Annotated in this window: 107 protein-coding genes, 1 tRNA gene and 1 riboswitch (2 of these 109 only partly in view); of the genes, 60 read left to right on the forward strand and 48 right to left on the reverse strand. The window is 66.5% G+C overall.

Annotated elements, in window-relative coordinates; all coding sequences use genetic code 11:
- The 4 genes from ngcE to ABUA37_RS03670 form a co-directional block, all read left to right on the forward strand.
- Positions 1–995, forward strand: partial view of an N-acetylglucosamine/diacetylchitobiose ABC transporter substrate-binding protein gene (ngcE, locus tag ABUA37_RS03655; protein ID WP_349897752.1) — the 3' portion only. Its footprint begins 421 nt before the window's first position; 995 of the gene's 1,416 nt are visible here — the last part of the coding sequence; the start codon falls outside the window, past its left edge; its stop codon occupies positions 993–995.
- A complete protein-coding gene (locus tag ABUA37_RS03660) occupies positions 992–1,990 on the forward strand; it encodes a carbohydrate ABC transporter permease (protein ID WP_349897753.1) in 999 nt (332 codons plus the stop codon). The genes ngcE and ABUA37_RS03660 overlap by 4 nt, the downstream gene beginning before the upstream one ends.
- Positions 1,987–2,901: a carbohydrate ABC transporter permease gene (locus ABUA37_RS03665; protein WP_349897754.1), complete on the forward strand. Its 915-nt coding sequence runs from the start codon at positions 1,987–1,989 to the stop codon at positions 2,899–2,901. The genes ABUA37_RS03660 and ABUA37_RS03665 overlap by 4 nt, the downstream gene beginning before the upstream one ends.
- A 427-nt stretch (positions 2,902–3,328) precedes the next feature.
- Positions 3,329–3,970, forward strand: a complete 642-nt coding sequence (locus ABUA37_RS03670) for a hypothetical protein (protein ID WP_349897755.1) — start codon at positions 3,329–3,331, stop codon at positions 3,968–3,970.
- Between the two features lie 85 nt (positions 3,971–4,055).
- Here the strand turns inward: ABUA37_RS03670 and ygfZ are convergent, their stop codons facing one another.
- The 3 genes from ygfZ to ABUA37_RS03685 all read right to left on the reverse strand — a co-directional run bounded on the left by ygfZ (position 4,056) and on the right by ABUA37_RS03685 (position 6,741).
- Entirely contained in the window at positions 4,056–5,240 is a 1,185-nt protein-coding gene (gene ygfZ, locus ABUA37_RS03675) for a CAF17-like 4Fe-4S cluster assembly/insertion protein YgfZ (RefSeq protein WP_349897756.1), read from the reverse strand.
- Positions 5,230–5,826 (reverse strand): FABP family protein, encoded by a 597-nt coding sequence (locus ABUA37_RS03680; RefSeq protein WP_349897757.1) that lies wholly within the window; start codon positions 5,824–5,826, stop codon positions 5,230–5,232. Before ABUA37_RS03680 ends, ygfZ begins: the two co-directional genes overlap by 11 nt.
- Before the next feature lie 174 nt (positions 5,827–6,000).
- Positions 6,001–6,741 (reverse strand): SDR family oxidoreductase, encoded by a 741-nt coding sequence (locus ABUA37_RS03685; RefSeq protein WP_349897758.1) that lies wholly within the window; start codon positions 6,739–6,741, stop codon positions 6,001–6,003.
- A 132-nt stretch (positions 6,742–6,873) separates the two neighbouring features.
- Between ABUA37_RS03685 and ABUA37_RS03690 the strand changes: the two genes are divergently transcribed.
- A complete protein-coding gene (locus ABUA37_RS03690; RefSeq protein WP_349897759.1) occupies positions 6,874–7,713 on the forward strand; it encodes a helix-turn-helix domain-containing protein in 840 nt (279 codons plus the stop codon).
- A gap of 4 nt (positions 7,714–7,717) precedes the next feature.
- On the opposite strand, the gene ABUA37_RS03695 is transcribed toward ABUA37_RS03690, so the two are convergent.
- Both ABUA37_RS03695 and ABUA37_RS03700 read right to left on the reverse strand, forming a co-directional pair.
- Positions 7,718–7,978 carry a hypothetical protein gene (locus tag ABUA37_RS03695; RefSeq protein ID WP_349897760.1) on the reverse strand — a complete coding sequence of 87 codons (261 nt, stop codon included), beginning with the start codon at positions 7,976–7,978 and terminating at the stop codon, positions 7,718–7,720.
- 74 nt (positions 7,979–8,052) lie between these two features.
- On the reverse strand, positions 8,053–8,703 hold the full coding sequence (locus ABUA37_RS03700) for an FMN-dependent NADH-azoreductase (protein WP_349897761.1): 651 nt from the start codon (positions 8,701–8,703) through the stop codon (positions 8,053–8,055).
- Positions 8,704–8,860: 157 nt separating this feature from the next.
- On the opposite strand from ABUA37_RS03700, the gene ABUA37_RS03705 reads away from it, so the two are divergent.
- The 5 genes from ABUA37_RS03705 (at position 8,861) to ABUA37_RS03725 (ending at position 14,325) form a co-directional block, all read left to right on the forward strand.
- The gene (locus ABUA37_RS03705; RefSeq protein ID WP_349897762.1) at positions 8,861–9,553 is read left to right on the forward strand and encodes a response regulator transcription factor; all 693 of its coding nucleotides are present in this window, start codon (positions 8,861–8,863) and stop codon (positions 9,551–9,553) included.
- Positions 9,522–10,454, forward strand: a complete 933-nt coding sequence (gene mshD / locus ABUA37_RS03710) for a mycothiol synthase (protein WP_349897763.1) — start codon at positions 9,522–9,524, stop codon at positions 10,452–10,454. The genes ABUA37_RS03705 and mshD overlap by 32 nt, the downstream gene beginning before the upstream one ends.
- 55 nt (positions 10,455–10,509) lie before the next feature.
- Complete coding sequence (locus ABUA37_RS03715) at positions 10,510–12,684, forward strand: RNA degradosome polyphosphate kinase (RefSeq protein WP_349897764.1); 2,175 nt, start codon at positions 10,510–10,512, stop codon at positions 12,682–12,684.
- Positions 12,681–13,631, forward strand: a complete 951-nt coding sequence (locus ABUA37_RS03720; protein WP_349897765.1) for an NUDIX hydrolase — start codon at positions 12,681–12,683, stop codon at positions 13,629–13,631. Before ABUA37_RS03715 ends, ABUA37_RS03720 begins: the two co-directional genes overlap by 4 nt.
- 106 nt (positions 13,632–13,737) lie before the next feature.
- Positions 13,738–14,325 (forward strand): VanZ family protein, encoded by a 588-nt coding sequence (locus ABUA37_RS03725; RefSeq protein ID WP_349897766.1) that lies wholly within the window; start codon positions 13,738–13,740, stop codon positions 14,323–14,325.
- A gap of 36 nt (positions 14,326–14,361) precedes the next feature.
- On the opposite strand, the gene ABUA37_RS03730 is transcribed toward ABUA37_RS03725, so the two are convergent.
- From ABUA37_RS03730 to ABUA37_RS03745, 4 genes are read right to left on the reverse strand one after another with little or no spacing between them, the layout of a single operon-like run.
- The gene (locus ABUA37_RS03730) at positions 14,362–14,772 is read right to left on the reverse strand and encodes a VOC family protein (protein ID WP_349897767.1); all 411 of its coding nucleotides are present in this window, start codon (positions 14,770–14,772) and stop codon (positions 14,362–14,364) included.
- 10 nt (positions 14,773–14,782) lie between these two features.
- Complete coding sequence (locus ABUA37_RS03735; protein ID WP_349897768.1) at positions 14,783–15,247, reverse strand: helix-turn-helix transcriptional regulator; 465 nt, start codon at positions 15,245–15,247, stop codon at positions 14,783–14,785.
- Positions 15,248–15,271: 24 nt separating this feature from the next.
- Positions 15,272–16,048 (reverse strand): arsenite methyltransferase, encoded by a 777-nt coding sequence (gene arsM / locus ABUA37_RS03740; protein WP_349897769.1) that lies wholly within the window; start codon positions 16,046–16,048, stop codon positions 15,272–15,274.
- A 10-nt stretch (positions 16,049–16,058) separates the two neighbouring features.
- Positions 16,059–16,466 (reverse strand): arsenate reductase ArsC, encoded by a 408-nt coding sequence (locus tag ABUA37_RS03745; protein ID WP_349897770.1) that lies wholly within the window; start codon positions 16,464–16,466, stop codon positions 16,059–16,061.
- A 106-nt stretch (positions 16,467–16,572) separates the two neighbouring features.
- Here ABUA37_RS03745 and ABUA37_RS03750 point away from each other — a divergent pair, with 106 nt between their 5' ends.
- The 5 genes from ABUA37_RS03750 to pstB all read left to right on the forward strand — a co-directional run bounded on the left by ABUA37_RS03750 (position 16,573) and on the right by pstB (position 21,150).
- Positions 16,573–16,923 (forward strand): ArsR/SmtB family transcription factor, encoded by a 351-nt coding sequence (locus ABUA37_RS03750; RefSeq protein ID WP_349897771.1) that lies wholly within the window; start codon positions 16,573–16,575, stop codon positions 16,921–16,923.
- A gap of 281 nt (positions 16,924–17,204) precedes the next feature.
- Positions 17,205–18,245: a phosphate ABC transporter substrate-binding protein PstS gene (pstS, locus tag ABUA37_RS03755; RefSeq protein WP_349897772.1), complete on the forward strand. Its 1,041-nt coding sequence runs from the start codon at positions 17,205–17,207 to the stop codon at positions 18,243–18,245.
- A 98-nt stretch (positions 18,246–18,343) separates the two neighbouring features.
- Positions 18,344–19,282 (forward strand): phosphate ABC transporter permease subunit PstC, encoded by a 939-nt coding sequence (pstC, locus tag ABUA37_RS03760; protein WP_349897773.1) that lies wholly within the window; start codon positions 18,344–18,346, stop codon positions 19,280–19,282.
- Complete coding sequence (pstA, locus tag ABUA37_RS03765; RefSeq protein WP_349897774.1) at positions 19,282–20,364, forward strand: phosphate ABC transporter permease PstA; 1,083 nt, start codon at positions 19,282–19,284, stop codon at positions 20,362–20,364. The genes pstC and pstA overlap by 1 nt, the downstream gene beginning before the upstream one ends.
- Positions 20,365–20,370: 6 nt before the next feature.
- Positions 20,371–21,150, forward strand: a complete 780-nt coding sequence (gene pstB / locus ABUA37_RS03770) for a phosphate ABC transporter ATP-binding protein PstB (protein WP_349897775.1) — start codon at positions 20,371–20,373, stop codon at positions 21,148–21,150.
- Positions 21,151–21,244: 94 nt separating this feature from the next.
- Here the strand turns inward: pstB and ABUA37_RS03775 are convergent, their stop codons facing one another.
- From ABUA37_RS03775 to ABUA37_RS03790, 4 genes are all read right to left on the reverse strand, one after another.
- Positions 21,245–22,102 (reverse strand): anti-sigma factor, encoded by an 858-nt coding sequence (locus tag ABUA37_RS03775; protein ID WP_349897776.1) that lies wholly within the window; start codon positions 22,100–22,102, stop codon positions 21,245–21,247.
- Positions 22,099–22,704, reverse strand: coding sequence for a sigma-70 family RNA polymerase sigma factor (locus tag ABUA37_RS03780; protein ID WP_349897777.1), 606 nt, complete (start codon positions 22,702–22,704; stop codon positions 22,099–22,101). The genes ABUA37_RS03775 and ABUA37_RS03780 overlap by 4 nt, the downstream gene beginning before the upstream one ends.
- A gap of 316 nt (positions 22,705–23,020) precedes the next feature.
- The gene (locus ABUA37_RS03785) at positions 23,021–23,650 is read right to left on the reverse strand and encodes a DNA-directed RNA polymerase subunit beta (protein WP_349897778.1); all 630 of its coding nucleotides are present in this window, start codon (positions 23,648–23,650) and stop codon (positions 23,021–23,023) included.
- Positions 23,651–23,687: 37 nt separating this feature from the next.
- Positions 23,688–25,403, reverse strand: coding sequence for a cytochrome c biogenesis protein DipZ (locus tag ABUA37_RS03790; RefSeq protein ID WP_349897779.1), 1,716 nt, complete (start codon positions 25,401–25,403; stop codon positions 23,688–23,690).
- A 240-nt stretch (positions 25,404–25,643) separates the two neighbouring features.
- Here ABUA37_RS03790 and ABUA37_RS03795 point away from each other — a divergent pair, with 240 nt between their 5' ends.
- The 6 genes from ABUA37_RS03795 to ABUA37_RS03820 all read left to right on the forward strand — a co-directional run bounded on the left by ABUA37_RS03795 (position 25,644) and on the right by ABUA37_RS03820 (position 30,672).
- Complete coding sequence (locus tag ABUA37_RS03795) at positions 25,644–26,306, forward strand: fasciclin domain-containing protein (protein WP_349897780.1); 663 nt, start codon at positions 25,644–25,646, stop codon at positions 26,304–26,306.
- A gap of 180 nt (positions 26,307–26,486) precedes the next feature.
- On the forward strand, positions 26,487–26,648 hold the full coding sequence (locus ABUA37_RS03800) for a hypothetical protein (RefSeq protein WP_325520929.1): 162 nt from the start codon (positions 26,487–26,489) through the stop codon (positions 26,646–26,648).
- Between the two features lie 118 nt (positions 26,649–26,766).
- Positions 26,767–26,839 (forward strand) — tRNA-Lys (locus ABUA37_RS03805).
- A 61-nt stretch (positions 26,840–26,900) separates the two neighbouring features.
- Positions 26,901–27,965, forward strand: coding sequence for a sodium:calcium antiporter (locus ABUA37_RS03810; RefSeq protein WP_349897781.1), 1,065 nt, complete (start codon positions 26,901–26,903; stop codon positions 27,963–27,965).
- Positions 27,966–28,044: 79 nt separating this feature from the next.
- Positions 28,045–29,733 carry a cation:proton antiporter gene (locus ABUA37_RS03815; RefSeq protein WP_349897782.1) on the forward strand — a complete coding sequence of 563 codons (1,689 nt, stop codon included), beginning with the start codon at positions 28,045–28,047 and terminating at the stop codon, positions 29,731–29,733.
- A gap of 69 nt (positions 29,734–29,802) precedes the next feature.
- Complete coding sequence (locus tag ABUA37_RS03820) at positions 29,803–30,672, forward strand: sulfurtransferase (protein WP_349897783.1); 870 nt, start codon at positions 29,803–29,805, stop codon at positions 30,670–30,672.
- Positions 30,673–30,678: 6 nt separating this feature from the next.
- Here ABUA37_RS03820 and ABUA37_RS03825 read toward each other — a convergent pair whose 3' ends face one another.
- Positions 30,679–33,594, reverse strand: a complete 2,916-nt coding sequence (locus tag ABUA37_RS03825; RefSeq protein WP_349897784.1) for a helix-turn-helix transcriptional regulator — start codon at positions 33,592–33,594, stop codon at positions 30,679–30,681.
- Between the two features lie 378 nt (positions 33,595–33,972).
- On the opposite strand from ABUA37_RS03825, the gene ABUA37_RS03830 reads away from it, so the two are divergent.
- Positions 33,973–35,343: a pyridoxal phosphate-dependent decarboxylase family protein gene (locus ABUA37_RS03830; RefSeq protein WP_349897785.1), complete on the forward strand. Its 1,371-nt coding sequence runs from the start codon at positions 33,973–33,975 to the stop codon at positions 35,341–35,343.
- Here ABUA37_RS03830 and ABUA37_RS03835 read toward each other — a convergent pair.
- Positions 35,340–36,125, reverse strand: a complete 786-nt coding sequence (locus ABUA37_RS03835) for an SDR family NAD(P)-dependent oxidoreductase (protein ID WP_349897786.1) — start codon at positions 36,123–36,125, stop codon at positions 35,340–35,342. The two genes, ABUA37_RS03830 and ABUA37_RS03835, sit on opposite strands and share 4 nt — an antisense overlap.
- Before the next feature lie 85 nt (positions 36,126–36,210).
- Here ABUA37_RS03835 and ABUA37_RS03840 point away from each other — a divergent pair, with 85 nt between their 5' ends.
- Positions 36,211–37,071, forward strand: a complete 861-nt coding sequence (locus ABUA37_RS03840; RefSeq protein ID WP_349897787.1) for a helix-turn-helix transcriptional regulator — start codon at positions 36,211–36,213, stop codon at positions 37,069–37,071.
- A gap of 108 nt (positions 37,072–37,179) precedes the next feature.
- Here ABUA37_RS03840 and ABUA37_RS03845 read toward each other — a convergent pair whose 3' ends face one another.
- The gene (locus tag ABUA37_RS03845; protein WP_349897788.1) at positions 37,180–38,241 is read right to left on the reverse strand and encodes a VIT1/CCC1 transporter family protein; all 1,062 of its coding nucleotides are present in this window, start codon (positions 38,239–38,241) and stop codon (positions 37,180–37,182) included.
- A gap of 1 nt (position 38,242) precedes the next feature.
- Positions 38,243–39,178, reverse strand: coding sequence for an aldose 1-epimerase family protein (locus ABUA37_RS03850; RefSeq protein WP_349897789.1), 936 nt, complete (start codon positions 39,176–39,178; stop codon positions 38,243–38,245).
- A 52-nt stretch (positions 39,179–39,230) separates the two neighbouring features.
- Here ABUA37_RS03850 and galT point away from each other — a divergent pair, with 52 nt between their 5' ends.
- From galT to ABUA37_RS03890, 8 genes are all read left to right on the forward strand, one after another.
- Positions 39,231–40,334 (forward strand): galactose-1-phosphate uridylyltransferase, encoded by a 1,104-nt coding sequence (galT, locus tag ABUA37_RS03855; protein WP_349897790.1) that lies wholly within the window; start codon positions 39,231–39,233, stop codon positions 40,332–40,334.
- Positions 40,331–41,506: a galactokinase gene (gene galK / locus ABUA37_RS03860; protein ID WP_349897791.1), complete on the forward strand. Its 1,176-nt coding sequence runs from the start codon at positions 40,331–40,333 to the stop codon at positions 41,504–41,506. The genes galT and galK overlap by 4 nt, the downstream gene beginning before the upstream one ends.
- A gap of 28 nt (positions 41,507–41,534) precedes the next feature.
- The gene (locus ABUA37_RS03865) at positions 41,535–42,302 is read left to right on the forward strand and encodes a hypothetical protein (protein WP_349897792.1); all 768 of its coding nucleotides are present in this window, start codon (positions 41,535–41,537) and stop codon (positions 42,300–42,302) included.
- 451 nt (positions 42,303–42,753) lie between these two features.
- Positions 42,754–45,729, forward strand: coding sequence for an RHS repeat domain-containing protein (locus ABUA37_RS03870; protein ID WP_349897793.1), 2,976 nt, complete (start codon positions 42,754–42,756; stop codon positions 45,727–45,729).
- A gap of 418 nt (positions 45,730–46,147) precedes the next feature.
- Positions 46,148–46,477, forward strand: coding sequence for a hypothetical protein (locus tag ABUA37_RS03875; RefSeq protein WP_349897794.1), 330 nt, complete (start codon positions 46,148–46,150; stop codon positions 46,475–46,477).
- A gap of 972 nt (positions 46,478–47,449) precedes the next feature.
- A complete protein-coding gene (locus tag ABUA37_RS03880) occupies positions 47,450–47,962 on the forward strand; it encodes an RHS repeat-associated core domain-containing protein (protein ID WP_349897795.1) in 513 nt (170 codons plus the stop codon).
- A gap of 301 nt (positions 47,963–48,263) precedes the next feature.
- Positions 48,264–48,515: an RHS repeat-associated core domain-containing protein gene (locus ABUA37_RS03885; RefSeq protein WP_349897796.1), complete on the forward strand. Its 252-nt coding sequence runs from the start codon at positions 48,264–48,266 to the stop codon at positions 48,513–48,515.
- A 3-nt stretch (positions 48,516–48,518) separates the two neighbouring features.
- The gene (locus tag ABUA37_RS03890) at positions 48,519–48,713 is read left to right on the forward strand and encodes a hypothetical protein (protein ID WP_349897797.1); all 195 of its coding nucleotides are present in this window, start codon (positions 48,519–48,521) and stop codon (positions 48,711–48,713) included.
- Positions 48,714–48,782: 69 nt separating this feature from the next.
- Here ABUA37_RS03890 and ABUA37_RS03895 read toward each other — a convergent pair whose 3' ends face one another.
- The 12 genes from ABUA37_RS03895 to ABUA37_RS03950 form a co-directional block, all read right to left on the reverse strand.
- Positions 48,783–49,658, reverse strand: coding sequence for a bifunctional methylenetetrahydrofolate dehydrogenase/methenyltetrahydrofolate cyclohydrolase (locus ABUA37_RS03895; protein WP_349897798.1), 876 nt, complete (start codon positions 49,656–49,658; stop codon positions 48,783–48,785).
- Positions 49,659–49,772: 114 nt separating this feature from the next.
- A complete protein-coding gene (glyA, locus tag ABUA37_RS03900) occupies positions 49,773–51,071 on the reverse strand; it encodes a serine hydroxymethyltransferase (protein ID WP_349897799.1) in 1,299 nt (432 codons plus the stop codon).
- A gap of 41 nt (positions 51,072–51,112) precedes the next feature.
- Positions 51,113–51,222: riboswitch (ZMP/ZTP riboswitch) on the reverse strand.
- Complete coding sequence (locus ABUA37_RS03905; protein WP_349897800.1) at positions 51,220–52,479, reverse strand: MFS transporter; 1,260 nt, start codon at positions 52,477–52,479, stop codon at positions 51,220–51,222. (Overlaps the previous riboswitch by 3 nt.)
- A gap of 76 nt (positions 52,480–52,555) precedes the next feature.
- Positions 52,556–53,707 carry an SIS domain-containing protein gene (locus ABUA37_RS03910; RefSeq protein ID WP_349897801.1) on the reverse strand — a complete coding sequence of 384 codons (1,152 nt, stop codon included), beginning with the start codon at positions 53,705–53,707 and terminating at the stop codon, positions 52,556–52,558.
- On the reverse strand, positions 53,700–55,898 hold the full coding sequence (locus tag ABUA37_RS03915; protein ID WP_349897802.1) for a D-tagatose-bisphosphate aldolase, class II, non-catalytic subunit: 2,199 nt from the start codon (positions 55,896–55,898) through the stop codon (positions 53,700–53,702). The genes ABUA37_RS03910 and ABUA37_RS03915 overlap by 8 nt, the downstream gene beginning before the upstream one ends.
- Positions 55,895–56,842 carry an ROK family protein gene (locus tag ABUA37_RS03920; RefSeq protein ID WP_349897803.1) on the reverse strand — a complete coding sequence of 316 codons (948 nt, stop codon included), beginning with the start codon at positions 56,840–56,842 and terminating at the stop codon, positions 55,895–55,897. The genes ABUA37_RS03915 and ABUA37_RS03920 overlap by 4 nt, the downstream gene beginning before the upstream one ends.
- Positions 56,842–57,678 (reverse strand): carbohydrate ABC transporter permease, encoded by an 837-nt coding sequence (locus ABUA37_RS03925; protein WP_349897804.1) that lies wholly within the window; start codon positions 57,676–57,678, stop codon positions 56,842–56,844. The genes ABUA37_RS03920 and ABUA37_RS03925 overlap by 1 nt, the downstream gene beginning before the upstream one ends.
- The gene (locus ABUA37_RS03930) at positions 57,678–58,622 is read right to left on the reverse strand and encodes a carbohydrate ABC transporter permease (RefSeq protein ID WP_349897805.1); all 945 of its coding nucleotides are present in this window, start codon (positions 58,620–58,622) and stop codon (positions 57,678–57,680) included. The genes ABUA37_RS03925 and ABUA37_RS03930 overlap by 1 nt, the downstream gene beginning before the upstream one ends.
- Before the next feature lie 39 nt (positions 58,623–58,661).
- A complete protein-coding gene (locus tag ABUA37_RS03935; RefSeq protein WP_349897806.1) occupies positions 58,662–59,987 on the reverse strand; it encodes an ABC transporter substrate-binding protein in 1,326 nt (441 codons plus the stop codon).
- A gap of 165 nt (positions 59,988–60,152) precedes the next feature.
- Complete coding sequence (locus ABUA37_RS03940) at positions 60,153–61,007, reverse strand: carbohydrate ABC transporter permease (RefSeq protein ID WP_349897807.1); 855 nt, start codon at positions 61,005–61,007, stop codon at positions 60,153–60,155.
- Positions 61,007–61,966 carry a carbohydrate ABC transporter permease gene (locus ABUA37_RS03945; RefSeq protein ID WP_349897808.1) on the reverse strand — a complete coding sequence of 320 codons (960 nt, stop codon included), beginning with the start codon at positions 61,964–61,966 and terminating at the stop codon, positions 61,007–61,009. The genes ABUA37_RS03940 and ABUA37_RS03945 overlap by 1 nt, the downstream gene beginning before the upstream one ends.
- Entirely contained in the window at positions 61,966–63,288 is a 1,323-nt protein-coding gene (locus ABUA37_RS03950) for an ABC transporter substrate-binding protein (RefSeq protein WP_349897809.1), read from the reverse strand. Before ABUA37_RS03950 ends, ABUA37_RS03945 begins: the two co-directional genes overlap by 1 nt.
- A gap of 173 nt (positions 63,289–63,461) precedes the next feature.
- On the opposite strand from ABUA37_RS03950, the gene ABUA37_RS03955 reads away from it, so the two are divergent.
- Positions 63,462–64,535 (forward strand): amidohydrolase family protein, encoded by a 1,074-nt coding sequence (locus tag ABUA37_RS03955; protein WP_407075333.1) that lies wholly within the window; start codon positions 63,462–63,464, stop codon positions 64,533–64,535.
- 58 nt (positions 64,536–64,593) lie between these two features.
- On the opposite strand, the gene melA is transcribed toward ABUA37_RS03955, so the two are convergent.
- Positions 64,594–65,910 (reverse strand): alpha-glucosidase/alpha-galactosidase, encoded by a 1,317-nt coding sequence (gene melA, locus ABUA37_RS03960; protein WP_349897811.1) that lies wholly within the window; start codon positions 65,908–65,910, stop codon positions 64,594–64,596.
- 100 nt (positions 65,911–66,010) lie between these two features.
- On the opposite strand from melA, the gene ABUA37_RS03965 reads away from it, so the two are divergent.
- Positions 66,011–66,838 (forward strand): DeoR/GlpR family DNA-binding transcription regulator, encoded by an 828-nt coding sequence (locus tag ABUA37_RS03965; protein WP_349897812.1) that lies wholly within the window; start codon positions 66,011–66,013, stop codon positions 66,836–66,838.
- 9 nt (positions 66,839–66,847) lie between these two features.
- On the opposite strand, the gene ABUA37_RS03970 is transcribed toward ABUA37_RS03965, so the two are convergent.
- Entirely contained in the window at positions 66,848–68,065 is a 1,218-nt protein-coding gene (locus tag ABUA37_RS03970) for an MFS transporter (RefSeq protein ID WP_349897813.1), read from the reverse strand.
- A gap of 118 nt (positions 68,066–68,183) precedes the next feature.
- Between ABUA37_RS03970 and ABUA37_RS03975 the strand changes: the two genes are divergently transcribed.
- The 4 genes from ABUA37_RS03975 (at position 68,184) to nagA (ending at position 71,909) form a co-directional block, all read left to right on the forward strand.
- Positions 68,184–69,404: a low temperature requirement protein A gene (locus tag ABUA37_RS03975; protein ID WP_349897814.1), complete on the forward strand. Its 1,221-nt coding sequence runs from the start codon at positions 68,184–68,186 to the stop codon at positions 69,402–69,404.
- An 18-nt stretch (positions 69,405–69,422) separates the two neighbouring features.
- Positions 69,423–70,277, forward strand: a complete 855-nt coding sequence (purU, locus tag ABUA37_RS03980; RefSeq protein ID WP_349897815.1) for a formyltetrahydrofolate deformylase — start codon at positions 69,423–69,425, stop codon at positions 70,275–70,277.
- A gap of 79 nt (positions 70,278–70,356) precedes the next feature.
- A complete protein-coding gene (locus tag ABUA37_RS03985; protein ID WP_349897816.1) occupies positions 70,357–70,761 on the forward strand; it encodes a YrdB family protein in 405 nt (134 codons plus the stop codon).
- Positions 70,758–71,909 (forward strand): N-acetylglucosamine-6-phosphate deacetylase, encoded by a 1,152-nt coding sequence (gene nagA, locus ABUA37_RS03990; protein WP_349897817.1) that lies wholly within the window; start codon positions 70,758–70,760, stop codon positions 71,907–71,909. Before ABUA37_RS03985 ends, nagA begins: the two co-directional genes overlap by 4 nt.
- A gap of 265 nt (positions 71,910–72,174) precedes the next feature.
- Here the strand turns inward: nagA and ABUA37_RS03995 are convergent, their stop codons facing one another.
- From ABUA37_RS03995 to nagZ, 4 genes are read right to left on the reverse strand one after another with little or no spacing between them, the layout of a single operon-like run.
- Positions 72,175–72,945 (reverse strand): glucosamine-6-phosphate deaminase, encoded by a 771-nt coding sequence (locus tag ABUA37_RS03995; RefSeq protein ID WP_349897818.1) that lies wholly within the window; start codon positions 72,943–72,945, stop codon positions 72,175–72,177.
- Positions 72,946–72,972: 27 nt separating this feature from the next.
- Complete coding sequence (locus ABUA37_RS04000) at positions 72,973–74,148, reverse strand: ROK family transcriptional regulator (RefSeq protein ID WP_349897819.1); 1,176 nt, start codon at positions 74,146–74,148, stop codon at positions 72,973–72,975.
- Positions 74,145–75,098, reverse strand: a complete 954-nt coding sequence (locus ABUA37_RS04005) for an ROK family protein (RefSeq protein ID WP_349897820.1) — start codon at positions 75,096–75,098, stop codon at positions 74,145–74,147. The genes ABUA37_RS04000 and ABUA37_RS04005 overlap by 4 nt, the downstream gene beginning before the upstream one ends.
- Positions 75,095–76,540, reverse strand: coding sequence for a beta-N-acetylhexosaminidase (gene nagZ / locus ABUA37_RS04010; protein ID WP_349897821.1), 1,446 nt, complete (start codon positions 76,538–76,540; stop codon positions 75,095–75,097). The genes ABUA37_RS04005 and nagZ overlap by 4 nt, the downstream gene beginning before the upstream one ends.
- Before the next feature lie 289 nt (positions 76,541–76,829).
- Here nagZ and ABUA37_RS04015 point away from each other — a divergent pair, with 289 nt between their 5' ends.
- Positions 76,830–77,261 (forward strand): Hsp20/alpha crystallin family protein, encoded by a 432-nt coding sequence (locus ABUA37_RS04015; protein WP_349897822.1) that lies wholly within the window; start codon positions 76,830–76,832, stop codon positions 77,259–77,261.
- Positions 77,262–77,338: 77 nt separating this feature from the next.
- Here ABUA37_RS04015 and ABUA37_RS04020 read toward each other — a convergent pair whose 3' ends face one another.
- Positions 77,339–78,697, reverse strand: a complete 1,359-nt coding sequence (locus ABUA37_RS04020; RefSeq protein ID WP_349897823.1) for a TIGR01777 family oxidoreductase — start codon at positions 78,695–78,697, stop codon at positions 77,339–77,341.
- Positions 78,698–78,770: 73 nt separating this feature from the next.
- Between ABUA37_RS04020 and ABUA37_RS04025 the strand changes: the two genes are divergently transcribed.
- Complete coding sequence (locus ABUA37_RS04025; RefSeq protein WP_349897824.1) at positions 78,771–79,205, forward strand: pyrimidine dimer DNA glycosylase/endonuclease V; 435 nt, start codon at positions 78,771–78,773, stop codon at positions 79,203–79,205.
- A 25-nt stretch (positions 79,206–79,230) separates the two neighbouring features.
- On the opposite strand, the gene ABUA37_RS04030 is transcribed toward ABUA37_RS04025, so the two are convergent.
- On the reverse strand, positions 79,231–79,821 hold the full coding sequence (locus tag ABUA37_RS04030) for a MarR family winged helix-turn-helix transcriptional regulator (protein WP_349897825.1): 591 nt from the start codon (positions 79,819–79,821) through the stop codon (positions 79,231–79,233).
- 81 nt (positions 79,822–79,902) lie between these two features.
- Here ABUA37_RS04030 and idi point away from each other — a divergent pair, with 81 nt between their 5' ends.
- The 12 genes from idi (at position 79,903) to ABUA37_RS04090 (ending at position 91,711) form a co-directional block, all read left to right on the forward strand.
- A complete protein-coding gene (idi, locus tag ABUA37_RS04035) occupies positions 79,903–80,487 on the forward strand; it encodes an isopentenyl-diphosphate Delta-isomerase (protein ID WP_349897826.1) in 585 nt (194 codons plus the stop codon).
- Between the two features lies 1 nt (position 80,488).
- Positions 80,489–81,559 (forward strand): polyprenyl synthetase family protein, encoded by a 1,071-nt coding sequence (locus ABUA37_RS04040; protein ID WP_349897827.1) that lies wholly within the window; start codon positions 80,489–80,491, stop codon positions 81,557–81,559.
- A 2-nt stretch (positions 81,560–81,561) separates the two neighbouring features.
- Positions 81,562–82,446 (forward strand): phytoene/squalene synthase family protein, encoded by an 885-nt coding sequence (locus tag ABUA37_RS04045; protein ID WP_349897828.1) that lies wholly within the window; start codon positions 81,562–81,564, stop codon positions 82,444–82,446.
- Complete coding sequence (gene crtI / locus ABUA37_RS04050) at positions 82,443–84,017, forward strand: phytoene desaturase family protein (RefSeq protein ID WP_349897829.1); 1,575 nt, start codon at positions 82,443–82,445, stop codon at positions 84,015–84,017. The genes ABUA37_RS04045 and crtI overlap by 4 nt, the downstream gene beginning before the upstream one ends.
- Positions 84,014–84,343, forward strand: coding sequence for a lycopene cyclase domain-containing protein (locus tag ABUA37_RS04055; protein WP_349897830.1), 330 nt, complete (start codon positions 84,014–84,016; stop codon positions 84,341–84,343). Before crtI ends, ABUA37_RS04055 begins: the two co-directional genes overlap by 4 nt.
- Positions 84,340–84,669, forward strand: a complete 330-nt coding sequence (locus ABUA37_RS04060; protein WP_349897831.1) for a lycopene cyclase domain-containing protein — start codon at positions 84,340–84,342, stop codon at positions 84,667–84,669. The genes ABUA37_RS04055 and ABUA37_RS04060 overlap by 4 nt, the downstream gene beginning before the upstream one ends.
- On the forward strand, positions 84,656–85,540 hold the full coding sequence (locus ABUA37_RS04065; RefSeq protein ID WP_349897832.1) for a prenyltransferase: 885 nt from the start codon (positions 84,656–84,658) through the stop codon (positions 85,538–85,540). Before ABUA37_RS04060 ends, ABUA37_RS04065 begins: the two co-directional genes overlap by 14 nt.
- Positions 85,541–85,543: 3 nt before the next feature.
- Positions 85,544–87,712: an MMPL family transporter gene (locus ABUA37_RS04070; RefSeq protein WP_349897833.1), complete on the forward strand. Its 2,169-nt coding sequence runs from the start codon at positions 85,544–85,546 to the stop codon at positions 87,710–87,712.
- Positions 87,712–88,527 (forward strand): tryptophan-rich sensory protein, encoded by an 816-nt coding sequence (locus ABUA37_RS04075; RefSeq protein ID WP_349897834.1) that lies wholly within the window; start codon positions 87,712–87,714, stop codon positions 88,525–88,527. Before ABUA37_RS04070 ends, ABUA37_RS04075 begins: the two co-directional genes overlap by 1 nt.
- On the forward strand, positions 88,524–90,164 hold the full coding sequence (locus tag ABUA37_RS04080) for an MFS transporter (protein WP_349897835.1): 1,641 nt from the start codon (positions 88,524–88,526) through the stop codon (positions 90,162–90,164). The genes ABUA37_RS04075 and ABUA37_RS04080 overlap by 4 nt, the downstream gene beginning before the upstream one ends.
- The gene (locus ABUA37_RS04085; protein ID WP_349897836.1) at positions 90,161–90,946 is read left to right on the forward strand and encodes an alpha/beta hydrolase; all 786 of its coding nucleotides are present in this window, start codon (positions 90,161–90,163) and stop codon (positions 90,944–90,946) included. The genes ABUA37_RS04080 and ABUA37_RS04085 overlap by 4 nt, the downstream gene beginning before the upstream one ends.
- Before the next feature lie 105 nt (positions 90,947–91,051).
- The gene (locus ABUA37_RS04090; protein ID WP_349897837.1) at positions 91,052–91,711 is read left to right on the forward strand and encodes an HAD family hydrolase; all 660 of its coding nucleotides are present in this window, start codon (positions 91,052–91,054) and stop codon (positions 91,709–91,711) included.
- A 55-nt stretch (positions 91,712–91,766) separates the two neighbouring features.
- Here ABUA37_RS04090 and ABUA37_RS04095 read toward each other — a convergent pair whose 3' ends face one another.
- From ABUA37_RS04095 to ABUA37_RS04105, 3 genes are all read right to left on the reverse strand, one after another.
- Complete coding sequence (locus ABUA37_RS04095; RefSeq protein ID WP_349897838.1) at positions 91,767–92,606, reverse strand: NAD-dependent epimerase/dehydratase family protein; 840 nt, start codon at positions 92,604–92,606, stop codon at positions 91,767–91,769.
- A 7-nt stretch (positions 92,607–92,613) separates the two neighbouring features.
- The gene (locus tag ABUA37_RS04100) at positions 92,614–93,579 is read right to left on the reverse strand and encodes a malate dehydrogenase (RefSeq protein WP_349897839.1); all 966 of its coding nucleotides are present in this window, start codon (positions 93,577–93,579) and stop codon (positions 92,614–92,616) included.
- Between the two features lie 110 nt (positions 93,580–93,689).
- A complete protein-coding gene (locus tag ABUA37_RS04105; RefSeq protein WP_349897840.1) occupies positions 93,690–94,904 on the reverse strand; it encodes an NADP-dependent isocitrate dehydrogenase in 1,215 nt (404 codons plus the stop codon).
- 164 nt (positions 94,905–95,068) lie between these two features.
- Between ABUA37_RS04105 and ABUA37_RS04110 the strand changes: the two genes are divergently transcribed.
- Both ABUA37_RS04110 and ABUA37_RS04115 read left to right on the forward strand, forming a co-directional pair.
- The gene (locus ABUA37_RS04110; RefSeq protein ID WP_349897841.1) at positions 95,069–95,527 is read left to right on the forward strand and encodes a GNAT family N-acetyltransferase; all 459 of its coding nucleotides are present in this window, start codon (positions 95,069–95,071) and stop codon (positions 95,525–95,527) included.
- A gap of 8 nt (positions 95,528–95,535) precedes the next feature.
- Positions 95,536–95,862, forward strand: coding sequence for an MGMT family protein (locus ABUA37_RS04115; RefSeq protein WP_349897842.1), 327 nt, complete (start codon positions 95,536–95,538; stop codon positions 95,860–95,862).
- A gap of 27 nt (positions 95,863–95,889) precedes the next feature.
- Here ABUA37_RS04115 and ABUA37_RS04120 read toward each other — a convergent pair whose 3' ends face one another.
- The 4 genes from ABUA37_RS04120 to ABUA37_RS04135 all read right to left on the reverse strand — a co-directional run bounded on the left by ABUA37_RS04120 (position 95,890) and on the right by ABUA37_RS04135 (position 101,840).
- Entirely contained in the window at positions 95,890–96,741 is an 852-nt protein-coding gene (locus ABUA37_RS04120; protein ID WP_349897843.1) for an SMP-30/gluconolactonase/LRE family protein, read from the reverse strand.
- A gap of 52 nt (positions 96,742–96,793) precedes the next feature.
- A complete protein-coding gene (locus ABUA37_RS04125) occupies positions 96,794–98,602 on the reverse strand; it encodes an ABC transporter ATP-binding protein (RefSeq protein ID WP_349897844.1) in 1,809 nt (602 codons plus the stop codon).
- On the reverse strand, positions 98,599–100,356 hold the full coding sequence (locus ABUA37_RS04130; RefSeq protein ID WP_349897887.1) for an ABC transporter ATP-binding protein: 1,758 nt from the start codon (positions 100,354–100,356) through the stop codon (positions 98,599–98,601). The genes ABUA37_RS04125 and ABUA37_RS04130 overlap by 4 nt, the downstream gene beginning before the upstream one ends.
- A 425-nt stretch (positions 100,357–100,781) precedes the next feature.
- Positions 100,782–101,840, reverse strand: coding sequence for a tellurite resistance/C4-dicarboxylate transporter family protein (locus tag ABUA37_RS04135; RefSeq protein ID WP_349897845.1), 1,059 nt, complete (start codon positions 101,838–101,840; stop codon positions 100,782–100,784).
- A gap of 156 nt (positions 101,841–101,996) precedes the next feature.
- On the opposite strand from ABUA37_RS04135, the gene ABUA37_RS04140 reads away from it, so the two are divergent.
- Positions 101,997–103,253 carry an MFS transporter gene (locus ABUA37_RS04140; protein ID WP_349897846.1) on the forward strand — a complete coding sequence of 419 codons (1,257 nt, stop codon included), beginning with the start codon at positions 101,997–101,999 and terminating at the stop codon, positions 103,251–103,253.
- Positions 103,254–103,271: 18 nt separating this feature from the next.
- Here ABUA37_RS04140 and ABUA37_RS04145 read toward each other — a convergent pair whose 3' ends face one another.
- Entirely contained in the window at positions 103,272–103,916 is a 645-nt protein-coding gene (locus ABUA37_RS04145) for a TetR/AcrR family transcriptional regulator (protein ID WP_349897847.1), read from the reverse strand.
- A gap of 96 nt (positions 103,917–104,012) precedes the next feature.
- Here ABUA37_RS04145 and ABUA37_RS04150 point away from each other — a divergent pair, with 96 nt between their 5' ends.
- Entirely contained in the window at positions 104,013–104,798 is a 786-nt protein-coding gene (locus ABUA37_RS04150; RefSeq protein WP_349897848.1) for an SDR family oxidoreductase, read from the forward strand.
- 8 nt (positions 104,799–104,806) lie between these two features.
- On the opposite strand, the gene ABUA37_RS04155 is transcribed toward ABUA37_RS04150, so the two are convergent.
- Positions 104,807–105,271, reverse strand: coding sequence for a MarR family winged helix-turn-helix transcriptional regulator (locus ABUA37_RS04155; RefSeq protein ID WP_349897849.1), 465 nt, complete (start codon positions 105,269–105,271; stop codon positions 104,807–104,809).
- A 98-nt stretch (positions 105,272–105,369) separates the two neighbouring features.
- On the opposite strand from ABUA37_RS04155, the gene ABUA37_RS04160 reads away from it, so the two are divergent.
- Both ABUA37_RS04160 and ABUA37_RS04165 read left to right on the forward strand, forming a co-directional pair.
- A complete protein-coding gene (locus tag ABUA37_RS04160) occupies positions 105,370–106,107 on the forward strand; it encodes an SDR family oxidoreductase (RefSeq protein ID WP_349897850.1) in 738 nt (245 codons plus the stop codon).
- A gap of 48 nt (positions 106,108–106,155) precedes the next feature.
- Positions 106,156–107,607: an ATP-binding protein gene (locus tag ABUA37_RS04165; RefSeq protein WP_349897851.1), complete on the forward strand. Its 1,452-nt coding sequence runs from the start codon at positions 106,156–106,158 to the stop codon at positions 107,605–107,607.
- Between the two features lie 40 nt (positions 107,608–107,647).
- Here the strand turns inward: ABUA37_RS04165 and sufU are convergent, their stop codons facing one another.
- Both sufU and ABUA37_RS04175 read right to left on the reverse strand, forming a co-directional pair.
- A complete protein-coding gene (sufU, locus tag ABUA37_RS04170) occupies positions 107,648–108,091 on the reverse strand; it encodes a Fe-S cluster assembly sulfur transfer protein SufU (RefSeq protein WP_349897852.1) in 444 nt (147 codons plus the stop codon).
- Entirely contained in the window at positions 108,091–109,380 is a 1,290-nt protein-coding gene (locus ABUA37_RS04175) for an aminotransferase class V-fold PLP-dependent enzyme (RefSeq protein WP_349897888.1), read from the reverse strand. The genes sufU and ABUA37_RS04175 overlap by 1 nt, the downstream gene beginning before the upstream one ends.
- Before the next feature lie 204 nt (positions 109,381–109,584).
- On the opposite strand from ABUA37_RS04175, the gene ABUA37_RS04180 reads away from it, so the two are divergent.
- The 3 genes from ABUA37_RS04180 to narH all read left to right on the forward strand — a co-directional run.
- Positions 109,585–110,217, forward strand: a complete 633-nt coding sequence (locus ABUA37_RS04180) for a helix-turn-helix transcriptional regulator (RefSeq protein ID WP_349897853.1) — start codon at positions 109,585–109,587, stop codon at positions 110,215–110,217.
- Between the two features lie 106 nt (positions 110,218–110,323).
- On the forward strand, positions 110,324–114,076 hold the full coding sequence (locus tag ABUA37_RS04185) for a nitrate reductase subunit alpha (RefSeq protein ID WP_349897854.1): 3,753 nt from the start codon (positions 110,324–110,326) through the stop codon (positions 114,074–114,076).
- Positions 114,076–114,293, forward strand: partial view of a nitrate reductase subunit beta gene (gene narH / locus ABUA37_RS04190; protein ID WP_349897855.1) — the 5' portion only. The gene runs 1,495 nt beyond the window's last position; only the first 218 of its 1,713 coding nucleotides appear in the window; the start codon lies at positions 114,076–114,078; its stop codon lies beyond the right edge, outside the window. The genes ABUA37_RS04185 and narH overlap by 1 nt, the downstream gene beginning before the upstream one ends.

Here is a 114,293-nt window from a genome sequence, read left to right on the forward strand (position 1 = left end):
CGTTCCTCGACACGAAGAACTACGAGGGCAAGGTCATCAAGGACACCCTGTTCGGCGGCGTCGTCGCACCGGGAACCTTCGACGGCAAGTTCGTTCAGCTCAACTACGTGCTGACCGTCTATGCCCTCTGGTACTCGGCGTCGCTGTTCGAGGAGAACGGCTGGACCGTGCCGAAGACCTACGCCGAGATGCTCGACCTGGGCGCCAAGGCGAAGGCCAAGGGCAAGTTCCTCCTCGGCTGGGGCAAGGAGGCCGCGACCTATTACCAGACCATGGCCATCGGATCGGCGATCAAGGAGGGTGGCGACGACGTGCGCCTCGCTCTCGAGAACCTGAAGCCGGGCTGCTGGTCGCTTGGTCCGGTGCAGGATGTCTTCAACGGCCTCAAGAAGATCATCGACGCCGGCTACGTGAAGCCCGGTGGCGCTGGAACGCAGTTCACGGCGGCACAGGCCCAGTGGAGCAACGACCAGGACTTCATCCTCTACCCGTCCGGCGGATGGATCGAGAACGAGATGAAGAAGAACACCAAGGACGGCTTCAAGATGACCGGCGCTCCGGAGCCGACCGTCACGAGCAGTTCGAAGCTCCCCTGGGAGGCGCTGCACTCGACCGCGGGTGAGGGCTACATCGTCCCGTCCAAGGCCAAGAACGTCGCCGGTGGCAAGGAGTTCCTGCGCGCCATGCTCTCGCACGACGCTGCGGTGAACTTCGCGAAGACCACGTTCTCCTCGACGATCGTGAAGGACACGGTTCCGGCCGACGGATTCGGTTCGACCGCGCTCGTCTCGCAGGTCAAGATGCTGGGAGATGCTGGCGACAACGTCTTCTCCTGGAACTTCGTCGACCTGTACGGTATGAACGTGGACCAGCTCGTGGTGTGGAACACCTTCCTCCAGGGCGGCTCCGACGTGAAGACCCTCACGGCCGGACTGCAGGCCATCACTGACAAGGTCGCCAACGACGCCTCAGTGAAGAAGGTCACGGTCAAGTGACCGTCAATGCTCCCATTGCACAACCGGGCGGCGGTAGAAGTACCGCCGCCCGGCGGTGGAGCCGTAAAGACCTGACCTTCGACAAGATCAGCTTCATGCTGGTCTTCCTGGTCGTTCCGGTCGTGTGCTACATCATCTTCGTCGTCTCGCCCTTCCTACAGGCGGCCTATTACTCGCTGACCGACTGGTCGGGCTTCACATCGACCATGAACTTCATCGGCGTCTCCAACTACGTCAAGCTCTTCCAGGATGCGACGTTCATGAAGGCGGTCGGCAACAGCGTGACGCTGGCGATCGTGCTCCCCCTCGTCACTCTCGTCATTGCCCTCATCTTCGCAACCCTCGTGACCATCGGAGGTCCAGCGCAGGGCGCCATCCGTGGGCTGCGATACTCCAGCTTCTATCGCGTCATCTCCTTCTTCCCCTACGTCATTCCGGCGATCGTGATCGGCCTCATCTGGGCCCAGGTGTATGACCCGAACAACGGCATCCTCAACGGCTTCCTCACCCTCATCGGGCTCGAGAACTTCAAGTCCTTCGCCTGGCTCGGCACCCTGGGGGTGGCGATGCCCGCGGTGATGTTCGTCATCGTCTGGGGCCTCATCGGCTTCTATATGGTGCTGTTCATCGCCGCGATCAAGGGCGTTCCCGCCGAGGTCTACGAGGCGGCAAGGATCGACGGTGCCGGCCGGCTGCGCACGGCGCTCACCATCACCATCCCGCTCATCCGCGACAACATCCAGACCGCGTACATCTATATGGGCATCCTCGCGCTCGACGCGTTCGTCTATATGGCGGCGATGGAGTCCGGCGGCGGACCATCCAACTCGACACTCGTGATGTCGCAACAGCTCTTCACCACGGCCTTCACCAAGGGCCAGTTCGGTTACGCCTGTGCCATGGGCGTGCTGCTCGCGGTGATCACACTCGTGTTCGCGGCAATCGTATTTCTGGTGAGCAAGCTCACCGGCGGAAACAATGACGTGGCGGAATGACAACCAGACCTCTCACAACAGAAGCCATCGTGACCCGCGGCGGCGGCACGGCGATCGCTCCGGGCCGCAAGAGCAAGGCGACCGCGGGAGACCGTGTCGTCGGCGGAGCGTCACACTTCGTGCTGACCCTGTGGTCACTCATCGTCATCCTGCCGATGCTCTGGGTGCTGCTCTCCTCGTTCAAGACGACGAAGGAGATCTACCACTCGCCCTTCTCGCTGCCCGCGGTGTGGAACTTTGACAACTACGTGAGCGCGTGGACGACATCCGGCATCGGTAACTTCTTCGTCAACACGATCGTGGTCGTCTTCGGTGCGCTCATCCTGACGATGCTGTTCGGGTCGATGTCGGCCTACGTGCTCGCACGATTCCAGTTTCCGGGCAGCAGGGCGCTCTACTACCTGATGCTCGCGGGCTTGACCTTCCCGATCTTCCTCGCGATCGTTCCGCTGTTCTTCGTGCTGCAGGGACTCGGGCTGCTGAACACGCTGCCCGGGCTCATCATCACCTACGCGGCCTTCGCCTTCCCGTTCACAGTGTTCTTCCTCGTGTCATTCTTCAAGTCGCTGTCGCACTCGATCGCCGAGGCGGCCGCGATTGACGGAGCCGGCGAGTGGCGCACCTTCTTCCAGGTGATGCTGCCGATGGCGAGGCCGGGGCTCGCAACGGTCGCGATCCTCAACTTCGTCGGACTGTGGAACCAGTTTCTGCTGCCGATCGCGCTGAACACCGACCCGCAGAAGTATGTGCTGACCCAGGGCATGGCCCAGTTCGCCGCGCAGGCGGGGTACTCGGTCGACGCGGGCGCGCTGTTCGCGGCCGTCGTCATCACGGTCATCCCGGTGCTGATCGTCTACCTGATCTTCCAGCGCCAGCTGCAGGGCTCGGTCTCCCAGGGCACGAACAAGTAGCCCGGCCGCCCTGCCGGCGGCGGTCGCGAGATGCCAGTTGTGGGGGTTATCCGTCGCGGATGACCCCCGCAACTGGCATCTCGCAGCCGGAAGTCGGTCGGCTGGGGATAATTTGCGCTGGCCAGCTGAGAGATCGGGATGCTGGCTGGGTGCATGCACCGAAACGACTTCCGCCCGAGCTGGCCGGGAGACCGTTCACCCTGCAGGATGCGCGCGCGTGGGGTCACCCGGGAGCGCACCCGATCGAGCGATCTCGACCGGCCCTTTCGCGGCATCCGTGCCCCGCGGGCTGCCGATCGGTCGTTGCTCCAACTGTGTCAGGCGTATGCGGCGGGCAGGCCGGACGGTCAGCACTTCAGTCACGCCACCGCGGCGCAGCTCCTGGGGCTCCCGCTCCCGCGGCGGCTCCAGGGTTCTGCGCTGATCCATGTCACGTCGGAACTGCCGCACCGCGCCCCACGAGCACGCGGCGTCGTCGGTCATCATGCTGAACCGAACCGTGTGCGGTGTGACCGTCGCGGGTCTGCGAGTCACCTCCGCTGTTCAGACCTGGTGCGACCTCGCGACAGTGCTTTCGGTGCGAGAGCTCGTCGTCGTCGGGGACGCTCTGGTCCGTCGGAAGCAGCCGCTCGCGACCCTCGCCGAACTACGACAGGCAGTCGAAGGATGGGGTGGGCGGCGAGGTGCGCGCAAGCTCAGAGAGGCACTCGGCGCGGTGCGATCCGACGTGGATTCGCCGAAGGAGACCGAGGTGCGACTGATCATCGTGGAAGCGGGACTGCCGGAGCCGCACGTGAACGCCACGATCAGGAACGCACGCGGCGAGTTCATGGCGCTTGGTGACCTGGTCTATCCGAGGCACCGCATCCTCATCGAGTACGACGGTGCGCACCACTTCGCCGGCGATGAGCAGTTCTACAAAGACATCGATCGGCTCGATTCCGTGATGGAAGAGAAATGGCGAGTGGTTCGGCTGAACAAGACGCATCTCCGGCGCCCCGAGGTCATCGTCACGCGGGTCCGCACGGCGCTCCTCGCCGCAGGCTGGCGCCCCGACATCCGCAAATAGTGCCGCGAGATGCCAGTTGTGGGGGCTATCCGCGGCGAAGGACCCCCACAAGTGGCATCTCGCGGGACGCGGCGGGGGCGGCCGGCTAGCGGCGGACGGCGCCCAGGCGCGGGAGGCGCGGGACGTTGGCCTCGGCCCCGGCATCCGGCGGCACGATGATCTCTTGCGCCGCAGCGACACGGATGCCCTCGGCCAGCACCACAAGATCGGCCAGCGGGTCGACGGTGCGTTTGATCACCGCGAGCGCGATCGGTCCGAGCTCGTGGTGCTGCGCGGAGGAGGTGATCCGCCCGACGACCGTGTCGTCATCGGCGCCAGTTGCCTTCGACAAGCTCAGGGAACGATCGGTCGCTGAACCTGTCGAAGCGCCACCGGGCAGCACGACCTCGTCGCCGTGGGACGGGAGCACGGCATCCGAACCGTCGAGGTGCAGCATCACGAGGCGGCGCGGCGGGTGCCCGAGGTTGTGCACCTTGGCCACCGTCTCCTGTCCGCGATAGCAGCCCTTGTTCAGGTGCACCGCGGTGCGCAGCCAGTCGAGCTCGTGCGGGATGCTGCGTTCGTCGACCTCGGCGGTGAAGCGGGGGCGCCAGGCTGCGATGCGCAGGGCCTCCAGCGCGAGGAGACCGGCGACGGGGTGCGCGGTGGCCGCGGCCTGGCTTTCGCGACCCACGAGCACCTCGCGATACGGGAAATCGGCCGAGGGATGCTCGGCGGCGACCGCGTACTGATGGCCGCCCGCTGTGACGCTCGGCCACGGGTCGCGCCAGACGAGCGGCACGTCATTCGGGGCCGCGACGGGGAGTTCGAGTTCGCCGAGCGTGCCGATGGTTGCGTACTCCGCAGTGCGATCGGCGAGTTCCACGCGCAGCATGAAGCGCATGCTGTTCAGCCAGGCGAGCAGTGCCTCGGCGTCTTCACGCTCGACGAGCAGCCACAGCGTCTCGCCGTCATCCACGAGACGGATGCCGTGCTCGACTCGGCCCTGAGGATCGAGGATGAGCGTCTCACTCGACTCCCCCGGCGCGAGCCGCGCGATGCTCTGGCTGCTGATCGAGTCGAGCCAGCTCAGGCGGTCCGGTCCGGTGATGCTGAGCACGGAGCGGTGCGAGAGGTCCACGATCGCCTCGCCCGCGGCGAGCGCGCGCTGTTCTGCAACCGGGTTTCCGTAGTGGAGGGCGACGCCGGCATCCGCGTCGCTCCCCTCGACGGCGCCGGGAAGTGACAGGAAGGCGCTGCGGGACTCAGTCGATGAGCTGTCAATCGACACGGGCGAGCCGTCCAGACGCGTGCGTCGCGAGCGACTGGCCGAGAGCAGCGATGTCCCAGGCCCACAGCAGGTGGCCTTCGACGAGGCCGTACATGCGGGTGGATGCGGTGTGCTCCTTGGCGTTGACGGAGCGGAGCACCGCATCCGTCGACAGGTCAATGCGTGCGCCCTGCACCTGGCCGACATAGAGTTCGCTGACGCCGCCCGGATGCAGTATCGACGCCTCGACGTCAAACCCACCCGCCGCGTTGCGCAGCGTTTCGACGGATGCCGCGGTGCCGAAGGGCCTGACGCCGACGCCCGGCAGCATTCCCGGCCCTGGGTCGGCCTCGGTGGCAGCGCGACTCAGCCGCCAATAGCCCGTCTCGGTGGCGAGTGGCGTGAGCTCGTCATTAAGTAGCCAGGTGTAGGAGGTGTAGTTGAGGTGCGGCAGTCCGTCGTGGCTGAAGCTCAGACGCTGGCCGAACTCGTGATTGCGAACGTGGTCGCCGATCGCGTAGTTGACCACGCCGCTGCCCTCCCAGACCCCGAGCAGCCAGGAGAGCGGCACAAGCTCGGAGGGAATGCTGTCGTCGAGTTCAATCATGAGAGCGCCGAGAGGCGGCGGAAGATTAGCTCTGGCCCCGGAAGAGGTTGTAGACGACGACCACCGAAACGTATCCGATAGCGAGCGTGGCCAGAACCAGCAGGCCTACGAAGAAGAGTTCCAGGGCGAGGTACATGAGTCGATTCTATGCCCGCCGCAGCCAACACACTCGGATCAGCGCCCCGGCAGACTGCTGAGTGACTGCGAACGGCGCGCCAGGAGATCGGCGTAGGTGCCGTCGCGCTCCGCCCACCGCAGCGCGAGGGCAGCCTTGACAACGATCTCGTTCGGAGTCGGGCTCTCGACGAGATGTTCAATGACCTCGTCGAGGAAGCTCTCCAGCGGCAACGCGGCAGGGTTGACTTTCTCCTGGCCCGCCGTGGCGACGGCGGGGGGAACGAGTTCCGTGACGTCCACACCGGTGCCGACCAGCTGCGCGCGCAGCGACTCCGTGTAGGCGTGCACTCCCGCCTTCGAGGCACCATAGCTGGCCATGAGCGGGAATGGGAGAAACCCGATGCCGGAGCTCACCGTGATGATATTGCCGCTCCCGCGCGAGATCAGGTGCGGGATGAAGGCATCGAGTACCCGGATGGTGCCGAGCAGGTTGACCGCAATCGTGGTCTCCGCCTGCATGCCGTGAGCCGGGTCGCGCAGGTCCTCGATCAACATGACGCCCGACATCGTCACCACGACATCGAGGTCTGGATGATCGGCGAGCACCCGGTCGCGGGCGATCTGGATGGATGCCGGGTCGGTGACATCGATCTGAACCGTTTCGAGGTCGTCGACCCTGTCGGTGTTGCGGCCTCCCACGATCACGGTGCTGCCGGCGGCAGCCAAGCGTCGTGCGAGCCCCCGGCCGATCCCGGAGGTGCCGCCGACGATCAGAACGGTGCGATGGGTGATGTCCATTTCCTACTTCTTTCGATCCGTTTATCGGTACCTCCGAATAGTCGCGCCGAACTGCCCGACCAGGAAGGTCCCCGCTGTTCCGGGGAGTGGCAGGGCCTCTCTCGCGCCCCGCATGCGGATAGCGTGAGTGCTATGGATGACGGGGCACCGGGGAACCGGCTCGGCGAGTACCTGCGCGCTCGGCGCGCGCTCGTCACGCCGGAAGATCTGGGCATCCCGGCTGGCGCCCACCGTCGGGTCCCCGGACTGCGACGTGAAGAAGTTGCGCTCCTGGCCGGCATCAGCGCCGACTACTACCTCCGACTCGAACGCGGGCGCGACAAGAATCCGTCGCTACAGGTGCTCGAAGCTCTGGCGCGCGTGTTGCACCTGGACGAGGTCGAATCCGCGTATCTGCTTGGTCTCGGCGGTCCGCAACCGCACGTCCGGCGGCGTCGGCGCGCCACTCGGGTGCCGGCCCGGCTGCATCGCCTGCTCGCCGCGCTCGAGCTGCCGGCGTTCATCGAGGACCAGTTCTTCGATGTACTCGCCTCCAACGCGCAGGCGATCGCCTTCTCGCCTCGTCTCGCGCCCGGATACAACCGGCTGCGGTCCCTGATGCTGGATGCGGAGGAGCGCGAGTTCCACGAGGACTGGGAGTCGGCCGTGGCCCAGTTCATCGCGGTGTTCCGCAGCACGATCGGCGATAACACCGACGATGCGCGCGCTGTGGAATTGGTTGGGGAACTCTCGCTGTCGAGCGCGCGATTCCGGTCTCTCTGGGCACGGCACGACGTTCGGCAGTTCGCTGGCGGCACGATGACCGTCCACCATCCGGTGGTGGGCACAGTGACCCTGCACCGCGAGAAACTTCCCGTGGATGACCTCATCCTGGTCATCTACTACCCCGCAGAGAACGGCGACGCAGATAAGCTTCGGCTCCTCGCCGCCATGGCAGCCACGGCGAATGAGCCCGCGACGCCCCAGAACTAACCGCTCAGGCGAGCGAGAGGGGCACGAGGATCACAGTCGCGGCCGCGAGGACGACCACTGAGCCGACCAAGCTCGCGGTCATCCGGTTGACGAGGCCCTCCTTCTGCACGGCAGCGAGCTGCACGCAGAAGGTGAGGAAGATCGCTCCGGCGAGCACCATCGGCAGCCAGGTGAGGTACTCGCCCGGACGAGAGAAGAGGCCGACGAGAAGTGCGCCGACGGCCGTGAGCAGCCAGACGGGGATCACGGTCAGTCGCCAGCGCACGACTCCATCTTGCACCACGCCACGCGCGATTGCCTGAGACGCCGCCGCACCAATGGTGCCGCGCCGATCGTGGCTTAGTCGACCAGCGCGTATCGCTTCGCGGCGAGCGCGCGACCGTGCTCGGCCGCGAGTTGCTCGGCCGCAACCTTGATCTGGGCGGCCTGCTCGGTGAACTGGTCCATGGCGGGGTTCACACCGACGAGCGTGAACGGGCGCCGCACGACGAGCAAATCCGCACCCCAGACCTCGCCGATGACGCGGCTGAGCCACGGCGTGGAGTGATCCCAGCCCTCCTTGGGCGTGCCGACGTCGTAGTTGCCTCCGAGAACCGTGGCGAGCACGACCGGCTTGCCCTTGAGCGCCCCACCGGCGATACGCGAGTCGGTGTAGGTGACGTCGTACCAGGTCTTCACGTGCGCTGCGACTCCCCAGTTGTAGAGCGGGATCGCGAGCAGCAGCGCATCCGCGTTGATCAGTTCGTCGGCGAGTTCCGTGGCCAGAGCGAGGGCGTCGCGCTGGGCTGGAGTGCGGTCATCCTCTGCGACGAATCCACCGGTCACAGCGTCACGCCACAGGGTGGCCGGCAGCGGCTCGCTGCCAAGATCGCGACGGGTCACGACGGAGTCGGGATGTTCGGCGGACCACTCGGCTTCGACCAGATCGGCCAGGGCACGGCTCTGGGACGTGGCGGGCATGATGCTGGCATCGAGGCGGAACAAAGACATGAAGCTCTCCAATACGGATTGACTATGAAAAACAAAGTGACTCGGAAAACAATAGCACTCACAAAACCGAGTCGCGCGCCGGGCCTTGAGATCAATTCCGGCGCGTGCCGCGCGGACTCGCCCTAGTAGACTTCAGCTCTGGCGTTTGGAGGCCTCTGTGGCGCAGCTGCTGATCCTGACACCCGCAGTCGACAACGACGTTCTGCCGGCGCTCTCACTGCTCAGTCATCGCGTGCGCCAAATTCCGGCCGAACCGGCGTCTCTCGTCAATGCTCCGAGCTGCGACCTGATTCTGGTGGATGCGCGCACCGACCTCGCGAGCGCCAAGTCCCTCTGCAAGATCCTCACCACCACGGGCATCGCCGTTCCGCTGCTGCTCGTGCTCACGGAGGGCGGCTTGTCCGGGGTGAGCGCGGAGTGGGGGGTCGACGACGTGGTGCTCGAGACCGCCGGTCCGGCCGAGGTGGACGCGCGCATACGCCTTGCTACCACCCGCCAGGCCATCGACGAGGTCAGCAACAAGATCAGCGCCTCGGGCGTGGTCATCGACGAGGCCAGCTACTCCGCGAAGGTGCAGGGTCGACCGCTCGATCTCACCTTCAAGGAATTCGAGCTGCTGCGCTTTCTCGCCCTGCACCCCTCGCGCGTGTTCACCAGGGAGCAGCTGCTGAGCGAGGTCTGGGGCTACGACTACTTCGGCGGCACGCGCACCGTCGACGTTCACGTTCGAAGGCTTCGGGCCAAGCTCGGCGAACTGGAATCGCTCATCGGCACCGTGCGCAACGTCGGCTACCGCTTCAACGTGTATGAGGATGAAAATGACAGAACCGAGCAGCCCGTCAGGCCCTAGCTTCACCCCCGGTATGCGCGAGTTCCTGAGCGCACTGATCGCCCGGGCAACGCTCGCCGACCGGCAGCCGCCCTTCTCCGACCAGTCCATCATCGACCTCGAGAGCGGGGCGAGGCAGCTCGTCGTTCTCGCCGCGCGCGAGAAGCCGGCGGCCGCCGCGATCGTGCTGTTCGCGACCGACAGCTTCGACGCCGAGTTCGTCGTCGACCCGCTCGAGCGCCACCACGGGCTTGGCAATCGCATGATGATCGAGATGCTGCGCGAGGCACACGGCACCGTGCGCATCTGGGCCCATGGCGACCATCCGGATGCGCGAGCGCTCGCGAGGCGGTACGACTTCGAGGCGGCCCGCGAACTGCTGCAGTTGCGGGCGAAGGTCTCCGGCGAACCGATCCCCGAAGGCGCCCCGGTGCGCGTCGATAGCTTCCGGGTCGGCGTCGACGACGCCGAGTGGCTGAGGGTGAACGCCCTGGCCTTCGCGACGCATCCGGAGCAGGGCTCGCTCACCCAGGCCGACCTTGAGGCACGGATTGCGGAGGACTGGTTCGAGGCCGACGACTTCCTCGTTGCTCGGGATGACGACGGGGCGATGATGGGGTTCTGCTGGCTCAAGGTGGAGCGGGCTTCAACGGGCTCAGCCACCGAAGCGGGCTCAGCCACCGAGGCTGCTGCAGTTCCCGAGCTGGGCGAATTCTACGCGGTGGGAGTGCATCCGAAGCATCAGGGGCTCGGGCTCGGACGTTCGCTCGTGCAGGCCGGACTGAACCGGCTGGCGGACCTCGGCATCCGCACCGCCAACCTCTACGTCGATGCCGACAATGTTGCCGCCGTGAAGCTCTACCGCTCGTTCGGCTTCGCCGATCACTCGATCGACATCCAATACGAGCTGAAGCGGCGTTAAGCGCGCGTTCACTGGGCACTCACCTTCGCGAGCGACGGGGTGCAATGATGAACGGATGGAGAGCGAAACCTACCTGACGGAAGCAGGCCTCGCCACCGACAGCCTCGATGACGACTACGACTCGGGATGGGTGGACGACGGCACGCTGCCGCCCGAGCGCTATCTCGACCGCGAACTGAGCTGGCTCGCCTTCAACACCCGCGTGCTCGAACTCGCGGAAGACCCCGCGACGCCGCTGCTTGAGAGAGCCAACTTCCTCGCCATCTTTGCGAGCAACCTCGACGAGTTCTTCATGGTGCGCGTCGCGGGCCTCAAGCGCCGCATCCTCACCGGTCTCTCGGTACCGACCAATGTGGGGCGGCCGGCGACGAGCGTGCTCGCCGACATCCAGGAGCGCGCACAGGAGCTACAGCAGCGGCACGCGGCGGTATTCCGCGACCAGGTGAAGCCCGAACTCGACGCGGCGGGCATCCACATCGAGAGCTGGACCGACCTCGACGCCGACGACCGCTCGCGCATCGACGAGATCTTCGCGCAGCAGATCTTCCCCGTGCTCATGCCGCTCGCCGTCGACCCCGCGCATCCGTTCCCCTACATCTCGGGCCTCTCGCTCAACCTCTCCATCCGGGTGCGCAACCCGAAGACGCGCAAGCAGGAGTTCGCGCGGCTCAAGGTGCCACCGATGCTGCCGCGCTTCGTGCAGTTGCCGGATGACGAAAGCGGCCACCTGCGCTTCATTCCGCTCGAAGACCTCATCTCCAATCACCTCGGCGACCTGTTCCCCGGCATGGAGATCCTCGAGCACCACGAGTTCCGGGTGACCCGCAACGAGGACGTGCAGATCGACGAGGACGAGTCGGAGAACCTCATCCAGAGCCTCGAGCGCGAGCTGCTGCGCCGCCGCTTCGGCCCGCCGATCCGCCTCGAAATCACCGACGACATGGATGACGTGACCCTCGGCCTCCTCGTGCGGGAGCTCGAGATCACCGAGCAGGAGGTCTACCGGCTGCCCGCACCGCTCGACCTCGGCGGGCTGTTCGAGGTGACCAGGATCGACCGGCCCGAGCTCAAGTATCTGCCGCACGTTCCCACCACGAGCGTCAACCTGATGCCGGCCGAGCCCACCGACGTGCCGGATGTCTTCGCCTCGATCAGCAAGCGCGACATTCTCGTGCACCACCCTTACGAGTCCTTCGCCACGAGCGTGCAGGCGTTCCTCGAGCAGGCGGCGGTCGACCCGGCGGTGCTCGCCATCAAGATGACGCTCTATCGCACGAGCGGCGATAGCCCCATCGTTGAGGCGCTCATCAACGCGGCGGAAAACGGCAAGGCCGTGCTCGCGCTCGTGGAGATCAAGGCGCGATTCGACGAGACCGCGAACATCAACTGGGCCAGAAAGCTCGAGAAGGCCGGGGTGCACGTCGTCTACGGCATGGTGGGCCTCAAGACGCACTGCAAGCTTGCCCTCGCGGTGCGGCAGGAAGAAGGCGTGCTGCGGCACTACAGCCACATCGGCACCGGAAACTACAACCCGAAGACCTCCCGCATCTACGAAGACCTGGGCCTGCTGACCACGGATGCCCAGGTCGGCAAAGACCTGACCCGCCTGTTCAACGAGTTGTCGGGCTACGCGATCGAGAAGAAGTTCAAGCGCCTTCTGGTCGCTCCGCTGCACCTGCGCAAGGGGCTGCTGAAGCGCATCGCTGCAGAGACGGCCAACGCCGAGAACGGACTGCCGAGCGCCATCCGCATCAAGGTCAACTCGATCGTGGACGAAGCGATTACCGACGCGCTCTACCGGGCGAGCAATGCCGGCGTTCCGATCGAACTGGTCGTCCGCGGTATCTGCGGGCTGAGGCCCGGTATCCCCGGGCTGAGCGAGAACATTCGGGTTCGGTCGATTCTCGGTCGATACCTCGAGCACTCGCGCATCTTCTCGTTCCTCAACAACGGTGACCCGCAGGTCTACATCGGCAGCGCCGACCTCATGCACCGCAACCTCGACCGCCGGGTCGAGGTGCTCGTGCGACTCGTCGATCCCGATCACCTGCGCGAGATCGACGAGCTGTTCGACCTCGCGATGTCGGACGAGACCTCGTCGTGGACGCTCGAGTCCGACGGCGCCTGGACGCGCCATCATCTCGCCGATGACGGAACACCCCTGCAGGACATGCAGAATGTTGTGATGCGCCACATCTCCCAGCGGAAGCGCACCGGAGTCCTCCGGTGACCATCGTCATACCCTCCGTCGTACTCGCAGCGGGCGCCGTGTGTTGGCGCATGCACAAGGGAACCGTTCAGGTGCTGCTCGTGCACCGCGACGAACGCGCAGACGTGTCGCTGCCGAAGGGCAAGGTCGACCCGGGCGAGACGCCACCGCAGACCGCGGTGCGCGAGATTCTGGAAGAGACGGGGCTCGCAATCACCCTCGGGGCGCCACTCGGCACGACCGAGTACACCCTGGCTGGCGGCCGCGAGAAGCTCGTGTACTACTGGAGCGCCGAGGTCGACGATGCGGCGATCGCGGCATCCACCTTCTCCCCCAATAAGGAGATCGCCTCGCTCGAGTGGCTGCCCATCGCGGCCGCCCGCGAAGCCATGACGTACGAGCGCGACCGGGATGTGCTCGACCGCTTCAGCGCGAGGGTCGAGGCCGGGCAGGCCCGCACCTTCGCGATCATCGCCCTCCGCCACGGCAAGGCCGTGCCGCCAGCGAGTTGGGACGGCCCGGATGCAACGCGGCCGCTGCTGCACCGCGGCACCGAGCAGGCCGCGAGTGTTGCACCCGCGATCGCGGCGTGGAAGCCCGAGAAGCTCGTGAGCAGCCCCGCCCTGCGCTGCGTCGCCACGATCGAGCCGGTTGCCGTCATCACCGGCCTCGAGGTGAAACCTTCGCCCGGCATCAGCCAGGATGCCTACGAAGACGGCACCGCGACGGTCAAGAAGGTCGTCGGCAAGCGCCTCGAGAAGCAGCAGACCGTCGTGCTGTGCAGCCACGGTCCGGTGCTTCCCGACATCATCGGCGCCGTTGCGCGCGCGACCCACACCGAGGTGAACGCCGCGCTGCGCCGCGCCGCGATGCTGTCGACCGGGCACTTCACGGTGCTGCACATCTCGGTCGAGCATCCGAAGTCCGGGATCGTGGCGATCGAGACGCACGGGCCGCTCGTCGACTGAATTCTCGTTCCCTGAGCCTGTCGAAGGGAAGACCAGCCCCCCACGCTCGCTGAGCCTGTCGAAGGGCCCAGCAAACCCGCCACTCTCGCTGATCGAGGAGCCACCCATGCCGAACGCCCCCGTCGAGATCCCGGCGCTCCCCGTCGTCGTGCCGCTTGCCGTGCTGATCTTCGCCGCACTGCTGTGGCGGCTGCGACGTCGTGGTGCCGTCAACATCGCCCGGGCGGTCGTCGTCGGGATCCTGTGCGTGTACGGGGCGGGCGTGATCGGCAACACGCTTCTGCCGATCTTCATCGGCGCCGCGAGCTCGGGCCTGCCGTGGTGGTCGAGCATCAATCTCCGGCTCCTCGAGAACACCGATGCGGCCGACATGCTGCAGAACATCGCCGTGTTCGCGCCGCTCGGCATCCTGCTGCCCCTGGCGACGCGCATCCGCTCGTTGGGCGGCGTCGTGCTCGCGGGTTTTCTGATCAGCCTCGCCATGGAGCTGCTTCAGTTCGTGAACGCCGTGGCGGCGAACGGCGGCCACATCGCCGATGTCAACGATCTGCTGGCGAACACCGTCGGCGCGCCCCTCGGTTTCGGTCTCTACCGGGCGGCGCTACTCCTCCCCGCCGCACGCCGATGGGCGCACGCCGCAACCTGGCCCACCGCGGCACCGCGAACCGACCACGAGACGGTATCCCCGCGCTAGCCCCGTCGGCTCGCGATTGTTCGGGAGGGTGAAGGGTCAGGCGTCTCGGGCCTGGGCGATGCGCACGGTGTTGCCGGAGGGGTCGCGGAACGCGCAGTCGCGCTGCCCCCAGCCCTGGTCGATCGGCTCCTGCAGAACCTCAGCTCCGGATGCGCGCACCTTCTCGAAGAGGCCGTCGAGGTCGTCGGTCGCGAACACGAGGAACGGCAGCGAGCCCTTCACCAGCAACTCCTGCAGGGCGTCTCCCTCGGCCTGGGAGCGGCCGGCGTGCGGCACGGAGAGCACATAATAGGGCCCGGGCTGCCCCGGCGTGCCGACGCTGAGCCAGCGGTATTCGCCGTTCGAGACATCGTTGAGCACCTCGAGGCCAAGAGCGTCGCGGTAGAAGCCGAGGGACTCATCCACGTCGTTGACGGTGATGTTGCATGCTTGCAGTGAGAGTGTCATGCGGGCAACGCTACGCGGCGGATGCGGGCGCCGCTTCTCGAATACTGCTCTCCTGACGAGCGCCCTGCTTCACCTCGCGGTGCCTGCTCGGCCGGGTGACCGCCTTCGCGACGCAGGCCGGAACCGCTGCCATCGCACCGTGCTCGCGAGCGCGATAGGCGCTCGGAGTCTGGCCGACGAGTTCGGTGAAGCGCGAGCTGAACGACCCGAGCGAGGTACAGCCGACGGCCATGCAGGCATCGGTGACGCTCGACCCCGAGCGCAGCAGCGCCATGGCGCGCTCGATGCGGCGCGTCATGAGGTAGCCGTAGGGCGTCTCGCCGTAGGCAACCTTGAACTGCCGCGAGAAGTGCGCGGGCGACATGAGGGCGTGAGCCGCCATCGTCGGCACGTCGATCGGCCGCGCGTAGTCGCGATCGATCAGGTCGCGCGCACGCCGCAGCTGCACGAGGTTCGCGAGATCCTGCGGAGTCATGGGAGGCAGGCTAGCATCCGTCGGTCAGGCTTTCACGGCCTTCACAATCGCCCCGTGCATCTGCTCGGCCACCTCGTGGGTGAGTTGCACCGACACGTCAGTGAATCCGGCCGCGGCGAGTTCGGCCTCGTACTCCGCGATCGAGAGCGCTCCGGCGATGCAACCGACGTACGACCCTCGCTCTGCACGCTGCTGCTGCGACAGGTGATTCTCGGCCACGACATCCGAAATGCCGATGCGGCCACCGGGCTTCAGCACCCGGAACATCTCACGGATGACGGCCGGCTTGTCGGCCGAGAGGTTGATCACGCAGTTGGAGATGATCACATCGACGGATGCCGCACCCAGCGGCACGTCTTCGATCTCACCCTTGATGAACTCGACGTTCGTCGCGCCCGCCTTCGCCGCGTTGGCGCGAGCCAGCTCAAGCATCTCGTCGGTCATGTCGAGGCCGTAGGCGAAGCCGCTGGGCCCGACCCTGCGGGCGGAGAGCAGCACATCGATGCCACCGCCCGAGCCCAGGTCGAGCACCGTTTCGCCCTCACGCAGTTCGGCGACCGCTGTCGGATTGCCGCAGCCGAGGCTCGCGAGCACCGCATCCTCGGGAAGCACGTCCGTCTCGGTCGCACCGTAGAGGGCTGAACCGAAGACGTCGGTCTGTTCAAGCGCGGCGGGAGTGCAGGATCCGCCGCCGCAACAGTCTGCATTGGCAGCGACCGGCGCTGACACGTCTGTAATGGTCAACGCCGCGCGGGCATAGCGATCGCGGACCTGCTCGCGGATAACGGAACGTTCGGTCATGCTGTTCTCCTCATGGGGTGGGCAGGATGTCGGCGAGCAGCTGCTCGACGCGCCTCTTAATGTCGTCGCGAATCGGCCTGACGGCGTCGATGCCCTGACCGGCCGGGTCGTCGAGTTCCCAGTCTTCGTAGCGCTTGCCGGGGAAGACCGGGCAGGTGTCGCCGCAGCCCATGGTGATGACGACATCCGAAGCTCGCACGGACTCCGTCGTGAGAATTCTGGGCCGGTTGCCCGCAATGTCGATGCCCTCTTCGGCCATCGCGGCCACCGCAACCTGATTGATCTGGTCTGCGGGCTCGGACCCCGCGGAGAGCACCTCGACTCGATCGCCAGCGAGAGCGCGGAGGTAACCCGCAGCCATCTGCGATCGCCCGGCGTTGTGAACACAGACGAAGAGCACCGTCGGCTTCTCGGGCATCAGCTCCACTTTCAGGTCGACGTAGACATAGACGGATGTCTATATGTGTAGTATTGGCCAAGGCATCGACGGTTGTCAATGTCTGCAAATTTGAGAGGGTGCCGGGATGCCAACCATGGAACTGTTGCCCATCCTCGATGCGACGGCCTGCTGCTCGCCGCTGACCGCGGAGACCCTCGACGCCGACGCCGCGGAGGCTCTGGCGCGCACGCTCAAGGCCCTGAGCGACCCCACGCGACTTCGTTTGGTCTCCATGGTCGCCGCCCACGAGGGCCAGGAGGCCTGCGTCTGCGACCTGGTCGAACCGCTCGGGCTCTCCCAACCGACGGTGTCACATCACCTGAAAGTTCTCGTGGATGCCGGGTTCCTGACCCGCGAGAAGCGCGGCGTCTGGGCGTACTACAGCCTCGTTCCCGGCGCGCTGCGCTCGGTCTCGGAGTTCTTCGCCGCCGTCTGAGCACCCCGTTCCCTGAGCCTGTCGAAGCGACACTGCTCACAGCCCGTCGACAGGCTCAGGGAACGCAGGCGGCTCAGGGAACGCAGGCTGTACCTTCGCACGTCGTTTACCTGCCGTTCACCGGCCGGGGCGATCGTAGTTAACCAAGGTCCGTATGGTCACAGTCGGGTCGGCACCGACCCGCAACTGCAATCAACCTTCCGAAAGGTACAACTGTGAATCTCAAGCGACGTGCACTTACACGCGCAGGCAGCATCGCTGCCATTGCTCTCGCAGGCACCATGATCCTGTCTTCCTGTGCGGCGAACGAGGCACCCGCTGCAGGAGAGACGCCGGCGGCGTCGAAGCTCTCCGGCACGCTGAACGGTATCGGCTCCTCCGCGCAGGGTGCGGCGGAGATCGCCTGGGGCACCGACTTCCAGAAGGCCAACCCCGACGTCACCGTCAACTACGACCCGCAGGGTTCCGGCGCCGGCCGCACGAGCTTCATCTCGGGCGCCGCAACGTTCGCAGGCTCGGATGCGGCGCTCAAGGACTCCGAATTGGCCACGGCATCCCCGAACTGCGCCCCGAACACGAAGGCGATCGACCTGCCCGTGTACATCTCCCCGATCGCCATCGCGTACAACGTCGATGGCCTGAAGGACCTGAAGCTCGACGCCGCGACCATAGCGGGCATCTTCAAGGGCACAATCACCACCTGGGACGACGCGGCGATCAAGAGCCAGAACTCGGGCGCGACCCTGCCCTCCGCTCCGATCACCGTCGTGCACCGCTCCGATGACTCCGGTACCACGCAGAACTTCACCGAGTACCTGAGCGCCAACGCTCCGACGGTGTGGGACAAGCCCGCTGCGCAGACCTACCCCTACACGGTGGGCGACGCGGCCAAGGGAACCTCCGGTGTTGCCGACGCGGTCAAGAACGCGAAGAACAGCATCACCTACATCGATGAGTCGGGTGCGGCCGGACTCGGCATCGCCCAGCTCAAGGTCGGCAGCGACTACGTGAAGATCAACGCGGCGGGCGCCGCGGATGTCGTGGCCAAGTCCCCCGTCGCCGACGGCCGTGCAGCCGGCGACCTCGCCATCGCGATCGATCGCAAGATCACGGACGCGAACGCCTGGCCGATGGTGCTCGTGAGCTACCTCATCGTGTGCCAGGACTACGCGGACGCCGACAAGGCAGCACTCGTGAAGGCATACGCCGGATACATCGCGAGCGACGCCGGCCAGCAGAGCGCCGCGAAGAACGCCGGCTCTGCCCCGCTGTCGAAGGAACTCGCCGCGAAGGTCACGAAGGTGGTCGAGAGCATCAAGTAGTACACCGCACCAACGGTCTGGGCTGCGCTGCGAGAGCGGCGCAGCCCAGACCGGCGCAATGAGCACGAATCCATGACACAGCCAGCAGGAAGACAGGGATGACCACAGCAGCAGGCGAGATCACGGCCAGAAAGCGGCTGGGCGACCGAGTCTTCTCCACGAGCACGATCGTCGCCGGCTCGGTCATCCTCGCGGTGCTCGCCGCGGTGGCGATCTTCCTTGTCGCGCAGAGCATCCCGGCTCTCATCGCGAAGCCGGGCAGCCTGCCGAACGCGGCACCGAACTTCTGGGTCTACGTCTGGCCGCTCGTCTTCGGAACCGTCTGGGCCGCCGCCATCGCCCTGATCATCGCGACCCCGGTCTCCATCGGAGTAGCCCTCTTCATCTCTCACTACGCGCCGCGCCGCATCGCCCAGCTCCTCGGCTACATCATCGACCTGCTCGCGGCCGTGCCATCCGTGGTGTTCGGCCTGTGGGGCATCCAGGTGCTGGCGCCCGCGGTGCAGCCGTTCTACGCCTGGCTGAACGAGCACGCTGCGTGGATTCCCTTCTTCGGCGGGGATGTCTCGGGCACGGGGCGCACCATCCTGACGGTGGCGATCGTGCTCGCCGTCATGGTGCTGCCGATCATGACGGCGGTCTGCCGCGAGGTCTTCCTGCAGACGCCGAAGCTGCACGAGGAGGCCGCGCTCGCGCTCGGCGCCACGAGGTGGGAGATGATCCGCGTGGCCGTGTTGCCGTTCGGACGTCCCGGCATCATCTCGGCGGCGATGCTCGGGCTCGGCCGCGCGCTCGGCGAGACCATGGCCGTCGCAATGGTGCTATCACCCGCAGCGGTGGTCTCGTTCCTGCTGCTCACCTCGCAGAACCCCAACACCATCGCCGCGAACATCGCCCTGCAGTTCGCAGAGGCCTCAGGGGTCGGCGTGAACACCCTCATCGCGTCCGGACTCGTGCTCTTCGTCATCACCTTCATCGTCAACGCGATCGCGCGCTACGCGGTCAACCGCCGCAAGGCATTCTCGGGAGCCAACTGATGACCGTCACCGCCGGCCCGATCGCCAACTCCCTCACCGCCGGCAGACTGCCGCGAGGTGCGGTCTGGATGCTGCTGCTGGGCAGCTGGATTCTGCTCGGCCTGGTCTTCCTGCTGATTCAGCTCGGCGGCGGCACGAAAGAGTTCAACCTGATCGGCGCGCTGTTTCTCGGAACCGTGCTCTTCGACATCCTGATCTACGTGGTCTCGCTGCTCATCGAGGGCGCCCGCAAGGCGATCGACCGGCTCGTGACCTCGCTCGTCGCAACGGCGTTCATCGTCGCCGTGCTGCCGCTCGTGTCGCTCATTTACACGGTCGCGCTCAAGGGCCTGCCGCGCATGATCCTGCCGTCGTTCTTCACCGAGTCGATGCGCAACGTGCTCGGCCCAGGCGGCGGCGCACTGCACGCGGTGGTCGGAACGATCGAGGTCACCGCCTTCGCCACCCTGATCTCGGTGCCCATCGGGCTGCTCACGGCCATCTACCTGGTGGAATACGGCAGCGGCATACTCGCTCGCACCATCACCTTCCTCGTCGACGTGATGACCGGCATTCCCTCGATCGTCGCGGGCCTGTTCGCCTTCGCGCTCTTCGCTCTGCTCACCGGCAACCCCGGCTTCCGTTCGGGATTCAGCGGCTCGGTCGCCCTCTCCGTGCTCATGATCCCGGTGGTGGTGCGCTCGTCGGAGGAGATGCTGAAGCTCGTGCCGAACGAGCTGCGGGAGGCCTCATACGCGCTCGGCGTTCCCAAGTGGCTCACCATCCTGAAGATCGTCATTCCCACCTCGCTTGCCGGCATCACCACGGGCATCACGCTCGCCATCGCGAGGGTGATCGGCGAGACGGCCCCGCTGCTCATCGTGTCCGGATACACCGCGAGCATGAACTACAACCTCTTCGACGACCGGATGATGACCCTGCCGGTCTTCTCCTACCTGCAGTACGCGATGCAGTCTCCGAACGCCTCCGATTCGCTCGACCGCGCGTGGGCGGCGGCGCTCACGCTTATTCTCATCGTGATGGCACTCAACCTGATCGCGCGGCTCGTCGCGCGAATCTTCTCCCCCAAGCTCGGCCGATAGGACCCCATGTCAAAGCGCATCGAAGTCAACGACCTCAACGTCTACTACGGCAAGTTCAAGGCCGTCGAAGACGTGACCCTCACGATCGAACCCCGCACCGTCACCGCCTTCATCGGCCCGAGCGGATGCGGCAAGTCCACCTTCCTGCGCACGCTCAACCGCATGCACGAGGTGATCCCCGGCGCGCGCGTCGAGGGCGAGGTGCTCATCGACGGCAACAACCTCTACGGGCCGGGCGTGGATCCGGTGCTGGTGCGGCGCCAGGTGGGCATGGTGTTCCAGCGGCCGAACCCGTTCCCCACGATGTCGATCCGCGACAACGTGCTCGCCGGCGTCAAGCTCAACAACAGACGGATGTCGAAGACGGACTCCGACGACCTGGTCGAGAGTGCGCTCAAGGGCGCCAACCTCTGGAACGAGGTCAAGGACCGGCTGGCCCTGCCCGGCTCCGGACTCTCCGGCGGCCAGCAGCAGCGCCTCTGCATCGCGCGCGCGATCGCCGTGCAGCCCGATGTCGTGCTGATGGACGAACCGTGCTCCGCACTCGACCCGATCTCCACCCTCGCGATCGAGGACCTCATCGAGGAGCTCAAGCAGGAGTACACGATCGTGATCGTGACCCACAACATGCAGCAGGCGTCGCGGGTCTCCGACCGCACCGCGTTCTTCAACATCGCGGGCACCGGCAAGCCGGGCAAGCTCATCGAGTACGACGACACCACCACGATGTTCTCGAACCCGAGCGTGCAGGCGACCGAGGACTACGTCTCCGGCAAGTTCGGATAATCGTTCCCTGAGCCTGTCGAAGGGCTATGGCAAGTCAGGGCCCTTCGACACGCTCAGGGGCCGAGCCACCCTTCGACAAGCAGCGGCCGCGATCTCAGGCGGTGGGGATGGCGACGATCGGCTTCGTGGTGGGCTGCGCGGAGCCGCCAGCGGGCTCCACGGTGACGCCCACGGTGTCGCCGCCCGACATCGTGCCGTCGAGCACGTGCCACGTCGTTCCGCTGGCTGACGGCTCGAACGTGCCCGCCGGCTTCGCGCCAGCAGTGTCGATGTACCAGAGCTGATACGTCTTGTCGGCGGGCAGGGCGGGCAGTTCATCGAGCACCACGGCGGAGCGTCGCAGCTGCAGCGACCAGATGAGTGTCGCCTGCCCGCCGCCAGCCACCGTACCCTGCGCGCGCTGCACGTCGTTCGCCGCGGAGAGCTCCACGAGGCTCGCGGCCTGCGCCTGCAGCGCCGGGTTGCCCGCCGGCCGCTCGGTGAGCTGACCGACGAAGGTTCCACCGACGAAGAGCAACACCGCTGCCGCGGCAGCCGTGAGAATCGTGACGGGCCGCGTGAACCAGCGGGCGCGCGCCTTCTGCTCGGCGCGCGCCTCTAGTGGCGCAGCATCCGTGAGCGGTGCAGCATCCTCGAGCCGCTGCGGCTGCTCGACCGGTGAGGCCTGGGGCGGCGGAGCGCTCGCACCCTGCGAAAGCTGCGACACCGCATCCGGCTGCAGCTGCGGGGTGCTGCGAATCGCAGCCATGAGCTTGTTCTTCAGCTCGGGCGAGGGCTGCACGGGCTCGGTCGCGAGGCCGAGTCGCACGGCCGTGTCAGACAGCGAAGCGGTCTCCGCCCTGGCCTCCTCCGAGCCCTCGGCGTAGGCCTCGAACTCTGCGGCCTCTTCGGGCGTGAGGGAGTTCAGGGCGTAGGCACCGCTCAACAGGTGCTTCTCGTCGTGATCGCTCATGATGCCACCCCCAATTCATCCCGCAGTCGGATCATCCCGTCTCGAAGTCGAGTCTTGACCGTTCCGAGAGGGATCTGAAGCTTTTCTGCCACCTCGCTGTGGCTGTATCCGCCGTAGTAGGCGAGGGTGACGGCCTGACGCTGAAGTTCTGTGAGCTGCTGCATCGCCTTTTTCACCCTTTCGTTCTCGATCGTGATCTCTACTGTTTCGGCCACGTTGTCGTAGTCGTTCTCGTAATCGCGGATGCCGATCCGCACATCCCTGTCGCGACCGGCCTGCGAAGACCGGATGCGGTCCACCGCGCGTCGATGCGCCATGGTGAAGATCCAGGTTGTCGCCCCGCCCTTGCTCGGTTCGTAACGCGGAGCGTTCTGCCAGATCTCCAGGAAGATCTCCTGGGTCACCTCTTCGGACTGCGCGTGATCGACGAGAAGTCGGCGCACGAGGCCGAGCACGCGAGGAGCCAGCGCGTCGTACAGCGCGCCGAAGGCGGCCTCGTCGCCGGTGGCTATGCGCGCGAGCAGTTCCTCGTTGGAGCCCGACTGACCCCGGGACTCAACGTCCTCGTCACGGTCGGTCTCTCTGGGCACAAGCACAAGCATGTCAAAAAATCCGCTCAATGACATGCCGGGGTGAGTGCTGGGAGTGCTTCACGCCGGTCATGAAAGGAATTCGTGACCGTGGCCGTCGCGGATTGGTGCGGCGCGAAACTTCCAGCTTCCGCGAGTGCGGACGGCGTGCGGCAGGAAGGTGCACACGGCGAGGAGTTAGTGCCGGACCGCAGAACGCCTCTCGGCGCGAGGCCGCTCGAAGCGGCGAATAATGGAGCCCGGGGTTACTGCGGCCCGACGGGTGGCCCCGGAGGGCCGCGAACCATTGTAGACCAGCGGCGCCCGATGCGCCTGGGTGAGGGGCTGGTCAGTCGAGCGAGCCCGACCGCCACAGTCGCGCGCAGGCCGTGAATTCGGCGGCCGTCTGCGACAGGCGCAGCGCCCTGGTGGTGAGCTCGGTCGCCCGCTCGGGGAAGGTCGACTCGACGTCATCCGCAAGACTCGTGTTTCCCGCAGAGATCAGGCGGCAGAATGCGGCGGCGCGCTCGAGAGCCACGGCGAAGTCGCCCTCGAACAGTCCGCGCAGGATCTGGTCTGCGAGCGCCATGATCTCGTCGGGGCCGGTCGGAACCGTCGCGCCCGCGACGACGGGGTCGATCGTGGTCGCGGCATCACTGCCCCGTTGGAAGAGGAAGCTGATCGTATCCGGGTCCTGGCGGATGAGCGTGCGCAGCAGGTAGATGCGCCAGAGCGCTCCGGGGAGGCTGCGCGGCCCCGACTGCGCCCACAGCTCCGCGATCGCGTCGATCCCGTGTTCGTCGGCGAAGGTGACCAGGCGATCGACCACGGCGGGGTCGCGGCTGTCCTGCACGCGACCGAGCAGCGCCTGCGCGGTGTCGTGCGCGACGCGACTCGTGTGCGCCGGGTCCTCGCCGCCCTCGAGCGACTCGAACTTGGCACCGGAGAACTGCGTGGGCTTATGGAACTGGTCTGACATCCGCTTAACCCTATGCGGTTCGTTGCGCCGGCGCCCGCTATCCGAACGTGAACGAGTAGGCCTGGATGCCGCTGCCGAGCGACACCTGCAGCGTTCCCTTATCGAGCGTGTCGGTCTTCAGCAGCCGGTATGACTTCGGCGTGCCCGAGACCTGAATCGTCGACGACGTGCCGTTCACTTCGACCGTCACGGTGCCCTTACCGGCGAGCACCATGCGCACCTCGGATGCCGAGTAGTTCAGCTTGATCGAGGCCCGCGAGGCGGTGGGCTCGATGTACTGGCCGTCGAGCTTCCATGCCCCCTTCAGCGCGAAGCTGTTGGCCGCGAGGCGTGCGGGATAGGAAAACGAGGTGGTCTTCGAGGAGTACTTCTCGTCGCCGCCGAAGTTCACCACCTTGTTGGGGCTCAGGTAGGTCTCCTCGGTCGTGTTCGCCTTCGGGGTGGAGTCTGCCACCTCGGTCACAGCCGGCAGTTGGCTACCCGGGCGCGCATCCGTCAGCAGCTCACGAATGAGGCTCTCGGTGTTGGCGTAGTTGCCCTCGCCGAACTGCACGTTGCGCACGGTGCCGGATGCGTCGATCAGGTAGTGAGCTGGCCAGTAGCGATTGCGATAGTTGGTCCAGGTCGCGAGGTTGTTGTCGAGCGCGACCGGGTACTTGATGCCCAGTGCCGCGGCCCCGGCCTTGACGTTCGCCGGCACCTTTTCGAACGAGTACTCGGGAGAGTGCACCCCGATCACCGTGAGTCCGGCGGCCTTATAGGCCTTGTCCCAGGCGACCACGTGGGGCACCGAGCGCTGGCAGTTGATGCACGAATATGCCCAGAAGTCCACCAGCACGACCCTGCCCCTGAGGCTGTCTAGGGAAATCGCTGCGTTGTTCGGGGTGTTGAACCACTGCTGGATGCCGGTGATGTCTGGCGCGGTGCCGCAGCTCTCCAGCGTGGTCGCGTTGTTGTGGCACTTGTCGAGGTTCTTGTTCTGGTCGTTGACGAGGCCGCCGAGAGCGAGCTTGTCCTGCACCTGCGAGGAGTTGCCGATCGTGTCCTGCAGCACGCTCGTGTAATCGGGGATCACCCTCTGCAGCAGCTGGGGAACGTTGAAGACGAGCCCGACGGCGAGCGCGATCATGACTATGCCGCCGGTCATCCGGATACCGCGCTGGTGCTTGCGGAAGCTCTTCACGCGCTTGGCGACTCCGCGCCCGGCGAGCGCGAAGACCAGCAGAGGCAGCGCCGCACCGACCGCGAAGGTGAGGGTGAGCACGATCGTCTCGACGCCGATCTTGCCGGTCGAGCCGGCCACGGTGATGGCGGCGAGCACGGGCCCGGCACAGGGAACGTAGACGGCACCGAGCGCGATCCCCAGCACGAAACCGCCGCGCTCGGTGCCCACGCTGCGCTGGGGAATCCAGGAGAACGGCTTCTCGAGCAGGCTCTCGAAGCGCGGGAAGATCAGTCCGACTCCGACGAGCACGAGCACCACGAGCCCGGCCCAGCGGATGAAGTCCTGCGGCAGGTGCAGCACCGCGAGCAGCAGCGAACCGATGAGCGTGAACAGGCTGAAGCTCACCACCAGGCCAAGGATGACGAGGTACGGCCGCCAGCGCGACACCGGCTTCTCCACGCCGTCGGCCTGGGTTCCAGCGCTCTGCACGCCGCCGGAGAAGAAGATGACGGGCAGCACCGGCAGGATGCAGGGCGAGATCCCCGTGATGAGCCCACCGACAAATCCGATGAGGGCAAGAGTGAGCATGGTGGCCTCCGGGCTGCCGTGGTGTGAAATGCCGCGAACCGAATGTTCCGACTGAGCATCTTCGGAACCCGACCCGCTTCGGCTTGGGTTCGAGCACACATTCGCCACGGAGAGGCGGTTTCGCACAAATTTCGCCGAGCCTCCAAACCGGAACCGCGACGGCACCGAAGCCCCTCTGACAGCCGCACAACAGCGCGGTTGAGGGGCCGCTCATCCGGCCACACACCAAGGAGAATCTTCATGCGAGTCATCAACCGCAGCGCCTTTGCCGCTGTCACCCTCGCCGCAGTGGCCGTCTTCGGTCTCGCGGCATGTTCGAGCCCGGCCTCTTCATCGACGAAGAACAAGCCGAAGTCGTCCAGCTCATCCAGCTCATCCGCGATGGCCGCCGACCCTGCTGCCGACCTCGTGGGCAGCGGATGCGCCGGCTACGCATCCGCAAACCCCGACGGCGGCGGCTCGATCAAGGGCATGAGCCAGGACCTCGTCGCCCAGGCGGCATCGAACAACCCGCTGCTCACGACGCTGGTCGCCGCGGTCTCGGGCAAGCTCAACCCCGACGTCAACCTGGTCAGCACACTGAACGGCTCGGAATTCACCGTCTTCGCGCCGGTGGACAGCGCCTTCGCCAAGCTTGACCCGGCGACCGTCGACTCCCTCAAGGACCCGGCCAACGCGGCGACGCTGACGAGCATCCTCACCTATCACGTCGTTCCCGGCCAGATCGCGCCCGACGCGATCGACGGAACCCAGACCACGGTCAACGGCGCCACGGTCAACGTGACCGGCAGCGGCGACAACATCAAGGTCAACGACGCGAACGTCATCTGCGGCGGCGTGCACACCGCAAACGCGACCGTGTACCTCATCGACTCGGTGCTGATGCCGCCGGCCAAGAAGTAACGATCCGGTGATGGCGGCTGCCCGATTTCGGGGCAGCCGCCTTCTCCTTTTTCCGGAGTTTCGCGCGCGCGGCGCGCAACTGTACGTTGCCTGAACACTTTATGCAAGGCCCCCCAAAGGAGGGCCAATTAGCGCTAGCGTTTACGGCGGGGATAACCCCACGAGAAGGAGAAGCTCATCATGAATATCTTGCTCATTGTCGTAATCGTTATCGCGATCGTTCTGGCAATCATCAGCGGCCTTGGCTCGGCGCTGAACTGGCTGCTGTGGGTCGCCATCGTGCTGGCAGTCATTGCGGTTATCGTCTGGCTGATCCGGCTCATCTCCGGCCGTCGAGTCTGACCGCCGGCACACTACCACTGGACTCGGTGGGACGCATTCGCGTCCCGCCGAGTTCTTTGCGTTGGGGGCGCATCTCGCGATTCCGCGCACGGCGCCCAGCACGCTACATTTAATGCGCGGGCCTCTAGCTCAGTTGGTAGAGCATCGGACTTTTAATCCGCGGGTCGCGGGTTCGAGCCCCGCGGGGCCCACCCAGCATCCTGTAACGGCGCGGTGCAGCCGCTCGACCGCCAAGAGGCGTTGACTGTGGGGATGGACTCACTACCGCTCTGGCTGTTGGCCGTGATCTTCGTGGTGGCGGCGGCCGTGATCTGGTTCGCCGGCATCCAACTCTCGAAAACGACCGACGTTCTCGACTCCCGGCTGCACCTGGGCAGTGCGCTCGGCGGACTCATCGTGCTCGCCGTCGCGACCAATCTGCCCGAGATCGCGATCACCGTGAGCGCTGCGGCGTCGGGCTCGATCGACGTCGCTGCGGGCAACATCCTCGGTGGAATTGCCCTGCAGACCGTGGTGATCGCGATCATCGACGCGTTCGGCAAGCGTGGCAAGGATGTGAAACCGATCACCTATCGTGCGGCATCCCTCACGCTGGTGCTCGAAGCGGTGGTCGTCATCGCCGTGCTCGCGGTCGTGATCGCCGGCAGCCAACTCCCGTCCGGCCTGCTCTTCGCCCGCCTGACGCCGGATGTCGTGCTCATCGCCGCGATCTGGATCGTCGGTCTCTTTCTCGTGCGGCACGCCTCGAAGGGGTTACCGTGGCACGAGGACGGGGCTGCACCGGACACTGTTGCTCAGCATCCGGACCCAGACAAGGACGATGGTGACACAACCACGAAGATGAGCACCGCGAAGGCGGCCGCCATCTTCACCATCTCCGCCGTCGCGACGCTCGTTGCGGGTGTTGTGCTCGAACAATCCGGCGAAGTGGCTTCCAGCCAACTCGGTCTCTCAGGAGTGCTCTTCGGCGCCACCATTCTCGCCCTCGCGACGAGCCTGCCGGAGATCTCCACGGGTCTTCAGGCGGTCAGGCAGGGCAACGACAACCTCGCCGTGAGTGACATCTTCGGCGGCAACGCGTTCCTGCCGGTGCTGTTCCTCGTCGCGACCGTGATCGGTGGCAAGGCGGTACTGCCCCAGGCGAACGCGAGCGACATCTATCTCACCGCGCTCGCCGCGCTCCTCACCGTCGTCTACGTCGTCGGACTCATCTTCCGGCCGAAACGTCACGTCTGGGGCATGGGCATCGACTCGCTGGTCGTGATCGTGCTCTATCTGCTTGGCACCGCCGGCCTCGTGGCGATCACCGTGGCGTGACCCCACGACCGGCCGAACGTGCCGCGCGCACGTCGAGGCTCGCGTCCCGCCGCGATAGCGTTGCTCGGCAGGAGGTGCCATGACTGTGCCGATCGTCGCCGTGTTGATCGTTGCCGTGCTCGCAGTGCTCGCGATCGCCGGGGCGACCACCCTCGGCCGCCGCTGGGGCGTTGCGACGCCGCTGCTGCTCGTGGCCCTCGGCATCGGTGTGAGTCTGCTCCCCTCCGTGCCCACCGTGGAGATCGAACCCGAGTGGATCCTGGCCGGGGTGCTCCCTCCCCTGCTGTATTCGGCATCCGTGTCGATGCCCGGCATGGACTTTCGCCGTGAGTTCACGGCGATCGCGGGCCTTTCGGTCGCGCTCGTCGTGCTGAGCGCTGTCATCCTCGGCCTGTTCTTCGCCTGGCTCATTCCCGACCTCGGTCTCGGTTGGGGCATCGCGCTCGGGGCGATCGTGAGTCCGACGGATGCGGTGGCCACCTCGATCGTGAAGCGCATCGGCGCCCCGCCCAGAGTCGTCGCCATGCTCGAGGGCGAGAGTCTGCTAAACGACGCGACCGCGCTCGTGCTCCTGCGGGCTGCAATCGCCGGGGCCGGAGCATCCGTCTCGCTGTGGAGCGTCGTGGGCGACTTCGCCTTCGCCGTGGTCATCGCCGTGGTCATCGGCCTCATCGTGGGCAGGCTCAACCTGCTGGTGCGCGCGCGAGTGAAAGACGCCACGGTCAATACGGTCATTTCGTTCACGGTGCCGTTCATCGCTTCCGTTCCTGCCGAGCTGCTCGGCGCATCCGGTCTCGTCGCGGCGGTCGTCGCCGGGCTCGTCACGGGGCGCGGAGCAATCCGCGTGCTCTCGCCGCAGCACCGGCTCTCGGACTCGCAGAATTGGAAGACCGTTGAACTCCTGCTCGAGGGGGCGATCTTCCTCACCATGGGGCTCGAACTGGCGGCGATCATCGGGGATGTGCAAGAGGATCACGCGGGCATCGGCGTCGCCATCGCGCTTGCCGCCGCGGCGCTCCTGCTCACGATCATCGTGCGGGCCGCGTATGTCGCGCCCCTTCTGGCCGGGCTGCAGCGCAACGCCAGGCGAAGGCTGCGCCGCAAGCCGCGCCTCGCGAGCATGCAGGAGCGAATCGAGAACCCGGATGCGGCCCTCGGCGGTTTCCCGGGCGGGCGCACCCCGCCGCAGGCCAGACTCGAACGCATCAGCGGAACCCTGCGCCGGATGCTCGCGGACATCGAGTACTTCGTCTCCCAGCCGCTCGGCTGGCGCGAGGGCAGCATCGTCGTGTGGGCCGGCATGCGAGGCGCCATCACCCTGGCCGCCGCGCAGACGCTCCCCGTCGAGGCGCACAGCCGCTCCCTCCTGGTGTTCATCGCCTTCCTCGTCGCCGCCGGGTCACTCCTGCTGCAGGGCGGCACGCTCGCGAGGGTCTACTCCTGGGTGCGGCCCGCGCCCGTCGATCCTGCGGTCGAGGGGCTCGAACGAGTGCGGCTGATGGCGCTGCTCGATCGCGCCGCCGAGGATGCACGCGCGGCCGACGCCGGCCGCGAGCGGAACGAGCCCGGTGACATCCGTTGGCCAGGTGAGGAGAGCAAGCGGCTGAGCCTCGCGATCATCGTGGCCCAGCGCACGGCACTGCTGAAGGCCAGGGATGACGGCGCGTTCAGCGCGGGCGCCCTCGGCGCGGCGCTTGCGGTGCTCGACGCGGACCAGCTGAGCCTCGAGCTGAAGGGCGCCCCGACCGATCTCGACGGCGAGGCCTGACCCGCCCGCCGGCCCTCATCTTCTTCATTTGGGACGCGACGCTCAGGCCGCGACGCGGATAATTGACGGATGGCAGAAGAGACGAGTCCCCTGATCTCCGTGGCCGAACTGGCCGAAATCCTCGAGAATCCCGGGCTGGTGCTGCTGGACGTGCGCTGGAGCCTCGGACAGACGGATGGCCGCGAGCGCTACCTTGAGGGCCACATTCCCGGGGCGCGCTTCGTCGATCTCGACCGTGAACTGGCCGCGGCACCCTCTGCGGCGCGGGGGCGGCATCCGCTACCCGATCGCGACAACTTTGAGCGCACCCTCCGCGGTCTCGGCGTGAACCAGGAAAGCACGATCGTCGTCTACGACCAGGCCGAGAGCTTCAGCGCGGCGCGGCTGTGGTGGCTGTTGCGCAGCGCGGGATTCGACGGCTCGGCCGGCTCGGCCGGCTCGGTGCGCGTGCTCGACGGCGGGCTGCGCGCCTGGGCGGAGGCGGGCCAGGAACTCTCCGTCGGCAACGCCCGCGTCGCCATGCCGGGCGACGTCGTGATCCAGTGGGGCGCGCTGCCGACCATAGACATCGACGAGGCCGCAGGATTCGCCGACGACGGCATCCTGCTCGATGCTCGCGCGGGCGAACGCTACCGCGGCGAGACCGAGCCAGTGGATCCGCGCGCGGGCCACATTCCTGGCGCACTGTCTGCGCCGACGAGCGAGAACGTCGATGCCACCGGCGCCTTCCTTCCGGCCGACGCTCTGCGTGCCCGATTCGGCGCGCTCGGCGTGGAGGACGCGACTCCCGTCGCGGTCTACTGCGGCTCGGGCATCACCGCGTCGCACGAGATTCTCGCGCTGGAGCTCGCCGGTCACAGCGCGGCGCTGTTCCCGGGCTCCTGGTCGCAGTGGTCGAGCGATGCGTCGCGGCCGGCCGCCACCGGTGCCACCCCCTGAGAATCGCTACTGCGCCGACTGACCGCCCGAGGCGAGGAACACCGCCTCGGTGCGGGATGCCGCACCCGTCTTACGCAGGATCGCCGAGACGTGCACGCTCGCGGTCTTCACGCTGATGAAGAGCCGTTCGGCAATCTGCCGATTGCTGAGTCCCTCACCGATCAGCGCGAGCACTTGACGCTCCCGCTCGGTGAGCCGCTGCCGCCCGTCTGACGGATGCCGGCCCACCATCGTGAGCCCGGCCCGGTTCTCGAGTTCCATGGTTCGATTCACGATGAGCTGTGCGCCGACCTCTGCCGCCCGGGATCGCGCGGCCTCGGCGCTCGCCTGCGCCGCGACCCGGTCTCCCCGAGCCATGAGCGCGGTCGCCCGCCGGAACTGCGCGTACGGCATCCACTGCACCGGAATCGTGGAGACTCTCGTCGCTTCGACGGCGACACGCCACAGTTCCGAATCGGAGCCGTCGCGGCCTGTTCCGCCGAGTTCCGCCTCGAACAGGGCGAGGTATGCCGGCGCGGTCGGCCACGAGGCCGAGAGTTCGAGCACACGCCGCAGCGCCGCCTCGGCATCGCTGAACGCCATCGCCTCGCCGTGGTCGTCGGTCGGCTTCGCACCCGCGAGAGTCAGCGCGGCCAGTGTGCGAGCGGCCACCACGAGCAACGGCAGATCGTACGGCGGGTAGGCGTGGTGATCCGGGTCCAACACGATCCGCGCCTCGTCCCAGGCACCCGGAGCATCGCCTCGTTCGAGCGCGATCTCCGCGGCGGCTCGCGCGATGCCGAGCCGCGACTGGGTGTCGATACGCATCTGAAGGCCCAGCCCGGCGCGCCATCCCTCGAGCAGTCGCGCGGCGAGATCAGGATCGCCGCCCCAGAGCGTCATGAGCAACCTGAGCCGCTGCAGATGGATGTTGAATCCGATCGGCGAATCCAGTTCCATCGCGCGGTCGAGCAGATCCGTCGCGCGCTGCACCTCTCCGAGCGCGAAGAGCGGTTCGATCACATTCGACATGAGCATCACGCCGGAGGTGCGCTCGACGCCGCGCTGCCTGGCGCGTTCGAGCCCGGTCTCGGCGAGCGCCACCGCATCGCCAAACCGCCCGAGCAACTGCATCGCGTCTGACTTGTTGACCCAGAAGCGCAGGCGGGCCGAGTCATTGCCGACGGCGAGCTCTCCCGCGAGTTCGAGGTCGGCCAGACCATGCTCGACATCACCGGAAGACACCCGTGAGATTCCGCGGATGTTCGCCGCCACCGACATCCGGTCCCTCGAGCCGACGCCCTGCGCCTCGGCGAACGCCTCGTCGGCCAGTTCGATGGCCCGGCCGAATTGGGCGGCCAGCATGTAGCGGCTGGCGAGTTCGCCCAGCACGTTCGCGCGCAACACGCTCGCCTCTTCGCCTCGAAGCAACTCGAGAGCCTGGCCGAGAAGCTCGATCGAGCCTTCTCTTCCCACGTTGGCGAGAAACGAGGCCTTGTTGCGCAGCATGAGCGCATACGGCTCCACGTCCGCCGGAGTCGACTCGGCGAGTGCGATGTCGATGATGGCGAGTGCCCGATCGCTTTCGCCCGTGTTCCGCAGGATGTATGCCGTGCGCGAGAGGAGTTCGACCCGACTGATGCCCGCGATGCTCTCCGCATCCGGAACCTGCTCCCACAGCTCGATGGCGCGCTCGCCCATGCGCGCAGCCGTCACGAAGGCAAACGTGCTGCGAGCCTGCGCCATGGCCTTCAGAGAGGCGGCGAAGGCGCGTGGAAGGTCGTGAGCAGCCATCCAGTGATAGGAGACCTCGCTTGCATCCGGCTCGCGCCCGGATGCCGCGCGCTCGAGCGCGAGCGCATAGTCCGAGTGGAATCGCACCCGCTCGCCAGGCAGCAACTCCTCGTGAATGGCCTCCCGCACGAGGGCGTGCCGAAAGCCGTAGTTCGTGCCGTCCACGACGAGCACGCTCGCCTCCACCGCCTCGCGGGCGGCCGCATCGATCTCGTCCGCCGTGCTCGCGGACACCGCGGTCAGCAGCGCGTGCTCCACGCGGTTGCCACCGGCCGCGAGGAGCCGCAACATCCGCTTGGTCGGGTCGCTCAGAGGCTCGTACCGTGCCAGCAGGATGCCGCGCAGGTTCGTCGGCACCAGGTCTTCCTCGCCGAAACAGTCGAGGCCCACGAGTTCCTCGACGAAGAAGGGCACGCCATCCGTGCGCTGAGCGATGATCGCCAACTCGCGGGCGCTCGGGCCCGACCCGGTCAGCGCCGTGACCAGCTGGCGCAATTGTCTGCGCCCGAGCCGCGACAGTTCCCGTCGTTCGACCCGCCGATTGCGATCCAGCTCGGGCAACCATCCGTGCAGCGGATGACCGCTTCGAACCTCATCGGATCGAAACGTGAAGACGAAGAGCATTCGCGCGCGCTCGAGAACCCGCACAAGAAAGCGCAGCAGGCCGACGGCGGCGGGGTCAGACCAGTGCAGGTCTTCGATGACGAGAACCAGCGGATGATCGACCGAGACGTTCTCGAACAGAGATGCCACCGCGTCGAAGAGCAGGTCGCGGCTGTTCTGGCCCACGGAGGCGGAAGGATTCGCGAGCTCCGGGAGAAGGACCCCGAGGGTGTCGTGGGCGGGTCCTGCTGCCGTGCTCACTGTCTGCTCACCGAATTCCCGAACGAGCGTACGCAAGGGCTCGACGATCGGTGCGTACGGCGGCGCGTCTCGGCCGAGATCAACCGACTGGCCTCGAAGCAGAATCGTGCCGGAAGGGAGTTCGGCGAGGAAATCGTCAATGACGCGAGACTTGCCGATTCCCGCTTCGCCGCTCAAGACGACGGTTCTGGTGCCGCCACCGATGGACTCCTGCAGGGCTTCGCGCAGCAGGGCCAATTCGCCCTCGCGCCCCACGATGAACGGACTGACAGCGGCGGGCCTCATGCCTTCATCGTGTCACCTGCCTCCCACATCCTGCAGTGTCTGCCCGGTGAGGCACTCGTCACCGTGCGGCGGGCTCCGGCCTCGACGCGGCCGTCCGCCGCAGACCCGGAAGCCTCTTCGTGCGGCGCGGAGGCTCGCTCGCCGCCGCGCGCTCGAGTGCGCGCCTTTTCCACTCGAGTTCCCGCGTCATCCGCTCTTCCCTGTCACGATTGAGCCACGTGAGTGAATACTCGGATATCTGCATGATGGTCGACCCCTTCGCTGTGCTTACCCCTCGAGAGTGCTCTCTAAGGTGGGGGTCGCTCATCGGGCAAAGTACCTATATATGCGAGGGTCGGCCAGCTTGCAGTAGCTGCCCGGCGGTGAGAACGTTAGGGCATGAACGAATTCGAGGCGACCGCCACCGTCCACTCCGTGTGGGGCGACGAATCCGAGGTGGTACAGCTCGCCCTCGACTGGGCGGCGAGGCGGGTCGTGCGGCACACCGACCCGATGTCGACGGCGCGACCCGCGTCAGAACTGGCGGCGGATGCGGGGGCCACGATCACCGCGGACGGCATAGGAGGCGAGGCGGCACTCCGCGTCTTCGACCGGGTGCTGGAGCCTGCCACCCGCTCGCAGGATGACCCGATGAACCTCGCCTACGTGCCGGCGGCGCCGACGCGCGCGGCGATCGCCTTTGACCTCGTCACGAGTTCGGCCAACATCTTCGGCGGCCTCTGGGAGGGCGGCGCAGGCGCGATCTTCGCCGAGAATGAGGCCCTCGCCTGGATCACCGGCATGCTCGGTTGGCCGAGCACCTCCGGTGGCACCTTCGTCTCCGGCGGCACCTCGGGCAATCACTCCGCGCTCATGACCGCCCGCGAGACCGCGAAGGCGAGGCGCGGGGGGCGACCAGCCGGAGGCTGGCAGCTCGCCTGCACCTCCACGGCGCACTCCTCGATCCAGAGCGCGGCGCGAGCTCTCGACGTGGACATCGTCACCGTTGCGGGAGACGAACGCGACCACCTCACGGGGGCCGCGTTGCGCGCGGTGCTGGCGGAGCATCCGGATGTCTTCGCCGTCGTCGCGTCCGCCGGCACGACCAACGAGGGGCTCGTCGACGATCTCGCTGATGTCGCGGACGTGTGCCAGGAATTCGGAGTGTGGCTGCACGTCGACGGCGCCTATGGCGGGGCCGGCCTCGCGGCCCCGTCGGTGCGCGGCATTTTCGCCGGCATCGAGCGCGCCGACAGCTTCATCGTCGACCCGCACAAGTGGCTGTTCGCGCCGTACGACTGCTGCGCGCTCGTCTACCGGGAGCCCGAGCTCGCCCGGGCGACGCACGCCCAGCACGCGAGCTACCTCGACCACGTCGACCGCGAGTCGTGGAACCCGAGCGAGCTCGCGCTGCACCTCTCCCGCCGAGCACGCGGGCTGCCGCTCTGGTTCAGCCTCGCCACGCACGGAACCGACCGCTACACCGAGGCCGTAGAGAAGTCGCTCGCGACCGCTCGCGAGGTGACCGAGGCCATCCGTTCGTTCGAGCACCTCGACCTCGTGGCCGAGCCGGAACTGACAGTGCTGCTGTTCGAGCGCCCCGGCTGGACCCCTGAGCAGTACGGCGAATGGTCACACCGGATGTCCGCCTCAGGCACCATATTCTGCGTACCGACCACCTGGCACGGCCGCACCGTGCTGCGCCTCGCCTTCGTGAACCCGGAGACGGAAGCCGCGCGGGTGATCGAGGTGCTCGAGACGCTGCGCTAGGCGCCTGCCCCGCCGTCGACCGGAATGATCGCGCCGGTCACCATCGAAGCCCGGTCACTCAACAGCCACGCGGCAACCTCGGCGACCTCGCGGGGCTCGGCCATCCGTCCGATCGGGATCGATGCGGTGATCTGCTCGACGATGCCCGGGGTCGCCGCCTCCCACCTGTCGATCATCTCCGTGGCGGTACCGCCCGGGGTGATACCGTTCACCCGGATACCCTCCCGTGCCCAGCTGACCGCTGCGGTTTCGGTAATGCTGTTGAGCGCGCGCTTCATGGCGCCATAGGCCGGAAGGGCGGGATTCGCGCGGCGGCTTCCGATGCTCGAGGTGTTGACGATCGCCCCGCCGCCGCTGCGCCGCATGAGCGCGGCTTCGGCATTCATGGCGGTCCAGTGCGAGCGGAAGTTCACGGCGAACTGCTCCTCGATGTCCTCGTCGCTGGTCGCGTCAAGCGGGCCAGGCTTCCGCTGAATGGCCGCACCGTTGTTGAAGGCTCCGTCGAGGCGACCATGCAATTCTTCGACCCGGTCGATGGCACTACGGATGCTGGCGCGGTCGGCAAGATCGAGAGCGATGGCATCCGCACTGCCCCCGTCGGCACGAATTTCCCCGACGATGCGATCGAGAGCCTCGGCACTGCGGGAGGCGAGCACTACCGCGGCGCCCTCCTCGGCGAAGAGGCGGGCGGCAGCGGCGCCGATGCCACGGCTGGCGCCGGTGATGACGATGACCTTGCCGGTGAGAAGGCCGATGGATGTGGTGTTCGTGTTGTGTGTCATGTCACCAGCGTCGTTCCCACTGGGCACGCAAGGCAGGCACAGTCAGTACTACGCTCCCCGCGCGCTGAGCGTGCAGACTTGACGCATGGACAAGCAGGAGCTCGGAGCCTTCCTCCGCAGCCGACGCGAGCGACTTCGCCCGGAGGACGTAGGCCTGACGTCCGGCTCGCGCAGGAGAACGCCCGGGCTCCGTCGCGAGGAGGTCGCGGTGCTCGCGCACATCTCCACGGAGTACTACGTGCGGCTCGAGCAGGGCTCCGCTCCGCGACCATCGGGAGAGGTGCTCGCAGGGCTGGCGGAAGCATTGCGACTGACTGACGCCGAGTCGGACCACCTGCACGTCCTGGCGGGAACGGCACCGAGCCGCACCGGTCTTCACAGCCGAGACGTGCGCCCCAGCATCCTTGCACTTCTCGAACGCCTGCCACAGACGGCGGCCGTTGTGGTCTCCGCCGCGTTCGAGGTGCTCGCCTGGAATGATCTCGCCTGCGCCCTCATGGAAGACTTCGGCGAGCTGGAGCCGAGGGACCGCAACTTCGCGCGGAAGGCGTTCCTCGGGGTGGAAGGCGGCCGCGGGCGACTGTATGGAGTCTCTGACGGAGCAGAGTTTCGGCAGCACGCCGTCATGGCCCTCCGCGCCACGGTCGCTCGCTATCCCTCGGACCCCGTCGTCACGGGCCTCGTCAAAGAACTACGCGAAGGCAGTGACGAGTTCGCCCGCCTCTGGGAGCGACACGACGTGCACGCCGCTCCAATCCTCACCAAGACGTTCCGGCATCCGAGCGTCGGTGAGATCACCGTCGACTGCGATTCACTGTCACTCGCCGACCGCGACCAGAGCCTCATCCTGTACACGGCACCGCCCGGATCCCGCGATGCCGAGGCCCTCGCTCTTCTCAACGTGCTGGGGACCGAGAGCATCGGGAGCGGCCGCGGCGGTCGCTGAACTCGTCGAAGCGCCCTTCGACAAGCTCAGGGAACGTGGCGGGCTCCCTTCGACAAGCTCAGGGAACGCAGGCGGCTCCCTTCGACAAGCTCAGGGAACGTGGCGGGGTCAGGCGCTGGCGGTGCCGAAGGCGAGACCCAGCAGGTAGGTGACCACCGCGGCGCCGTAGCCGATCGCGAGTTGGCGCAGCGCGCGGCGGAGCGGCGGAGCGCCGGAGAGCAGCCCGACGACCGCACCGGTGCCGAGCAGCGCGAGCCCCACGAGCCCCGCCGCGATGGCGATGGCACCGAAACCGCTGAGTCCGAACAGGTACGGGATGATCGGGATGACGGCACCGGAGGCGAAGAAGCAGAAGCTCGAGGTCGCGGCCCGCAGTCCCGTTCCGACCGCCTCGTGCTCGTCGACCTCGGCGGCTGGGACCGAGGCGAGACTGTGGTCGGCGAGCACCGCATCCGCCTGGGCCTGCGCCTCCTCCGCCGACATGCCGCGGGCGCGATAGACGAGCATGAGCTCGTTCGCGTTCACGTCGAGGTGCGGCAGCGCGGTGTTCGCCGAGGGATCGGGGGCGGATGCCTCGAGCAGTTCACGCTGCGAGCGCACCGACACATACTCCCCCGCCCCCATCGACAGGGCGCCGGCGAGCAGTCCCGCGATGCCCGTGAGCAGCACGACGTGCGGCGCGACCCCGGCCGCGCTGATGCCGATCACGAGGGCGAGGTTCGAGACGAGCCCGTCGTTGGCTCCGAACACGGCGGCGCGGAACGTGCCGGAGAGGCGATTGCGCCCGCGCGCCGCGAGACCGCGAACGACCTCGCCATGGATGCGTTCATCCGCTGCCATCGCCGCGGTGGCATCCACATCGGCCTCGTAGGGCGAACGGGCCTCGGCGCGCTGCGCGAGCGCGAGCACGAACACAGAGCCGAAGGTGCGGGCGAGCAGACCGAGCATCCTGGTGCGGATGTCGCCCCTGCGCGGTGCGCCGACCTGGTCACCGAGCAGTTCCTGCCAGTGAGCCTCGTGGCGGCCCTCGGCCTCCGCGAGCGCGAGCAGGATCTCCCGCTCCTCCCCCGTGCGCCGGCCGGCCAGGTCGCGGTACACGGCGGCCTCCGCCTTCTCGTCCGCGAGATACTGCCGCCAGCGGCGCAGATCCCGTTCCCGCGAGGTCGACACTCTAGGCCTGCGCTTCCCGCCCGTAACGGATGCCCCAGGTCACGGACCAGCTCTCGTTCGGCTCGAGCCACTGCACGCCCTTGCCCGAGTTGAAGCCGTTGGCCGGGGCCGTCATCGGTTCGACCGCGACCGCGAGGTGCTCTCCGCCCTCACCGGAGAACGCGCGCGTGGTGAAGACCTGCACGTAGCCGAACGCCTCGTCCTGCCACAGCTCGACGAAGCGGCCGTCCGGCGCGGTGAGGCGGTGGCGACTGACGCCGTCCACGACGCGAACGGCGCCGAATCCGTCATCGAACTGCAGGTCGCCGACTCGACGGCCGGATCGAAGGTCGAACTCGGTGCCATCGACCGGAAGCTCAGCGACGGGGTTGAGCCGCTCATCCACGTCGAAGTGGGTGTCTGCGTTCACCGTGAGCACGAGGTCTTCGGTCGGCACGTCACCGATCGTGAAGAACGGGTGCGTGCCCACCGCGACGGGAGCGCGACCCGCGCCGACGTTGCGGAAGGTGTGCGTGACGCGGAGTCCGTCATCCTGAAGCTCGTACCGCACGGTGGTGTGCGCCTGGAACGGATAGCCGTGCTGCGGGAAGACCGACGCGGCGAGTTCGATGATGCCCTCGCTCTGTTCGGTCACGCGGTAGGGCGTGAAGACGAGCAGTCCGTGCAGGGCGTTGCCGAGCGCGGGCTCGGTGATGTCGAGCTGCTGCTTCTCGCCGTCGAGCAGCCAGACGCCGTCTTTGATGCGGTTCGGCCACGGAGAGAGAACCGTGCCCGAACCGAAAGGCGGCCGGATGGAGGAGGGGAACGTCTCAACCAGGTCGACGCCATCGACGGTCAGCGCCCGGATTCCCGCGGCGACCTCGGTAATCGTTGCTCGGGATTGTTGCTTTCCGTGCGATATTGTTAGTTCGAACTGTTCTCCGGTTGGCGCACGCATCCGCCCAGCCTAGCGGCGGCAGCCACGCAGAATCGCATGTCGAAGAGGTCGAATGTCGAAGATCACCAAGCGCGAATACCGTCTCGCCGACGGTCGCGAGCTCATCTACTTCGACGATGCCGACACGACGCTTTCGCCTGACCGCGCGCCGGATGCCCGCGTGCTCGACGAGCGCCCGCCCACCGCAACGATGCGGCAGGACCCGCTCACGGGCGAGTGGATTTCGATCGCCGCGGCCAGACAGAACCGGGTCTTCCTTCCCCCCGCCGACCAGGACCCGCTCGCACCGGCCAGCGCATCCAACCCTTCGGAGATCCCCGACAACTACGACGTCGCGGTGTTCGAGAACCGCTCGCCGTCGTTCGGCCCGGAGCTGACCGGCGAGAACGCGCCGCTCGGGCTCGACGACCTCGCCACGATCGGCCTCGGTCGCACCCGCACCTCCGTGGGCCGTTGCGAGGTGGTGTGCTTCAGCCCGGAACACGAGGGCTCGTTCGGCAGTCAGACCGTCTCTCGCGCGCGCACGGTGATCGAGGCATGGGCGGATCGCACTGCCGCACTCTCCGCGATGCCCGGCGTCGAGCAGGTGTTCCCGTTTGAGAATCGCGGCGAGGCCATCGGCGTGACCCTGCATCACCCCCACGGACAGATCTATTCCTACCCCTACATCACGCCCCGCACGGGTCGGCTCATCGATGCGATCGATCGCTTCGGTCCAGACCTGTTCGAGAAGATCCTCGAGAGCGAACGGGCATCGGAGCGGGTGGTGCTCGTTGGCGAGCACTGGACGGCGTTCGTACCCTTCGCCGCGCGCTGGCCGATCGAGGTGCACATGCTGCCGCACCGCCATGTTCCCGACTTCACCGCGACGAGCGACGAGGAGCGCGACGAGCTCGCGAGCCTCTACCTCACCCTGCTGCGCGGCGTGGACAAGATGTACGACACCCCCACGCCCTACATCGCCGCGTGGCATCAGGCCCCGGTGAATGTGAAGCGCGACGAGATCCGGCTCATGCTGCAACTGACCTCGCCGCGCCGCAGCAAGAGCAAGCTCAAGTACCTCGCCGGCTCGGAGGCCGCGATGGGTGCCTGGATCGGTGACGTCCTTCCCGAAGAAGCGGCGCAACTCATTCGAGAGGGAATCGCGAAGCTATGAGCTACGACCTGCGCGACGAGGTGCGCGAAACCTTCAGGGCGCACTACGGCTATGAGGCCGAGAACGTGTGGTCCGGCCCCGGCCGCGCCAACCTCATCGGCGAGCACACCGACTACAACGACGGATTCGTGCTCCCCTTTGCCATCGATCGCCGCACCGTGCTCGCGCTCGGCCGTCGCAGTGACCGACTGGTGCACGTGTCGAGTTCCTTCGCCGAGGGCGTCGTCGAGCTCGACCTCGACGACCTGCGCCCCGAGAACCTGGGCGGCTGGTCGGCGTATCCGTTCGGGGTGGCATGGGCGCTGGGCCAGGAGGTCGCGGGAGACCGGCGGGCGGATCTTGCCTCGGTGACCGGGTTCGACATCCATCTCGACTCGACGGTGCCGGTGGGTGCCGGACTCTCCTCGTCGGCCGCCATCGAGAGCGCGGTGGCACTCGCTCTCAATGACATCTGGGCGCTCGGCCTCGACCGCCGCACGCTCGCGAAGGTCGGGCAGCTTGCCGAGAACAAGGCCGTCGGAGCGCCGACCGGCATCATGGACCAGTCCGCCTCGCTGCTCGGCGAGCGGGACAGCGCGGTCTTCCTCGACTGCCGCAGCCTCGACTCCGAGATCATTCCGCTCGGTCTCGACGCCGCCGGCCTCGTCATCCTCGTGATCGACACGAACGTCAGCCACGAGCATGCGACCGGCGGCTACCGCGAGCGTCGCGAGTCCTGCGAGCTCGGCGCGAAGCTGCTCGGTGTCGACTCGCTTCGCGACGTATCGGTCGACGACCTACCTCGCGCCCGGGAGGTTCTTGACGACGTGACCTTCCGCCGGGTGCGCCATGTGGTCACCGAGAACCAGCGCGTGCTCGACACCGTGCGCACGCTGCGGGAGGAGGGCCCGGCCGCCATCGGCGACCTCCTCGATGCCTCGCACCGCTCGATGCGCGACGACTTCGAGATCTCGGTGCCCGAGCTCGACCTGGCCGTCGAGACCGCGCAGTCGAACGGCGCGATCGGTGCCAGGATGACCGGCGGTGGCTTCGGCGGATCGGCCATCGCGCTCGTTCCCGAGCACTCGCTCTCGATGCTGGAAGTTGCCATCGACGGCGCTTTCGCGGAGCATGGATACAGGCAGCCCACCACCTTCGTCGTGAGCGCCGCTCCCGGCGCATCCAGGGAGTAGACAGACACGATTCGAGAGGGCGGGTGTCGTGAGGCCGCAGCTCGCCAAGGCATCGATCGGATTCCTCGCGGCCGCCTGCATTGCGGTTCTGCTCAGCGGATGCGCGGCCGGCTCTCCGCAGAAGACGGCACCTAAGCCCACCGCAGCCAGCCATGCGCCGACGCCCTCCGCGACCCCGAGCCCTGCCCCACCGGCAGACCTGTTGTTCACCATCTCCGCGAAGGTGCGCAGTTCGGGCGGCTCGACCATCGGCATCCGACTCGACGCCCATGCCCCGGTGGCGGCGAGCGACCAGACCAAGGCCGGCGCCCTCGTCGACGAGTTTCTCGAGCAGTGCGGGGATGGCGTCGGTGGCACTCCGATCACGCACGACACCATGGTCGCCAACGGCAGCACGCTGCTGCGCCTCGACCTGACGAGCACGACGCAGGGACAGATGTTCGTCTCGCCACTCGACCTCTACCTCGGCAGCAACTTCAGCGCCAAGGCGGCCAGCGGTGCCGGAATCGTTGACCCACCGAGCGCGGACGGCTGCATCGGCACCTATTCGTGGTCGAAGTCAGGCACCGCACACGGCATCGCCGAATTCGACAGCGACGACGGCACCCCCGACCTCAGCAAGTGGCGCTACGGTCTCTACGGCTTCGCCGTGCAGCCTGACTCGAACGCCACCATCGAGGGATGCACGATCACCATGACCGACCTCGCCACGAAAGCCGACCTCAAGGACGTGCCCGGGTGGCTTCCCAGCGACACGAGCGGCACCACCTGCGCCACGGGCTACGTCGGCGAATAGTCGCCCCATATTTACCCCTTGACGGGGTGTGGACGTGAGCGTAGGTTCGCTTTGCTCACTTCCGTGAAAATCGGATGCGGAGGCCGCATCTGATTCCCATGGTCAGTTGGCGGCGCTCCGACTCTCATCCCCGACTTGTCATGTCTCTGCGCACATTCGATGGTTGTCGTTTGTGGAGGCTCAGATGGATGCTCTGTGGGTTCGCCGTGTCAATGCGCGTTCTCGGTACGCGGTCACGTTCGGGGTGACTGTTGCCCTGACTATCACTCTGGTGGGCCTTGCGTCGCCGGCGTACGCGGCTATGCCGACGGCGTCTGGTCCGTTCGGGGTGACGGGGAACCGGCCGAGTGCGACTCGGCTACCGTTTCCCATCAGCGACCAGGTGAGCGCGTCCGTGGATGTTGCGACCGGCAATCTGGAGGTGACGACTCGTGGGTTTACGTTGCGGGGCGTGAATGCGGATGTTCCGATCGGTGCGACGTTCAACTCGCGCGCCTCGAACACCGGTTCGGTGTCGAATCTGACCGCGAACGGTTGGACGTTCGGGTTCGCCGGTACCGGTGGTCTCGCGACGGCGACGGGCGGTGTGGCGTATACCGGTGGTGATGGTTCGACCTGGTTGTTCGTTCCGGTGGCGGGGTCGGCGACCGCGTTCACTTCTCCTGCCGGGTTGAACGCGAGCCTGGTCGCCACGGTGTCCGGTGGGGCGGTGACCGGGTACACCTTGACCTATCTGACGAGCCGCACGGTGGTGACCATCGATGGTGACGGCAGCCCCACCTCGGTGACGGATAAGAACGGCAACGCTGTGGCCATCACCAATTCGGGCGGGGCGCCGACGACGGTGGTCGCTCCGGCAGGACCGTCAGCTGCCAGAACCGCCACCGTGTCGTACTCGACGTCCACTCACACCACCACGATTTCGCAGGCGAATGGTGCGCTGACCCGCAATGTGAAGTATGTGAAAGACAGCAACTCGAACCTGACCAGTTTTGTGGATGCGGAGGGGCAGAGCACGACGTTCACTTACTACGGCGGGCGGATCACCTCGATCACGTCGGCCGCCGGCGCGGTGACGAACATCTCGTATGGTTCGACCGGAAAGGTGGTGCAGGTCGACCAGCTGAATACGAGTTCAGGCTCTCCGGGCACCTCGACGACTCGGCTGAGTTACCCGTCGGGCACGCAAACGCTGATGGCGGGTCCGGATACGTCGACCGGCACCGGGATTTCGGCCGGGCCGCACACCACCTACACGATCGGCACCGGATTCCTGGTGTCGAGCGTGACCGATCCGATGGGGCGCCAGCGTGCTGCGACCTACAATCCGGCGAACCTGGCGGTGGCGACGGCGACCAGCGGCACGGGCACTTCAGCGGGCACGACGACGGCGACGTATGGTGCGAATTCCGGGCAGTCGTTGACCTCCGTGGCAGCGCCGGGCGGGGCGACAAACACCGCTGCGTACGCGAACACGTCAGCCGCTTCTCAGTACCTTCCCTCGTCGACCACGGATGATGCGGGCAACTCCACCACGTTCACCTATAACGGGGCCGGTAATGCGCTCACCAGTCAGAACACCGCGTTGGCGGCGACCGCGACGTTGACGTACAACACGGATGGCACGGTCGCGACGGCGGCAGCGCCGGGGAAGGGCACGAACGTGACCAGCTACGGATACAACAGCAACCACCAGTTGGTCACGGTCACCCCGCCGACCGGCACCTCGCTCGGGGTGAAGTCGACCACCTATGACGGGTTCGGCCGGGTCGCGACGACTACGGACGGTACAGGGGTGACGGTCACCTACGGTTACGACAAGATTGACCGGTTGCTGTCGACGACGTTCTCGGGTTCCACCCATTCGGTGGTCAACACCTACGACCATGCGGGCCGGATCACCAGCCGGGTCGATGGTCTCGGCACGACAACCTACACGTATGACCAGCTCGGACGGCTCACCGCACGGCGCAACACTGTTGCCGGGGGAACCATCAACTACGGGTACGACAAGGCATCCAACCTGTTGACCACCACCGATTCACGCGGCACGACCACGAACGCGTTCGATACCTCAGGCACCCCGACGCAGATCACCTACGTGCACAATGCGGGAACGCAGGTTCTGGGGTTCGCCACCGACAACCGCGGTCGCCGCACCGACGAGTGGCTGCAAACCGACCCCACCCACGCCTACTGGTCGGCCCACACCCACACGAACCATGACACCACGGGGCGAGTGACGGAGGTCATCGCCCAAACCGGGCCATCGTCGACCAGCAACACGACGGTGATGGATGTGACCTACTGCTACAACTCCGCGACGCCCGCACCGACCTGCGGGTCGGCCACGGCGAGTGATCACAGCAAACTGCAGTGGTCGAAAGACAATCTCAGCGGCCAGGTCACCGCCTACAGCTATGACGCGGGCGGGCGCCTGACCGGCGCTACCCAGTCCGGTGGCACCGGCGCGAACACCTACGCATACACGTACGACGCCAACGGCAACCGGCTCACCGCGACGGTGACCGGCGCGACCCCGTCCAGTCAAACGTTCACCGCGAACGCCGCGAACCAGATCACCTCCACCGGGTATAGCTACGACGGAGCGGGAAACCTGACCGCCGACACGACTGGCACCAACACCTACAACGGTGCGGAGCAGATGACGTCGGTCACCCGCTCTGGTGGGACCTACAGTTACACCTACGCGGGGGCCTCGCAGAACGAGGTGCTGTCGGAGACGACACCGACCCATGGCAGTGTCGCGTTGGTGTACGGGCGCCCTGATCAGCAAGGGCAGCCCGTGGTCGAACAGGTCATCCTCAACGGCACAGCGACCGGCTATGTGGAACACGATCCCGTGACCGGGCAACCGCTGATGCTGCGCACCTCCTCCGGTATCGAGTCGTTGTATGTGTTCGACGGAACAGGGAACCCGGCCGCGTTGATCACCGACTATGCCACCCAGGCCTACGCCTATAGCTTCGACCCCTACGGCACCGCGATCCTCACCGCAGGAGGCGGCGGCGGCGGTGAACAGCAGAACCCGTACCTGTTTAAGGGCGGCATCCAGGACCGCACCACCGGCTGGGTGCACTTCGGAGCACGCTGGTACAACCCCACCACCGGCAGGTTCACCCAACAAGACACCCTCGACACACCCCTGAGCCCCGCCAACGCCAACCGCTACGCCTACGCAGGCGGCGACCCACTCAACAACCTCGACCCCAGCGGAGAAGGGCTTTTCGAATGTGTCGTGGCGCTTGTTGAAGTTCTTGGCTCGGGCCTGATCGCCGGGGCGGCAATACTCGCTGAGTTTCCCACAGCAGGCCTCGACACTGTCGCCACGGTGGGCGCGAGCTTGCTCTTCATTGCTGCGGCCGCGAATGCTGGGTATGTATGCGGAAAGGCCGCGACAGAATGAAGCGACGCGCCATGGGAGGACTCGCATTATTAGGAGCAGCGATTGGAGCAACCGTTTTCGGTTTGTCGCTTGCAAGTTCGACTCAAATCACCGCCATCCTCGGCGCGGCTACGACGCTAGTTGGCATCATTCTCTTCGCAATGCTCATCAGGAGCAGGGATGGAACCGAGTAGAACGGTGTTAGCCCATGCGTACTGCAGCAGGAATTTGCCTTGCGGGAATCGCGGTAATCGGCGTAATCGAGGTCCTCTTCTATGAAGGTCTTGCACAGAAGATCGTGGGACTCGCGCTCATCGTGGTCGGAGCCGGAGGGGCCACATACTTCTTTGTTTCGGCAATTCGAATCTCGCGCGCAAGTAAATCATCTGATCCCGATGAGTAACGGCGCCGGGCAGAGTCAAGGCGGACAGGTCCTTACGTGGAACACGATCCAGTGGCCGGGCAACCGTTGATGCTGCGCACCTCCTCCGGTATCGAGTCGTTGTATGTGTTCGACGGAACAGGGAACCCGGCCGCGTTGATCACCGACTACGCCACCCAGGCCTACGCCTATAGCTTCGACCCCTACGGCACCGCGATCCTCACCGCGGGAGATGGTGGGGGTGGTGCACAGCAGAACCCGTACCTGTTCAAGGGTGGCATCCAAGACCGCACCACCGGATGGGTGCACTTCGGAGCCCGCCAACGCCAACCGCTACGCCTACGCCGGCGGAGACCCCCTCAACAACCTCGACCCCACCGGCACTGACCTCGCCTGCGCGGGAGGTATCGTGACCGAGATCGGGTTGGGCGTCGTTGCCATTGGAACCGTTCTCACGGCCCCGGTCACTCTTGGAGGCAGCCTATTGGTGGGCGGTAGCCTTCTCGGCGTCGTGGGTGGCGGATTGCTGGCGAGTTCGACATGCAGCTAGATAGAGCTGGCAGGCTAGGCAGGTTGTTTCTCCTCGCGGGTGCCGTAATGGCTGTCGCCGCAGGAATCTTGGCCTTCATTTCAAGGTCTCTCCCGCTCGGGCTGGCAGCTTTGGTCATACTGATCCTCGCTGGCGTTGTGTATGGGATTTCACGAACTGCGCCGAGCAAGGGGTCTAGGGAAAAGTAGAGAGGTTCCGACCGGTGGCTAGACGCTCCTGGGACGGTCGAGCTTTACATTCGTTGTCTATTAATTGGAGTAAGTAATGCGTGCTACTCAAGCACAGCGAATGACGCGTAGGGCGAAAGTGTGGTCGACCGTCCTGTATGGACTGTCGGCAGTGCTCGCGCTTACGCTAGCGCTGTTCTTTGGCTTCGAGGCCCGCATTGTTTTGTGCGTGATCGCTTCCGCGGTCTGCTTGGCACTGATCGGGCTCCTTGTCTGGGCAGCGTCGAGAAGCACGAGCTAGTCAGAGTGACGAGGTGTACTTGTGAGTGAATCACGGATAACGGCCCGGTTCTCGCCCGGCCGCTGGTGGGGGTTCAACGGTGTTGACGATCTCGAACTCTCTGACGGCATCCTGACCCGGAGACACTTTCGCATCTTTGGTCGACGTGCACCAACAACTCACAATCTCGCCTCTATCAAGGTTATTTCGCGGGAGGTCCGCACCGACAAGCGAAGCGGGCGAGCTGCGTGGTTGCGGATGACGGTCGACATTGACGGTTCGAGGAAAATCTTCACGGGACACGTTGAAGGCGGCGAGCCTTTCGCCGCGGCCCTAACCCGACTGACGGCACGGTAGAAACCGTGCCAAGAGGGGCCGGGAACCCGGCCGCGTTGATCACCGACTACGCCACCCAGGCGTACGCCTACAGCTTCGACCCCTACGGCACCGCGATCCTCACCGCGGGAGATGGTGGCGGTGGTGCACAGCAGAACCCGTACCTGTTCAAGGGTGGCATCCAGGACCGTACCACCGGATGGGCGCACTTCGGAGCACGCTGGTACAACCCGACCACCGGCAGATTCACCCAACAAGACACCCTCGACACACCCCTGAACCCCGCCAACGCCAACCGCTACGCCTACGCCGGCGACGACCCCCTCAACAACCTCGACCCCGGCGGGCTCTTGTGTAAAGAGCTCATCGGAGAAGGAATAGCGATCGCTGCGTTTGGAGTGGTGGTGGGAGTGCTCGGGCAAATTCCTGATGCAACAGTCATTGGTCTTCCCATTGGAGCCGTCGCTGCTGCAGCGGGAATCACTCTCGCAGCTGGCGGAGTCATAACTGCGGCTATTGGATATATCGCGAACTGTTAGGAACCCGAAGCATGCCAGGACTCTCGTTCAGACTTCTCATCACCGCAGTCCTTTTCATCTTCGCTGCCAGCGCCATTGCTCTGACCGGCTCCGGAGGCCTACGAACGGCTGCTTCCCGTAGTCGTCGCAACGCCGCAATCGCAATTTACGCTATTGCGTTTCTGCTGCTCATCGGCGCCACAATCGCACTGCTTGATGGTGGGCAGTGATTCAGCCGACTTGTTAATACGGAGGTGCGGAACGGACCGACCATCGGCCTATCCGGAATACCCAAATCGTACGACGCTGGAGACAGAATGCGATGACTAGTACAGCTAGGCAACCACCGGGAGAATTTCTTCTCGTGCTTGGGCTGACGGCGAGGATGGCGTATGCCTACAGTTTCGACCCCTACGGCACCGCGGTCCTCACCGCGGGCGGTGGCGGTGGTGGTGAACAGCAGAACCCGTACCTGTTCAAGGGTGGCATCCAGGACCGTACCACCGGATGGGCGCACTTCGGAGCACGCTGGTACAACCCGACCACCGCCGTGGTCCAGGGAGGGCGGTGTTAGCCCATGCGCACTGCAGCGGGAATTTGCCTGGCGGGAATCGCCGTGATCGGTGCGATCGAGGTCGTCTTTTATGAAGGTCTTACACAGAAGATCGTGGGCCTCGCGCTCATCGTCGTCGGAGTCGGAGGAGCGGCATATTTCTTCGCTTCTGCACTTCGAAGCTCGCGCGCAAACAAGTCATCTGATCCCGATGAGTAGTGCGGGCCGGAGGCTGGGCGGCAGTTCATGGTGAGTAGACGCAGGCGGTCTGCGCGGAGTTGGGCTGCGTCAGAGGCGCTCGGCGGCGGTCACCACGTTGACGAGCAGCATCGCACGGGTCATCGGGCCCACGCCGCCCGGCACCGGTGACAGGAATCCCGCGACCTCGGCTACGCCGGGGTCGACGTCGCCGATCAGCCTCGCCTTGCCGGTCTCCTCGTTCACCACGCGGGTGATTCCGACGTCGAGAACGGCCGCGCCGGGCTTCACCCAGTCGGGCTTGATCAGTGCTGGCACGCCGACCGCCGCGACGACGATGTCTGCCTGGCGCACCTCATCCGCGAGGTTCTTCGTGCGGGAGTGAGCGAGCGTGACCGTGGCGTCGAGGCCCTTGCGGGTGAGCAGCAGGCCGAGCGGGCGACCGACGGTGAGGCCACGGCCCACGACCACGACCTTCTGGCCGGAAATCGCGATGCCCTGGCGCTGGAGCATCTCGACGATGCCGGCGGGCGTGCAGGGCAGCGGCGAATCGAGCTCGCCCGAGACGCCGAGCACGAGGCGGCCGAGGTTCGTCGGGTGCAGGCCGTCCGCATCCTTGGCCGGGTCCATGAGTTCGAGCATCGCGTTCTCGTCGATGCCGTCGGGCAGGGGCAGCTGGATGATGTATCCGGTCACCGCGGGATTCTCATTCAGATCGGTGATGGCGGCACGGATGTCGTCGGCGGACGCGGTGGCCGGCAGGTCGACACGGATCGACTCGATGCCCACCTCGGCGCAGTCGCGGTGCTTGCCCGCGACGTAGGAGAGCGACCCCGGGTCCTCCCCCACGAGCAGCGTGCCGAGACCCGGGTTGATCCCGCGCGCCTTGAGCGCGGCGATGCGCCCCTTGAGCTCTTCCTTCACGGCGGATGCGGTGGCGACGCCGTCGAGTTTCGTTGCGGTCATTGGTGTTCCTTCGTTCGTTGTCGGTCAGTCGCTTCGGTCACTGAGCTTGTCGAAGTGCCCGGGGTCTGCTTCGACGGGGCCCGCTTCGACAAGCTCAGCGACCGTGTGGGACGGTCAGGCCCAGGTGCCGGGGCTGGTGAGGCCCGGGTAGAGCGGATAGCCGTCGGTGAGCTTCAGCACGCGGGCGCGCAGGGCGTCGACATCCGGAGTCGGTTTGAGGGCGGTCGCGATGATGTCGGCGACCTCCGTGAACTCCTCGTCGCCGAAGCCGCGAGTGGCGAGCGCCGGGGTGCCGATCCGCACGCCCGACGGGGTCATCGGCGGGCGCGGGTCGAACGGCACCGAGTTGCGGTTCACCGTGATGCCGACGGAGTGCAGGATGTCTTCGGCGTCCTGCCCGTGGATCGCGGAACCCCGCAGGTCGACAAGCACGAGGTGCACGTCGGTGCCGCCGGTGAAGACGTCGATGCCCGCGTCCTTCGCGTCGGCGGCGGTGAGGCGCTCGGCCAGGATCTGCGCGCCGCGGATGGTGCGCTCCTGGCGGTCCTTGAACTCCGGCTCGGCGGCGAGCTTGAACGCGGTCGCCTTCGCGGCGATCACGTGCATGAGCGGGCCACCCTGCTGGCCGGGGAAGACGTTCGAGTTGACCTTCTTCTGGATGTCAGCGTCGTTGGTCAGGATGAAGCCCGAGCGAGGTCCGCCGATCGTCTTGTGCACGGTGGACGAGGTGATGTGTGCGTGCGGCACCGGGGACGGATGCAGGCCGGTGGCGACGAGCCCGGCGAAGTGCGCCATGTCGACCCAAAGCGTCGCGCCCACCTCGTCGGCGATCGCACGGAACGCGGCGAAGTCGAGCTGGCGTGGGTATGCCGACCAGCCGGCGATGATCACCTGCGGGCGGGTCTCGAGCGCCTTCTGGCGCACGACGTCCACGTCGACGAGGAACGTCGTCGGGTCGACGCCGTAGGTGTGGGCCTCGTAGAGCTTGCCCGAGAAGTTGAGCTTCATGCCGTGGGTGAGGTGGCCGCCGTGGGCGAGTTCGAGACCGAGGATGCGGTCGCCGGGCGTCGCGATCGCGGAGAGCACCGCCGCGTTGGCCGAGGCGCCGGAGTGCGGCTGTACGTTCGCGAATGAGGCGCCGAACAGGCTCTTCGCGCGCTCGATCGCGAGCGTCTCGGCGACATCCACGAACTCGCAGCCGCCGTAATAGCGGCGGCCCGGGTAGCCCTCCGCGTACTTGTTGGTGAGCACGGAGCCTTGGGCCTCGAGCACGGCGCGGGGAACGAAGTTCTCGCTCGCGATCATCTCGAGGGTGCCGCGCTGGCGGGCCAACTCGTTCGCGAGGGCTTCGGCGATCTCCGGATCAACTTCGGAGAGCGGCGCGGTGAACTGGGCGGGTAGATGGTTCGACACTGGCGGCTCCTTGTGACGCGAACGGATAGAAACAACGGTATCCGTTCGGCCCAGGCGTACGGCCGAATCTGGGCTCTCGACCGGTGCGAGGCCGGTGAGGGCTGTCGCTCCCCGATGGTTGCCCATCTCAACGCCAGTCGCGACGGGATCAGTCTACCGGCCGGACGTTCTGGCGCCATCCCTCATGCCGTTCCGTAACCGGTCTGTTGTGCGTGCCGCTCGTGATGCGGTCGGTGAGCACGATCAGTAGCAGGCCGAGCGCGATGAACGCGATGTCGACGAACGGCAGCACGCCCACGCCGAAGGCGTCGTGCAGGATGCTGCCGATGAGGGCACCGCCGCCGATTCCGATGTTGAAGGAGGTGGCCATGTAGGCAGACGATACGTCGCGAAGTCGCACCGACACGATTGCGAGAAGCCGGGTCTGCAGGAGTGCGGGCGCACCGCCGATCGCCGCGCCCCACAGCAGAACGGCGAGGATGACGACCCAGCTGACGAGCGGGAACACCCCCATGAGCAGCACGGCCAGGGCCACGACGCCGAAGCCCACGAGCAGCCCACCGAGCGGATAGCGGTGTCCGACAAGGCCGACGATGGCCAGACCGGCCGCTCCGCCGAGACCGTATCCGAGCAGTAGCGGGGCGACCGCGGCGGGCGGGAACCCGGCTGCCGTCGTGAAGAAGGGAACGATGAAGGTGTAGAAGATGTTCTGCCCGGTGATGAGCACCGTCGTGATGAGGCACAGCAGGAGAACGGCGCGAAGCGAGGGATCGCGCTTGGCCGGTAGCGGGATCTCGCCCGTCGCCAGCGTGGGGCGATGATTAACCGCCGGCAGGAACAGCGCGATGAGCACGATCAGCACGAGCACGGCGATCGCGACGATCGTGAAGGCGCTTCGCCATCCGAGAGCCTGTCCAACCGCGGTGCCCACCGGCACACCGAGGATGAACGCGAGCGCGCCACCGGTGCCGGTGACAGCAACCGCCCGCGCGAGTTGCGGACCCGAGACGAGATGGGCCGTGTATGCGCCAACGACCGCCCAGAACAGACCATTCGCAACGCCGCCGAGCACGCGCGCGAAGAGCATCACCTCGAAGTTGGGCGCAATCGCACAGAGCACATTCGTGAGCGCATAGGCGACGAGTACGACCATGACGAGGTGCTTGCGCGGGAAACGTACGGTGAGCGCGGCGAGAGGTGCCGCCGTGAGCACGACTGTGGCGGCGAACACGCTCACGAGCAGCCCGATGCGCGATTCGGAGACGCCGAGGCCGTCCGCCATCTGCGGCAGGAGCCCCGTGGGCAGGAATTCACTCGTGATCGAGACGAAGCTCGCCACAGCAAGGATGACGAGGCCGAGCCAGGGAAAGGCCGGCCGGGTCGGCTGGGTGGTTTCAGGCACGCCCATGGCGGCGGATTCCGTTCGAACGGGGAGGGCGGCGGAGGCTCACGCCGCCCTCAGACTACCGGGAGCGAACGACCTCCTACACGTCGCCGAGCGGGTAGATCTGCACGCCCTTCACGACGCGATTGACCGTGCCGCCGGGGAAGGGGTTGTCGGGAGTCAGGCCGAGTTGCACGGAGAACGACAGCGCGAGAAGCTGCGCGAAGGTGACGAAGGCGACCGAGAGGAACGCGTCGCCGAGCTCGCGCAACTCGTCCAGCACGTGTAGCTGCACCTGCTGCGGAAGCGACATCGGCAGTGCAGAGATCACCACGAGATTCTCCGGTGGAATCGTCGACTGCAGTTCGGTGATGATGTCGAGGTCGTAGTGGCGCGTGTACGGGTCGGACGAGACGTACACGATCACGAGCGTGTTGTCGTTGAGCACGGACTTCGGGCCGTGCCGGAATCCGAGCGAGGAGTCGTAGTACGAGACGACCGTGCCCGCGGTGAGCTCGAGGAGCTTCAGCGCGGATTCGCGGGCAAGCCCCGTGAGCGGCCCGCTGCCCAGGTAGACGACGCGCTCGAATCCACGCGCGGCCAGTTCCCGCGCCGAGCCCTGCATCGTGTCGAACACCCGGGATGCTGCCGCCTCGAGCGAGGCGACCGCCGCCTCATTGGCGCCGCTGAAGATGAGCAGGCTCGACAACAGCATCGAGGAGAAGCTCGAGGTCATGGCGAAGCCCTCATCGTTGGCTCGCGCGGGCATCAGAACGACCTTGGACTTGGCCCGTTGGGCATGGTCCTTCGAGAGCGTTCCCGCCTCTGCGCAGGTGACGATCAGGTGGCTGACATCGCTGAGCACCGTGTCGGCGAGCTCGGTGGCCGCGATGCTCTCTGGGCTGTTGCCCGACCGGGCGAAGGACACGAGGAGCGTCGGAACATCCTCCGCAAAGTACAACTCGGGGTTCGACACGATGTCCGTGGTCGCGATGGCTTCGACGCGACGGTCGAGCAGCCGCGCGAGCGCCGGGGCTGCGATGCTGCCCACGAACGCCGAGGTTCCCGCACCGGTGAGCACGATGCGTAGCTCCGGGCGTGCGAGAAGCGGTGAGAGGAACGCCTGCAGCTCATCATGCTGCCGCACGAGGTTGTCGGATGCCTCGCGCCAGACATCCGGCTGCTGCAGTATCTCCCGAACCGTGGCAGCCCCGCTCGCGGGCCAAAGCTGGGTGTCGGTGGTACTAGACAAGACGTGCTCCTTGGGTTGTGTCGGACAGCTGAGAAAGCTCGGGGAAGCAGGCGAACGCATACGGGCGAAGGCAGTCGCGCACTCTGTCGATGACGAGCGCACGCGGATCGGCTGCGAGTTCGCCCGCACGCACCCTCGTGTACTGCTCGGGCAGAAACTGGCTGATCAGCGGCAGAGGGATGTCGATGGCGGAGAGGTTGTCGTAGAGCCGGGCCTCGGCCGCCGCGATATGCTCATCCGGCCAGTAGTAGCGCAGGCGGTCGCTGTAGCTGTACCGGCGGGCGATCCGCTGCTCGTCTGGACTGCCCTCGTAATAGTTCTCCCAGTAGCCCGGTTCCGCCACCATCCGTTCGTCGATGACCTCGATCAGGCGCGAGCGCGAGTGCTCCGGTAGAAGTTCGTTCTCGATCTTCGCCAGAGCGAACAGCGCCTCCCGCATGGCGAAGGTGAGGCCGGGACCGACCTTGAGGATGGCCCAGTGGTCTTCGACCAGCTGGCGCAGTTCCTTGGGGCGCTGATAGTCGGTGGAGTGCGCTTCGAACACCATGCCGGGCTCGGTGCCCAGAACTGCGCGCAACTCGGCCGTGGCCTCGTGCACGTAGTCGATGACCTGCAGGTGATCGAACTCGACGGCGGGCTGCACGACGAGCGCGATGATGCGCGGCCAGACGTCCTCGAGGCCGTGCGCGGCGAGCGCGATCCTGTGCTGCTCGAGGGTCGCACGAGCCGCCTCTGGAGAGGTCGGCGTGAGCTTCGAGAGCGTCTCGTGGGCGCCGCCCGGAACCGGCACCTCGGTGCCGATCACGTAGAGGACGCTCTCGCCGAGACCGGCCTCGCGAGCCGTGTCCTCGGCGATGCGCATGAGGCGCGCCGTGCGCTCGGCGACCAGTTCATCGCCGGCCGGAACCGGGTCATCCGCACAGGACATGCTGCAGTCGAGGTGAATCTTGGTGTACCCGGCCCGCACATACGCGGCCACGAGGTCATCGGCGTTCAGCATGGCCTCCTCGGCCGGCTGCTTCTGCCAGCGGTTCGGACCGAGGTGGTCGCCGCCGAGCACGATGCGCTCGCGCGGGAAGTCGATGCGGTCTGCGATGTCGAACACAAACTCGCGGAAGTCGCTCGGCCGCATGCCGGTGTAGCCCCCGAACTGGTCGACCTGGTTCGAGGTGGCCTCGATGAGCACATACGAACCGTCCACCGCAGCCTGCAGCATCGACGCCTCGAGCACGGTGGGGTGCGCTGAGCACACCGAATAGATGCCCACCGCCTGGCCCGCCTTGTGCTGGCGGATGGTGTTCCACAGCGGGTCAGTCGAGCCGTCGGCGGGTGCGGCGGATGCTGCGGGCAGCGCGCCGATCACCCGGCAGAGCCGCTCGACCGCACTCGCGAGCGCGTCCCTGCCGGCACTCAGATACGTGCGTGGGTCGGATGCCGTCGGCTCCTTCTCCACGAACGACCGCACGGCATCGGTGAAGGCGATGCTCAGGGCCGTGCCCACGTTGACCTTGCGGATGCCGGCGGCCACGGCCTCAAGCAGCATCCCATCCGCCACGCCGGAGGAGCCGTGCAGCACGAGCGGAACGGGCACCGCCGCGGCGAGCTGTTCGATCAGTGCGATGTCGAGCGCGGCATCCTGAGACGTCATCGCGTGGGAACTTCCGACCGCGACGGCGAGGCCGTCGACCCCGGTGAGCGAGACGAACTCGCGGGCCTGCCCGGCATCCGTTCGCACGCCAGGGGCGTGGGCGCCGTCCTTGCCGCCGATCTCGCCGAGTTCCGCCTCGACCCACAGTCCGCGAGCGTGAGCCAGTTCGGTGAACTCGCGGGTGAGCCGCACATTCTCGTCGTGCGGCTGCCGGGAGAAGTCGAGCATGATCGAGCTCGCGCCCTGGTCGGCGTCGAGTGCGCGGGTCATGAGTGCCTGATTTTCGATGTGGTCGAGGTGCAGCGCGACCGGAACCGTGGCGGCTTCGGCCAGGCGGCGGCAGGCGCCGAGCAGGGGTGCGATCGCACCGTCGTGGTAACCGATCGCGCGTTCGCTCAGCTGCAGGATCACGGCCGTGCCCGATCGCTCGGCTCCCGCGACGATCCCCTCCGCGTATTCGAGCGTGATCACATTGAATGCGAGAACCGCACTCCCGGCCTCGGTCGCGCGCTCAACCAGTTCTCGTGTCGTGGCGATAGTCACTGTCTGTTCCCCGAATCCTCTTCTGTCGTCTCGAAAGCTGTCGCGAGCGCCTCGCGGGCGAGCAGGCCGGCGCCGAGGCAGGCGGCATTCTCGCCGAGCGCCGCCCGCACGAGCTGCGGTTGCGGCTGCCACACGAGCCTGCGTCCCAGCGCCTCGCGCAGCGGCGCAAGCAACAGCTCGCCTGCACCGGAAACGCCGCCACCCAGCACAACCCGCTCGGGAGCCAACAGCGTGACGTATGCCGTGAGCGCCGAGGCCAGCGCCTCGACCGCCCCGGCCCACACGCGCGAGGCGATCTGATCGCCCTCGCCCATGCGGTCGACCACGGGCTTCGCACCAGACACGGAGGCACCGGCGAGTTCGTTGTAGCGCCTCGCGATCGACGGGCCAGTCGCCACGGTCTCGAGGCAGCCCACAGCACCGCACACGCAGGCCAGCCCGGAGCCGACATCGAGGTGGCCGATCTCGCCGGCGTACTTGTTCTCGACCAGGCGACCCTCGACGTACATGGCGCCGGAGATGCCGGTTCCGATCGGCATGAAGAGCAGCTCATCGACGCCGCGCGCGGCCCCGAGGGCGCGCTCGGCCAGGCCGCCGGCGCGCACGTCGTGTCCGAACCCGACCGGGAGTCCGGTGCGATCGGCCACGAGCGCGCGGAACGCGACGTCCCGCCATCCGATGTTCTCGGAGTAGAGGGCGACGCCGCTGCGGTCGTCGACGAGGCCGGGCACGACGAGGCCGATCGCCCGGGCATCCGGCGCCTGCGCCATCAGCTCATCGACGGCCACCAGCACCGCATCCACGACCCGTCCCGGCCCGTCTTCTCGAGGCGTGGGCCAGCCGAGGAACCGCTCGACGGTGTCATCGGCACCGAGGATGGCGCCCTTCATGGAGGTGCCACCCACGTCGAGGGCGATCACACGGCCGGTCTGCTCTGTCGTCATTACTTAACACTTCCAGCCAGCAGCCCGCTCACGATATAGCGGTTGAGGATGAGCGCGATCAGTGCCGGCACGGCGAGCGCGATGACGCCGGCGGCGCTGAGGAGCGTATATGGCACGATGTGTCGCCCCTGAAGCGAGGCGATCACGACGGTGAGCGGCTGCGTCGAGAGATCGCTCGAGAGCACGAGCGGGAACAGGAACTGCCCCCACGCGAACAGGAACGTGATGATCGCGGTCGAGACCACGCCCGGTCGGGCGAGCGGCAACACGACGTGCCAGAGCACCTGCATGCGGCTCGCGCCGTCGATCGTTCCCGCCTCTTCGAGTGCGATCGGCAGGCTCAGCATGTAGTTGTACAGAATCCAGGTGGCCAACGGCAGGAAGCCCGAGACGTAGACGAGGATGATGCCGGTGTAGGTGTTCACGAGACTGAGCCCGGTCATGATCTGGTACAGCGGGATGAGCGTCGTGTACGCGGGGAACGCCATGGTGGCGAGCACCGTGTAGAACAGCACCTTGCGGCCCTTGAAGTTCATGCGAGCGAAGGCATACGCGGCAAGTGTCGCCAGCAGAATCGTCACGAGCGTCGCCGCGGCACACTCGATCACGATGTTGATCGCCGACTGCCGGATGGACTGCGCGAGATCGCCATTGCCCGTCAGCAGGGAGACGTAGTTGCTGAGCGACGGGGTCGGCGGAAGGTAGTTGGACGGCTTGGATGCCGCCTGCGCCTCGGTCTGCAGGCTGATGTTGACGGCCCAGTAGAGCGGCGCGAGCGACCACAGCAGAATGAGTGCGACGCCGATGCGGCGGGGCCAGGATGCGTGTTTCTTCATCAGTACTCCACCGGCCTGTAGACGAGTTTGAGCACCAGGAACGATGCGATGAGGGTGGCGACCGTGATCAGCAGCGAGAGCGCATAGCCCTCGCCGAAGTTGAGATTCTGAAAGCTGATGAAGTAGGTCTGCATGGTGAGCGATGCCCCGGTGGACGCGGATCCGTTCAGCACATACGGCTGGTCGAACACGTTCAGGGTCTGGATGATCGCCTGCACCATCGCCACGGTGATGCCCGGTCGGGCGAGCGGTAGCGTGATGCGCTTGAAGGTCGCCCAGGGCGACGCGCCGTCGATGTTCGCCGCCTCATAGATGTCTGCCGGGATGTTCTGGAGGGCGGCGAGGATCAGCAGGGTGGACAGCGGCGTGATCTGCCACACCTGCACGAGTTCGATGCCGAGGATGGTGAGGAACTGGTTCTGGCCGAGGAAGACCATGTAGTGGTCGATCAGGTGCAGCGACGTCAGCACGCTGTTGAGCAGTCCGCTGTTGCTGTCCCAGATGCTCGCCCAGAGAATGCCCTCGACCACACCGGGCAGCGCCCAGGGCAGGATGAGCACCGCGATGAGCAGCGAGCGTCCGAAGAACTTCTTCTGCAGGGTGACGGCCATCGCGATGGCGAGCACCGTCGAGAGCCCCACACCGATGAGCACGTACAGCGCCGTGTTGCCGATGCTCGACCTCACCGCCGTGCTGCTGAACAGCGAGACGAAATTGTCGATCCCGTTGAAGCGATCCGGCGGGTTCAGCGGCTGCACCCTGAAGAACGCGGCGATGATCGTGTACCCCGCGGGGATCAGCGCCAGGCCGATGATGAACAGCATCAGCGGGGTCACCAGCCCGTAGGGCAGGAGGTCGAGTCGGGTGCGCTTGCGGCCCCCTCGCCCCCCGCGCTCAGTGAACGCGGGGGGCGAGGGCTGGGCGACGCGAGTGGTCGTGCTCATCGATTCGCAGTGTTCTTTCGAGGGATGGTGGTCGGCCGGTTACTTATCGGTGGCGAGCTTCGTCGCCGTGGCGCCGATCGCCTTGATCGCATCCTTCACCGACATGGAACTGGTCGCCGCAGCGTGCAGGTTCGTGTAGACGGCGTTGGAGAACTGCGGGTACCAGGTCGGCGCGCCCTCGGGGAAGACGGGCTTGCTGGTCTTCAGCAGCTCAGAGAGCTGCTTGCCGTCCTTCAGCACGCCACTCTCGGTGAGCTTCTGGATGCCGCTGAGACGCGACGGCAGGAAGTAGCCGGGCATGACCTTGTCCGGCCCGTTCGCTCCGGCGAAGTCTGCCTGGTTGTCGGCATCCGTGAACCACTCGATGAACTTCGCGGCGGCCGCTGGGTACTTCGCGGTCTTCGGGATTCCGATGCCATCCGGGTTGCTCATGTTGGCCGCGACACCGTCGACGCCGGGCGTCGGGATGTACTTGACCTTGCCCACGACCGAGGAGGTGTCCGGCACGTCGTAGAGGCTTCCTACGTTGCCCGAGTAGTCGGCGAAGGTGCTCGCCACTCCACCCTTGGCCATGAGGGTCTGCTGACCCTGGCTGTCGCTGACGTTAATATTGCCGGCCGGAACCAGACCGTCCTTCAACGCACCGACCATCCACTCTGCGGCCTTGTAACCGGCTGAGTCGGAGTCGGTGAACTGCGGCTTGCCGTCTTTGTCGAGGATCGTTCCGCCGAAGGCGTTGGTCGTCTCGTACCAGTAGGTCGAGAGGCCCTCCGCAGCCGCGAACGGGATGTTGAGCGGCGTATCGACGATGCCCTGGCTCTTGAGGGTCTTGAGGTCACTCGTGTACTTGTCGATCGTGGTCGGCATCTCCGTGATGCCCGCCTTCTCGAAGAGTTCGGTGTTGACCGTCGTCACGAGGTAGGAGGAGTCGAACGGCACGCCAACGATGTGGCCGTCGTAGGTGAACGACGAGAGCTGAGGCATGTCCTTCTTGTATGCGGCCTCGTCGATGTACTTCTCCATCGGCAGGAACCAGCCGAGCTTGCCCTCCTGGCCGACGCGCGACCAGTCGACGTCCGTCGCATCCGCGAAGTAGGTGTTCGAGGTGGCGGCCGCGGCGATCTTCGTCTGCAGGCTGTCCCAGTCGATGGTCGACCACTTGACGGTGATGCCGGTGTCCTTCGTGAACGCGGCCAGCGACGCCTTGGGCGGCGGCGCACCGAACAGGGCGACGGTGATCGTCACGTCCTTCGTCTTGTTCGAGGCGGCCGGGGCGGTCGAGCTGCATCCGGTCGCGAGCATGGCGATCGAGGCGACGCCGGCAATGAGTGCGGCCCCCCTGATCCGAGACTTCTTTGTTCTCATCGACGTACCTTCCTTGGGGCTGTGAGTCGGGATGCCCGACAACAGAGCGCGGGCAGGACAAGATTTGCACAACTGCACGCCTCGCACCTAGATAATGACTCGAATGATCATTTTGGATGCGCGGTATGAACAGAATTGCCCGGTAAGCGTGCACTCCCCGGCGGATCAGCCCTTCAGTCCCGAGAACGTCATCGTCGCCACGAACTGCTTCTGTGCGAACAGGAAGAACACGATGAGCGGCAGGGTCGCCACCACGTTTCCAGCCATCAGCTGCGCCCAGTCGGTGCGTCTCGTGCCCTGGAAATTGGCGAGGCCGAGCTGCAGCGTGAAGGCGTGGTCGTTGTTGATGGCGATGAGCGGCCAGACCAGGTCGTTCCACGAGTTCAGCAGCGTGAAGATCGCCAGGGTGGCGAGCGCGGGCTTCGCGAGCGGCAGGATGATGCGGAAGAACACCTGCAGGCGCGTGCAGCCGTCGATGAGCGCGGCTTCCTCGAGCTCCGCCGGCAGTGACAGGAAGAACTGCCGCATGAGGAAGATGCCGAACGCGGATGCCAGCCATGGCACGATCGCAGCCCCCAGGGTATCGATGAGCCCGATCCTCGCGAACACGATGTAGGTCGGGATCATGAGCAGCTGGGTCGGGATCATGATGGTGGCGAGCACCGCGAAGAAGCCGAAGTTGCGACCCGGGAACTTGAGCCGGGCGAAGCCGTAGCCCGCGAGTGAGCAGAGCACCAGGTGCGAGACGATCGCGACGGTCGCGACGATCACCGTGTTGAGTAGCCAGAGCAGGATCTGCGACTCGTCGAACAGCTTCGCGTAGCCGTCGAAGCTGAGGTACGACGGGATGAAGTGCGGCGGAAAGCGATTGATCTCCGACTTCGGGCTCACCGAGGTGAGGAACATCTGCACGAAGGGGATGGCGAACAGCACGGCGGCGGGTGCGAGCAGCAGGTGCCATCCGCTGAACGGCAGCCTGAACCGGCGGCGAGCGCGGGTGGGGTGCTCGAGGGTGGTCATCAGAAGGCCTCGATCCTGGTGCGTCGCGAGTAGAGCACGACGCCGATGGTGATGAGCAGCGTGACCGCGAACAGCCCGTACGCCACGGCCGAGCCGTAGCCGAACTCGAGCTTCTGGAACGCGGTCTGCCAGAGGTAGTAGACGACGGTCTGGGTGGCGTTCAGCGGGCCACCTCTCGTGGTCGTGTAGACGAGGTCGAACAACTGGATCGCGCCGATCATCTGCCAGATGCCCACGAAGACGGTCACCGGCGCGAGCTGCGGCCAGACCACGCTCCAGAATGACTGCCAGCGATTGGCACCATCGATGCGCGCGGCCTCGAGAAGCTCCACCGGCGTGTCCTGCAGCGCGGCGAGGTAGATCACGGTGGTGAAGGCCGCCTGCCCCCACAACGACATGATCGTGATGACCACCATCGCCTGGGTCTGGTCTTCGAGCCAGCCCTGCTGCGGCAGACCGAGCACTCGCAGCACGTTGTTGACGAGGCCGAACTGCGGGTTGAACAGGTAGGTCGTGAGGATGCCGGTGACGGCGGCGGAGGCCACGAACGGCACGAAGATCGCCGTGCGGTAGAGGCCGATGAAGCGGATGCGGCGGTTGAGCGCCACGGCCAGAAACAGTCCGAGCCCCACGGAGCTGGGCACGAACATCAGGACGTACAGCACCGTGTGCAGCAGCGCATCCTGGAGCTCGGTGTCGGTGACCATCCCCTGGTAGTTGGCGAGCCCTACGTTCACGGCGGGGCTGAAGCCGTTCCACTTCTGAAGCGAAAGGAAGAATGCCCAGATCGCCGGAAAGATCGACAGGCCGAGCACGATGACGAGCGCCGGGATGACGAAGCCCCAGCCCTCGAGTCCCTCACGGAACTTGCGCCGACGTCGTGCGCCGCGCGCCGGCGACACCGGAGCAGGACGCTCCGATGCCACCGACGGGGCGGTGCGCTCCAGGGCTCGCGTCATCACTTGTCTTTCAGCGCCTTGTCTGCCTTGGCCGCCGCTGTCTTCAGCGCATCATCCACGGTGCCCTTGCCCTGGAGCACCTGCGAGATGGCATCGCCGATCGCCGCAGAGAGACCGTTGTAGCCGGCGACCGTTGGCCTCGCGATCGTGGCGTTCTTGGAGTTCTGCGCCATGATCTCGAGCCCCGGGTTCTCGGCGACCTTCTTCTTGAAGGCCGGGCTGTCGACCTCGCTCGAACGCAGCGGCAGGTTGCCGTAGTCCACGTTGAACTGCTCGTCCTGGGCCGGGTCGGTGAGGAACTTCGCCCACTCGTACGCCCAGTGCGCGCGGTTCACGTCCTGGTGGTCGAACAGAGCCCAGATGTCGGGGCCCGAGACGGTGGTGTGCTTGCCGTTCGTGCCGGGCAGGATCGTCACACCGTACTTGGTCTTGCCCACGCCGAGGTCGTAGAGCTGCCACGGCCCGGAGGTGATCATGCCGATCGCGTTGCTCGTGAACAGCTGCCCGTACTTCGTGTCGGTCTGGTCGAGGTAGACGCTCTTGTCATCGATCGCCATGTCGCGCAGGAAGGTCAGTGACTTCTTGCCCGCCTCGCTGTCGAACGCGGACTTGGTGCCATCCTCGGACAGGATGGAGCCGCCGTTCTGCCAGAGGTGCGGCCAGAACTGCCACGTGGTGTCTTCGCTGCCCGACACCGAGTATGCGTAGCCGTAGACCTTCTTGGCCGGGTCCGTGAGCTGCTTGGCCGCGGCGCGGAAGTCGTCCCAGGTCCAGTTGTCGGTCGGGTAGGCGACGCCGGCGTTGTCGAACACCGTCTTGTTGTACAGCAGCGAGATGTTGTCCACGACGGCCGGGAAGCCAATCGTCTTCTTGCCCGTCGGGCGTGCGGTCTGCTGCGCCGCCTCGGTGAACTCCGACCACTTGACGCTCGGATCAGCGACCTTGTCGGTGATGTCGAGGGTGCGACCGGATGACTCGAGCTCGCTCGCCCAAGACCCGAAGGCGTAGGAGATGTCGGGGTAGTTGCCTCCGGCGAAGCTCGCGGAGAGTTTCTGCAGCAGGTCCTCGGTGGAGGAGGCACCCGGCGAGACGTTGAGCGACACGTTCGGGTGAAGCTTCTCGAACTTTGCCGCGAGCTTTTCAATGAGCTTCTCGGCTCCGGCGTCCTGGCCGGTCCACATCGTCAGTGAGACGTTGGCCTTGGTGTCGAGCTTGGTGGCACCCTGCTGGCCACCGCATCCGGCGAGCGCCGCGACGACCGCGACGCCCATGGCGATCGCTCCGGCCCGCACCGCCCAGCGTGTGTGGTTTCGAGTTCTCATTCTGATCTCCTCTTTGATGATCGCGGTGGTGCTGCCTGGGCCTTCGCTCCGATGCAGGATGGACCTGTTCCGGGCCGCGTCTCCTGTCGGTGTGTGCCATAGTCTCTTAGAGAGTGATCATCTGACAAGAAAACTGCGGATAACGCTCATTCTGTTTGACCACTAGCGCGAGGATGCCCGTGACAACACCGGATTGGCACAGCCTTCGCCGTCTACCGCTGGTCGAGTGGGCGCCGAAATCACAGCTGCGACTGCCCGCAACGGACGTGCCGCGGGGGCAGGTGCCGTGCATCGACGTGCACAACCACCTGGGCCGCTGGTTGAGCAACGGCGAGTGGATGATCGACGACGTGCCTGCGCTACTGACCATGATGGATGAGCACGGCGTCGAGGCGATCGTGAACCTCGACGGCATGTGGGGCGACGAGGTCAGCGCGAACACCGAGCGCTACGACCGCGCGCATCCCGGCCGCTTCTACACGTTCTGCCAGCTCGACTGGGCGCGCATCACCGAGCCGGATGGCGTGGCCGTGTTGAGAGCGTCGCTGGATGACAGCGCGGCGCGCGGCGCCAGGGGGCTCAAGGTGTGGAAGAACCTGGGACTGACCATTCGTGACGACGACGGCCACGTCATCCTGCCCGATGACCCGCGAGTGATCGACGTCATAGCCCACGCGGGGGAACTCGGTCTGCCGGTGCTCATCCACACCGCCGATCCCAAGGCCTTCTTCGACCCGCTCGACGCACACAACGAGCGCCTCGATGAGCTGCTGCAGGAGCGGGACTGGTGGTTCGGCGACCGCGAGCGCCATCCGAGCTTCGAGCGCCTGATGCACGCGCTGCGCGCACTCGTGCTCGCCTGCCCAGGCACGCGCTTCGTCGGAGCGCACGCGGGCTGCGCGGCCGAAGACCTCGATCTCGTCGAGGCGCTGCTCGCCGATGCGCCGAACTTCGCCATCGACATCGCCGGCCGCATGGCGGAACTCGGTCGCCAGCCGCGCCGCTTCGCCGCGCTCGTCGGCCGCTTCCCCGACCGCGTGCTCTTCGGCACGGACATCTACCCGGCGACGGGCGAGCAGTACGCGCTGCACTATCGCTTTCTGGAGACCGCGGATGAGGCGTTCGACTACGCGCCGGACGACACGATCCCGCCGCAGGGCCGGTGGACGGTATCAGGACTCGACCTCGACCCGTCCCTCCTGCCCGCGCTCTACCGCGGCAACGCCGAGCGGTTCCTCGGGCTGTAGCTCCGCTGGCCCGTCACGCTCGCTGAGCCTGTCGAGGCGGAGAACCGCTCCGGCAGCTCTAGGGCAGCGCCAGCTCCACTCGACCGCCCAGGCCGACCGGAAGCACATTGGCGTGTGCGACGGTGAGCTCGTCGCAGAGCGCCCAGATCTGCTCGGGCGTGAGGCTCGAGTTCGCGTTCGGATCGGCGAGCAACGCCTGACGCACGAGCGCCGGATTGCCCGTGCGGGCCGCCTCGATCGTCAACTCCGCAACGGAAAGGTAGCTGCGGTTGAGCGCGGCACCCTGTGGTGGGATCGAGCCAACCTTCTGCGGCGTGAAGCCCGAGGCGTTCACGATCGACGGCACCTCGACGACCGCGCCCTGCGGCAGGTTGTCGATGAGGCCGCGGTTGACCACGTTGGCGTGGATGATCCGCTCGGTGTCGGTCAGCATCGAATGGATGAACTGGGGCGCGTACTCCGAGGCACCCTCCTCCAGCTCGAGTGGCTCTCCGCTCGCGAGCGCCGCCTTGGCGTGTTCGAACTCCGCGACGTTCTCCTCGCTGATGCCGACGTACTCGAGCGGCCGCAGCCGGAACTTCTCGATCTGCTCGTCGGAGCGCAGGAACCACGAGAGGTACTCGGAGGAGTGCTCGCTCGTCTCGGTCGGGTAGAAGCCGATGCGGCGGAAGATCTCCACGCGCACGCGGCGCAGGAGTTCCGGGTCGCTGTCGATCTTCGCGCGCAGCAGCGGATACAGGTCCTCGCCTTCGCGGGACCATTCCGTGAGCCAGGACTGGTGGTTCACGCCGGCGGCGCGGTAGTGCGTGCCCTCGAGCGGCACTCCGATCAGCTCGCACAGGTCATGCACGGTCCAGTACACGCTGTGGCAGAGACCGACCGTCTTGATCTCCGGTGCGACCACCGACATCCACCAGACGTTCATCGCCATCGGGTTTGTGTAGTTGAGGAACCAGGCGTCGGGACACAGCTCGCGCATGTCGCGTGCGATCGCGGAGAGCACCGGGAAGGTGCGCAGGCCGCGGAACACTCCCCCGACGCCGGTGGTGTCGCCGATCGTCTGTCGCAGGCCGTGTTTGGCCGGCAATTCGAGGTCGACCTTCGTCGCGGCGATTCCGCCGACCTGGATCATGTTGATCACGAAGTCCGCGCCGTCGAGAGCCTCACGGCGATCGAGGGTCGGGACGACGTCGAGCGACCTGCCGAGGCGCTCGGCTACCTGCGCCGCCGTGCCCGCTGCGACATCCAGCCGCTCCTGGTCGATGTCGTGCAGTGCGAGCGTGAGCGTTGGGAGATCGTCATAACGCAGGAGGTCGGCGATGAGCTGGCGCGTGAAGACGACGCTGCCCGCGCCGAGGAATACAAGCTTGGTCATGACTCGATCTTGGGTTGCACTGTTCATTCCGCGCAACATTCTGAGCGAAATGCCCCTAAAATGATCAGACTCGATGCTCACTTAGCCGGAGGAGGCTTTCATGGAGGCGGATGGCCAGTTGCGACCGGCGGCTTCGGGCAAGCGTTCCCGTCGCATGATCCAGATTCTCGACCTCCTGTCGGTGCACGAATCGGTCTCGCTCGCCGAATTCGCGGATGCGCTGGGCGTCTCCCCCGCGACCGTGCGACGGGACCTCGCCGACCTCGATTACCAGCGGCTGCTGCGTCGCACCCACGGCGGCGCCACGGTGATGGACTCCCGCGCGGAACTGCCCGTCGCGCTCCGCGACACTCAATTCCTCGAGGCCAAGCGGCTCATCGCCCGACAGACGGCGCTGCTCATCCCGCCGGAGCGGCACGCGGTCGCTCTCAGCGGCGGCTCCACGACAGCGCAGGTGGCGCGCGCCCTGTCGAACCACCGCGACCTCACCATCATCACGAATTCGCTGACCATCGCGGGCCTCGTCACGACCTATCCGCAGTTGAAGGTCATCATGACCGGCGGCTCGCTGCGTTCGCAGTCGCTCGAGCTGGTGGGGATTCTCGCCGAGAACACGTTCAACGCGATCAATGTGGGCACGGCCATCCTGGGCACCGATGGCATCACCGCCGGCGGCGGGGTCACGACCCACGACGACACCGAGGCGCGCACCAATCACGCGATGGTCACGCACGCGCAGCGCACCGTGGTGGTCGCGGATGGAACCAAGATCGGCAGGCTCGCGATGGCGAAGGTCACCGACATCGATCAGGTCGATGCGCTCGTCACCGACGACACGGCAGACCCCGAGGCGCTGGCAGAGATCGAACAGGCAGGCGTCACCGTGCACGTCGTCTCGGCCTCGTCGCGCGCGGCAGCGGCGCGCTGACCCGCAAGGTCACCGCCCGGCGCGAGCCGCCCGCTGGCTGATCATCCGATTGGTCACCAGGATCAGCAGGATCCCGACGATCGTCACGGCCACATCGACGAACGGCAGCACGCCGATGCCGTAGCCATCGAGCAGCAGACCGCCGATGAACGCGCCGCCACCGATGCCGATGTTGAACGAGGTTGTGAAGTACGCCGACGACACGTCGCGAAGTCGGGCGGATGCCGTGTGCAGTATCCGGGTCTGCAGCAGTGCAGGGGTTCCACCGAACGCCGCGCCCCAGACCACGAGCACCACGACGACCAGCCAGCTGACCCGCGGGAAGGTGCCGATGAGCAGCACCGCGGCCGCCACGAGAACGAAGGCTCCCACGAGACTCGCCCGCGGATACTTGCCGCCGATGACGCCCACGAGAAAGAGCCCGACGGCGCCGGCGATGCCGTAGGCCAGCAGGAGCAGCGCCACCGATTCGCTCGCGAAGTGGGCGGCCGAGGTGAAGAACGGCACGATGTAGGTGTAGAAGAGGTTCTGGCCGGTCATCAGCACCGTCGTAATGACGCAGATCACGGCGATGCCGAAGAGCGAGGGGTCGCGGCGCATCGGCACGGCGATCTCGCCGGTCTTCAGGTCTTCGATGTGATTGACCCTGGGCAGGAATCGCAGCACGAGCACGGTGAGCACGAGGATCGTGACGCCCATGGTGGTGAAGGCCAGACGCCAGCCGAGCAGGTGCCCGAGTGCCGTTCCGACGGGCACACCGAGGATGAACGCGAGCGTCGCCCCGGCGCCCGTCACGGCAACCGCTCGCGCGAGTTGCGGCTTCGGCACGAGGTGCGCGGCGTAGGCGCCGACGACCGCCCAGAACAGGCCGTGGGCGAGCCCACCGAGCACTCGCGACAGCACCATGACCCAGTAGTTCGGCGCGATCGCACCGAGGAAGTTGGTGGCGGCGAAGCCGATCAGCACGATGAGCACGAGGTTCTTTCGCCCGAAGCGATGCGTGAGGCTCGTGAGCGGTGCGGCGCTGAGCACCACCGTGCCGGCGAACACGGTGACGAGCAGCCCGATCTGGGACTGCGAGACCTTGAGGCCCTCGGCCATCTGCGGCAGGAGGCCGGTGGGCAGCACCTCGCTCGTGACCGATACGAAGATGGCTCCGGCGAGGATGATGAGAGCGAGCCAGGGGAAGGCGGGCGCCGCAGCAGGCCTGGTTTCAGACGCGTCCATAGGACGAGATTCCGTTCGAGGAGGATGTGGTGCGTGCGCCGACCGCGGGATGACGCGGCGTCTGCGTCATCCCCTCAAGAATACCGGCAGTCTGGCCCGGGCATGCCACGATGGTCGGATGAGGACACCGGGGTTCACTCGCGACCTGCTCCGCCCCGCCGGTGGCGACGAGGCGCACCGCGTGACGTTCGTCGAGCTGTTCTTCGACCTGGTCTTCGTCTTCGCCGTCACCCAGATCTCGCATCACCTGATCGCCAGCCCGTCCCTCCTCGGGCTGGTACAGACGATCATGCTCACGATGGCCATCTGGTGGGTGTGGGTCGACACGGCCTGGGTGACCAACTGGCTGAACCCCGAGCAGCCTCGCGTGCGCGCGCTACTCATCGTCCTGATGCTCGGTGCCCTGCTGATGAGCAGCGCGATCCCCGAGGCCTTCGCCTACAAGGGCGTGCAGTTCACAGTGAGCCTGGTCGCCATCCAGCTCGCCCGCGGCGTCTTCACCGTGCTGGCGTTCGCGCGGCATCGGGCCGACAACGCCATGAACTTTGCCCGCATCACCGCCTGGGCCGCGGCATCCGGAGTGTTCTGGATCGTGGGCGGCTTCGCGCAGCCTGAGGCGCGGCTGTGGTTGTGGCTGATCGCTCTCGCTATCGATTTCAGCGGGCCGGTCGCCCGCTTCTATGTCCCGGGATTCGCGGCGAGTGAGACCCGCACCTGGAACGTGTCGGGCGAGCACATGGCCGAGCGCGTGAGCCTGTTCGCGATCATCGCTCTCGGCGAATCCATCGTGGTGACCGGCGCGACCTTCGGCCAGCTGCCGCTCAGCTGGCAGAGCCTCCTCGCCTTCCTCGCCGCGTTCGCGGGCACCGTGCTCATGTGGCTGATCTACTTCAACCACGCCCAGCGAAGCGGCACGGAGCACATCGTGCGATCCTCGGATGCCGGGGCGGTAGCGAGGGTGGCGTACACCTACATTCCGGTGGTACTGGTGATCGGAATCGTGCTCGCGGCCGTCGGTGATGCCCTCGTTCTCGAGTCGCCATCCGGTCGGGTGGCCGCCTGGGCCGCGCTCGTCATCGCGGGTTCCGCGGTGCTCTACATCGCGGCGAACGTGCTCTTCGTGCGCTCGATCGGCGGGCCGTGGCTCGCCGGGCACCTCAGCGCGATCGTGGTGCTGCTGCTTCTCGCGCTGCTCGCGCTGTTCACGCCCGCGCTGAGTGCGCTCGCCCTCAGCTGGCTCAGCAACGTCGTGCTCCTGCTGGTCGTGATCGCCGACGAGTTGCTGTTCCGGCGCAAGCGACACCGCTCCACGGCGGTCGAGGCGATGTCGACGGACTGAAGCCAATACGGTAGGCGCATGACGTCTTCTACCCACTGGGTCCTCAGCCTCGTCTGCGCCGACCGCCCCGGCATTGTGCACGCGGCCAGCGGCGCGATCGTCGAGGCCGGGGGCAACATCACCGAGTCGCAGCAGTTCGCGAGTCTCGACACCGGCAGGTTCTTCATGCGCCTTCAGGTGGAGTCGGCCACGAGCAGGCAGGGCTTCGAGGCCGCGATCGCTCCGGTCGTCGCGCGCTACGCCATGGACTGGACCCTGGATGTCGTGGGCCGCCCGCTGCGCACGCTCGTTCTCGTCTCCACCGCCGCGCACTGCCTCAACGACCTGCTGTTCCGCGCGAGAGCTGGCCAGCTCCCCGTGGAGCTGCCGCTCGTGCTGAGCAACCACCCCGACCTCGGCGGGCTCGCCGAGTTCTACGGCGTGCCGTTCGAGGCCCACGAGGTGCGGTCGCCCGAGCAGAAGCGCGCCTTCGAGGCGCGAGCGCTGGATGCGGTGCGGGAGCACGACATCGAGTTGGTCGTTCTCGCCCGGTACATGCAGATTCTCTCGCCGGAGTTCTGCGCGAGGCTGGCCGGCCGCATCATCAATATCCACCACTCCTTCCTGCCCGGATTCAAGGGTGCAAACCCGTACAAGCAGGCGCATGAGCGCGGCGTCAAGCTCATCGGCGCTACAGCGCACTTCGTGACGAGCGACCTCGACGAGGGGCCGATCATCGAGCAGAACGTGGTGCGCGTCGATCACTCGCGCACCGCATCCGAACTCGTCGCGATCGGTCAGGACGAGGAGTCGCGCTCGCTCACCCAGGCGGTGAAGTGGTTCGCGGAAGGCAGGGTGCTGCTCGACGGCGCCCGCACCATCATCTTCACCTAGGCGCCGCGGCCCTTCGACGGGCTCAGAGGACGCACGGTCGCTGAGCTCGTCGAAGCGCCGCCCTCGGTAGGGTTGCAGGGTGCCACAGAATTCGCAGGATGCGAGCCCACCCACGGCAGACCGGCGACCGACATTCACACTCGGCCCCAACGACATCCTGCGGTTTCTGCTCGAACTGTTCGCCCTCTTCTCACTCGGCTATTGGGGATACCTGGCCTGGCCGTTCCCGTGGCCCGGCATTCTGTTCATGCTCGGCGCCCCGCTCTTCGCCGCGATCGTGTGGGGCCTGTTTCGTTCGCCGAAGGCCGTGTTCCCGCTCGACCCGGTGGGCAAGGCACTCGTCGAGATTCTCGTGATGGGCTCGGCCGCCGCGGCCTGGTTCATGCTCGGCTATCCGATCGTGGGTGCCATCTTCGGCATCATCGCGGCGATCAGCGGCATCATCAACGGCAGGGTCGAGATCTCCAGGGAGTCCAGTTCATGACCATCCTCTTTCACAGCGCGCGCAAGCTCGATGCGGCGGGCCAGGTCGACGGTTTCTGGATGCTCGTCGACGGTGATCGCATCGTGCGCACCGGGTCCGGCCCGGCCGAGACGACGGATGCCTGGACGGTCGCGACCGAACGCGTCGACGTCGCCGGGCACTGGTTGGTGCCCGGCTTCATTGACATCCACTGCCACGGTGGCGGCGGATACGCCTTCGACGAGGGAGGCGATTCGATCGCCCCGGCACTCGCGGCACATCGCGCGCACGGCACCACTCGATCCGTGCTGAGCCTCGTCACGAACCCGCTCGCGAACCTGCGCGAGAGCCTCGCGACCATTGCCGAGCTGGCGAAGTCCGACCCCCTGGTGCTCGGTTCCCACCTCGAGGGGCCCTTCCTGGCCGAGGGCAGGCGCGGCGCGCACAACCCCGACTACCTGCGGGAGCCCCAGCCCTACGAACTGGAGGAGCTGATCGCGGCGAGCGCGGGAACGCTGCGCCAGATCACCCTGGCCCCCGAGCTGCCGGGCGCAATGGAGTCGATCGACGTGCTCGTCGAGCTCGGCATCACGGTCGCCGTCGGCCACACCGAGGCGAGCTTCGAGCAGGCGCAAGAGGCGTTCTCGCGGGGCGCGAGGCTGCTGACGCACGCGTTCAATGCCATGGCGGGCATCCACCACCGCAAGCCCGGCCCGGTCATCGCCGCTTTTGAGGACGACCGCGTCACGCTCGAACTGATTCTCGACGGCCTCCACGTGCATCCGGATGTCGCCGCCGTCGCGTTCGCGTCGGCGCCCCACCGCGTCGCGCTGGTGACGGATGCGATGGCCGCTGCGGCGTCGAGCGACGGTGACTACCGCTTGGGCTCGCTGAACGTCACGGTGAAGGATGGCCTCGCGCTGTTGTCGGGCACGGACACGATCGCCGGCTCGACGCTGACGCAGGATGCCGCCCTGCGCTGTGCGATCGAGAGGGCTCGGGTGACGCCCGCCCATGCCGTCGAAGCGCTGACTCTCACCCCCGCGCGGGTGCTCGGCATCGAGCACGAGTTCGGCTATCTGAAGCAGGGCTATGCGGCCGATGCCGTGTTGCTCGGTCACGAGTGGCAGGTCAGCTCGGTCTGGGCGGCGGGTCGCCAGCTCAGCTGACACCGATCGCTGAGCCTGTCGAAGCGGGTCGAGCACACGGTTTCGATACGCTCGCTGGCGCTCGCTACTCAAGCCGCCTTCGCCGCCTCTCGCGTGCGTAGAACAGGACCAGATGCGACACGCCGGATGCAACGGCCCGGCGTCACCGCGTGTCGCACGAGCTCCTGTTTAACGCACGCGGGTTGACTAGGCCGCCCGCGGCCGTATCGAAACCAAGGGCCGGCATCGATACACTCGCTGCGCGAGCACTCGACCAGCGGGACAGCTACACGGCCTCCCAGGCGGGCTTGTTCGCCCAGGCATAGCGGTAGTAGTCGAGGTTGGCCAGCCGCGAGGCAGCGGCCTCGTCCACGATCACGGTCACGTGCGGGTGGAACTGAATCGCGGAGCCCGGCGCGCTCGAGGTGACCGGTCCCTCGACGGCCGCGGCAATCGCATCCGCCTTGCCCTCGCCGAACGCGAGCAGCAGCAGGTGCCTGGCACGGCGGATGGTGCCGAGTCCCTGCGTGATGCAGTTCACGGGCACGTCGTCGATCGAGTCGAAGAAGCGGGCGTTGTCGGCGCGAGTCTGCTGGGTGAGCGTCTTCACCCTGGTGAGCGATTCGAACGATGATCCCGGCTCGTTGAAGCCGATGTGGCCGTCGGTGCCGATGCCGAGGATCTGCACGTCCACTCCCCCGGCCTCGACGATGGCCCGCTCGTAGCTCTCTCCGGCCTGCTCGATCGGCCCGCGGTCGGCCGGGACTCGCACGAGCTCGGGGGGGAGTCCGAGCGGTTCGACGACGTCACGCCAGATCACCGAGCGATAGCTCTCGGGATGCCCGGCTGGCAGTCCCACGTACTCGTCGAGCGCGAAGCCGCGCACCCGCGAGAGGTCCGCCCCACGCGCGGCAAGCGCACGGTAGACCGTGAGCGGCGTTGATCCCGTTGCCAGGCCGAGCACGGCATCCGGCTTTCGCGCAACGAGATCAAGGATGACGTCGGCCGCAAGCTCGCCCGCGGCGGCCTGGCTCTCGAGAACGACTATTTCTGGCACTGGTGGCTCCTTGCTGTGGTGGGTGGATCAGGAAAAGCCGAGTTGTCTGGAGAGCACCGCCGCGGCGGCCCCGCGCAGCACGATGTCGTCGCCGAGCGTGCTCATGCGCAAGGTGAGTTGGCCGCTGAAGGCGGCCATGGTGCGGGCACGCAGGGTGGCGTCGGCCGCCTCGATGAGCGCTCCGTCGAGGTAGCTCGCGGGGCCGCTCAGCACGATCTCGTCGAGATCGAGCACGCCGACGATGGGCGCGAGTGCGATTCCGAGGCGCCGCCCGGCTTCGCGCAGAACCTCGTCGCGGGCGGCGGATGTCGCGCTCACCTCGAGCTTCGCCTGCAGCCTCGGGATGGCCAGCCAGGTTTCCAGGCAGCCGGACTTTCCGCAGCGGCACGGCTCGCCATCCGGATCGACGACGACGTGCCCGATCTCGCCCGCAGCATGGTGGCTCCCGAAAAGCTGCCCCCCGCCGAGCACGAGGCCAGAACCGACGCCCTGCCCGACGGTGACCACCATCAGATCGCCCCGCGCCTCACCGAAGCTGTGCTCTGCGAGCACCGCCGCATTCGCGTCGTTCATCACCGCGACGGGAAGGGAGAACTGCTCGGCGAGCCTGGCCTGAAGCGGCTCGTGCTGCCAGCCCAGGTTCGGTGCGCTCAGCACGGTTCCCGACGCATCAACGATGCCAGGTGAACCGACTCCGATGCCGAGGATGGGCGCCGACACCGCACCGATAAGGCCCTCGACGAGCGCGAAACTGCGCTCGATCGCGGCGGCTCCGCCCTCAGGCACACCGTTCGGCAGCGGCAGTTCCGACTCGTGCAGCACGGTGCCGGCAAGATCCAGCACCGCGCCCCGGAACACCGAGTGACCACCGAGGTCGATGCCGATGATGTTGAAGGAGGCACGGTCGATGTCGAGCAGAATGGCGGGTTTGCCGCGCTGCACGCTCTCGCTCGGCGGCGTCTCCCGCGGCCCGAGCTCGACGACGAGCCCGTCCGCCATGAGTTCGGCCACCAGGTCGGAAACCGTGACGCGCGTCAGGCCGGTGCTGCGCGCGACATCCGCTCTGCTCTGCCTGCCCGAGCCGTAGAGCGTCTGCAGCACGAGCGCGCGGTTGTGCACCCTGGCGTGTTCCGGCAGCACCTTCTCCGAGGGACGCAGGAGCCTCCCGGCGGTCCTCGCCGCGGTCACGTCCTTGGCGCTCATCCCAACGCCTCCCGGCCGCCTACCGCCGCCTTGCCGGCGAGCGCCGCACCGAGCGCGGCCACGGGTGAGCCGAGCGGCACGAGGCTGACCCGTTCCGGCAGATCGAGCGAGGCGATGAAGGGTGACGCGCTCGCCCACCCGCTCAGCACGGACTGAATGGGGCTGAGCAACCGCTCGCCGAGAGAGCTCAGGCCGCCCCCAATGACGACGAGATCGACGCCGAGGCTCAGGATGAGGATGCGCACGGCCACCGCGGTGTTCTCGATCAGCCTGTCCCGCACCTCGATCGCGAGCGGCACGCCCGCCTCGGCGGCGTCGAAAAGTTCGGTCACCGGGTACGGATGCTCGCTCGGCCACTGCCGGGCAACGGCCGAACCCGAGGCGAGCGTCTCGAGGCAGCCGCGCTGTCCGCAACTGCAGATCACGCCATTCGGGTCGACCGGAATGTGCCCGATCTCTCCGGCGGTGCCGCGCGAACCACGCCAGAGCTCGCCGTCTAGCACGATGCCCGCGGCCAGGCCCGTCCCGAGGTTGAGATACGCCATCGAACCGGGAACCTCTTGGGTGAGGTCGAGCAGGCTCCATGCACCGAGCGCGGCGGCGTTCACGTCGTTCTCCACGCGCACCGGAACGCCAAACACCGCAGACAGCCCCGGCCCGAGATCGAGCCCGGCAACACCGAGGTTCACCGCGTGCGCGACTCGTCCGGCTTCCGCATCGACCGAACCGGGAATGCCGACGCCGATGGACGCGAAGCTGCCCGCCTCCACTCCGACGAGGCCGGCGAGCGCCGACACGGCGGCGCTCGCATTGCCGAGCACCGCATCCGCGCCCATGCCCGTCGGCAGGCGCACCTCCTGCAGCACGCGGCCGCTCTCGTCGACCACGACACCGTGCACCTTGGTACCACCGATGTCGAGCCCGACGAGCATCCGGCCGTCGGGGTTCACGACTGCACCGCGTTCAACCAGGCGAGAAGCGCCTGCCCCACGTGGCGCGAAGCGCCAAAGGTCGCGACGTCGGCGTAGGCCCGGTCGTCTGCAGGCCACCCGAGGTCGACGACGACGACATCCGGATGCTGCTGCCGCAGCTGATCGATGTAGGTCCGCACCCAGGGGTAGCGGTGGTTGTCGCGACCGAGCACCACCGGCTGGAGTCCCGCAGGCAGCTCGGGCAGCGCACCCTCGCGCACCGGCAGTGTCTCGGCTCCCGCGGCGTCCGCTCCCCACGTGGAGACGCCGACGGCGATGTTCGCCTCGGTCTGAATTGAGAGGAGCACGCGCTCGGCACGCACCGTGACGCCGGGCCTCACATCGAAGGCGGCGATGGTGCGCTCCAGCGGGAAGACGGGTTCGTCAATCGCGGGAATGGGGATGCGCTCGGCCTCGACCGCGAGCCCCGCGGCGAGCGCGGCGACGCGAGCCATGGCATCCGCCAACCGCCCGTCGGCGAGTCGGCCGTTGCTCACCGCATCGGTGATCGCCCACTCGATGGCGTCGAGCTGTTCCTCGGTGTTGTCTGTGCCGATGCACAGCAGGTCGCAGCCCGCGGCAAGTGCGAGCACCGCGGCCCCGGGAATTCCGACCTCGCCACTCGCGCCCTTCATGTCGAGGGCGTCGGAGACGATCACGCCCGCGAAGCCGAGTTCCTCGCGCAGCAGCTGCTGCAGGATGCGGCGGGAGAAGGTTGCGGGCGCGTCCGGGTCGAGCTGCGGCATGAGGATGTGCGAGGTCATGATTGAGCGCGCCCCAGCAGCGATCGATGCCCGGAACGGCAGCAGTTCCCGCTCGCGCAGCCGTTCGAGCGGCAGGTCAACGACGGGCAATGCGAGGTGTGAGTCGGCGGAGGTGTCGCCGTGACCCGGAAAGTGCTTCGCGCTCGTGGCCGTGCCGGTGCGCTCGAGTCCGCGCACCCAGGCCGCACTGTGCCTCGCGACCAGTGCTGGGTCGGAACCGAAGCTGCGCACACCGATGACGGGATTGTTCGCGTTCGAATTGATGTCGACATCCGGAGCGAAGTCGAGGTTGCAGCCGCTCTGCCGAAGTTGCCAGCCGATCGAGCGCGCGACGCTCTCGGTGTAGGCGACATCGTCGATGCGGCCGAGCACGGCGTTGCCCGGGTAGGGCGAACCGCTGTCGTGATAGAGCCGCGTGACGTCGCCGCCCTCCTCGTCGATCGCGATGAGCGCCGCGGGGTTTGCCCGACGGATGCTGGCGGTGAGCTCTCGAAGCTGCTCGCGCGAGACGATGTTGCCGCCGAAGATGCAGACGCCGGCGAGCCCGTCGCGCAGCCGCCGCTCGAGCCACTCGGGCAGTGTCGTGCCGACGAAGCCCGGCAGCAGCACCGCCGCCGCGTTCACTCGACCGGATGAGCCGGACTGGGACTCTCGCATGGCTTTAGTAAAGCGTACAAACAAAATGCCTGCAATCCTTTTCCCGCCCAAATGAAGGAGTCGCCGCCGAGGATCCACGCATTCCGGGAGGGAGCTCGGCGTGGGAGGGCTCCACTCCTTCATTTGGACAGCGCAGGGCGCGGGTGGGAGCAAAAACCGCGCGCGAAACACGTTGGCACTCTCAGAGGGAGAGTGCTAACATTTTCCGTAGTTGAGCGTATGTGACTCAACTTATGAACCGACGATGAAGTGACGCCGAGAGGCGCACGACGTGAAGGAGTTGATGAAAATGGCAATGTTGTTCGATCCATTCCGTGAGCTGGACCGCGTCGCCGCGAACCTGCTCGACACGAGGCAGGGTCCCCGTCTCATGCCCATCGATCTGTATCGGGATGGTGACCACTACATCCTGAGCGCAGACCTGCCCGGAATTGACCCGGGTTCGGTTGACGTAGACATCGACGGACAGCTGCTCACCATCCGCGCCGAGCGCACCGCGCACAGCGAGGACGGCGTGAAGTGGCTCGCCCACGAACGTCCGAGCGGCAGCTTCCTGCGCCAGCTCAACCTCGGCGACGGCATCGACACCGAGAACATCAGCGCGAACTACGACAACGGTGTGCTGAGCGTCATGATCCCGATGAGCGCCAAGGCCATGCCGCGCAAGGTCGCGATCAGCTCAAACGGCACCGCCGAGAAACCGGTCGAAGTCACCGCGTAGACAGCGGAACGCAACGCAAGGGCCGCGCCTGGGGAACAATCCCGGGCGCGGCCCTTCGCCTCGGACCCGTCAGGAGGTCACCGGATGATTCTGCCGAGCTGGTGACGAAGGGAGCCCTCGAGAGTCGGCTGGCGAAAGTGGTGTCCGGCGCCTTCGAGCTTGGTCGGCACAACGCGCTGGTCGGCCTCGGCGAGTTCGGTCGAACCCTCCTCCCCCAGAAGGATCCGCGGTCCAAAAGTGGGCACGGGAAGCAGCGCCGGCCTGCGCATCACTCGGCCCAGCGTGCGCGTGTATTCGGCGTTGCGCACCGCGGCGGGCGCGACCGCGTTGATCGGACCGGACATGCCCGTGTCGACGAGCGCGCGGTGATAGACATCGACGAGATCCTCGAGATCTATCCACGACAACCACTGGCGCCCATCGGAGATCGGGCCGCCGAGGCCCGCGGCGAACAGGGGCCGGAACAGGCGAAGGGTTCCGCCGCGGGCCGCCTGCACGATTCCCGTGCGGATCGAACTCACGCGAATCCCGGCCTCCATCGCGGGCCTGGTTGCGGCCTCCCACTCGGCCACGACATCCGCCAGAAAGCCAGCGCCCTGACCGCTGTCCTCGCTCAACACTTCATCGCCGCGATCGGCACCGTAGTAGCCGATGGCGGAGGCGACCACCAGAACCTTCGGGCCGTCGGATGCGGCGGCCGCGAGCTCTGCCAGACGGGCGGTCGGAGCGATCCGGCTCTGACGAATCGCCTTCTTATGGCTCTCGGTAAACCTGCCGGCGATCGACTCACCGGCGAGGTGGATGAGCGCGTCGACTCCGTCGAGTAGCCCCGCGTCGGGGTGCATGGGGTCCCAGTGCCGCTCATCCGCACCTCCTGCGACCCCGCGAACGAGCCGGATCACGCGGTGGCCACCGGTCGTGAGGAAGGCCGAGAGTGCCGAGCCCACCAGGCCACTCGAGCCCGTCATCGCGATGGTCAGGGCTTGCACCCCGAGGCTCGCGGCCCACCGATGGGCCGCGAGATCATCGGCAAGCTGGCGGTGCCGATAGACGAACATGGGCCGAAGCGCTCTCGACCCCACGGGGGTGTCGACTCGATCGGTCACCCGGGTAGTCGTCTCTGACTCCGCGGCAAACTCGTGACTGTGACGCCACTTCAGCGCGGCGCGAACCGGGAGGGACGCGAGCCCATCCACTCCGATGGTGTCGACAAAGCGGCGGGGCGGGTCGTAGCCATCCGGATCGTGTCGCGACACCCAGGTGAGGCCGCCGGGCAGTCCAAGCACCGCCTCGCCGTCCCTGAGCGAGGTGGTCTCGAGCAGGACTTTCGCGGGTTGCCACGGCGGCGCCAACCTCGCGAACGCACCGGGCCTCGCGTGCCAGGCGAAGACCTCATCGATCGGTGACTCAACGATGCTCGAGTGTGTGATGGACATCCGAAGCACATCCCTTCGATGCTCGCATGATGGCCGAACGGGAATCCCGTAAACGGTCGCTAGTGTGGTGCCGGTGAGACTCTGGTCCGTGCATCCGCAGTATTTCGATCGGCAAGCCCTGACGGCCTGTTGGCGCGAGGCGCTGCTGGCACAGGCCGTGCTGGCCGGCACGACGAAGGGATACCGACAGCATCCGCAGTTGACGAGATTTCGGGACCAGGCGGCGCCGGACGCGGCTATCGCGCGCTTTCTCGGCGGAATAGCCGACGAAGCGGATGCCCGTGGCTACAGCTTCACCCGGAGCAAGATTCTCGTGCGCGCCGAGGCGGTGCCGCCGATCCCCGTGACGATCGGCCAACTCGAGTACGAGTGGGCGCACCTGAGGGGAAAGCTCGCGAAACGAAGCCCGGCGGTCGCCGAGCGCTGGGCCGACCTGAACGAGCCTCTGCCGCATCCACTGTTCACCGTGGTCGATGGTCCGATCGCTCCGTGGGAGCGACCGGGCTAAGCGCGCCGGGGAAGCGCGCGGGCGGCTAGTGCGCGGCCGCCGGCGCATGCGCTGTCGCCACCGGAGGCTCCTGCACCTCGGTCGTGTTGCTGAGGTTGTCGAGAAAGCGAATGACGACCTCGCGTTCGTCCGGAGTGAGATCCGCTGCCACGTCGAAGCGGCGGGCGTGCGTGCGCCCCACGGTGTCGCGCACCTGCTCATGCGTGTGCTGCGTGATGGTGATCATGAGCGCGCGTCGATCGCTGGGATGAGGTGAGCGCTCGATGTGCCCGGCGGCGGTCAAGCGGTCGAGGAGCTTGGTGGTCGAGGCGCTGGAGATCGCAAGGTGCTCCGCGAGATTGCCCGGCGTCGCGATCAGCCCCTCGTTCTTACAGATCACGAGAAAACGCAGCGCCTTCATGTCGTTTTCGTTCAGCTTCATGTGGTTTCTGGAACTGAGGCTCATTCTCTGCTCGGCCTCGCGCCACCGCCGAATCGATTGCAGCACGCGCACGATCTGGGAGATCTCCGCATCGTCCATGCCGGAGTAGTCGACGAGTTCCTGCTTGGGATCGACGACCCGGGGGTCGAGAATGACCCCTTCCACGCGACGAGGGATGTTGGCCGGTTCCACCATGGTGCTATCGTATCCGGAAAGATAAAGCTTGCTAAGCTATTTATTAGCTATGCTAGGTAAATATTCAGAGAGGGGGTTCAGATGGCTACCGCGAGCGATACCGAAGACGTCGAGCTTCTCGATGCGAACGGGGAGACGATCGGTCTCACCAGCCAGGCGAGCGTGCACGGACCGGACACTCCTCTGCACCTCGCCTTCTCGGGTTACGTGTTCAACGCGCGCGGCGAGGTCCTCATCACGCGGCGTGCCAGCACCAGGGCACGCTGGCCCGGAGTGTGGAGCAATTCCTTCTGCGGGCATCCGGCGCCAGCGGAGACGCTCGCGAGCGCGGTACGCCGCAGAGCGGCCTACGAGGTGGGCCTCGACCTGACCGGGCTCGAACCCGCACTGCCGCTCTTCCGCTATCGGCACCTGGATAGGGCGCACACCTCCGAGAACGAAGTCTGCCCGATCTATGTGGCCTCCACGTCGCAGGAGCCGACCGTGCATCCGGCGGAAGTGATGGACCACGCCTGGGTGGATCCGCTCGACCTCGGTCGTTCGATCCGGCTCAACCCCTCGATCTACGGCCCCTGGCTGGTTTTGCAGGCGCAACTACTCAGCTTCCTCGGTGGCTCACAACCGCGCACGGCGGCCCCACCGCAACGTGAACGAGAGCGAGTGTGAGATGAGCCTGGCAACACCGCTGCTCGGGAGCTCCGAGCGAGTCGACGAGGTGTCAGACCGACTGACCGAGTTCTTTCGCCAGAAAGAGCTGGAAGCATCCGGATACGGCACCCAGTACAGAGAACTGTGGTCAGCCATGCGACGATCGGTCGACGGTGGCAAACGCTTCCGGCCCGCACTCGTGGTCTGTGCCTATCACTCGCTCGGTGGTCACCGCGACGACGAGGCCGTGGTCGTCGCCACCGCCTTCGAACTCCTGCATTCCGCGTTCCTGCTTCACGACGACGTGATCGACGGAGACGTCGTGCGGCGGGGGCAGCCCAACGTCATGGGCACCCTGGCCTCCCGGGCGCTCGACAGCGGACTCGGCGCCCACGCGGCCACCCGGTGGGGCGAGGCCGCGGCGATCCTCGCCGGTGACCTGCTCATCCATTCGGCGCAGGCCCTCGTGGCGCGGCTCGATCTCGCCCACGATGTTCGCATCGCGCTGCTCGACCTGCTCGAGGAATGCATGTACGTCACCGCCGCCGGTGAGCTGGCGGATGTCGCGTTCAGCACGGGTGCCGAGACGCCCGTGCTGTCCCAGGTGATCTCGATGGCGCAGTGGAAGACGGCCCATTACTCGTTCCAGGCACCGCTCCAGGCGGGCGCGGTGCTCGCGGGAGCCGGAGCCGAGACGCTCGAAGCGCTGGGCGAATTCGGGAGAAACGTGGGAATCGCCTTCCAGCTTCGCGACGACGTGCTCGGCGTCTTCGGTGCCGCGGAACTGACCGGCAAGAGCACGACGAGCGACATCCGTGAGGGCAAGGCGACGCCGATGATGTGTTACGCCCTGCAGCGCAGCGAGTCCAGCGAGTTGAGCGAGCTGCTCGAACGCGGTGACGTGAGCGAGAAGGATGCGGCGCGGGTGCGCGAGATTCTCGAGGCGGTGGGTGCGCGTTCCTTCATCGAACAGCTCATCGATGACCACAGTCGTGCGGCGCTCGTCGCGCTCGACACTCCCGCCGTCCCCGAGGCGCTGCGGGAACGGCTCGTCGAGGTGGTCGCCAAGGCGCGCGAGCGATCGTCGTGAAAATGCGCGATTCGAGCCGGTCAGAGCTGTCGCTGTACTCGCGCGCGGCGCACAAGAGTTCGGCCACGATCATCCACGAGTACTCCACCTCCTTCGGTGCCGCCAGCGGGCTGTTGCATCGATCAATGCGGCCCGCGATCGAGAACATCTACGGTCTCGTGCGCATCGCGGACGAGGTCGTGGATGGCGCCGCCGCGCAGGCGGGGCTCGGCACTTCCGCGCAGCTCGCGCTGCTCGACAAACTGGAACGCGAGACGAATGCCGCCATCGCCACCGGATACAGCACCAACGTCATCGTGCACTCCTTCGCCGAGACGGCCCGCGCCGTGGGGATCGGAGGTGCGCTGACCGCACCCTTCTTCGCGTCGATGCGGCGCGATCTCGATCCGGCGCCGTTCACGGAAGAGCAGGTGCGGGAGTACATCTATGGCTCCGCCGAGGTCGTCGGACTCATGTGCCTGCGGGTGTTCCTCCACGACGCCGACTGTTCGCTCCAGCAGCGCACCCAGCTCGAACACGGCGCCCAGCGACTCGGGGCCGCGTTCCAGAAGATCAACTTTGTTCGGGACCTGAGCGTCGATTGGGAGCGCTTGCACCGCAACTACTTTCCCGCGCTCGACCCCACGACACTCACCGAGGCCGAGAAACTGACGCTGCTCGATGACATCTACGACGATCTCGAGGCCGCCGGCCGCGTCATTCCCCAGTTGCCCGCAGGCTGCCGCACCGCGGTCGCCGCGGCGCACGGGCTGTTCGCAGAACTCACCGATCGCATCCGCAAGACGCCTGCCCCTGAGCTTCTCACCACCAGGGTGAGGGTGCCCGGCGTCGTGAAGCTTCGCATCGTGCTCGCCGCGCGTGCGCACCACCGCGTGGAGACCTCGTGAGCGCCGCGGCCAAGAGGCGCAAGGCCGTCGTGATCGGCGGCGGGATCGCCGGGCTCGCGACCTCGGCACTCCTCGCCCGAGAGGGCTACGACACCACCATCCTCGAGGCACGGGACGACCTCGGCGGCAGGGCTGGCAGTTGGGAACACGAGGGGTTCCGCTTCGACACCGGTCCCTCCTGGTACCTCATGCCCGAGGTCTTCGACCACTTCTATCGGCTGCTCGGCACCTCCTCCGCGGAGCAGCTCAGCCTGACCCGCCTCGACCCCGGATACCGCGTGTTCTTCGAGAGGCACGCCGAGAGCGTCGACATCGTCGCGGACCGCGCCGAGAACCTGCGCACCTTCGACGCCATCGAACCGGGCGCCGGGGCCGCTCTCGACCGCTACCTCGGCTCGGCAGACGACACCTATCGCGTCGCCATCAGTCGCTTCCTCTACTCGACCTTCGCCTCGTTCGGTCCGCTGCTGCGGCGCGACGTCCTCGGCCGGATGGGCACGCTCACGCGCTTGCTCCTGCGCCCGCTCGATCGCTTCGTCGCCGGCTTCGTTCGCGACGGCCGACTCAGGCAGATCCTCGGGTACCCCGCGGTCTTCCTCGGCTCCTCGCCCTCGATGACGCCGAGCATGTACCACCTCATGAGCCACCTCGATCTCGAGGACGGCGTGTTTTATCCGGATGGCGGCTTCGCGGCGGTCATCGAGAGCATTGCCCGGCTGGCAGACGGCGAGGGCGTCACGACGCTCACCGGAGCCACGGCCACCCGGATCACCACCTCGACCGCGGGCCGCCCACGCGTCACCGGGGTGGACTACACCGACTCGGCCGGTCAGAAGCAGCACATCGCGGCACCGCTCGTCGTCTCGGCGGCGGATCTGCACCACACCGAGACGAGGCTGCTGCCCGCGGAGCTGCGCAGCTATCCGCAGCAGTGGTGGGACAAGCGCACCGCGGGACCCGGCGCGATTCTCGTCTTCCTCGGGGTGCGCGGCGCCCTGCCACAACTGAGCCACCACAGCCTCTTCTTCACGGAGGACTGGGCAGAGAACTTCGGCCGGATCTTCGGCGACTCCCCCTCGGTGCCGAGCCCCGCATCCATCTACGTTTGTCGGCCGAGCGCCACGGACTCCGCGGTCGCGCCGGCCGGGCACGAGAACCTGTTCGTGCTCGTTCCCGTGCCCGCCGACCCGGGCATCGGGCGCGGCGGCATCGACGGCGCGGGCGATCGCTCCGTGGAGCGAGTCGCAGACGAGGTCATCCGGCAGATCAGCAGTTGGGCGAAGATTCCCGACCTCGCCGAGCGCATCGTGCTGCGTCGCACTATGGGACCGGCCGACTTCGAGCACGACCTCAACTCCTGGAAGGGCAGCGCGCTCGGCCCGGCACACACGCTTCGGCAGAGCGCGTTCCTGCGCGGCAAAAACGCCTCGGCCAAGGTCGATGGCCTGCTCTACGCCGGGGGAACAACCGTGCCGGGGATCGGGTTGCCGATGTGCCTGATCAGCGCGGAACTCGTGATCAAGCGCCTCCGCGGCGACGTCAGCACGAGCGCGCTGGCGGAGCCGCTATGAGCGTCATCTACCTCGCGTCCCTTACCGTGGTCATCGGCTGCATGGCGCTCATCGACCACCGGTACCGGCTCTTCTTCTGGCGGGACGCGCGGCGCGCGAGCATCGTTCTCGTCATCGGCACGGCGTTCTTCCTGGCCTGGGATCTCTTCGGCATCGGCCTCGGCTTCTTCTTCCGCGGCGAGAACGCGATCATGACCGGCATTCTGCTCGCGCCGGAGCTGCCGCTCGAGGAGCCCTTCTTCCTCGCGTTCCTCTGCTACCTCACCATGGTGCTCATCACCGGAGTCGAGCGAGTGCTCTCGCACCGCGCGGAGGGCCGCCGATGAACTACGCCGTGCTCAGCATCATCTTCCTCGCGGGCGCCGCGGTCGTGCTCGTCCTCGCCCTCGCACTGCAACCCCACCGGCGAGCGCTCCTGCGCCGATGGTGGCTGCCGGTCGCGGTCTCCGGAGTCGTCGTACTCGTGCTCACCGCGGTCTTCGACAACGTCATGATCAGCGCTGGGCTCGTCGCCTACGATCCGCGGGTCAACTCCGGCCTCGCCATCGGATCGGCACCGCTCGAGGACTTTACCTACCCCCTGGCCGGACTCATGCTCCTGCCCGCGCTCTGGTTGCTGCTCAGAAAGCAAGACGCGGATGCCCGCCCCTGAGCGTCGGAGAGTAATCCGCTCGCTGTTCGTGGCTTCGCGCCCGATCAGTTGGATCAACACCGCATTCCCCTTTGCTGCTGCCTACTACCTCTCGACCGGGCGCATCGATGCGCCGCTGATCATCGGCACCGTGTTCTTTCTGATTCCGTACAACCTCGCGATGTATGGAATCAACGACGTGTTCGACTACGAGTCAGACCTCGCCAACCCTCGCAAGGGCGGCATGGAGGGCGCGGTACTCGACCGCGGCATCCACCGAACCACGGTCGCCACCGCGATCATCCTGAGTCTGCCGTTCGTCGTCGCGCTGGTTTTTTTCGGTGGACCGCTCTCGTGGCTTGTGCTCGCGATCAGCCTCTTCGCCGTTGCCGCTTACTCTGTTCCTGGCCTGAGACTCAAAGAGAAACCGTTTCTGGATTCGATCACCTCAAGTACCCATTTTGTGAGCCCGGCGGTCTACGGTTTTGCACTCGCAGGGGCAGTGTTCTCGCAGTCGATCGTGGCTATTCTCGCGGCGTTCTTCCTGTGGGGCATGGCGAGCCATGCCTTCGGTGCGGTGCAGGATGTGCTGCCAGACCGCGAGGGCGGCATCCACTCAGTGGCCACCGTCATGGGTGCCAAGTGGACGGTGCGCTTTGCGATCGCGCTCTGGGCCGCGGCAGGGCTGTTCATGCTGCTCACCGCCTGGCCTGGCCCCCTCGCAGCGCTGTTCGCCCTGCCGTATATTGCTGCCGCACTGCCGTTCCGCTCTGTCTCAGACGAGGCATCGGAATCGGCGAACCGCGGCTGGAAGCGATTCCTCTGGATCAACTACACCGTGGGCTTCCTCGTCACAATGCTGCTCATTATTTCTTCGCTGGAAAGGCACTGACCGATGTCACTTGAACCCCGTCGCCGCGACTGGACTCCGCGCCGCTGGCTGCGCATCCTGCTTCCCACGGTGCTGCTTCTCGTGTGGTTCGCTGCCGCGAGCTTCGGCGGTCCCACCTTCGGCAAGCTCTCCTCGGTCTCCAGCAACGATCAGGCAGCGTTCCTGCCGGCGAGCGCCGAATCGACCAAGGTCAACGAGCTGCAGCAGAAGTTCACCGACTCGAAAGAGATCCCCGCGATCGTCTTGCTCGTCTCTGACAACACGCTCTCTCGCGGCGATCTGGCCGATGCAGCAACCCTGGCCAAGAAGCTCGGCGAGGTGAAGGGAGTGCAGGCCCCCACGGCACCCGCGACCATTTCAGTCGCCGGACCTATCCCGTCCAAGGATGGCAAGGCCGTCGAGTACATCGTGCCGATCAGCGATTCCAACAACGTCAAGTCCGTCGTCGCGGATCTCCGAACCGCAGCGGATGCCGGCGCCCCGGCATCCACCAAGGCCTACGTGACCGGACCGGCCGGGCTCACCGCCGACCTGGTGAACGCTTTCGGCGGAATCGACGGAATCCTGCTGCTCGTCGCCGGCGGCGCCGTGTTCCTCATTCTGCTGCTCGTGTATCGCTCTGTCGTGCTGCCATTCCTCGTGCTACTGACCTCGGTCTTCGCGCTCACCGCGGCGATCCTCATCGTGTATGCCTTCGCCAGCTGGGGCTGGATCAAGCTGAGCGGCCAGAGTCAGGGCATCCTCTCGATTCTGGTCATTGGAGCGGCGACCGACTACTCGTTGCTGCTCGTGGCACGATTCCGTGAGTCGCTGCACCACGTTGAATCCAAGTGGGCGGCAATGGGCAGGGCCTGGCGCGCCGCAATCGAGCCGATTGCAGCATCCGGTGCGACCGTCATCATCGCGCTGCTATGCCTTCTGTTCTCCGACCTCAACTCGAACAAGAGCCTCGGCCCGATAGCTGCGATCGGCATCGTGTTCGCCCTGCTCGCAACGCTGACGCTGTTGCCGATGTTCTTGGTGCTTTTCGGTCGCACCGCTTTCTGGCCGTTCCGGCCCAAGCTGGAAACCGAAGAGACCCATGCCCACCACCTGGCCGACGACCACATCAAGGGACTCGAAGGTATTCAGGGACTGTGGCACCGCGTCGGTCGACTCATCGCTCGACGCCCCAGAGCCACCTGGGTCGTGACGCTGGTCGTGCTCGCGGCCAGCGGACTCGGGTTACTGCAGTTGCAGGCCAGCGGGGTTCCCCAGACCGATGTGATCCTCTCGCAGTCCCAAGCCGTGGACGGACAGAAGGTCGCAGCGAAGCACTTCCCCAGCGGGGCGGGTAGTCCGGTCGTCATCGTGACCAAACAGTCCAAGGCCGATGCGATGCTCGACGCGGTCTCCGGCACGGAGGGCATCAGCTCAGCGAGCCTGTACATCGGCAACGTCAGGCCTGGCCCGACCGCTGAGCCCGTGGTGAAGAACGGCAAGGTGATCATCAACGCCGTGCTCACGTCTGAGGCGGACTCTGCCAAGGCCGAGAACGTCGTGAAGAAGCTGCGCACCGAACTTCCGGCGACCGATTCGAGCGTGCTTGTTGGTGGAGTGACGGCCATCGCGTTCGACACCAACACCACCGCTCAGAGTGACCTGGTGAAGATCATCCCGATCGTGCTCATCGTGATTCTGCTCATCCTGATGCTGCTGCTGCGGTCGATCCTTGCTCCGGTGCTGTTGATCCTCAGCGTCGTCGTCTCCTACGCCGCCGCGCTCGGGGTTTCCGCACTCGTGTTCAATCACCTTTTCGGCTTTCCCGGGGCGGATGCCGCGGTGCCACTGTTCGGGTTCGTGTTCCTCGTGGCACTCGGCGTTGACTACAACATCTTCCTCATGACACGGGTGCGCGAAGAATCGCTGCATCTCGGGACCAGACCCGGCATCCTGCGCGGACTCGGCATGACGGGCAGCGTGATCACGTCTGCCGGGGTGGTGCTGGCGGCGACTTTTGCGGCTCTCGGCGTCATCCCGATTCTGTTCCTCGCACAGCTCGCCTTCATCGTCGCATTTGGTGTTCTGGTCGACACCGTGATTGTGAGGTCGCTGCTCGTGCCGGCGCTCTCGTACGACATCGGTAAGGCCATCTGGTGGCCGTCGAAGCTATGGAGAGAAGGGCAAAAATAATGACGAGCACCGCACGCAGCGCGGATAGCAACCGCGCAGACACGATCAGGCAGTGGGTTGTCGCCGTCACCGCGGTCGCGGCCATTGTGGGATCGTTCATCGGTTCGGGAGCACTCGGCGGCACGCCCATCGCGGAGGCAGCAGGCGGTGCGCTGAGCGCAACCGCCACGCGCATTGCACCCGGAGTTCCCGCCTTTTCGATCTGGAGCGTGATCTACCTCGGGCTCGTGGCGTACACGATCTGGCAGCTTCTTCCGGCGCACAAGCACGATGCACGCCAGCGTCGCCTCGGGTACCCGATTGCGGCATCGCTCGTGCTGAACGCCGCCTGGATCCTGAGCGTGCAGGCAGGTCTTCTCGCCGTCAGCGTCATCGTGATCGCCGTGCTCGTGGCCGTGCTCGCCTACACATTCAGGCTCTGCATCGTCACTCGCCCCTCGAGCACGATTGAGGCCGTTGTGGTGGACGGCACGGTCGGGCTCTACCTCGACTGGGTGTGCGTCGCCACGGCTGCAAACATCACGGCAGCACTGAAAGCTGCGGGCTTTACGGGCTGGGGAATCGACGCGGATGTCTGGGCCGTCATCATCATCGCCGTCGCCGGACTCATCGGCGTAGGCCTGGCCATAGCCGGGCGTGGACGTCTCTCTCCCGCGGCCTCGCTCTGCTGGGGCTTGGCCTGGGTGGCGGTGGCGCGACTCACGGGCAGCCCACACTCCGTTCCTGCCGCAGTCGCGGCGATCGTGGCCGTTACGGTGGTGCTCATCATCACCGTGGCCCTCCGGATTCGCGAAAACGTCGTGGCGAGCGCATGACCAGTGCACGCCGCCGCTGGGCTGGCCTCGTCTTCATCAGCATTGCGGTGGCACTGATCATCGTCGACTCGACGATCGTCAACGTCGCCATCCCGTCGATTGTCGACGACCTCGGCATCACCTCGACCCAGGTGCAGTGGGTGCAAGAGAGCTACACGCTCGTCTTCGCCGCGCTGCTGCTCGTGTTCGGCACGCTCGCCGACCGTTACGGGCGTCGCCGACTGCTGATCACCGGAGTGACGATCTTCGCGGTTTCGTCCGTGCTAGCGGCACTCTCACCTTCCGGAGACCTGCTCATCGCCTCCCGCGTGCTGCAGGGAGTCGGTGGCGCGATGGTGCTGCCCACGACCCTCTCGCTCATCAACGCGACGTTCCGCGGCAAGGAGCGCGGCATCGCGTTCGCCATTTGGGGTTCGACGATCGGCGGAATGGTCGCTGTCGGTCCGCTGCTCGGCGGTTGGCTCACCACCTACTTCTCCTGGCGCTGGGCCTTCGGCATCAATGTGCCGCTCGCGGTGATCATCATCATCGGTGCGCTGATCTGCGTGGCCGAGTCCAAGGATGCCGCGGACGCCAGGCGCATTGACTACTTCGGTGCGGTTCTCTCGGTGCTGACCAGCGCATCCCTCGTCTTCGGCCTCATCGAGGGACGAAGTTACGGGTGGTGGCTCACCGACACCGCGCACATCCCCACGTTCGGCGACTGGACGTGGACCTTCCCGCTCTCCCCCATTCCGTTCGCCTTCGCGCTCACCCTCCTGTCCGGATTCGGTTTCGTCTGGTGGGGCATCCGTCGACAGCGAGAAGGCAAGACCACGCTGCTCGCGTTCTCCCTGTTCAGAATTGCGTCCTTCCGCAACGGCAACATCGCCGCGATGATCGTCTCGCTTGGAGAGTTCGGCATCATCCTCTCGCTGCCGCTCTGGCTGCAGAACGTCATCGGCTATGACGCGCTGCAGACCGGATTCGTGCTGCTGGCACTCGCACTCGGCTCGTTCGTGGCCAGCGGGATTTCTGGTGCATTCGGGCAGAAGGTGACACCGGTCACGATCGTGCGGGCGGGCATCCTGGCCGAAATCATCGGAGTCACCGGGCTCGGCTTCATGATCAGCGCCGACGCGAGCTGGCTCAGCATCGTGCCGTTCCTGTTCGTCTACGGCATCGGTGTTGGCCTCGCCACGGCGCAACTCACCGGCGTCGTGCTCAAAGACGTGCCGCTCGACAAGAGCGGTCAGGGCTCCGGCACCGCGAGCACCGCTCGGCAGATCGGTTCAGCGCTCGGCATCGCCATCCTCGGAACGATCCTGTTCACCTCGGTTGGGTCCAGCCTCAACGCGAAGCTTATGGATGCTGCGCCGATGCTGCCGCAGACCGCGCGCAGCCAGATCGTGGATGCCGTGGTCGTGAGCGCTGGCGGTGCCATCCCCGGTCTGGAGAAGAAAGACAAACAAATCGGGGCGGCAGCGGCCGAAGCCTTCAGCGAGGGAACCCGATACTCCGCGTTCGCCGCGGCCGGCTTCCTCGTGCTCGGCTTCCTCGCCACGCTGCGACTCTCGGGCGGCACTGCGGAGGCTGAGACCGAGCAGGCGGCGAATCGCGAGCGCGAGCCAGAACCGGAACCATCGGAAACTGCATGACGGCCCCCACTCAGCACGAGCGACGCCGCACGCCGCGGCGAGCGTGGCGCGTCACGCGCCTAGTGCTCATCATCCTCGCGGCGCTCCTCGTCATCGTCATCGTGGGCTTTCTGATCTGGGCAAACACCGGCGTCATGCAGGCAGAAAAGGCGTCACTCGAGAAGGTCCGGAGCAATCCGGCCGTCTCGATCACGGAACGTGATAACGCCGTCGTCCTGGCCCCGACCGGTAGGTCTTCCGGTGTCGGCCTGGTCTTCATTCCGGGCGCCAAAGTCGCCGCGGACGCCTACCTCTACAAGCTGTCTGGCGCGGTTGCGCAGGACGGCCTCACGGTCGTCATCACCAAGCCGATCCTGAACCTCGCGTTCTTCGACCAGCGCCCACTCAGCGACTTTACGAGTGACGCTCGCGGCATCAGCACCTGGTACGTCGGCGGCCACTCGCTCGGCGGCGTTCGTGCGTGCCAGTACGCGGATCAGCCGAAGGTGACAGGGCTGATCCTGTTCGGAAGCTACTGCGCCAACGACCTGTCGTCGACGAAGCTCGCGGTTCTCAGTATCGGTGGCAGTAATGACGGGCTAAGCACGCCGAGCAAGATCAAGGATGCCGCAGGCCTGCTGCCCGCCGACGCCACGTTCGTGCAGATCGAGGGATCCAACCACGCCCGCTTCGGTGACTACGGCGTGCAGGCCGGCGACGGTGTTGCGACCATCAGTAGCGCCAAGGCGCGCCGCGTGATCACCGAAGGCGTCACCCGGTTTCTGCCCCAACGCGAGGAGTGACGCAAGCCGTGTCCCGCGCGACGAGCTATCCGTATTGAGCTTGCGTCCGTTCTCGCTCGTACGCAACCCCTTGCCAGGCGCACCTAGTGCGCTTTAGCTAGAAGGATGACCCTAGCGGCAGTGCTCTTCGACATTGATGGAACTCTCGTGGACTCCAACTTCCTTCACGTGGACGCGTGGTCTCGAGCCTTCGACGGCATCGCGCGACCCGTCGCCGCGTGGCGCATTCACCGCAGCATCGGGATGGATAGCGACAAGCTTCTGGACGCTCTCATTCCCGACGCGTCTGACAACGACCGTGAACGCGCGTCCGAGTTGCACTCGACGCACTACGGGCGAAACCGGAGTCGCCTTCGCCCTTTCGCGCGCACACGAGAACTTCTTGGGGTGCTTGCAGAGCGCGGCGTAAAAGTCGTCCTCGCGACGTCTGCACCCGAAGACGAACTGGAATCGCTTCGGGCGACGCTTCGCATCGAGAACGCGATCGACGTCGTGACTTCTTCAGGTGATGTCGGTACCGCGAAGCCCGCGCCCGACATTGTCGAAGTCGCACTCGCGCGAGCGGGCACCTCGGCGGCGGACGCTGTTATGGTCGGCGACACAGTGTGGGATGTTGAGGCCGCCAAGCGTGCGGGGGTCGCGTGCGTTGGCGTTCGAAGCGGCGGTGTATCGGAAGCGGAGCTCCGAGCGGCGGGAGCCGTCGCCGTCTATGACGACGTCGCCCACCTTGTGGACAACCTCGAGAGCAGTCCCCTCGCAGGATGACATGAGCCAGACACTCGTACGTTCTGCCGTGAGCGTGTGCCAGAACGCTCGTTCGCTAGGGGTGGCGCAACCCATGACCCGCGAGCACTGCGCGGTATCCCTCGCGAAAGCTCGGGTAGGCGAACTCGAAACCCGTTCCTCGCAGCAGTGCATTGCTGCAGCGTTTGGTGAGAGCACTCGCTGTGTCATCATCCATCGGCGGATGCTCTCGCCCCATTTCGGTGGCAAGAAAACTCAGCACCTCGCCGAGCTCGACGGGTTCGTTGTCTGAGCCCAGATACAGCGCCTCGGGACTCTGCACGCGGGTCGTGAGATAAACGATCGCCTCTGCAGCATCGTCTCGATGGACGCGGTTGGTGACGTTCTCAACGCTGGGGATTCGCGCTGTTCCGCTCTTCACCTGATCGATGAGTCTGGTGCGGCCGGGGCCGTAGATGCCGCTCAGCCGCAGCACGATCGCGTCGGGCCGCCGCGAGTGCAGCAGCTCCTCCGTCTCGAGCAGCACCCGTGCGGTCGCGGTAGCGGGGCTGGCTGGCGTGGCTTCATCAACCAGGCCGTCCTGATCGCCGTACACCGCCGTGGACGACACGTAGAGTACCCGATCGGCGCGGATGCCGTCGCGATCGAGCGCGTCGAGTACCTTGCCCGCCGCATCCAGGTAGGCCGCGCGGTAGCCTGCTTCGGAGCGCTCGCCGGCCGCCGTCGCGATCACGACGATTCTGGTGTCAGCCGCAATAGTGGGCAGTGTCGCGGTGAGGTCGACCGCCACCCCCTCGATTGCGGCGGGAAGATGCTGCGGGTTTCGACGCCAGCCCACCACCCGGTGTCCAGCCGCGACGAAGCGGAGGCCTGCCTCGGTACCCAGGTCGCCGCAGCCAGCTATCAGAACGGTCATCGCGTTGTCAGAGCAGGCCGAGAGCCGTGACCGCGTCGCGCTCCTCGATCAGCTCGGCAACTGACGCATCGATCCGCGCGCGAGAGAATTCGTTGACCTCGAGCCCGGGCACGATCTGCCACTGGCCGTTCACGGAGGTCACCGGGAACGAGCTGACGAGCCCCTCTGGCACACCGTAGGAGCCATCGCTCGGCAGCGCCGCGGAGGTCCAGTCCCCTTCCGCCGTGCCGTGCACCCAGTCGCGCACGTGATCGATCGCGGCACTGGCAGCGGATGCCGCAGACGATGATCCGCGCGCCTCGATGATCGCGGCACCGCGCTTCGCCACCGTGGGAATGAAGTGCTCTTCGACCCAGCTCTGGGCAACATCCACCGGCTTCCCGTCGACCAGCGCGTGCGACAGGTCGGGGTATTGCGTGGCGGAGTGGTTTCCCCAAATCGTCAGCCGCGTGAGGTCGGAGACCGGAGCACCGAGCTTGTGGGCGAGTTGGCTGAGCGCGCGGTTGTGATCGAGACGAGTCATCGCCGTGAACCGCGAGGCAGGTACATCCGGAGCATGCGAAGCCGCGATCAGCGCGTTCGTGTTTGCGGGGTTTCCCACTACGAGAACGCGGATGTCGTCGGCAGCTCCGGCATTAATGGCGCGTCCCTGGGGCGCGAAGATTCCGCCGTTCGCGGCGAGCAGGTCACCGCGCTCCATACCTGCGGTGCGCGGACGGGAACCCACGAGCAGCGCGACATTCGCGCCCTCGAACGCGGCATCCGCATCATCGAAGACGTCGACGCCCTGCAGCAGTGGGAACGCGCCGTCGTCGAGCTCCATCGCCACACCCTCGGCCGCCGTGACTGCCTGCGGGATCTCGAGCAACCGCAGCGACACGGGAGTATCGGCGCCGAGCATGGCGCCCGAGGCGATGCGAAACAGGAGCGCGTACCCAATCTGACCGGCCGCGCCGGTGACAGTAACCTTCACGCTCTCGACCCTACGCCGTCAGTCCCCACGCCGAACGTGCCCGTTGGCGCCGACGGTGCCCGCAGGAACGGGCACGCTCGGCGCCAACGGGCACGCTGGGCGGAACGCGACTAGGCCAGGCGCGCTGCTAGGTTCTTGTCGAGCGTGTCGAGGAACTCCTCGGTGGTCTGCCACTTCTGCTCGGGGCCGACGAGCAGCGCGAGGTCCTTGGTCATCGCGCCCGACTCGACGGAGGTGACCACGACATCCTCGAGCGTCGCGGCGAACTCGGCGAGCGCCTCGTTGCCGTCGAGCTTGGCCCGGTGGGCGAGACCACGGGTCCAGGCGTAGATCGACGCGATCGGGTTGGTGGAGGTGGGCTTGCCTGCCTGGTGCTGGCGGTAGTGGCGCGTGACCGTACCGTGCGCGGCCTCCGCCTCGACAACGCTGCCATCCGGAACGGAGAGCACCGAGGTCATGAGGCCGAGCGAGCCGAAGCCCTGTGCAACGGTGTCGGACTGCACGTCGCCGTCGTAGTTCTTGCAGGCCCAGACGTAGCCGCCCTCCCACTTCATGGCGGAGGCCACCATGTCGTCGATGAGGCGGTGCTCGTAGGTGAGGCCGGCGGCGTCGAAGCGCTCCTTGAACTCGGTGTCGAAGATCTCCTGGAAGATGTCCTTGAAGCGACCGTCGTAGGCCTTGAGGATCGTGTTCTTCGTCGACAGGTACACGGGATACTTGCGGCTCAGGCCGTAGTTGAGCGAGGCGCGAGCGAAGTCGCGGATCGACGCATCCTGGTTGTACTGCACCTGCGCGATGCCGTCATCCGGTGCGTCGTAGACGTCGAGCTTGATCGGCTCCGAGCCGTCATCCGGCGTGAACTGCACGGTGAGCTTGCCAGCACCCTTGAAGACGAAGTCGGTGGCCTTGTACTGGTCGCCGAAGGCGTGGCGACCGATGATGATCGGCTTGTTCCAGCCGGGAACGAGGCGCGGGATGTTGGAGATGATGATCGGTTCGCGGAAGATGACGCCGCCGAGGATGTTGCGGATGGTGCCGTTCGGAGACTTCCACATCTTCTTCAGGCCGAACTCTGCGACGCGCGCCTCGTCGGGCGTGATGGTGGCGCACTTGACGCCGACACCGTGCTTCTGGATGGCGTGAGCCGCGTCGATGGTGACCTGGTCGTCGGTCTCGTCACGGTGCTCGATGCCGAGGTCGTAGTACTCGAGGTTGATGTCGAGATACGGGTGGATCAGGGTGTCCTTGATCTTCTGCCAGATGATGCGGGTCATCTCGTCGCCATCGAGTTCGACGACGGTTCCCTCTACCTTGATCTTCGCCACGGGACTGTTCCTCTCGTTATGCCTTCGCTGAGGCGCCTCCACGCCTCCGCTGGGGCCGACGTCAATCTTACAAGAAGCGCCAAAGTATCTTGACATCAAGATAAATTGCCGTCCTGGGTGAATACCGCTATGCCCAGATCGGTGGAGGGGGTTAGCCTGTCTCCATGGGCGACTTGAGACTCGAAGAACTGTCGGCGAAAAATATCGTTGAGGCGAACGCCCTGTCTCTGAAGCCCGGCCAGGAACATTTCATCGAACCCGTCTCCTACGCCATGGCCGGCCCATTCCTCGATCCGGGCAACAACTGGTCACGCGTCGTGGTCGACGCAGAAGACACCGTCGTCGCCTTCATCATGGCCAATTTCGACCCGGATGCACACGAGGAAGAGTTCCGCAGCTGCATCTGGCGCATGAACGTCGCCGCGAACACGCAGGGCAAGGGCGTTGGCCGCTTTGCCGTGCTCGCCGCGGCCACGGAAGCGAAGAAGCGCGGCTTCGATCGGCTCACCGTCATCTGGGAACCGGGCGAAGACGGCCCGGAGGAGTTCTTCCTTCGCGTGGGCTTCGCCGTGGTCGAAGAGACCCGATACGGCGAGAAGATCGGCGCCATCCAGCTTCCCTGAACACTCCCATGAGCGCGCCCACGGTCACCCAGCCGCCCGACGACTTCGTCTCGCGCGTACTCGAGGTCGTCGAGTCGATTCCGGATGGCCGGGTCATGGCCTACGGAGACGTCGCGGCCGCGATCGGCTCGCGCGCGCCTCGCGCGGTGGGCCAGGTGATGGCGCGCTACGGCGACGGCGTGCCGTGGTGGCGCGTGGTGCGCTCGAGCGGACATCCGCCGCTGTGCCACGAGAATCGGGCGCGGGAACACTATGAGGCCGAGGGCACGCCGCTGCTGGTGCCGGCATCCGGCGACTATCGCGTGAACCTGCGACTCGCGCGCTGGTGGCCCTAAACCGCTCGCTGCTCGGCCGCTCGTTGCTCAGCCGGCGTAGGCACCGGTCGAGAGACCCTCGACCCCGGCGTCGCAGCTGAAGACTGCGCCGGCTTCCGGCTCGGCGTCGGCCGCGATACCCTCGCGCGAGGTCGTGATGTACAGCGTCTTCAGATCGTCGCCGCCGAACGCACACGCGGTGACGTTACTGACGGGCAGCTGCACCACCTGGTCGAGGCGGCCGCTGCTGTCGTAGCGGTGCACAGCGGATGCCCGCGCGATCGCGACCCAGACTCCGCCGTCGACATCGAGGGCGATGCCGTCCGGGTAGCCGGCATCCTCGGGAACCTCGGCGAAGACAGACCGGGCGACGAAGCCGCGATCGGGGTCGTATTCGAGGCGGTCGACCCGATTCGTCGGAGTGTCGACGTAGTAGGCGAAGTCGCCCGACGCCGCGAACTGCAGCCCGTTCGAGATCGTGACGGGTGAGAGCGCCACGGTCACGCTGTGGTCAAGTTCGAGACGGTAGACCTTGCCCCCGCCCTCTGCCGCGTCGTAGCGCATCGTGCCGCAGTACAGGCGGCCCTGGGGGTCGCAGCCGCCCTCGTTGAAGCGCACGGCGGGATCGTTGAGCACGCTCACGAGCGGTTCGACCTCGCCGGAGTCGTGCAGGATCGCAAAGTCGTGTTCACGAGCGACGATCGCGCCGCCCGCCGTGCGCGGCCTGATCATCGCGGCGATCGTGCCCACGTGCTGCCGCCGCACTGCGCCGTCCGCAGCGAGGGTGAGCACGTCGCCGGCGAGCATGTCGACCCAGCGCAGGCCGCCCCAGCTCGCACTCCACGACGGACCCTCCCCGTGAAAGGCCAGCGGATCGGTCAGTTGCACCGCCTTCACCACTGCTCGGCCTCCTCGGCTGGATCCATCGAACCGCTCGGCCGACTCTGGAACGTTACACGAGGGATTCGCGCCAGGCGGCGTGCAACTTCGAGAATCGCCCGGTGCCCGCGATCAGGTCGTCTGGGGTGCCGTCCTCCACGATCTTTCCGTGCTCCATCACGAGCACCCGGTCGGCGATCGCGACCGTCGAGAGTCGATGCGCGATGATCACGGCCGTGCGATCGGCGAGCAGCGTCTGCAGGCCCTCCTGCACGAGTCGCTCGCTCGGGATGTCGAGCGAGGCGGTGGCCTCATCGAGGATGAGCACGACCGGGTCGGCGAGGAAGGCGCGCGCGAACGAGATCAGCTGCCTCTGGCCCGCGGAGACCCTGCCGCCGCGCTTGTTCACGTCGGTGTCATAGCCGTCGGGCAGCGACTCAATGAACTCGTGCGCGCCCACCGCCTTCGCCGCCGCCACGATCTCCTGGCTGCTCGCCTCGGGCTTGCCGAGGGCGATGTTGTCGCTGACCGTGCCCGAGAACAGGTACGCCTCCTGGGTGACCATGACGATCGCGCGCCGCAGGTCCTTCGGGTGCAGCTGGCGCAGGTCGATCCCGTCGAGGGTGACCACACCATCCGTCGGATCGTAGAACCGCGACATGAGCTTCGCGAGCGTCGACTTGCCCGCACCGGTCGAGCCGACGAGCGCGATGGTCTGCCCCGCCGGGATCGAGAGGTCGAACCGGGGCAGGATGACGCGGTCCTGCTGATAGGCGAACCGCACGTCCCGAAAGTCCACGTCTCCCTTCGCCTGCCACAGGTCGATCGGGCGAATCGGGTCGGGAACCGTGGGCTCCTCCTCGAGCACGCCCGAAATCTTCTCGAGCGCCGCCGCCGCCGACTGGTAGGAGTTGTAGAACATCGCCATCTCCTCGGCGGGCGCATAAAACGACCGCGTGTAGAGCAGGGCCGCGAGCAGCACGCCGATCGCGAGTTCACCGTTCGCCACCCGCAGGCCACCGACGAGCAGCACCACCGCGAGGGTCACGTTGCCGATCAGCACGAGCCCGGGATCGAAGACGCCGAACAGGTTGAGCACTCGTGAGTTCGCCGAGCGGTAGTCCTCGACGAGGTCGCCGAACTCCTTCTCATTGCGCTTCTCCTTGCGGAAGGCCTTCACCGCACGGATGCCCGTCATGGTCTCGACGAAGTGCACGATCACCTTCGCCGAGGTCACGCGCGTCAGCCGGAACAGCTTCTGCGAGCGCAGCTGGAACCAGCGACCGAGCACGAGCAGCGGCACGAGCGAGGCGAACAGGATGAGTCCGCTCAGGCCGTCGAGCGAGAACAGCGCGATAGCGATGAACGCCATGTACAGGCCGCCCTGCACGAGCTGGTTGATGCCGGAATCGAGCAGTTCGCGAATCGAGTCGAGGTCGCTTGTCTGCCTCGCGATGATGCGACCGGAGGTGTAGCTCTCATGGAACTCGAGGCTCAGCTTCTGGGTGTGCAGGAACATCCGCTTGCGTAGCTCGATCAGGATGGCCTGGCTGATGCGCGCGGTGAACACCGTGTACTGCGCGATGAGCACTGCGCCCAGGATGCCGGCGACGAGGTACGCCGCCACGGCGAGGCCGAGCGGCATCCAGTCCTGGCGTTTCAGCAGGGCGGGCAGGCCCGTGTCGATGCCGTAGGCGATGAGCGCGGGGCCCACGACCTGCGCGCCCGTGCTCAGCACGACCACGGCGATCGTGATCGTCACTCTCGCCCAGAGGGGTCGCAGCAGCGACCCGAGCAGCCGGAGAGAACGCTCGCGGATCTGCCTGCTTTCCGCTCTCGTGAGGTTCTCGCGCTCTTCACCCTCAACGCCGATCACACTCATAGCGATGCCTCCCTCAGTTCGCGGTCGTCTTGATCGCGCCTCTCGTCGCGCCTGTCTTCGCGTTTGCGTTCGTCTTCGAGACTCGAGATCACGAAGCGGTAGTGCTCGCTCGAGGCGAGCAGTTCACTGTGGCGACCCACGGCGGTGATGCGCCCGCCCTCGAGCAGCGCGACGCGGTCGGCCAGCATCACGGTGGATGGGCGGTGCGCCACGATGAGCGCGGTGGTCGATGCGAGCACGCGGCGCAGCGCCGCCTCGACGAGCGCCTCGGTGTCCACGTCGAGCGCTGAGAGCGGGTCGTCGAGCACGAGCACCGAGGGCTTCGCCGCGATGGCGCGGGCCAGTGCGAGTCGTTGCCGCTGGCCGCCGGAAAGGCTGAGCCCCTCTTCGCCGACCTTCGTGTCCAGCCCCTCGGGCAGCTCGTAGACGAAGCCCGCCTGCGCGATGTCGAGCGCCTCGGCGAGTTCGGCATCCGTCGACTCCGGGCGCCCGAGCAGCACGTTGTCGCGCACCGAGGCCGAGAACAGCGTGGCGTCTTCGAACGCCATGGCGAGATGGCTGCGCAACTCGCTGCGAGTCAACTCACGGATGTCGACGCCGTCGAGCGAGATCGCTCCGCCTGTGACGTCGTACAGCCGCCCGGTGAGGGCCGTGAGCGTGGACTTGCCCGATCCGGTGAGCCCGACCAGCGCCATCGTCTCCCCCGGCACGAGCTCGAGGTCCACGCCGTCGAGCAGGTCGGGATACTGGGCGGGCGAGTCTTCGTAGCGGAAGTGCACGTCGGCGAAGACGAGCCTGCCCTCGGGCTGCGCGATGGTCTTCGGATGCTCGGGATCGGTGATCGTGTTCGGCGCATCCAGCACCTCGAAGAAGCGGTCGGCCGCGGTGCGCGTGTCGACGGTCATCGACAGCAGGAATCCGATCGATTCCACGGGCCAGCGCAACACGGTCGCGGTCGCGAAGAAGGCGACGAGCTCGCCCACCGTGACCTGCCCGAGGGAGGCGAGCCACACCCCGCCGAGCAGGCAGATGGCGAAGGTCACGTCGGGCACGAGCAGCAGCCACAGCCAGATGTTGGCTATGGTGCGGGCCTTCTCGAGCTCGGTACCGCGCAGGTCCTCCGCCTGCGAGGCGAAGTTCTTGAGCGCGTACTTGCCACGACCGAAGGCCTTCAGAACCCGGATGCCGTGCACCGCCTCCTCCACAGAGGTCGCGAGGTCGCCGGCCTGGTCCTGGCTGCGCCTGGCCACGATCGAGTACCTGTTCTCGAAGAAGTAGCCGTAGATCCACAGCGGGATCGAGCAGATCATGAAGGCGACGCCGAGCATCCAGTTGATGCGCAGCAGCAGGGCGAAGCCCACGAAGATGGTGAGCACGTTGACGACGAGCAGCACGATGCCGAACGAGATCCAGCGCCGGATGAGGTTCAGGTCACTGATCGCGCGCGAGAGCAGCTGCCCGCTCGGCCAGCGGTCGTGGAAGGCGACCGGCAGATCCTGCAGCTGGTTGTAGAGGCTGTTGCGCATCCGGGACTCGACGTGGGTGCCGGGCACGAGCACGAACTGGCGGCGGAACCAGATCATCACGGCCTCGGTCACGCCGAGCGCGAGCACGACGCCCACAGGCCACCAGATCTCGCTCGCGTCCCCATTGCCGAGCGCGCCGTCGACGAGCGCGCCGAGCACCTGCGGGATCAGGAGCGCCACAATCGCGGCGAGCATCGCCGACGCCATCCCCAGGTAGATGCGCGGCATGGCCGGCTTGGCGTAGGGGTAGATGCGAAGGATCGCGGCGAAGGTGCCGATCTTCTTCTGGTCTGCAGACACGAGTGTTCCTTGCGATTGGATGGCGCCGCCGAGGTCGGCGGGCGTCGAGAAGATGAAAATGTGGGAGTCGGGTGATGGAGGGGCGATAGCGCGAGGGGCGGGCCGAACCCGCGGCAGCTACCTCTGTGCGAACGGGGGAAGGACGCCGACCGTGACAACGAACACGGTGCTCGCCTGTGCGTACGTTGTCTTGATCATGGAATCCTCCTGGGCACGTATGACATCAACTCTTGGCCACCTCGAACCTCCCTCGCGGGAAGTGAGCAGCCTTGTAGCTTACGACCGCACGCAGTCGTGGCGCAACGTGTGAGCAGCACGGACTGTGCGGCAGACGCCGGCTCAGCGTGCGGGAGTCACTCCGCGGAGACGGCTCGCGGCGGCATCAGGGTGCGCACCACGTGATAGGTCATGGCGACGAAGGTGCCGAGCCACGCGGCTAGGGCCACCCAGAGCTCGACCTTGCCGATCCACAGCACGATCGGCAGGTTGTCGGTCGCGCCGATCGACAGGCTCGCCACCGCGTACATGCCGAGCGGAAAGATGATGCTCCACAGCGTCGCCTCGTAGCGCAGCGTGATGCGATGCAGGACATGGCGCCAGAGCCCCGCGGCGATCAGCGGCGGGATGAGCCAGGTCGCGATGCCCCAGAACACGACGGAGAGGCCCGCGATCAGGTGACCCGTAGCGGCCACCATCGGGGCCTGCGCCATGTCGACGATGCGTGCGCCGGCGAGCACCGTGATCGCGAGGGCGCCCATCGTCACCCAGTACGGCGGGGTGAACTCCTCCGGACCGAACGGATACAGCATGAGGCGCAGCGCCACGAACACGGCCGTTGCACCGTAGAGCAGAACACCGACCGACCAGGCGACCACGGCGATGAGCGCGAACATCGCGCGGCCAGCGCCGGCCGTCGTCTCGAGCGTCGCCGCCACGATCGCGATCGACTGGCTGGCCACGACCCAGATGAACCAGGTGCCGTTCGCCGTCGCGACGACCGACTGCTTCTGCTTGCTGAGCGCCGCCGTCCACGGGATGACGTAGCCGATTACCAGGAACACCCCACCGGCCACGAGCAGCAGCACCGCGGTAAGCACGGGGTACCCGGCGATATCGAGCCGAACGCCGAGCACATCCGCCCCGGCGACGAAGGTGAAGAAACCGAAGGCGCGACGCGGATCCATGAAGTCCTCGCGAATCGCGCTCGGATGCGCCAGCGCCCGCCAGACGTTCAGCACGAGCAGCAGCACGAAGGAGGCCGCGCAGACCACGAGCAGAAGCATTGAGATGAGTTCGAAGCCCTCGAGCCGCATGCCCACCGAGATGATGCCGCTCGCCATCGTCACCGCGAAGTAGCCGGGAGTGAGCGTCTTTACGGACTGCCCCAGGCGCTGCGGCGCGGTTGTGGTCACCCCCGTAGGATAGCCGCTCGCTTGAGACGCACCCCGGGCGAGACTCCGTGAAAAATGCGCGGCAGGTGCCGGCGATGCCCCATTCTCACGGGACTTTCGGCCCTCGCCCGTGATACCGCCCGTAATAGGCTCGCCACAAACAACGAAGGCGACAACATGGACTCCCACGAAGAGCGCACACAGGTCGAAAGAACTTCCCCATCGCTGCGACGTGCCTACGGCATGCTCGCCCTGGCGACGGCAGGGTTCGCAGTCAACTTCTGGGCCTGGGCGCTGCTCAGTCCGCTCGGTCCGCTGTTCCGGGCCACCGGCACCCTGGGCAAACTCTCCGAGGCGGATGTCGCACTGCTCGTCGCCGTACCCGTGATCGTCGGGTCGCTCGGACGCATCCCGGTCGGCGCGCTGACCGACCGCTTCGGCGGCCGGGTGATGTTCTCGATCGTGTCGGCAGTGACGATCATCCCGGTGCTGTTCATCGGCCTCCTCGGGCTCAACTCCTACGGCGCGCTGCTCGTGGGCGGATTCTTCCTCGGTATCGGCGGAACGACCTTCGCCGTGGGCGTGCCGTTCGTGAACGCCTGGTTTCCGCCGGAACGCCGCGGCCTGGCGGTCGGCATCTTCGGCGCCGGCATGGGAGGCACGGCCGTCAGCGCGCTGACGACGGTGTCGCTGTACAAGAACGTCGACACCCGCGCGCCGTTCATCATCACCGCCGTGGCGCTCGCCATCTTCTCGATCGTCGCCTGGCTCGTGCTTCGTGACGCCCCCGGGCGCACCGCCCCCAAGGGAACGATGGTCGGCCGCGTGATCGCGAACGCGCGACTGCCGATCAGCTGGCAGGCCTGCATCCTCTACGCGGTTTCCTTCGGCGGCTATGTCGCCTTCTCCGTCTACCTGCCGTCGTATCTCAAGGTCGCCTATTCGCTCGATCCGGGTGACGCCTCGGCCAAGATGGCCGGATTCGTCGTGGTCGCTGTCATCATGCGTCCGGTCGGCGGCTGGCTCTCGGACCGCTTCGGCGCAATACCCGTGCTCGCCACGGGCCAGGCGATCGTCATCATCGGCTCGGCCATCGCCGCCTCCACCCCGCTGCTTCAGTACATCGGAACCCTTGCCTTCCTCGGTATGGCGGCCGCGCTCGGAGCCGGCAGCGGCGCGACCTTCGCCCTCGTGGCGCGCGTCACCGACCCCGCCAGGGTCGGCGGCGTCACCGGGCTGGTCGGCGCGGCGGGTGGACTCGGTGGCTTCGTGCCGCCGCTGATCATGGGTGACATCTACGGTCGAACCAACTCCTACGCGATCGGCCTGCTGCTGCTGTCGGCGGCTGCGGTTGCCACGCTCGTGATGACGCTCACCGTCGTGCGTTCTACCGCGCAGAAGGCAGCGCTGGAACGCGAAGCCGCGGGGCGCTAGACACAGCTCCGACCTGGCTCAGGTCTGCGCGGGCGTCCTGTTCCGCTCGGACGACGCGGCGAGAAGAGCCTCAAGCGCGAGCTCGGAATTGCCGACGCCGCCCAGCAGGGTCTGCATGACGAGGTTCGCCCACTCGGAAGCGGAGTCATCATCCGGCCGGGCGGTCGCCGCCTCGTGGATCAAAGCCATGTAGACGTTGCGTGTCCACCCAATGTCGACCCGGGGGCGCAGTAGTCCGACGTCGCGGGAGCGCTGGAGAAGCGAATCGAGGGCGACGATGTTGTCGACGGCGATGCCTCGCGCGCCCTCGCTGCCGAGATCGATGAACTGCCAGGATGCGCGCCAGTCCGCCTTGAGATCGAGGGTCGCGACGGTCAGCTGGTACAGGGCGACCAGAGGCGGTGACGTTTCGACGTTCGCGCCCGCGACGGCCTCACGCAGCTTCGCGTTGACCGCGTCGACGAGTGCATCGAGCAGTTCGTCCCGCGAGGAGAACCGACGGTGAACGGTCGTTCGCGCAACACCAGCAGCGCGCGCCACGACTTCGAGGCTCGCGGAGGGGTCAGCGGAAAAAACCTGCTCGGCCGCCTCGAGGATGCGCGCGATCGAGTTTTCGGCGTCGGCACGAAGAGGCCGCGGTGTGGGAAGAGAAGTTTTCGCCATCTCAGCATTCTACCGTCACATTTCTTGACTTAACTGCGTCATTGATGTTTCAGTTAACCGGTCGACGCCGTGCCGACCTCAGCGAAAGAAGACATCATGGATCTCCAACTCTCGGGCAAGACCGCACTCGTCACCGGAGCGAGCAAGGGAATGGGTCTGGAGGTGGTACGGGTGCTTCGGGAGGAGGGCGTCACCGTCGTGACCGCCTCGCGCACCGTCAGCACCGACCTCGCCGCGACCGGTGCCGTGGCCCTGGTCGGCGACCTGTCGCAACCGGACGCCCCCGCCAGAATCGTGGCAGAGGCGCTGGATGTCGTCGGATCGCTGGACATTCTCGTCAACAATGTCGGCGGAGGCGATTCGGGCGCTCCCGGAGCGGGCTTCCTCGATTTTGCGGATCAGGCGTGGTCATCCACATTCGACCTGAACCTCTACGCGGCCGTCCGGACGACGCGGGCGGCGCTGCCCGCCCTGCTGGCATCACGCGGCGCCGTCGTGAACGTCTCGTCCGACAGCGCTCGCCGACCGCAGACCGCACCGCTGCCATACGGGGCCGCGAAAGCGGCACTCAACGCGGTGACCAAGGGCCTGTCCGAGGAGTTCGGACCACGGGGCGTGCGGTTCAACACCGTGTCACCGGCATCGACTCGCACCGCCCTGTGGGAGGGAGAGCAGAGCTTTGGCGCGGATCTCGCGAAGGCCATGAATCTGACCCAGGAGGAGCTGATCGCCGCTCTTCCCTCGCAGATGGGGATGCTCACCGGCCGCTTCATCGAGCCGCGCGAGATCGCGACCACGATCGCCTATCTCGTCTCGCCGCTCGCCGCCAGCGTCCACGGGGCCAACTGGGTCGTCGACTCCGGCGTCTCGAAGACCATCTAGCGGGAACGCTAGCTCGGCAGGCCGGGGTGTGCGTCGAGGATCCTGCCCAGGAGCGCCTGCAACTGGGCCGCCTCTGTCGCCGACAGGGGCGCTGCGAGTTCCGCCTGCACGGCATCCGTCGCGGCCTGCAGCTCATCGAGGTAGCGCCGCCCGCGCGCGGTGATCGCGACCGTCTTGCGGCGGCGGTCGGTGGAGTCGGCCGCACGAGCGATGTGGCCTGCGTCGTCGAGGCGGGTCGCGATGCCGTTGATGGTGTTGCGGTCCAGTCCGAGTTGCCGGCCGAGGTCGGCCTGGCTGAGGGGACCACCTTCCTCGAGCGCCGCGAGCACCGCGAAGTCGGCACGCCCGGTCGCGGGCAGCCGCGTGCCGGTGAGCCGGGAACCCAGGACGCTCACGCGATGCGCCTGCCAGCTGAGCAATGCCCGCAGTCGAGCGGGTGGCGCCGGGTGCCCGCTCGATTCGTTTTCTGTCACGCCGTCATCCTAACCGTTGTTCAGGCCAACGAATAGGTGTTATCGTTGGCTCTAACAACGTTGGTGGGACCAACGATATGACACGATTGAGAGACCTGATGAATGACACAACATGGACGGCACCGGATCTGACGGGGCACCGGGTTCTGGTGCCGGGCGGCACGGGCGCGGTCGGCGAGGGCGTCGTGCGAGCGTTCCTCCTGGCGGGCGCCGAGGTGATCGTGCCGGCCCGCTCCGAGGAGCGGTCAACAGAGTTCCGCGCGGTGCTGGGTGACGCAGCGGACGAGCACCTGCACCTCGTGGTGCACGACTACACGAGCTTCGCGGGCGCGCAGGACCTCGTCGAACAGGTCGTGCAGTTCCGCGGTGGCCTGGACTCCGTGGTCGCGCCGATCGGCGGCTGGTGGCAGGGTCGCACCCTCGCCGAGATCACCGAACAGGACTGGGAATCCGCGTTCACCGGGCTTGCCACCACGCACATGGCGGTACTGCGCGCGGCACTACCCCGGCTGACGGATGCGGGCGCCTACACGGTGATCGTCGGCGACTCCTCGTCGTGGCCGGTGCCGGGCAGCGGACTGGTGAGCATGGAGCAGGCCGCGCTGCTGATGATGCAGCGCGTTGCCGCAGCCGAGAGCGGTGCATCGCGTCGGGTGTTCTCCCTGGTGCTCGGACCCGTCACCACCCGTCACGCCGAGGGTGCCGTCGAGGCGAAGGATGTCGGTTCGGTCGCGGTCGCGATCTCGGCCGGCACAGCGCCGAGCTCGTCCATCGCCCTGCACGACCGGGATGAGGTGCAGACTGCCCTCTCCTCACTCGCGGCTCCGGCGCGCTAATGGGGATCCCTCACCTGATACGGTACGAATTCGACGGGTGGAGGAGTCATGGTGGACGACGAGGACCGGGACCTGATGCGCGCGGTTGCGCGCTACCTCGAGAACGTGAACGGGCTACAGCAGCAGGAACTGCGTTCGACGCGCACGCCGTTGGGTGACCTGATCAGTGATCACCTCGGGGCGGATGCCGCAGAAATCGCCGTCGTGCAAGAACTGATTGTCGACCATCGCCTGGTTGATGCAGACATCGCACTGGAACGGCTCTCGTCGGTTGTGGGTGGTCGGCTCGTAGGCGTCAGCGGCAGCGAGCAGCGACTGCACAGCAGCATGGCCGAACTGGTCAGCAATCCACACACGCGCTTCACGCCCGGGGCAGTCGATTACATCGAACGGGCGACCGGGCCATCGACGAGCCGCCGGGTCGTCTCGATGGGCCTTCGACTCCTCTCGCATCAGGGGCATCCGATTGCGCTCACGCAGCGTGCCGCTTCCGCTCAGATGGGACGCCCGTCCGCCGTACTCGAGGTGATGTGCGCGGATCCAGAGGTCGTGTCGTCGTTCCTGGGCGCCGTGCGATCGTTGATGGTCGAGCAGAGCATCTTGCGTGGGCAAGTGCTCTCTTTCACCCCGACGGAGTTCGGTCGCGGCGACGCGGGAACGACGTTTCTTCCGCGCCCGGATGTAGTCGCTTCCGACGTCATCCTCCCCAACGGCGTGCTGGAGGAGATCGAGCGGCACGTGGTCGGAATTGGTGAGCATCGCGACCTGCTGCGGGACGCGGGCCAGCACCTCAAACGTGGTGTACTGCTGTACGGTCCTCCTGGCACAGGTAAGACGCTCACCGTGCGGCACCTGCTGGCCAGCACGGCTGGCACGACGGCCGTGCTGCTCACCGGGTCCAGCATCCGATTCATCAGCGCCGCGGCCGAGATCGCTCGCACGTTCCAACCATCGATCGTCGTCCTCGAAGACATCGACCTCGTCGCAATGGAACGCCATTCATCGCCGCAACCGCTCCTGTTCGAGGTTCTCGAAGCACTGGACGGTCTCGACGGTCTCGACGGTGACGCGGATGTCGTCTTCCTGATGACCACGAACCGTGTTGATGTTCTGGAGAAGGCGCTCGCAGAACGCCCCGGACGTGTCGATCTGGCTGTCGAAGTTCCGCTCCCCAGCAGCGTCGAACGCGAGCGGCTCTTCCGCCACTATTCGCACGGACTCGGCTTCAGCGATGAAGCGCTCTCTCAGGCCGCCGCCAGCACTGAGGGTGTCACGGGATCATTCGCAAAGGAACTGATCCGACGAAGTGTCCTGCGCGCTGCGGCCCAAGGCGAAGAGGTGGCAGACGCGCACCTGGTGGCCGCACTCACCGAACTCATGAGCGCTCGGCAGCACCTCACCCGACGGATGCTCGGCGCCGAATCCGAGGACACCACCGGTCGGCAGGAGGGCGGGGACTCTTCGAGCTTCGGCTGGGTTGCCTACACTCCGCTTTCCTGACGACCGGGCCCCGCGTCATATGCGTCAAAGACACCTGAGTTCACGCCACGTCGGCGATGCACCCCTCGACGCCGACCCAGGCGAGCATCGCGCACTTGACCCGCATCACGTATCTCGAGACGCCGTGAAACACGACCGCGTCACCGAGGATGTCTTCGTCGGCCTCCCCCTCGCCGCGGGAGCGCATCATGGTGCGGAAGGTGTCGATCTTCTCCTGCATCTGTGCCGTGGTCAGTCCGGGTGCGAGCTCGCTCAGCACGGATGCCGAAGCCTGTGAGATGCTGCATCCGGAGCCGTGCCAGGCGAGTGCCGCGATGCGATCGGAACCCGGCTCGAGCACGAGCTGCATGGTGAGTTCGTCGCCGCAGGTGGGGTTGCGCTCGAAGCGCTCGGCCGCCGCGTTGTCTACCGTGCCGTAGCCCTTGCGCAGCTTCGAGTGATCGAGGATGTGCTGCTGGTAGAGACCATCGAGCGAGTCGGCCATCACGCCTCCCCGAAGTAGCCGCGCACGTCTCCGACGGAGTCGATGAAGCGGTCGACGTCGTCGAGACTCGTGTACAGGTATGCGCTCGCGCGCGTCGTCGCGGTCAGCCCCAGGCGGCGGTGCAGCGGTTGGGCGCAGTGGTGACCGACCCGCACGGCGATGCCGCGCGCATCCAGAAACTGGCCGACGTCGTGCGCGTGCACCCCGGCGACGTCGAAGCTCACGAGACCCGCGCGGGCCGTGCCGGGGGGCGGTCCGACGATACGGATGCCGGGAATCTCGGCGAGTCCGCGCAGCATCCGTTGGGCAAGGAATTGCTCGCGCGCCTCGATGCGGTCCAGCCCCACCCGCTGCAGGTAGCGCACCGCCTCGGCGAGCGCCACGGCCTGGGAGACCGGCTGGGTGCCCGCCTCGAAGCGCTGCGGCGCCGGCATGAAGTCGGCCGACTCCATGGTGACGGTCTCGATCATCGATCCGCCGGTGCGGAACGGTGGCAGCGCGTTCAGCAGCTTGGCACGACCGTAGAGCGCGCCGATGCCGGTGGGGCCGAGCATCTTGTGCCCGGAGAACGCGGCGAAGTCGACGTCGAGCGCGCGCAGGTCGAGGGTGCGGTGTGGCGCGGACTGGCAGACGTCCAACACCACCAGCGCGCCGCGTACGTGCGCGAGGGCGACGATCTCGGCGACCGGGGCCACGAATCCGGTGACGTTCGACACGTGCGCGAACGCCACGATGCGCGTCCTGTCGGTGATGACGGCCGCGGCGGCATCCGCGTCGTACACGCCATCGTCGTCGACGGGAACGAATCGCAGCACGGCACCCGTGGTCGCGGCGAGCTCCTGCCACGGCACGAGGTTGGCGTGGTGCTCCGCCTCGGTCACCACGATTTCATCGCCCGGCACAAGGGCGAAGCGGCGAGCGGCCGAGCCGCCCCGACCATGACTCGCATTGCGGATGCCGTAGGCGACCAGGTTCAGGGCATCGCTGGCGTTCGCGGTCCAGACGATCTCGTCCTCACCCGCACCCACGAAGCCCGCGACTGCCGCCCGCGCATCCTCGAACGCCTCGGTCGCGAGGCCGGCGAGGGTGTGCGCGCCCCTGTGCACGGCGGCGTTGCTGTGCTCGAGAAACTCTCTCTCGGCGTCGAGAACCTGCCGCGGCCGCTGCGTGGTAGCGGCCGAGTCGAGGTAGCTGAGCGGCTCGCCGTTGACGACTTCCGCGAGGCCCGGGAAGTCCGCGCGGAGACGCGCGACCTCCGCATCGTCGAGCGGCTGCGCCTCCTCGAGCAGCGACGGAGTCGATGCACCGACTCCAGGCGATTCGGCGGCGGCTGCAATCGCGGACAAGAGAATCCTTCTTTTCGCCGCTGCCGTAGCGCAGTCGACACTCTCCATTGTGCACTCACCGGCCGCTCGCGCGCGGAGTGGACCGATCGTTGTACCCCATTCGAACTCGGCATGGCTTTACCGAGCCCGGCACCATACGATCGAGCCATGGGATCGCGCCGACCGCCAGATCTCCGGACGCTGGCATCGCTCAGTCGAGTCAAGCTGCTGTATGCCTTGCTGCAGCACGGTTCACTGACCGTCGAAGAACTCGCCGCAGAGGCCGACCTGCATACGAATACCGCGCGCGAGCATCTGCACCGACTGATCGAAGACGGGTTCGCCGTCTCGCGCCCACTGCGAAACACCTCACGCGGTCGACCCAAGGTTGTCTACGCGCTCGCCGAAAACCGCAACGATCCGGTGCAGGCAGCGAAGATCAACGCGGCGCTGCAGCGGGTCGAGCAGCTCAACCGGCTCTTCCCGGGCGCCGAGGGAGCCGAGGAGCGCACCGCCGCCGATCGCCAGGTCGATATGGTCGAAGACCACATGGACCAGTGCGGATTCGACACCACGGTCGACAAAAAGAACCTCTGCGTGCATATCTACGAGTGCCCCGTCGAGGCGCTCGCGCGCGAACACCCCGAGGTATGCCAGGTGCACTTCCACCTGGTCGGCACCGCACTCCGACGGGTCGACGGACCGCTGGAGACGGCGAAGCTCAACCGCCTGGATCCGGACGACGGATGTTCGGTCGATCTGCGCCGCAACGATGAAGAAGGAATACCGGTTCGCATCTAATTTTCACGGTGTTTTGTCATTGCCGCGCATGCCCTTCGCGGCGAGGCTCGAACCAGGGGCACGGGATTTGTCACCGCAATGACGGTCCCCAACATTGGAGGGCATCGTGGAATCGAACGTCTCGGCCACTACACGGGGAGCCCGCACCGACGGCCCCCTCGCCGACACCCTGCTGAACCTGGGCCGTTTCCTCCGGCCCGGTGAGGTCTCCGAGGACCTCAGATCGGTGTTTCTGGATGGTGGACGCAAGGCCGACGCCTTCTACCGCGACCGCTGGACCCATGACAAAGAGGTGCGCTCGACCCACGGCGTCAACTGCACCGGATCCTGCTCGTGGAAGGTGTACGTCAAGGACGGCATCATCACTTGGGAGACCCAGCAGACCGACTATCCGCTGATCGGCCCGGACTCCCCCGAGTACGAACCCCGCGGATGCCCGCGTGGCGCCTCGTTCAGCTGGTACACCTACTCGCCGACGCGCATCCGCTATCCCTACGTGCGCGGCGTGCTCCTCGACGCCTATCGCTCGGCGAAGAAGAGCACCGGCGACCCCGTGCTCGCCTGGCAAGCGGTGATGGATGACCCGGTCGCCTCGCGCGCGTACAAGCAGGCCCGCGGCAAGGGCGGCCTGGTTCGCGCGAGCTGGGCCGAGGCATCCGAGATCGTGGCCGCCGCCCACGTGCACACGATCAAGAAGTACGGGCCGGACCGCGTCGCCGGGTTCTCCCCCATCCCTGCCATGTCGATCGTCTCGCACGGCGTCGGCTCGCGCTTCGTCACCATGCTCGGCGGCACGATGCTGTCGTTCTACGACTGGTACGCCGACCTGCCGGTCGCGAGCCCCCAGGTCTTCGGCGACCAGACCGACGTGCCGGAGTCCGCCGACTGGTGGAACTCGTCGTACCTGATGATGTGGGGCTCGAACGTGCCGGTCACCCGCACGCCGGATGCCCACTTCATGGTCGAGGCGCGGTACCGCGGCCAGAAGGTCGTCGTGGTCTCGCCCGACTACGCCGACAACACCAAGTTCGCGGACGAGTGGCTCGCCGTGCACCCCGGAACCGACGCCGCCCTCGCCATCGCGATGGGCCACGTCATCCTCAAGGAGTTCCTGCTCGAGAAGAAGACCACGCGCTTCCTCGAGTACATGAAGAAGTACAGCGACTCCGCCTACCTGATCGAGCTGACCCCCCACGGCGACGGCTACCTTGCCGGCAAGTTCCTGACCGCGGATGCCCTGCCCACGACGACCGCGGACGTCGCGAACCCGGCGTTCAAGCCCGTGCTCCTCGACCAGAACGCCACCCCGGTCGTACCCAATGGATCGCTCGGGCACCGCTTCTCCAAGGAGGACGAGGGACTGTGGAACCTCGACCTCGGCGACGTGGACCCGCTGCTGTCGATCGCCGACGCACCGGGCCACGACGGACGCTCCGTCGAGGTGGAGCTGCCGCGGTTCGACCTCACCCCCGAGCCCGGCCAGGAGCATGCGGGAGGTGCCGGCGGCATCCGTCGCGGCGTGCCCGTCATGGAGGTGTCCGGCCGTCTCGTCACCACCGTCTTCGACCTGCTGCTGGCGCGCTACGGCGTGGGTCGCGAGGGTCTGCCGGGCGACTGGCCCCGGGGCTACGGGGACGCATCCAGCCCGGGCACCCCGGCCTGGCAGGAGGAGATCACCGGCGTACCCGCGAAGACCGCCGAAAAGATCGGCCGCGAGTTCGCGCAGAACGCCGAGGACTCCGGCGGACGCTCGATGATCCTGATGGGCGCGGGAACCAACCACTGGTTCCACTCCGACACGATTTATCGCACCTTCCTCGCCCTGACCACGATGACGGGTTGCCAGGGCGTCAACGGCGGCGGATGGGCTCACTACGTCGGCCAGGAGAAGGTGCGACCACTCACCGGCTGGGCTCAATACGCGTTTGGTCTGGACTGGGTGCGCCCGCCGCGCCAGATGATCGGCACCGCGTTCTGGTACCTCGCCACCGACCAGTGGCGCTACGACGGACTGCCGGCAGACAGCCTCTCGAGCGCCCAGGCGACCGGCAAGTTCAAGGACCTCACGACCGCGGATTGCCTGGTCGAGTCGGCCAAGCGAGGCTGGATGCCGAGCTTCCCGACCTTCAACCGCAACCCCCTCGACATCGTCGACCAGGCCGAGGCCGCGGGCGTCGAACCGGCGCAGTACGTCGTGGACCAGCTCACCAGCGGCGAGCTGAAGTACGCGGTGGAAGACCCCGATGCGCCGGAGAACTTCCCCCGGGTGCTGAACGTCTGGCGTGCCAACATCATCGGCTCATCCGGCAAGGGCAACGAGTACTTCCTCAAGCACCTGCTCGGCACGAACTCGGCGATCCAGGGCGAGGAATCCACTCCCGATAGACGCCCGAAGACGATGAAGTGGCACGACGAGGCACCGGTCGGCAAGCTCGACCTGATGGTCACGAGCGACTTCCGCAACACCTCGACGACCGGCTTCAGCGACGTCATCCTGCCACCGGCGACCTGGTACGAGAAGCACGATCTCTCGACGACCGACATGCACCCGTTCATCCACACCTTCAACCCCGCGATCACCCCGCCGTGGGAGGCCAAGCCCGACTTCGAGATCTTCAACCTGCTCGCGCAGAAGATCAGCGAGCTGTCAGTCGGTCATCTCGGTGTGCGCAAAGACATCGTGGCCTCGCCGCTGTTGCACGACACCCCGGATGCCATGGCGACACCGCACGGAACGGTCGTCGACTCCCCCGAGCTCATCCCGGGAGTCACGATGCCGAAGCTCACCGTGGTCGAGCGCGACTACGCGGCCTTCGGCGCGAAGATGGCGGCCCTCGGACCGCTCACGGCCAAGGTCGGCATGGTGACCAAGGGCATCCTCTTCAACCCGGATGTCGAGGTCGAGAGCCTCGGCCACCGCAACGGACTCGTGAAAGACGGCCCGACGGCGGGGCGTCCCCGTCTCGACACGGTCAAGCGGGCTGCCGAAATGGTGCTCGCGCTCTCGGGCACCACCAATGGCCGCTTAGGCACGCAGGGCTTCAGGACCCTGGAGAAGCGCACGGGACAGAGACTTGCAGACCTCGCCGAAGACAACGAGGCGCGCATGTACACCTTCAAGGAGGTCGGCGACACCCCTGTGCCGGTTCTGACCTCCCCCGAATGGTCGGGCAGCGAGCACGGCGGCCGTCGCTACAGCGCGTTCACCATTAACGTCGAACGGCTGAAGCCCTGGCACACCCTCACCGGCCGCCAGCACTTCTACCTCGACCACGACTGGATGATGGAGCTGGGCGAGCAACTGCCCATCTATCGTCCGCCGCTCGACATGCACCGGCTCTTCAATGACTCGATCATCGGGTCGACCTCACCGACCGGTGCGCCCGGATCGAAGGGTCGCGCCGAGGTGGCGGTGCGCTACCTCACACCGCACTCCAAGTGGTCCATCCACTCGGAGTACCAGGACAACCTGATGATGCTCACCCTCTCGCGCGGTGGCCCCACCATCTGGATGTCGCCGAAAGACGCCGACAAGATCGGCGTGCGCGACAACGAGTGGATCGAGTCGTACAACCGCAACGGCGTTGTCGTGGCGCGTGCCATCGTCTCCCACCGCATGCCGGAGGGAACGGTGTACATGTACCACGCGAAGGACCGCACCATCAACGTACCCATCGCCGAGACCTCGGGACAGCGCGGCGGCACGAACAACTCGCTTACGCGCATCCTGCTGAAACCGTCGCATCTCATCGGCGGATACGCGCAGCTGTCGTTCGCGTTCAACTACCTGGGGCCGACAGGCAACCAGAGAGACGAAGTCACCGTCATTCGCCGGCGCAGCCAGGAGGTTGAGTACTGATGAAGGTCATGGCCCAGATGTCGATGGTGATGAACCTCGACAAGTGCATCGGATGTCACACCTGCTCGGTCACCTGCAAGCAGGTGTGGACGAACCGCGACGGCATGGAATACGTCTGGTTCAACAATGTGGAGACGCGGCCCGGCCTCGGCTACCCGCGCGGCTACGAAGACCAGGACCGGTGGCACGGCGGCTGGGAGCGCGGAAAGAAGGGCCG

Source organism: Parafrigoribacterium soli (assembly GCF_040227235.1).
Taxonomy (GTDB): Bacteria; Actinomycetota; Actinomycetes; order Actinomycetales; family Microbacteriaceae; genus Parafrigoribacterium_A; species Parafrigoribacterium_A soli.

Coding starts and splice junctions, on each gene's coding strand:
- ABUA37_RS03790 (WP_349897779.1), bottom strand. CDS start 25,403: ATGCTCACTCTTGCCCTCATCGGATTTGTCGGTGGGCTCATCACGGGG.
- ABUA37_RS03680 (WP_349897757.1), bottom strand. CDS start 5,826: ATGATTGAACTCGACGACAGCATTCCCTCCGAGCTTGTGCCGCTCTCC.
- ABUA37_RS03700 (WP_349897761.1), bottom strand. CDS start 8,703: ATGTCTTTGTTCCGCCTCGATGCCAGCATCATGCCCGCCACGTCCCAG.
- ABUA37_RS03715 (WP_349897764.1), top strand. CDS start 10,510: ATGGAGAGCGAAACCTACCTGACGGAAGCAGGCCTCGCCACCGACAGC.
- ABUA37_RS04140 (WP_349897846.1), top strand. CDS start 101,997: ATGGACTCCCACGAAGAGCGCACACAGGTCGAAAGAACTTCCCCATCG.
- ABUA37_RS03950 (WP_349897809.1), bottom strand. CDS start 63,288: ATGAGAACTCGAAACCACACACGCTGGGCGGTGCGGGCCGGAGCGATC.
- ABUA37_RS03820 (WP_349897783.1), top strand. CDS start 29,803: ATGGCAGAAGAGACGAGTCCCCTGATCTCCGTGGCCGAACTGGCCGAA.
- ABUA37_RS03810 (WP_349897781.1), top strand. CDS start 26,901: ATGGACTCACTACCGCTCTGGCTGTTGGCCGTGATCTTCGTGGTGGCG.
- ABUA37_RS04160 (WP_349897850.1), top strand. CDS start 105,370: ATGAATGACACAACATGGACGGCACCGGATCTGACGGGGCACCGGGTT.
- ABUA37_RS03825 (WP_349897784.1), bottom strand. CDS start 33,594: ATGAGGCCCGCCGCTGTCAGTCCGTTCATCGTGGGGCGCGAGGGCGAA.
- ABUA37_RS03975 (WP_349897814.1), top strand. CDS start 68,184: ATGAGGACACCGGGGTTCACTCGCGACCTGCTCCGCCCCGCCGGTGGC.
- ABUA37_RS03780 (WP_349897777.1), bottom strand. CDS start 22,704: ATGCTTGTGCTTGTGCCCAGAGAGACCGACCGTGACGAGGACGTTGAG.
- ABUA37_RS03930 (WP_349897805.1), bottom strand. CDS start 58,622: ATGAGCACGACCACTCGCGTCGCCCAGCCCTCGCCCCCCGCGTTCACT.
- ABUA37_RS03965 (WP_349897812.1), top strand. CDS start 66,011: ATGGAGGCGGATGGCCAGTTGCGACCGGCGGCTTCGGGCAAGCGTTCC.
- ABUA37_RS03935 (WP_349897806.1), bottom strand. CDS start 59,987: ATGAGAACAAAGAAGTCTCGGATCAGGGGGGCCGCACTCATTGCCGGC.
- ABUA37_RS04015 (WP_349897822.1), top strand. CDS start 76,830: ATGGCAATGTTGTTCGATCCATTCCGTGAGCTGGACCGCGTCGCCGCG.
- ABUA37_RS03795 (WP_349897780.1), top strand. CDS start 25,644: ATGCGAGTCATCAACCGCAGCGCCTTTGCCGCTGTCACCCTCGCCGCA.
- ABUA37_RS03925 (WP_349897804.1), bottom strand. CDS start 57,678: ATGAAGAAACACGCATCCTGGCCCCGCCGCATCGGCGTCGCACTCATT.
- ABUA37_RS04165 (WP_349897851.1), top strand. CDS start 106,156: ATGGTGGACGACGAGGACCGGGACCTGATGCGCGCGGTTGCGCGCTAC.
- ABUA37_RS03815 (WP_349897782.1), top strand. CDS start 28,045: ATGACTGTGCCGATCGTCGCCGTGTTGATCGTTGCCGTGCTCGCAGTG.
- arsM (WP_349897769.1), bottom strand. CDS start 16,048: ATGACCGAACGTTCCGTTATCCGCGAGCAGGTCCGCGATCGCTATGCC.
- melA (WP_349897811.1), bottom strand. CDS start 65,910: ATGACCAAGCTTGTATTCCTCGGCGCGGGCAGCGTCGTCTTCACGCGC.
- pstS (WP_349897772.1), top strand. CDS start 17,205: ATGATCCTGTCTTCCTGTGCGGCGAACGAGGCACCCGCTGCAGGAGAG.
- ABUA37_RS04145 (WP_349897847.1), bottom strand. CDS start 103,916: ATGGCGAAAACTTCTCTTCCCACACCGCGGCCTCTTCGTGCCGACGCC.
- ABUA37_RS03670 (WP_349897755.1), top strand. CDS start 3,329: ATGTCACGTCGGAACTGCCGCACCGCGCCCCACGAGCACGCGGCGTCG.
- purU (WP_349897815.1), top strand. CDS start 69,423: ATGACGTCTTCTACCCACTGGGTCCTCAGCCTCGTCTGCGCCGACCGC.
- ABUA37_RS03920 (WP_349897803.1), bottom strand. CDS start 56,842: ATGACGACAGAGCAGACCGGCCGTGTGATCGCCCTCGACGTGGGTGGC.
- pstC (WP_349897773.1), top strand. CDS start 18,344: ATGACCACAGCAGCAGGCGAGATCACGGCCAGAAAGCGGCTGGGCGAC.
- pstA (WP_349897774.1), top strand. CDS start 19,282: ATGACCGTCACCGCCGGCCCGATCGCCAACTCCCTCACCGCCGGCAGA.
- ABUA37_RS03800 (WP_325520929.1), top strand. CDS start 26,487: ATGAATATCTTGCTCATTGTCGTAATCGTTATCGCGATCGTTCTGGCA.
- ABUA37_RS03940 (WP_349897807.1), bottom strand. CDS start 61,007: ATGACCACCCTCGAGCACCCCACCCGCGCTCGCCGCCGGTTCAGGCTG.
- ABUA37_RS03945 (WP_349897808.1), bottom strand. CDS start 61,966: ATGACGCGAGCCCTGGAGCGCACCGCCCCGTCGGTGGCATCGGAGCGT.
- idi (WP_349897826.1), top strand. CDS start 79,903: ATGGCTACCGCGAGCGATACCGAAGACGTCGAGCTTCTCGATGCGAAC.
- ABUA37_RS03685 (WP_349897758.1), bottom strand. CDS start 6,741: ATGGACATCACCCATCGCACCGTTCTGATCGTCGGCGGCACCTCCGGG.
- galK (WP_349897791.1), top strand. CDS start 40,331: ATGAGCTACGACCTGCGCGACGAGGTGCGCGAAACCTTCAGGGCGCAC.
- galT (WP_349897790.1), top strand. CDS start 39,231: ATGTCGAAGATCACCAAGCGCGAATACCGTCTCGCCGACGGTCGCGAG.
- ABUA37_RS04070 (WP_349897833.1), top strand. CDS start 85,544: ATGTCACTTGAACCCCGTCGCCGCGACTGGACTCCGCGCCGCTGGCTG.
- ABUA37_RS03725 (WP_349897766.1), top strand. CDS start 13,738: ATGCCGAACGCCCCCGTCGAGATCCCGGCGCTCCCCGTCGTCGTGCCG.
- ABUA37_RS03745 (WP_349897770.1), bottom strand. CDS start 16,466: ATGCCCGAGAAGCCGACGGTGCTCTTCGTCTGTGTTCACAACGCCGGG.
- ABUA37_RS04090 (WP_349897837.1), top strand. CDS start 91,052: ATGACCCTAGCGGCAGTGCTCTTCGACATTGATGGAACTCTCGTGGAC.
- ABUA37_RS03955 (WP_407075333.1), top strand. CDS start 63,462: ATGCCCGTGACAACACCGGATTGGCACAGCCTTCGCCGTCTACCGCTG.
- ABUA37_RS04125 (WP_349897844.1), bottom strand. CDS start 98,602: ATGAGTGTGATCGGCGTTGAGGGTGAAGAGCGCGAGAACCTCACGAGA.
- ABUA37_RS04115 (WP_349897842.1), top strand. CDS start 95,536: ATGAGCGCGCCCACGGTCACCCAGCCGCCCGACGACTTCGTCTCGCGC.
- ABUA37_RS04130 (WP_349897887.1), bottom strand. CDS start 100,356: ATGCCGCGCATCTACCTGGGGATGGCGTCGGCGATGCTCGCCGCGATT.
- ABUA37_RS03895 (WP_349897798.1), bottom strand. CDS start 49,658: ATGACCGCAACGAAACTCGACGGCGTCGCCACCGCATCCGCCGTGAAG.
- ABUA37_RS03905 (WP_349897800.1), bottom strand. CDS start 52,479: ATGGGCGTGCCTGAAACCACCCAGCCGACCCGGCCGGCCTTTCCCTGG.
- ABUA37_RS04065 (WP_349897832.1), top strand. CDS start 84,656: ATGCCCGCCCCTGAGCGTCGGAGAGTAATCCGCTCGCTGTTCGTGGCT.
- ABUA37_RS03690 (WP_349897759.1), top strand. CDS start 6,874: ATGGATGACGGGGCACCGGGGAACCGGCTCGGCGAGTACCTGCGCGCT.
- ABUA37_RS03890 (WP_349897797.1), top strand. CDS start 48,519: ATGCGCACTGCAGCGGGAATTTGCCTGGCGGGAATCGCCGTGATCGGT.
- ABUA37_RS04030 (WP_349897825.1), bottom strand. CDS start 79,821: ATGGTGGAACCGGCCAACATCCCTCGTCGCGTGGAAGGGGTCATTCTC.
- pstB (WP_349897775.1), top strand. CDS start 20,371: ATGTCAAAGCGCATCGAAGTCAACGACCTCAACGTCTACTACGGCAAG.
- ABUA37_RS03840 (WP_349897787.1), top strand. CDS start 36,211: ATGGACAAGCAGGAGCTCGGAGCCTTCCTCCGCAGCCGACGCGAGCGA.
- ABUA37_RS04150 (WP_349897848.1), top strand. CDS start 104,013: ATGGATCTCCAACTCTCGGGCAAGACCGCACTCGTCACCGGAGCGAGC.
- ABUA37_RS04055 (WP_349897830.1), top strand. CDS start 84,014: ATGAGCGTCATCTACCTCGCGTCCCTTACCGTGGTCATCGGCTGCATG.
- nagA (WP_349897817.1), top strand. CDS start 70,758: ATGACCATCCTCTTTCACAGCGCGCGCAAGCTCGATGCGGCGGGCCAG.
- ABUA37_RS04080 (WP_349897835.1), top strand. CDS start 88,524: ATGACCAGTGCACGCCGCCGCTGGGCTGGCCTCGTCTTCATCAGCATT.
- ABUA37_RS03665 (WP_349897754.1), top strand. CDS start 1,987: ATGACAACCAGACCTCTCACAACAGAAGCCATCGTGACCCGCGGCGGC.
- nagZ (WP_349897821.1), bottom strand. CDS start 76,540: ATGCGAGAGTCCCAGTCCGGCTCATCCGGTCGAGTGAACGCGGCGGCG.
- mshD (WP_349897763.1), top strand. CDS start 9,522: ATGACAGAACCGAGCAGCCCGTCAGGCCCTAGCTTCACCCCCGGTATG.
- ABUA37_RS03885 (WP_349897796.1), top strand. CDS start 48,264: ATGACTAGTACAGCTAGGCAACCACCGGGAGAATTTCTTCTCGTGCTT.
- ABUA37_RS04045 (WP_349897828.1), top strand. CDS start 81,562: ATGCGCGATTCGAGCCGGTCAGAGCTGTCGCTGTACTCGCGCGCGGCG.
- ABUA37_RS04040 (WP_349897827.1), top strand. CDS start 80,489: ATGAGCCTGGCAACACCGCTGCTCGGGAGCTCCGAGCGAGTCGACGAG.
- ABUA37_RS04075 (WP_349897834.1), top strand. CDS start 87,712: ATGACGAGCACCGCACGCAGCGCGGATAGCAACCGCGCAGACACGATC.
- ABUA37_RS04060 (WP_349897831.1), top strand. CDS start 84,340: ATGAACTACGCCGTGCTCAGCATCATCTTCCTCGCGGGCGCCGCGGTC.
- ABUA37_RS04085 (WP_349897836.1), top strand. CDS start 90,161: ATGACGGCCCCCACTCAGCACGAGCGACGCCGCACGCCGCGGCGAGCG.
- ABUA37_RS03750 (WP_349897771.1), top strand. CDS start 16,573: ATGCCAACCATGGAACTGTTGCCCATCCTCGATGCGACGGCCTGCTGC.
- ABUA37_RS03735 (WP_349897768.1), bottom strand. CDS start 15,247: ATGACTCCGCAGGATCTCGCGAACCTCGTGCAGCTGCGGCGTGCGCGC.
- ABUA37_RS03970 (WP_349897813.1), bottom strand. CDS start 68,065: ATGGACGCGTCTGAAACCAGGCCTGCTGCGGCGCCCGCCTTCCCCTGG.
- ABUA37_RS03775 (WP_349897776.1), bottom strand. CDS start 22,102: ATGAGCGATCACGACGAGAAGCACCTGTTGAGCGGTGCCTACGCCCTG.
- ABUA37_RS03835 (WP_349897786.1), bottom strand. CDS start 36,125: ATGACACACAACACGAACACCACATCCATCGGCCTTCTCACCGGCAAG.
- ABUA37_RS04095 (WP_349897838.1), bottom strand. CDS start 92,606: ATGACCGTTCTGATAGCTGGCTGCGGCGACCTGGGTACCGAGGCAGGC.
- sufU (WP_349897852.1), bottom strand. CDS start 108,091: ATGGCCGACTCGCTCGATGGTCTCTACCAGCAGCACATCCTCGATCAC.
- ABUA37_RS04020 (WP_349897823.1), bottom strand. CDS start 78,697: ATGTCCATCACACACTCGAGCATCGTTGAGTCACCGATCGATGAGGTC.
- ABUA37_RS03830 (WP_349897785.1), top strand. CDS start 33,973: ATGAACGAATTCGAGGCGACCGCCACCGTCCACTCCGTGTGGGGCGAC.
- ABUA37_RS04110 (WP_349897841.1), top strand. CDS start 95,069: ATGGGCGACTTGAGACTCGAAGAACTGTCGGCGAAAAATATCGTTGAG.
- ABUA37_RS04180 (WP_349897853.1), top strand. CDS start 109,585: ATGGGATCGCGCCGACCGCCAGATCTCCGGACGCTGGCATCGCTCAGT.
- ABUA37_RS03730 (WP_349897767.1), bottom strand. CDS start 14,772: ATGACACTCTCACTGCAAGCATGCAACATCACCGTCAACGACGTGGAT.
- ABUA37_RS03850 (WP_349897789.1), bottom strand. CDS start 39,178: ATGCGTGCGCCAACCGGAGAACAGTTCGAACTAACAATATCGCACGGA.
- ABUA37_RS03785 (WP_349897778.1), bottom strand. CDS start 23,650: ATGTCAGACCAGTTCCATAAGCCCACGCAGTTCTCCGGTGCCAAGTTC.
- ABUA37_RS04000 (WP_349897819.1), bottom strand. CDS start 74,148: ATGAGCGCCAAGGACGTGACCGCGGCGAGGACCGCCGGGAGGCTCCTG.